At 74.5% G+C, this 115,343-nt stretch carries 95 protein-coding genes and 1 pseudogene (2 of these 96 only partly in view); 45 read left to right on the top strand and 51 right to left on the bottom strand.

Annotation, left to right across the window (positions count from 1 at the left end):
• The 3 genes from ACGFZP_RS33475 to ACGFZP_RS33465 form a co-directional block, all read left to right on the top strand.
• Positions 1 to 515, top strand: partial view of a nuclear transport factor 2 family protein gene (locus tag ACGFZP_RS33475; protein ID WP_392940142.1) — the 3' portion only. 7 nt of this gene lie to the left of the window's left edge; the window shows 515 of its 522 coding nt (coding positions 8–522); the start codon falls outside the window, past its left edge; it ends in the stop codon at positions 513 to 515.
• Between the two features lie 276 nt (positions 516 to 791).
• Positions 792 to 1,061: a hypothetical protein gene (locus ACGFZP_RS33470; protein WP_392940140.1), complete on the top strand. Its 270-nt coding sequence runs from the start codon at positions 792 to 794 to the stop codon at positions 1,059 to 1,061.
• A complete protein-coding gene (locus ACGFZP_RS33465) occupies positions 1,058 to 1,600 on the top strand; it encodes an acyl-CoA thioesterase (RefSeq protein ID WP_392940139.1) in 543 nt (180 codons plus the stop codon). Before ACGFZP_RS33470 ends, ACGFZP_RS33465 begins: the two co-directional genes overlap by 4 nt.
• Before the next feature lie 122 nt (positions 1,601 to 1,722).
• On the opposite strand, the pseudogene ACGFZP_RS33460 reads toward ACGFZP_RS33465, so the two are convergent.
• The 6 genes and pseudogenes from ACGFZP_RS33460 to ACGFZP_RS33435 form a co-directional block, all read right to left on the bottom strand.
• Positions 1,723 to 1,842: pseudogene (locus ACGFZP_RS33460) on the bottom strand (response regulator); the annotation flags it as partial.
• A gap of 200 nt (positions 1,843 to 2,042) precedes the next feature.
• A complete protein-coding gene (locus tag ACGFZP_RS33455; RefSeq protein ID WP_392940137.1) occupies positions 2,043 to 2,276 on the bottom strand; it encodes a DUF6296 family protein in 234 nt (77 codons plus the stop codon).
• Between the two features lie 13 nt (positions 2,277 to 2,289).
• Entirely contained in the window at positions 2,290 to 2,682 is a 393-nt protein-coding gene (locus tag ACGFZP_RS33450) for an STAS domain-containing protein (RefSeq protein WP_392940136.1), read from the bottom strand.
• A 136-nt stretch (positions 2,683 to 2,818) separates the two neighbouring features.
• Positions 2,819 to 3,217: a DUF2267 domain-containing protein gene (locus ACGFZP_RS33445; protein ID WP_392940135.1), complete on the bottom strand. Its 399-nt coding sequence runs from the start codon at positions 3,215 to 3,217 to the stop codon at positions 2,819 to 2,821.
• A 60-nt stretch (positions 3,218 to 3,277) separates the two neighbouring features.
• A complete protein-coding gene (locus ACGFZP_RS33440) occupies positions 3,278 to 3,682 on the bottom strand; it encodes a DUF2267 domain-containing protein (protein WP_392940134.1) in 405 nt (134 codons plus the stop codon).
• A 229-nt stretch (positions 3,683 to 3,911) separates the two neighbouring features.
• Positions 3,912 to 4,346 (bottom strand): Hsp20/alpha crystallin family protein, encoded by a 435-nt coding sequence (locus ACGFZP_RS33435; protein ID WP_392940133.1) that lies wholly within the window; start codon positions 4,344 to 4,346, stop codon positions 3,912 to 3,914.
• A gap of 108 nt (positions 4,347 to 4,454) precedes the next feature.
• Here ACGFZP_RS33435 and ACGFZP_RS33430 point away from each other — a divergent pair, with 108 nt between their 5' ends.
• Both ACGFZP_RS33430 and ACGFZP_RS33425 read left to right on the top strand, forming a co-directional pair.
• On the top strand, positions 4,455 to 5,138 hold the full coding sequence (locus ACGFZP_RS33430) for a type III effector protein (RefSeq protein WP_392940131.1): 684 nt from the start codon (positions 4,455 to 4,457) through the stop codon (positions 5,136 to 5,138).
• Positions 5,113 to 5,361, top strand: coding sequence for a hypothetical protein (locus tag ACGFZP_RS33425; RefSeq protein ID WP_392940129.1), 249 nt, complete (start codon positions 5,113 to 5,115; stop codon positions 5,359 to 5,361). The genes ACGFZP_RS33430 and ACGFZP_RS33425 overlap by 26 nt, the downstream gene beginning before the upstream one ends.
• Positions 5,362 to 5,458: 97 nt before the next feature.
• Here the strand turns inward: ACGFZP_RS33425 and ACGFZP_RS33420 are convergent, their stop codons facing one another.
• The 8 genes from ACGFZP_RS33420 to ACGFZP_RS33385 form a co-directional block, all read right to left on the bottom strand.
• Positions 5,459 to 5,878 (bottom strand): hypothetical protein, encoded by a 420-nt coding sequence (locus tag ACGFZP_RS33420; RefSeq protein WP_392940127.1) that lies wholly within the window; start codon positions 5,876 to 5,878, stop codon positions 5,459 to 5,461.
• Positions 5,879 to 5,880: 2 nt separating this feature from the next.
• A complete protein-coding gene (locus ACGFZP_RS33415; protein ID WP_392940126.1) occupies positions 5,881 to 6,333 on the bottom strand; it encodes a hypothetical protein in 453 nt (150 codons plus the stop codon).
• Positions 6,334 to 6,360: 27 nt separating this feature from the next.
• The gene (locus tag ACGFZP_RS33410) at positions 6,361 to 7,311 is read right to left on the bottom strand and encodes an ROK family protein (protein ID WP_392940124.1); all 951 of its coding nucleotides are present in this window, start codon (positions 7,309 to 7,311) and stop codon (positions 6,361 to 6,363) included.
• An 82-nt stretch (positions 7,312 to 7,393) separates the two neighbouring features.
• Positions 7,394 to 10,447: an alpha-mannosidase gene (locus ACGFZP_RS33405; protein WP_392940123.1), complete on the bottom strand. Its 3,054-nt coding sequence runs from the start codon at positions 10,445 to 10,447 to the stop codon at positions 7,394 to 7,396.
• A gap of 117 nt (positions 10,448 to 10,564) precedes the next feature.
• Positions 10,565 to 11,842 carry a glycosyl hydrolase gene (locus ACGFZP_RS33400; RefSeq protein ID WP_392940122.1) on the bottom strand — a complete coding sequence of 426 codons (1,278 nt, stop codon included), beginning with the start codon at positions 11,840 to 11,842 and terminating at the stop codon, positions 10,565 to 10,567.
• Positions 11,843 to 11,910: 68 nt separating this feature from the next.
• Entirely contained in the window at positions 11,911 to 12,852 is a 942-nt protein-coding gene (locus tag ACGFZP_RS33395; protein WP_392940121.1) for a carbohydrate ABC transporter permease, read from the bottom strand.
• A gap of 4 nt (positions 12,853 to 12,856) precedes the next feature.
• Positions 12,857 to 13,729, bottom strand: coding sequence for a carbohydrate ABC transporter permease (locus ACGFZP_RS33390; protein WP_392940120.1), 873 nt, complete (start codon positions 13,727 to 13,729; stop codon positions 12,857 to 12,859).
• Positions 13,730 to 13,872: 143 nt separating this feature from the next.
• Positions 13,873 to 15,159: an ABC transporter substrate-binding protein gene (locus tag ACGFZP_RS33385; protein ID WP_392940118.1), complete on the bottom strand. Its 1,287-nt coding sequence runs from the start codon at positions 15,157 to 15,159 to the stop codon at positions 13,873 to 13,875.
• A 132-nt stretch (positions 15,160 to 15,291) separates the two neighbouring features.
• Between ACGFZP_RS33385 and ACGFZP_RS33380 the strand changes: the two genes are divergently transcribed.
• From ACGFZP_RS33380 to ACGFZP_RS33365, 4 genes are all read left to right on the top strand, one after another.
• Complete coding sequence (locus ACGFZP_RS33380) at positions 15,292 to 16,356, top strand: LacI family DNA-binding transcriptional regulator (protein WP_392940116.1); 1,065 nt, start codon at positions 15,292 to 15,294, stop codon at positions 16,354 to 16,356.
• Positions 16,357 to 16,784: 428 nt separating this feature from the next.
• The gene (locus tag ACGFZP_RS33375) at positions 16,785 to 19,229 is read left to right on the top strand and encodes a discoidin domain-containing protein (protein WP_392940115.1); all 2,445 of its coding nucleotides are present in this window, start codon (positions 16,785 to 16,787) and stop codon (positions 19,227 to 19,229) included.
• A gap of 49 nt (positions 19,230 to 19,278) precedes the next feature.
• Entirely contained in the window at positions 19,279 to 23,592 is a 4,314-nt protein-coding gene (locus ACGFZP_RS33370) for a glycoside hydrolase family 38 C-terminal domain-containing protein (protein ID WP_392940113.1), read from the top strand.
• Positions 23,589 to 24,317 (top strand): hypothetical protein, encoded by a 729-nt coding sequence (locus tag ACGFZP_RS33365; protein ID WP_392940111.1) that lies wholly within the window; start codon positions 23,589 to 23,591, stop codon positions 24,315 to 24,317. Before ACGFZP_RS33370 ends, ACGFZP_RS33365 begins: the two co-directional genes overlap by 4 nt.
• 128 nt (positions 24,318 to 24,445) lie before the next feature.
• Here the strand turns inward: ACGFZP_RS33365 and ACGFZP_RS33360 are convergent, their stop codons facing one another.
• Genes ACGFZP_RS33360 through ACGFZP_RS33350 form a run of 3 tightly spaced genes read right to left on the bottom strand, consistent with a single transcriptional unit; the run spans position 24,446 to position 27,045 of the window.
• Positions 24,446 to 25,183, bottom strand: coding sequence for a VOC family protein (locus tag ACGFZP_RS33360; protein ID WP_392940109.1), 738 nt, complete (start codon positions 25,181 to 25,183; stop codon positions 24,446 to 24,448).
• Positions 25,184 to 25,207: 24 nt separating this feature from the next.
• On the bottom strand, positions 25,208 to 26,512 hold the full coding sequence (locus tag ACGFZP_RS33355; RefSeq protein ID WP_392940107.1) for an MFS transporter: 1,305 nt from the start codon (positions 26,510 to 26,512) through the stop codon (positions 25,208 to 25,210).
• Complete coding sequence (locus ACGFZP_RS33350; RefSeq protein WP_392940106.1) at positions 26,509 to 27,045, bottom strand: ArsR/SmtB family transcription factor; 537 nt, start codon at positions 27,043 to 27,045, stop codon at positions 26,509 to 26,511. Before ACGFZP_RS33350 ends, ACGFZP_RS33355 begins: the two co-directional genes overlap by 4 nt.
• 239 nt (positions 27,046 to 27,284) lie before the next feature.
• On the opposite strand from ACGFZP_RS33350, the gene ACGFZP_RS33345 reads away from it, so the two are divergent.
• The 4 genes from ACGFZP_RS33345 (at position 27,285) to ACGFZP_RS33330 (ending at position 32,585) form a co-directional block, all read left to right on the top strand.
• Positions 27,285 to 28,400 (top strand): methyltransferase domain-containing protein, encoded by a 1,116-nt coding sequence (locus ACGFZP_RS33345; RefSeq protein WP_392940105.1) that lies wholly within the window; start codon positions 27,285 to 27,287, stop codon positions 28,398 to 28,400.
• 144 nt (positions 28,401 to 28,544) lie between these two features.
• Positions 28,545 to 29,807 carry a helix-turn-helix domain-containing protein gene (locus ACGFZP_RS33340; RefSeq protein WP_392940103.1) on the top strand — a complete coding sequence of 421 codons (1,263 nt, stop codon included), beginning with the start codon at positions 28,545 to 28,547 and terminating at the stop codon, positions 29,805 to 29,807.
• A 31-nt stretch (positions 29,808 to 29,838) separates the two neighbouring features.
• Entirely contained in the window at positions 29,839 to 31,119 is a 1,281-nt protein-coding gene (locus ACGFZP_RS33335; protein WP_392940101.1) for an MFS transporter, read from the top strand.
• Positions 31,120 to 31,253: 134 nt separating this feature from the next.
• A complete protein-coding gene (locus ACGFZP_RS33330) occupies positions 31,254 to 32,585 on the top strand; it encodes a cytochrome P450 (RefSeq protein ID WP_392940099.1) in 1,332 nt (443 codons plus the stop codon).
• Between the two features lie 173 nt (positions 32,586 to 32,758).
• Here ACGFZP_RS33330 and ACGFZP_RS33325 read toward each other — a convergent pair whose 3' ends face one another.
• The gene (locus tag ACGFZP_RS33325) at positions 32,759 to 35,965 is read right to left on the bottom strand and encodes a M28 family peptidase (protein WP_392940098.1); all 3,207 of its coding nucleotides are present in this window, start codon (positions 35,963 to 35,965) and stop codon (positions 32,759 to 32,761) included.
• A 335-nt stretch (positions 35,966 to 36,300) separates the two neighbouring features.
• On the opposite strand from ACGFZP_RS33325, the gene ACGFZP_RS33320 reads away from it, so the two are divergent.
• Positions 36,301 to 37,755, top strand: coding sequence for a helix-turn-helix domain-containing protein (locus ACGFZP_RS33320; RefSeq protein ID WP_392940097.1), 1,455 nt, complete (start codon positions 36,301 to 36,303; stop codon positions 37,753 to 37,755).
• A 182-nt stretch (positions 37,756 to 37,937) separates the two neighbouring features.
• Positions 37,938 to 39,257 (top strand): MFS transporter, encoded by a 1,320-nt coding sequence (locus ACGFZP_RS33315; protein ID WP_392940096.1) that lies wholly within the window; start codon positions 37,938 to 37,940, stop codon positions 39,255 to 39,257.
• Positions 39,258 to 39,292: 35 nt separating this feature from the next.
• Here the strand turns inward: ACGFZP_RS33315 and ACGFZP_RS33310 are convergent, their stop codons facing one another.
• From ACGFZP_RS33310 to ACGFZP_RS33280, 7 genes are all read right to left on the bottom strand, one after another.
• Positions 39,293 to 40,168, bottom strand: coding sequence for a helix-turn-helix domain-containing protein (locus tag ACGFZP_RS33310; RefSeq protein WP_392940095.1), 876 nt, complete (start codon positions 40,166 to 40,168; stop codon positions 39,293 to 39,295).
• Between the two features lie 122 nt (positions 40,169 to 40,290).
• On the bottom strand, positions 40,291 to 41,133 hold the full coding sequence (locus ACGFZP_RS33305; RefSeq protein ID WP_392940093.1) for a class I SAM-dependent methyltransferase: 843 nt from the start codon (positions 41,131 to 41,133) through the stop codon (positions 40,291 to 40,293).
• The gene (locus ACGFZP_RS33300) at positions 41,130 to 42,647 is read right to left on the bottom strand and encodes a 4-hydroxyphenylacetate 3-hydroxylase family protein (RefSeq protein ID WP_392940091.1); all 1,518 of its coding nucleotides are present in this window, start codon (positions 42,645 to 42,647) and stop codon (positions 41,130 to 41,132) included. Before ACGFZP_RS33300 ends, ACGFZP_RS33305 begins: the two co-directional genes overlap by 4 nt.
• Complete coding sequence (locus ACGFZP_RS33295) at positions 42,644 to 43,255, bottom strand: flavin reductase family protein (RefSeq protein WP_392940089.1); 612 nt, start codon at positions 43,253 to 43,255, stop codon at positions 42,644 to 42,646. Before ACGFZP_RS33295 ends, ACGFZP_RS33300 begins: the two co-directional genes overlap by 4 nt.
• Positions 43,252 to 45,087: an asparagine synthase (glutamine-hydrolyzing) gene (gene asnB / locus ACGFZP_RS33290; protein WP_392940088.1), complete on the bottom strand. Its 1,836-nt coding sequence runs from the start codon at positions 45,085 to 45,087 to the stop codon at positions 43,252 to 43,254. Before asnB ends, ACGFZP_RS33295 begins: the two co-directional genes overlap by 4 nt.
• Positions 45,088 to 45,855: a hypothetical protein gene (locus ACGFZP_RS33285; protein ID WP_392940086.1), complete on the bottom strand. Its 768-nt coding sequence runs from the start codon at positions 45,853 to 45,855 to the stop codon at positions 45,088 to 45,090. It lies immediately after the preceding gene.
• Between the two features lie 282 nt (positions 45,856 to 46,137).
• Positions 46,138 to 47,061, bottom strand: a complete 924-nt coding sequence (locus tag ACGFZP_RS33280; RefSeq protein ID WP_392940084.1) for a LuxR C-terminal-related transcriptional regulator — start codon at positions 47,059 to 47,061, stop codon at positions 46,138 to 46,140.
• A gap of 699 nt (positions 47,062 to 47,760) precedes the next feature.
• On the opposite strand from ACGFZP_RS33280, the gene ACGFZP_RS33275 reads away from it, so the two are divergent.
• The 26 genes from ACGFZP_RS33275 (at position 47,761) to ACGFZP_RS33150 (ending at position 79,407) form a co-directional block, all read left to right on the top strand.
• Complete coding sequence (locus ACGFZP_RS33275; RefSeq protein ID WP_392940082.1) at positions 47,761 to 48,705, top strand: ABC transporter permease; 945 nt, start codon at positions 47,761 to 47,763, stop codon at positions 48,703 to 48,705.
• Position 48,706: 1 nt separating this feature from the next.
• Complete coding sequence (locus tag ACGFZP_RS33270; RefSeq protein ID WP_392940080.1) at positions 48,707 to 49,576, top strand: ABC transporter permease; 870 nt, start codon at positions 48,707 to 48,709, stop codon at positions 49,574 to 49,576.
• A complete protein-coding gene (locus tag ACGFZP_RS33265; protein WP_392940078.1) occupies positions 49,573 to 50,355 on the top strand; it encodes an ABC transporter ATP-binding protein in 783 nt (260 codons plus the stop codon). Before ACGFZP_RS33270 ends, ACGFZP_RS33265 begins: the two co-directional genes overlap by 4 nt.
• The gene (locus ACGFZP_RS33260; RefSeq protein ID WP_392940076.1) at positions 50,352 to 51,158 is read left to right on the top strand and encodes an ABC transporter ATP-binding protein; all 807 of its coding nucleotides are present in this window, start codon (positions 50,352 to 50,354) and stop codon (positions 51,156 to 51,158) included. Before ACGFZP_RS33265 ends, ACGFZP_RS33260 begins: the two co-directional genes overlap by 4 nt.
• A gap of 56 nt (positions 51,159 to 51,214) precedes the next feature.
• On the top strand, positions 51,215 to 52,834 hold the full coding sequence (locus ACGFZP_RS33255) for an ABC transporter substrate-binding protein (protein ID WP_392940074.1): 1,620 nt from the start codon (positions 51,215 to 51,217) through the stop codon (positions 52,832 to 52,834).
• Positions 52,835 to 52,909: 75 nt separating this feature from the next.
• On the top strand, positions 52,910 to 53,959 hold the full coding sequence (locus ACGFZP_RS33250; RefSeq protein WP_392940072.1) for an LLM class F420-dependent oxidoreductase: 1,050 nt from the start codon (positions 52,910 to 52,912) through the stop codon (positions 53,957 to 53,959).
• A gap of 65 nt (positions 53,960 to 54,024) precedes the next feature.
• A complete protein-coding gene (locus tag ACGFZP_RS33245) occupies positions 54,025 to 55,119 on the top strand; it encodes an LLM class flavin-dependent oxidoreductase (RefSeq protein ID WP_392940070.1) in 1,095 nt (364 codons plus the stop codon).
• Between the two features lie 204 nt (positions 55,120 to 55,323).
• Positions 55,324 to 56,088, top strand: a complete 765-nt coding sequence (locus ACGFZP_RS33240) for a BTAD domain-containing putative transcriptional regulator (protein WP_392940068.1) — start codon at positions 55,324 to 55,326, stop codon at positions 56,086 to 56,088.
• 258 nt (positions 56,089 to 56,346) lie between these two features.
• Complete coding sequence (locus ACGFZP_RS33235) at positions 56,347 to 57,987, top strand: phage tail sheath family protein (RefSeq protein ID WP_392940066.1); 1,641 nt, start codon at positions 56,347 to 56,349, stop codon at positions 57,985 to 57,987.
• A gap of 32 nt (positions 57,988 to 58,019) precedes the next feature.
• Positions 58,020 to 59,777, top strand: a complete 1,758-nt coding sequence (locus tag ACGFZP_RS33230) for a phage tail sheath family protein (protein ID WP_392940064.1) — start codon at positions 58,020 to 58,022, stop codon at positions 59,775 to 59,777.
• A gap of 73 nt (positions 59,778 to 59,850) precedes the next feature.
• Entirely contained in the window at positions 59,851 to 60,357 is a 507-nt protein-coding gene (locus tag ACGFZP_RS33225; protein WP_387948927.1) for a phage tail protein, read from the top strand.
• 4 nt (positions 60,358 to 60,361) lie between these two features.
• Positions 60,362 to 61,240, top strand: a complete 879-nt coding sequence (locus tag ACGFZP_RS33220; protein ID WP_392940062.1) for a hypothetical protein — start codon at positions 60,362 to 60,364, stop codon at positions 61,238 to 61,240.
• Positions 61,237 to 62,181 (top strand): hypothetical protein, encoded by a 945-nt coding sequence (locus ACGFZP_RS33215; protein ID WP_392940060.1) that lies wholly within the window; start codon positions 61,237 to 61,239, stop codon positions 62,179 to 62,181. Before ACGFZP_RS33220 ends, ACGFZP_RS33215 begins: the two co-directional genes overlap by 4 nt.
• Complete coding sequence (locus ACGFZP_RS33210) at positions 62,178 to 63,407, top strand: DUF4255 domain-containing protein (RefSeq protein ID WP_392940058.1); 1,230 nt, start codon at positions 62,178 to 62,180, stop codon at positions 63,405 to 63,407. Before ACGFZP_RS33215 ends, ACGFZP_RS33210 begins: the two co-directional genes overlap by 4 nt.
• Entirely contained in the window at positions 63,404 to 65,878 is a 2,475-nt protein-coding gene (locus ACGFZP_RS33205; RefSeq protein WP_392940056.1) for an ATP-binding protein, read from the top strand. The genes ACGFZP_RS33210 and ACGFZP_RS33205 overlap by 4 nt, the downstream gene beginning before the upstream one ends.
• Positions 65,869 to 66,306 (top strand): hypothetical protein, encoded by a 438-nt coding sequence (locus ACGFZP_RS33200; RefSeq protein ID WP_392940054.1) that lies wholly within the window; start codon positions 65,869 to 65,871, stop codon positions 66,304 to 66,306. Before ACGFZP_RS33205 ends, ACGFZP_RS33200 begins: the two co-directional genes overlap by 10 nt.
• Complete coding sequence (locus tag ACGFZP_RS33195; RefSeq protein ID WP_392940052.1) at positions 66,303 to 66,962, top strand: hypothetical protein; 660 nt, start codon at positions 66,303 to 66,305, stop codon at positions 66,960 to 66,962. Before ACGFZP_RS33200 ends, ACGFZP_RS33195 begins: the two co-directional genes overlap by 4 nt.
• Positions 66,959 to 67,321, top strand: coding sequence for a LysM domain-containing protein (locus ACGFZP_RS33190; RefSeq protein ID WP_392940050.1), 363 nt, complete (start codon positions 66,959 to 66,961; stop codon positions 67,319 to 67,321). Before ACGFZP_RS33195 ends, ACGFZP_RS33190 begins: the two co-directional genes overlap by 4 nt.
• Positions 67,314 to 68,450, top strand: a complete 1,137-nt coding sequence (locus tag ACGFZP_RS33185; protein ID WP_392940048.1) for a hypothetical protein — start codon at positions 67,314 to 67,316, stop codon at positions 68,448 to 68,450. Before ACGFZP_RS33190 ends, ACGFZP_RS33185 begins: the two co-directional genes overlap by 8 nt.
• Entirely contained in the window at positions 68,447 to 69,022 is a 576-nt protein-coding gene (locus tag ACGFZP_RS33180; protein ID WP_392940046.1) for a phage baseplate assembly protein V, read from the top strand. Before ACGFZP_RS33185 ends, ACGFZP_RS33180 begins: the two co-directional genes overlap by 4 nt.
• A 56-nt stretch (positions 69,023 to 69,078) precedes the next feature.
• Complete coding sequence (locus ACGFZP_RS33175; RefSeq protein ID WP_392940044.1) at positions 69,079 to 69,405, top strand: hypothetical protein; 327 nt, start codon at positions 69,079 to 69,081, stop codon at positions 69,403 to 69,405.
• Complete coding sequence (locus ACGFZP_RS33170; RefSeq protein WP_392940042.1) at positions 69,402 to 69,797, top strand: GPW/gp25 family protein; 396 nt, start codon at positions 69,402 to 69,404, stop codon at positions 69,795 to 69,797. Before ACGFZP_RS33175 ends, ACGFZP_RS33170 begins: the two co-directional genes overlap by 4 nt.
• On the top strand, positions 69,794 to 72,562 hold the full coding sequence (locus tag ACGFZP_RS33165) for a putative baseplate assembly protein (protein WP_392940040.1): 2,769 nt from the start codon (positions 69,794 to 69,796) through the stop codon (positions 72,560 to 72,562). Before ACGFZP_RS33170 ends, ACGFZP_RS33165 begins: the two co-directional genes overlap by 4 nt.
• The gene (locus ACGFZP_RS33160) at positions 72,559 to 75,381 is read left to right on the top strand and encodes a putative baseplate assembly protein (protein WP_392940038.1); all 2,823 of its coding nucleotides are present in this window, start codon (positions 72,559 to 72,561) and stop codon (positions 75,379 to 75,381) included. The genes ACGFZP_RS33165 and ACGFZP_RS33160 overlap by 4 nt, the downstream gene beginning before the upstream one ends.
• A complete protein-coding gene (locus ACGFZP_RS33155) occupies positions 75,378 to 77,978 on the top strand; it encodes a hypothetical protein (protein ID WP_392940036.1) in 2,601 nt (866 codons plus the stop codon). Before ACGFZP_RS33160 ends, ACGFZP_RS33155 begins: the two co-directional genes overlap by 4 nt.
• A gap of 67 nt (positions 77,979 to 78,045) precedes the next feature.
• Positions 78,046 to 79,407, top strand: coding sequence for a DUF6519 domain-containing protein (locus tag ACGFZP_RS33150; protein WP_392940034.1), 1,362 nt, complete (start codon positions 78,046 to 78,048; stop codon positions 79,405 to 79,407).
• 84 nt (positions 79,408 to 79,491) lie between these two features.
• Here ACGFZP_RS33150 and ACGFZP_RS33145 read toward each other — a convergent pair whose 3' ends face one another.
• From ACGFZP_RS33145 to hemA, 19 genes are all read right to left on the bottom strand, one after another.
• Positions 79,492 to 81,381, bottom strand: a complete 1,890-nt coding sequence (locus tag ACGFZP_RS33145) for an FHA domain-containing protein (RefSeq protein WP_392940032.1) — start codon at positions 81,379 to 81,381, stop codon at positions 79,492 to 79,494.
• A gap of 737 nt (positions 81,382 to 82,118) precedes the next feature.
• Entirely contained in the window at positions 82,119 to 82,478 is a 360-nt protein-coding gene (locus ACGFZP_RS33140; protein ID WP_392940030.1) for a zinc ribbon domain-containing protein YjdM, read from the bottom strand.
• A 54-nt stretch (positions 82,479 to 82,532) separates the two neighbouring features.
• On the bottom strand, positions 82,533 to 83,213 hold the full coding sequence (locus ACGFZP_RS33135) for an alpha/beta hydrolase (protein WP_392940028.1): 681 nt from the start codon (positions 83,211 to 83,213) through the stop codon (positions 82,533 to 82,535).
• Positions 83,214 to 83,219: 6 nt separating this feature from the next.
• Complete coding sequence (locus ACGFZP_RS33130) at positions 83,220 to 84,539, bottom strand: beta-ketoacyl-[acyl-carrier-protein] synthase family protein (RefSeq protein WP_392940026.1); 1,320 nt, start codon at positions 84,537 to 84,539, stop codon at positions 83,220 to 83,222.
• Between the two features lies 1 nt (position 84,540).
• Positions 84,541 to 85,782, bottom strand: coding sequence for a beta-ketoacyl synthase N-terminal-like domain-containing protein (locus ACGFZP_RS33125; RefSeq protein WP_392940024.1), 1,242 nt, complete (start codon positions 85,780 to 85,782; stop codon positions 84,541 to 84,543).
• Positions 85,783 to 85,802: 20 nt separating this feature from the next.
• Positions 85,803 to 86,609: an SDR family NAD(P)-dependent oxidoreductase gene (locus tag ACGFZP_RS33120; protein ID WP_392940022.1), complete on the bottom strand. Its 807-nt coding sequence runs from the start codon at positions 86,607 to 86,609 to the stop codon at positions 85,803 to 85,805.
• Positions 86,606 to 87,160: a MaoC family dehydratase gene (locus ACGFZP_RS33115; RefSeq protein ID WP_392940020.1), complete on the bottom strand. Its 555-nt coding sequence runs from the start codon at positions 87,158 to 87,160 to the stop codon at positions 86,606 to 86,608. Before ACGFZP_RS33115 ends, ACGFZP_RS33120 begins: the two co-directional genes overlap by 4 nt.
• Positions 87,157 to 87,921: an SDR family NAD(P)-dependent oxidoreductase gene (locus ACGFZP_RS33110; RefSeq protein ID WP_392940018.1), complete on the bottom strand. Its 765-nt coding sequence runs from the start codon at positions 87,919 to 87,921 to the stop codon at positions 87,157 to 87,159. The genes ACGFZP_RS33115 and ACGFZP_RS33110 overlap by 4 nt, the downstream gene beginning before the upstream one ends.
• 30 nt (positions 87,922 to 87,951) lie before the next feature.
• A complete protein-coding gene (locus ACGFZP_RS33105; RefSeq protein ID WP_392940016.1) occupies positions 87,952 to 88,218 on the bottom strand; it encodes a phosphopantetheine-binding protein in 267 nt (88 codons plus the stop codon).
• Positions 88,219 to 88,295: 77 nt separating this feature from the next.
• Entirely contained in the window at positions 88,296 to 89,948 is a 1,653-nt protein-coding gene (locus ACGFZP_RS33100; RefSeq protein WP_392940014.1) for an AMP-binding protein, read from the bottom strand.
• 115 nt (positions 89,949 to 90,063) lie between these two features.
• Complete coding sequence (locus tag ACGFZP_RS33095) at positions 90,064 to 90,765, bottom strand: aspartyl/asparaginyl beta-hydroxylase domain-containing protein (protein WP_392940012.1); 702 nt, start codon at positions 90,763 to 90,765, stop codon at positions 90,064 to 90,066.
• 57 nt (positions 90,766 to 90,822) lie between these two features.
• A complete protein-coding gene (locus ACGFZP_RS33090) occupies positions 90,823 to 92,073 on the bottom strand; it encodes a hypothetical protein (RefSeq protein ID WP_392940010.1) in 1,251 nt (416 codons plus the stop codon).
• On the bottom strand, positions 92,058 to 93,329 hold the full coding sequence (locus ACGFZP_RS33085) for an acetyl-CoA carboxylase biotin carboxylase subunit family protein (protein ID WP_392940008.1): 1,272 nt from the start codon (positions 93,327 to 93,329) through the stop codon (positions 92,058 to 92,060). Before ACGFZP_RS33085 ends, ACGFZP_RS33090 begins: the two co-directional genes overlap by 16 nt.
• A gap of 3 nt (positions 93,330 to 93,332) precedes the next feature.
• A complete protein-coding gene (locus ACGFZP_RS33080; RefSeq protein ID WP_392940006.1) occupies positions 93,333 to 94,601 on the bottom strand; it encodes an ATP-grasp domain-containing protein in 1,269 nt (422 codons plus the stop codon).
• 83 nt (positions 94,602 to 94,684) lie between these two features.
• The gene (locus ACGFZP_RS33075) at positions 94,685 to 95,458 is read right to left on the bottom strand and encodes an SDR family NAD(P)-dependent oxidoreductase (RefSeq protein ID WP_392940004.1); all 774 of its coding nucleotides are present in this window, start codon (positions 95,456 to 95,458) and stop codon (positions 94,685 to 94,687) included.
• 91 nt (positions 95,459 to 95,549) lie between these two features.
• Positions 95,550 to 96,308: an SDR family oxidoreductase gene (locus ACGFZP_RS33070; protein WP_392940002.1), complete on the bottom strand. Its 759-nt coding sequence runs from the start codon at positions 96,306 to 96,308 to the stop codon at positions 95,550 to 95,552.
• Between the two features lie 9 nt (positions 96,309 to 96,317).
• Positions 96,318 to 100,613: an amino acid adenylation domain-containing protein gene (locus ACGFZP_RS33065; RefSeq protein ID WP_392940000.1), complete on the bottom strand. Its 4,296-nt coding sequence runs from the start codon at positions 100,611 to 100,613 to the stop codon at positions 96,318 to 96,320.
• Positions 100,614 to 100,688: 75 nt separating this feature from the next.
• On the bottom strand, positions 100,689 to 101,498 hold the full coding sequence (locus tag ACGFZP_RS33060; protein WP_392939998.1) for a 2OG-Fe(II) oxygenase: 810 nt from the start codon (positions 101,496 to 101,498) through the stop codon (positions 100,689 to 100,691).
• A gap of 79 nt (positions 101,499 to 101,577) precedes the next feature.
• Positions 101,578 to 102,825, bottom strand: coding sequence for a 5-aminolevulinate synthase (gene hemA / locus ACGFZP_RS33055; protein WP_392939996.1), 1,248 nt, complete (start codon positions 102,823 to 102,825; stop codon positions 101,578 to 101,580).
• Positions 102,826 to 103,103: 278 nt separating this feature from the next.
• On the opposite strand from hemA, the gene ACGFZP_RS33050 reads away from it, so the two are divergent.
• Positions 103,104 to 104,864, top strand: a complete 1,761-nt coding sequence (locus ACGFZP_RS33050) for a long-chain fatty acid--CoA ligase (RefSeq protein ID WP_392939994.1) — start codon at positions 103,104 to 103,106, stop codon at positions 104,862 to 104,864.
• A 132-nt stretch (positions 104,865 to 104,996) separates the two neighbouring features.
• Here ACGFZP_RS33050 and ACGFZP_RS33045 read toward each other — a convergent pair whose 3' ends face one another.
• The gene (locus ACGFZP_RS33045) at positions 104,997 to 106,565 is read right to left on the bottom strand and encodes a BTAD domain-containing putative transcriptional regulator (protein ID WP_392939992.1); all 1,569 of its coding nucleotides are present in this window, start codon (positions 106,563 to 106,565) and stop codon (positions 104,997 to 104,999) included.
• 464 nt (positions 106,566 to 107,029) lie between these two features.
• On the opposite strand from ACGFZP_RS33045, the gene ACGFZP_RS33040 reads away from it, so the two are divergent.
• From ACGFZP_RS33040 to ACGFZP_RS33030, 3 genes are read left to right on the top strand one after another with little or no spacing between them, the layout of a single operon-like run.
• Complete coding sequence (locus ACGFZP_RS33040) at positions 107,030 to 108,565, top strand: sodium:solute symporter (RefSeq protein ID WP_392939990.1); 1,536 nt, start codon at positions 107,030 to 107,032, stop codon at positions 108,563 to 108,565.
• A 10-nt stretch (positions 108,566 to 108,575) separates the two neighbouring features.
• Positions 108,576 to 109,175, top strand: coding sequence for a SigE family RNA polymerase sigma factor (locus ACGFZP_RS33035; protein WP_392939988.1), 600 nt, complete (start codon positions 108,576 to 108,578; stop codon positions 109,173 to 109,175).
• Positions 109,172 to 109,447, top strand: coding sequence for a hypothetical protein (locus tag ACGFZP_RS33030; protein ID WP_392939987.1), 276 nt, complete (start codon positions 109,172 to 109,174; stop codon positions 109,445 to 109,447). Before ACGFZP_RS33035 ends, ACGFZP_RS33030 begins: the two co-directional genes overlap by 4 nt.
• A 10-nt stretch (positions 109,448 to 109,457) precedes the next feature.
• Here the strand turns inward: ACGFZP_RS33030 and ACGFZP_RS33025 are convergent, their stop codons facing one another.
• The 6 genes in view from ACGFZP_RS33025 to ACGFZP_RS33000 are tightly spaced (at most 28 nt apart) and all read right to left on the bottom strand, a layout consistent with a single transcriptional unit that may run on beyond the window.
• Entirely contained in the window at positions 109,458 to 110,333 is an 876-nt protein-coding gene (locus tag ACGFZP_RS33025; RefSeq protein WP_392939985.1) for an ATP-binding cassette domain-containing protein, read from the bottom strand.
• Positions 110,330 to 111,385: an ABC transporter ATP-binding protein gene (locus tag ACGFZP_RS33020; protein ID WP_392939983.1), complete on the bottom strand. Its 1,056-nt coding sequence runs from the start codon at positions 111,383 to 111,385 to the stop codon at positions 110,330 to 110,332. The genes ACGFZP_RS33025 and ACGFZP_RS33020 overlap by 4 nt, the downstream gene beginning before the upstream one ends.
• Complete coding sequence (locus tag ACGFZP_RS33015; protein WP_392939981.1) at positions 111,385 to 112,245, bottom strand: ABC transporter permease; 861 nt, start codon at positions 112,243 to 112,245, stop codon at positions 111,385 to 111,387. Before ACGFZP_RS33015 ends, ACGFZP_RS33020 begins: the two co-directional genes overlap by 1 nt.
• Positions 112,242 to 113,216 carry an ABC transporter permease gene (locus tag ACGFZP_RS33010; protein ID WP_392939979.1) on the bottom strand — a complete coding sequence of 325 codons (975 nt, stop codon included), beginning with the start codon at positions 113,214 to 113,216 and terminating at the stop codon, positions 112,242 to 112,244. Before ACGFZP_RS33010 ends, ACGFZP_RS33015 begins: the two co-directional genes overlap by 4 nt.
• Positions 113,213 to 114,841 (bottom strand): ABC transporter substrate-binding protein, encoded by a 1,629-nt coding sequence (locus tag ACGFZP_RS33005; RefSeq protein WP_392939977.1) that lies wholly within the window; start codon positions 114,839 to 114,841, stop codon positions 113,213 to 113,215. The genes ACGFZP_RS33010 and ACGFZP_RS33005 overlap by 4 nt, the downstream gene beginning before the upstream one ends.
• A gap of 28 nt (positions 114,842 to 114,869) precedes the next feature.
• Positions 114,870 to 115,343, bottom strand: the 3' portion of a protein-coding gene (locus ACGFZP_RS33000; protein WP_392939976.1) for an amidohydrolase. 1,224 nt of this gene lie beyond the right edge of the window; the window shows 474 of its 1,698 coding nt (coding positions 1,225–1,698); its start codon lies off the right edge, out of view; its stop codon occupies positions 114,870 to 114,872.

The following is a 115,343-nucleotide window of genomic DNA, read 5'->3' as shown; positions in this document are numbered from 1 at the left end:
ACACCACCGTCAGCGACCGGACCGCCGAGGACGTGGTCGCGATCCGCCGCCTGCTCTCCCGTCAGGCGCACCTGCGGGACACCGACCAGCTGGACGACTGGATCGAGGGCTACGTCGAGGACGCCGTGTTCACCGCGCACGGGACGGTCGCCCGCGGCCGCGCGGAGATCCGTGCGATCGCCGACGCCCAGCGGGAGGCCTTCTGGTCGGACTGGCGCGGCTCCCACTTCCTGAGCGAGCCGGGCATCGACGTCGACCCGGTGGCCGGCACGGCGACCGGCATCACCCACTACACCTTCCTCGGACTGGCCGAGGGCGGCGGCTACCAGGTCTACGTCGTCGGCCGCTACCACGACAGCTTCGTGCGCACCGCGGAGGGCCGCTGGCTGCTCACCGCCCGTGAGGTGCGGACCGTCGGCGAGGAGGCGGAGCTGCTGCCCGACCAGAAGTCCGACCAGGAGGCCGCGCAGGAGGCCGCGCAGGAGGCCGTGGAGGGAGCTGGCCAGGGGGCCTGACGGCCCGCCGTCGGGCCCCGTGCGAAAGGCATTCGGATGATGCGGCAGATTTTATGCCCCGGCAAACTACTCCAATGGTGGTCAGTTTCCCGCTGGCTTCCCCAAACATTCGGCCCGCCGCCCGCGCTGGGATAGCGTCCATAGCGCCGGGGGGTAGCGACCCGCTCTGGTCAATTCGAACACGCCTGACCAGGCCGTATCTGTTTCGGGAGAAAAAACGTGCGAAATTGCCTTTCTGAAATCCGGCCGGGCACCGCGGACGATCTGCAGCTCGCTGTGGACTCGCTCGCGGCATTCCCGGCCCGGGGCGGGACGCGGGGTGCCGACGTCCCCGAGCGCCTGGCGGCGGTCGCCGAGCTCTGCCGGGCCGTCGACGGGGTGCTCGACAGCCTGGTCGTGCAGGCCGCCGCCGAGGCCGCCGAGGAGGGCTGGACGGCTGCCCGGATGGCGTCCGAACACGCCGTCTACTACGCCCGGTTGCAGCGGGCGCTGCTGCCCGTTGCGGCAGCCGCCGGGATGGGCGACTCCGGGCTGAAGAAGCGGTGAGCGCGCCGCACTCGAACGCGCACGTCCTGGCCTGCCCCACCCGCTGGAGCGACGTCGACGAGAACGGGCACATCAACAACGCCCGGCTGGTCTCCTACGTCCAGGAGGGGATTTACGACCTGTTCTGCCACCATGCGGAGGCCGTCCGGGAATCCCTTTTTCCGTCCGGATTCCTGATCGCCCGTCATGAGATCGATTACCTGGAGCAGTTGCACCACCAGCCGGAGCCGCTGCTGGTGCGGCTGACGGTGGAGCAGCTGGGGCGCAGTTCGGCCCATGTCGTGGTGAATGTCTGCCGTGATCCGCTGACCTATATGCGGGCGCGCACCGTGGTGGTCGCCCGGGATCGCGAATCCGGGCGCTCCCGCAAACTCAGCCAGACCGAGCGGCGGTTTCTCTCCTCGTTTCTGCCGAGAGAGGGGTCGGTCGAGCCGTTGTCCTCGGCCCCGCCGCAGCGGGTGCCGGTGAAGGCCGCGCGCGGCAAGGCGCCGGTCCCGTCCTACCGTGCGCGCAGACGCTGCCGCGCCTCGGCGCGCTGACCGGACGGATTCCGGTGCCGACGCCCCGGCCGCGGCCCGATGCCGCGGCCGGGTGAAGGAGAGCGGGCGGGACCGGTGGGCCGTGACAGACACGATCCAGACCGGTCCCGCCCCGAGCCAGGAGCCGGGTCTGCAGTGATCCGCCGGGTCGCCTCGATGCCGTCCAGGCCCGGCATCCTGATGTCCATCAGGACGACGTCGGGCCTCTCCCGCCTGGGACCACGCAGCCGCGCACCGTCGGATCGAACGGCTCAACCTCGATCCTTGACAAGTTCGGCGAACGCGTCGTCGCCGAGGGGCCAGGACTCGTGTTGCCGACGGCGACGCCGGTAGTCGACGTGGTCGGCCGCGGGGATGGCGGCGAGGTAGCGGGTTCCACCTGTCCAACTACTCTGCGTGTGCAAGAGTCGGGCGCGGGGATGACGATCCGCGCGATGCCCTGTTAGGGCAGCGGCACGGCGTGAAGGCAGGCGTGCTGGCCGGGCCCCGGTAGTGCGGTGAGCGGCCTCGCCGCCTCTCCTTCGATCGCGACGCGGAAGGTGCCCTCCTCATCCGCGTATACCGGCACACCGGCAGCGGTGGACTCGCCGGTGGGGTGGACGACGACGACCTCGGTCGGCCCGTGTCGGCCGGGCGGACCGGGCAGGGTGACCGCGTAGCGCCGGGGTCGGTCCATCGGTCGCCTCACCTCATCCGGCGTCGGCCAGCGCGGCGTGGACGCTGTCGTGGATGGTCAGTACCTCGTTGGCGCCGGTGATCTCCAGTAGTCGTCTGGTCTGGGAGGTGGGTGCGGCCAGCACGAGGGGAATGCCGGCGGCGCGGGCGGCGATCCGGGTCTTGAGGAGTGCGTTGAGACAGGTGGAGTCGCAGAAGCTCAGGCCGACGAGGTCGACGACCAGCCTGGGCGGTCGCTCGGCCACGGCACGCTCGAGCGCGCTCTCCAGCCGCTGACGCTGGTCGTGGTCGACTTCGCCGTGCAGGCGGAGGACCTGGGCGGTGCCTCGAATGGTCGTGGTGGTGATCCGCAGCAGCGGCGCGGGGACACCGGTGTTCTCGAAGCGTGTGCCGTGCCGGGGGGACATGGGGGGCTCCCTTCCAGCCCGGGAAAGGCGTCTGTACACGAGCCTGTCCCAGGTCGGCGCCCTCGTCCAAGAGGCTGCGTCGCCGAAAGCGAAGGCCCGGCCCCGGCAGTGCTCCCCCCGGGCGGGGCCCGCCGCTTCAGGCGGCGGCGGCCAGGTCGGCGCGGCCGAACAGCAGAGCGTAGCCGCGGGGCAGGTGGGCGAGGAGGCGGTCGGTGAGGTTGTCGTCGGTGAGGGTGGTGAGGGCGGCCAGGACGGAGGAGGCGTCCCAGCGGGCGGCGGTGAGGCTGGTGCCCAGGGTGTGGGCGAGGGTGTCGACGAAGGCGGGGGCGGTGACGGGACGTGGCAGGGGGATCTGGGCGGCGAGGACGGCGCGGGCCCGTTCGGGCAGGACTGCGGCGAGGTCGCAGCGTTCGTCGCCGGTGAGCTGGGCGCCGAGGAGGGCCAGGACGGCGTCAAGGACTCGTTCGGCGTCCTCGTCGGCGGTGTAGCGGCCGAGGTTGCGGACCTGCTGGAGAAGGTGGCGGTAGCGGGTCATGACCGTGGGGCCTTCCGGGAGCTGGCCGCCGGCGGTCCAGCGGCGGCGTGAGGTGGGTGGTCAGGGGCGTGTCCCTGCGGTCGGCCGGCCGAACAGCAGGTCGTAGCCGGGCGGCAGCTGGAGCAGGACGCGCCCGGTGAGATCGTCGCCCGCGGCGTCGGCCACCGTGGACAGGATGGCGCCGATGTCCCACAGGGCCGTGGCTTCGGTGGCGCCCTCGATCCAGGCCGCGGTCGCGCGCACGAACCGTTCCGGACTGAGTGGCTCGGCGGCCTGCAGGGGGTTGAGCAGGATCAGGGCCACGGTCTCCGGCAAGCGGGCGGCCAGTTCCGCGCGCACGTCGCCGACCAGGTGGGCGCCGAGCAGGGCCAGGACGACCCGGGCGGTCCGCTCGGCCTCCTGTGGGGTGTCGTACTCACCGCGCTCCCGGACCTCTTCCAGGAACGCCTCCCATCGAAGAGTCACTGCGGTTCTCCCTCCGTCCCAAGGTCCGGCGCGACCGTGCCCGGTCAGGGCTCGACGGCCAAGCGCCGGTGCAGACCGGTGAGCTCGAGCAGCCGCACGACGGCGTCTGCGCGTCGCTGCGGGTGGGCCGGCCTGGGCGGGGGCGGCCGGCGGTCGGGGGTGTTCCGGCCGCCCCTTCCGATCGAGGGGGGAGTGATCAGGGGCGGCGCGGAACGGCGTCGGGGGTTGGTCAGGCCCGGATCTGCTTGCGGTCGCCGCTGCGGCTGATCGCGATCTTGCGGGGCTTGGCCTTCTCGGCGACCGGGATGCGCAGGGTCAGCACGCCGGCGTCGTAGTCGGCGCTGATCCCGGCGGGGTCGAGGGTGTCGGAGAGCATCACCTGCCGGGAGAACACACCCAGCGGGCGCTCGGACAGCTCCCACTTCACGTCGTCGCCCTGGTGGCGGGGGCGGCGTTCGGCCTTGACGGTCAGCATGTTCCGTTCGACGTCGATGTCGATCGCGTCCGGGTCCACCCCGGGCAGGTCGAAGCAGATCACGTACTCGTCGCCCACCCGGCAGGCATCCAGCGGCATCGGGGCCGGCCGGGACCAGGTGCCGTTCGTGCCCAGGAACTGCTGGGTCAGACGGTCCAGCTCGCGGAACGGGTCAGTGCGCATCAGCATCGCGAAACACCTCCACGGATCGATGGGAGCCAGTGCGCTTCACCTGACACCTTTGTAGCGCGTCATCCATCCGATGACAAGTCGCTGTGTCGCCTATAGAGTGACTTCATGAGTGAAGAGCCCCCCAGCTCCGCCGCCGGCCCTCCCCAGCCGGTCGAGCCCGCCTCGTTCCTGGCGGCCGCAGCAGCACTGGCCGCCATCGACGACGCCGTCCGCACCGCCCAGAACCCCGCGTCCCAGCCCCCGACCGCCCCTGACCAGGAAGGCCCCGAGCAAGCCCTGGCCGCCCTGATTCTGCTGCGTGAACTGCGAACGCGGCTCGCCGGGTGGGAAGCCTGCCTGGTGGAGAGCGCCCGGGACGCCGGCGCCACCTGGGCCGACCTCGCCCGGCCCATGGGCGTCGCCAGCCGCCAGGCCGCCGAGAACCGCTACCTGCGCCTCAAGCCCGCCGCCGGCAAGACACGGGCCGGTACCGGTGCGGAACGCGTCAAGGCCGTCCGAGACCGGCGGGCCGCCGACCGAACGGTCACCACCTGGGCCCGCGACAACGCCGCCGAGCTACGGGTCCTCGCCGCCCAGATCACCATGACCGCACTCGCCCCCGGCGCCCGCCCCGCCCAGGTCGCCCTGACCGCCGCGCTCGGCGCCACCGACCCCGCCGACCTCATAGCGCCCCTCGCCGCCATCCGCCCCCACCTCGCCACCAGCCAGGGCGACCTCGCCACCCGCCTCGACGCCCTCACCCACCACACCACCCAGCTCCGCGATGACAGCGACCGACGCCGCGCCTGACCCTGTCGCCGAAGCCGAAAGGCGCTGGCAGGACCTCCTGGACCGGATCCACGACCTCGAAGCACGAGTTATTGCCACCACGAGCACCGTCACCACCGCCCTCGACCACCACCTCGCTCGACTCGACGCCCTGCGCCACCAGCTCGCCCACCCCGACTGGCCACCGTCCGCCCCCGATCCGGGCAGCCCTCAGACCACACCCGCGAACAACCGGTCGACCTGACAGGGCCGGGAGCCGCCTGGCGCCGGGCCGGACACCGCATCGAGCTGCTGGTCGTGGACGTCCGCGCGGCCGACAGCCGCCGGGGCACCGCCCTGCGCTACGCCGAGGCCGGCCGGAGCGGAACCCTGCCGGCCGGTTCACCACCGTCGACGGGCACGACCGCTGCCTGGCCGCGGTGCTGGACTGCGTCCAGGCCGTGGAAGAGCAGCGCCTGGTGGACCACCTCGGTGTGGTGCGGCGCGACGGCGCCGCCGTCTTCCGCAACACGCTCGGCCCCGACGGCCGGTGGACCGGGCCGGCCGGTGCCGCGCGTGCTGCCCGGGCAGGGCAGGTGCGCCCCTACACCGAGCAGGAGGCCCGCCAGTTCCTCGCCCGCCAGCGCGAGCTGCGCGCAAGCCTGCCGCAGTACCGGCGCGAGGTCGACGCGATCACCCGCCTCGCCTGGGCGCTTCTGCCGCCCGCACTCCAGCCCGGCCGGCTCCCCTTCACCCCGCCTGCGGCGCTCCCGGCGCGGCACTCCTACAAACCGGTGATCTCGCTGAGCCTGGCCTCGCGGCCGCGCTCACCGAGCACCTGGCCCACGTGGCCGCTGACGGCTTCGACGTCCAGGACCTCGAAGCCCCGCGGCGCAACGTCATCGTCTTCCACGGCAATGGCGGGGTCGGCAAGACCACCTTGTCGCGGAAGCTGGAGGCCGCGCTCACCGCGGCCGAGGCCCGGCCCGCGCAGTGGGGCGAGCCCACCTGGCCGACGGCGCCGCGGCTGCTGCCGATGCGCATCGACCTCCCCGCCCAGCTGCTCACCGGCCTCGACCTGCGCGCCACGACCCTCACCACCGGCATCGCCGCGCCGGTCCGCGATGTCGGCACCGCAGGTTTCCCGGACCGCGCGAGCGTCCTCGGCGCGGAGATCCGCACCGCCGGCGTGCGCGCCGCCCAGGCCACCCTGGCCCTCGCCAGGTGCTTCCAGCACGCCGTCCTCGGCGACGACGACGAGGGCCTAGCCGCCGAGGGCCGTGGCGGCGACGGCCGCCGCGCCGATCAGGCCCGCGTCCGTGCCGAGTTCGGCGCGCCGGACGTCCAGGCCACGGACGTAGGGCAGCGCCGCGTACCGGTCGAGGTGGCGGGCGAGCGGGGTGAACAGCACCTCGCCCGACTCGGCGACGCCGCCGCCGATGACGACCCGGCCGAGGTCGACCAGGGCGGCGGTGGCGGCGATCCCGGCTGCCAGGGCCTGGGCCGCCCGGTCGTACGCCGCGAGCGCGACCGGGTCGCCGGCCGCCGCGTCCGCCGCGACGGCGCGGGCCGAGGCGTCGGCGCCCGTGGGCCGCCAGCCCCGGTCGAGGGCGTACCGGGCGATCGCCGTCCCGCTGGCGATGCCCTCCAGGCAGCCGCGCGAGCCGCACGGGCAGGGCTCGCCGTCCAGGTCCACGCAGATGTGGCCGAGGTGGCCGGCGTTGCCGCTCGGGCCGGGCCGCACCGCGCCGTCCAGGACCAGCCCGGCGCCGACCCCGGTGGATACGACCAGGCAGAGCGCGTTGTCCGCGCCGCGCGCCGCCCCGCGCCAGTGCTCGGCGGCCGCCATGGCGACCCCGTCCCCGGCCAGCGCGACCGGTATCCGGTGCGCCAGGGCCGGGTGCGCGGTGACCGCGGCGGTCAGCGGGAAGGCCCGCCACGCGGGGATGTTCACCGGGCTGACGGTGCCGTGCACCAGGTCCACCGGACCGGCGCTGCCGATGCCGACCGCGCCCACCCCCGCCCAGTCCGGGTGCGCCGAGAGCCGGTCGAGCACCTGGTGCACCACGCCGACCACCACCTCCGCCGACTCCCGGGCCGGGGTGGGCAGCTGGAGGCGGTGCCGGAGCTCCCCGCGGTCGTCGACCAGCGCGCCGGCGATCTTGGTGCCGCCGATGTCGACGGCGGCGAACAGCGGGGAGGAGGACACGGTCATCGAGGGCACTCCAGAGGGGGAGGGAGGGGACGGGATGCGGCGCCCCGGGGGATCCCGGGGCGCCGCAGGGTGAGCATGAGCGTCAGACGGTCGCGCCACCGGGGGTCAGCCGCAGGGTGACCAGCTCGAACGGCCGAAGTCCGAGCTCGACGCCGTCCTCGGCCGCCACGACCTCGCCGCGCGTGCCGTCCCACGGCCGTTCCAGCAGGTCGCACGGTACCGCGCCGGCCAGCGGGAAGGACGGAACGAGCCGGCCCCGGGCGCGGCCCCCGTGCGCCTCGTACACGCGCACGACCACGTCCCCGCTGCCGTCGTCGGCCAGCTTGACGGCGCTGACCACCAGCGCGTCGTTGTCCACCGCCACCAGCGGCCGCACCGACGCGGCGCTGCCGGTGACCCGCCGCTCGGGCAGGCTGATCCGGTAGCCCTCGCGGACGGCGTCGCCGATCGCCGCACCCGGCACCAGCGCGTGCCGGAACCGGTGCAGGCCCTGGTCGGTCTGCGGATCGGGGAAGCGCGGCGCGCGCAGCAGCGAGAACCGGACCGTCGTGGTCGTCCCGCCGTCCTGCTCCCGCACCGTGCGGGTCACGTCGTGCCCGTACGTCGAGGCGGTGACCAGCGCGACGCCCCAGCCGGGCTCCTCCAGGTGCACGAAGCGGTGGTTGCACGCCTCGAACTTGGCCGCCTCCCAACTGGTGTTGGTGTGGGTCGGCCGGTACAGGTGGCCGAACTGGGTCTCGGCGGCGTACCGCTCGGTGTGCACGTCCAGCGGGAAGGCGGCCTTCAGGAACTTCTCCGTCTCGTGCCAGTCCACCTCGGTGTCGATGTCGAGGCGCTTGGCGCCCGCGCGCAGCGTCAGCGTCTGGACGACCGTGGACGAGCCGAAGGAGCGCGCCACCCGCACCGCCACCTCGTCCACCGAGGAGGCCGCCACCGCGACCTCGTCCGCCGCGGTCAGATCGGTGACGGTGTTGCGGTAGAACTGGTCGACGTCCCAGGCGTCCCACATGTTCGGGAAGTCGGGGTGCAGTTGGAGCAGGTTGGCCCGGGTGCCGGGGGCGACGGTCTCCCGGCCGTCCGCCAGGTCGACCACCGAGACCACCAGGCCGTCGCCGTCCACGGTGACGTCCAGCAGCCCGTTGCCGAGCACGAATCCGCCCTGCGGCCGGGCCGTCACCGCGCAGCCCGCCACCACGGGGCCGGCCGGCGCCGCCCCGCCCGCGGGCACCGTCGAGCGGCTGTGCGGCGCCGCGTTGAACAGCAGCTCGCGCCCGCCCGCCGCGTCCCCCGCCAGGGCCTGCTGCGCCCGGTCGATCAGCGCGTCCAGCTCCGCGGCGACGCCCGCGTAGGTCTGCTCCGCCTCCCGGTGCACCCAGGCGATCGACGAGCCCGGCAGGATGTCGTGGAACTGGTGCAGCAGCACCGTCTTCCAGATCCGGTCGAGCTCCTCGTACGGGTAGGCCAGCCCGGTGCGCAACGCGGCGGTGGCGCACCACAGTTCGGCCTCGCGCAGCAGGTTCTCGCTGCGGCGGTTGCCCTGCTTGGTCCTGGCCTGGCTGGTCAGCGTGGCCCGGTGCAGCTCCAGGTACAGCTCGCCGACCCAGACCGGCGGCTGCGGGTACTCGGCCTGCGCCTTCTCGAAGAACTCGGCGGGCCGCTCCCACACCACGGTGGCCGAGCCCTCCAGGCTGCGCAGCCGGGCCGCCTTGGCGACCATCTCGCGGGTCGTGCCGCCGCCGCCGTCGCCCCAGCCGGTCGGTGCGATCGAGTGCCGGGCCACGCCCTTGTCCTTGAAGTTCCGCGCGGCGTGCGCGATCTCGCTGCCCTTCATCGAGCAGTTGTAGGTGTCGATGGGCGGGAAGTGCGTGAAGATCCGGGTGCCGTCGATGCCCTCCCACTGGAAGGTGTGGTGCGGGAACCTGTTCACCTGGCTCCACGAGATCTTCTGCGTCAGCAGCCACTTGGAGCCGGCGTTGCGGATGATCTGCGGCAGCCCGCCGGTGAAGCCGAAGGTGTCCGGCAGCCAGGCCTCCTGGTTCTCGACGCCGAACTCCTCCAGGAAGAACCGCTTTCCGTGGACGAACTGGCGGGCCATCGCCTCCGAGCCCGGCATGTTGGTGTCGGACTCCACCCACATGCCGCCGGCCGGCACGAACCGGCCCTCGGCGACGGCCTTCTTCACCCGGGCGTACACCTCGGGCCGGTGCTCCTTGATCCAGGCGTACTGCTGCGCCTGGGACATGGTGTAGACGAAGTCCGGCTCGTCCTCCAGCAGCGCCGTCATGTTGGCGGTGGTCCGGGCGACCTTGCGGACCGTCTCGCGCAGCGGCCACAGCCAGGCCGAGTCGATGTGCGCGTGGCCGACCGCGCTGATCCGGTGCGCGGACGGCGCGGCGGGCGCCGCCAGCACCTCGGTGAGCTGTGAACGGGCCGCGGCGGCGGTGCCGTTGACGTCCTGGAGGTCGACGGCGTCGAGCGCCCGCTCGACGGCGCGCAGCACGTCCCAGCGGCGGGCGCCGTCGACCGGCAGCTCCGCCATCAGCTCGCCGAGCACCTCCAGGTCCATCACCAGCTGCCAGACCGTCTCGTCGAAGACCGCGAGGTCCATCCGCTCCAGCTTGTACTGCGGCTGGTCGCCGGCGGTCTCCTTGTCGCCCAGGGTGGTGGGCAGGAAGGGGTGGTAGTCCAGGATGACCGGGTTGGACGCCGCCTCGACGTGCAGCTCGACCCGCTCGCCGCCGGCCGCCGGGGCGGCGATCCGCACCCACTGGTTCTGCGGGTTGAGGCCCTTCACCGGGGTGCCGTCCGGGCGGTAGACCAGGCCCTCGCACTGGAAGCCGGGCATGTTGGCGTCGAAGCCGAGGTCGATCAGCGCCTCGACCGTCCGCCCGGCCCAGGCCTCGGGCACGGTGCCGGTCACGGTGATCCAGCTGGTGCCCCACGGCGCGCCCCAGGACTCGCCGGCGGCGATCGGGGTGCGGGGGGCGGCCAGGCCCTCGGCGACCGGGACGGGCTCGCCGGGCGCCGTCCAGATGCCGACCTCCAGGGGCACGGACTCGGGGTGGATCGCCGGGCGGATGCGCTCGTCGAGGACGCGCTTGAGACGGGACTCGACGAGGGTGCGGTCATCGTGCATGTCGGCAGGCTCCGTTGCATGGCTGAGGGTGTGTGACTGGTGGCGCGTGACGGGCAGTACTGCGGGACGGGCGGGACGGGCGGGACGGGGCGGAACGGCGGCGGACGGAGGCAGTGGTCAGCGTACGTCGTCGGGGTGGACGACCTCGGTGATGCCCCGGGCGGCGAGGTGGCCCGGATCGACGGCGTGCTCGGCGAGCACCGCGGTCGGCCGGGCGCCGGCCTCGGTGAGCCGCATGAACGCCTCGAACACGGCGCCGCCGGGGCCGCAGACCGAGCGCTTGGGCGCGGTGACCGCGTCACCGGTGTCGACCACCAGCGCCGTGCTGCGCGGCCGCGGCGGCCGCCAACCGGTGCGCAACTCCTCGACGGCGGCGGCGATCCGCAGGCCGGCGGGTTTGACCCGGCGGTCGGTGGTGAGCAGGCCGAGGCTGTACTCCAGCTCGGGGAAGTCCGCCAGCGAGCGGTCCACGTCGTGCGAGCACCACCAGGTGACGCCCCACAGGTCGGGGCAGTCCAGCACGGCGGCGACCGTGTCGCCGGTGAACCGGGCGGCGTCCTCGGCGGTGATGTGCGGGGCCGGCGCGCCGACCTCCTGCAGCCAGACCGGGCGGTGCGGCTCGGCCGCCCAGGCCTTGGACAGCTCGACCAGGTAGGCGGCGTGCTGCGCCGTCGCGGTGGAGTGGGCGCCGTAGCGCTGGGCGGTGCCGTTGAACACCCAGGAGTGGACGGCGGTGGCGGCGCCGATCCGGGCCGAGTGCCAGGGGGTGAACGGGTGCTCGTCCAGGTACCAGGCGGCGTCGTAGGAGGCGTGCAGGTTGAGCCGCCCGGGCGCGCCGTCCTCGCAGGCGGCGAGCATCCGGCGCAGCCAGTCCTCGGCCTCGTCGGGGGTGATCCGGTCAGGGTCGGGGTGCGGGTCGCCGGAGAACTGGTTGATCTCGTTGCCGACCGTCATCCCGAGGAAGTTGGGCCGGTCGGCCAGCGCGGCGGCCAGGGTGCGCAGGTAGGCGGCCTGGCCGTTGACCACCTGGGGGTCGGTGAAGATGTTGCGCCGGTGCCAGGTCAGCGTCCACGAGGGCTGGAAGTCGAAGCTCGACAGGTGGCCCTGGAGGCCGTCCACCGAGACGTCCAGCCCGCGCTCGCCGGCCGCGTCCACCAGCTCGACCAGCTGCTCGACGGCGCGCGGGCGGATCAGGGTGCGGTTGGGCTGGAAGAGCGGCCAGAGCGGGAAGACCCGGACGTGGTCCAGGCCGAGCTCGGCGATCGAGTCCAGGTCGGCCCGGACGGCGTCGAGGTCGAAGTCGAGCCAGTGGTGGAACCAGCCCTCGGTGGGCGTGTAGTTGACGCCGAAGCGCGGGGCGGGGGTGTCCGGGGTGCGGTCCTGGTCGGCGGTCATGCTCGGTTGGCTTCCTCGGTGAGAGCGGCCGTCGCGGGGTTCGGCGACGGGTCGGGCGGGTTCGGTGGTCACCCCTTGACGGCCCCCTCCTCGACGCCCCGGAAGAAGAACCGCTGGCAGACGCCGAACACCACGACGATCGGCAGGAAGGCGATCATGGTGCCGGCCGCGATCAGCCGGGGGTTGGCGGAGAAGGTGCCGTTGAGGTACTGGAGTCCGACGGTGAGCGTGTACTTCTGCGGGTCGTTGAGCACGATCAGCGGCCAGAGGAAGTCGTCCCAGGCGCCGATGAAGGTGAAGATCACGATCACGCTGAGCATGCCGCGCACGTTCGGGAGCCCGACGTGCCACAGCCGCTGCCAGACGTTGGCTCCGTCCACCAGGGCGGCCTGGTCGAGTTCGGGCGGAACGGCCGCGAAGGCGGTGCGCATCAGCAGCACGTTCAGCATGGCGATCGCGCCGGGCAGGGCGACGCCGGTCAGCGTGTCGGCCAGGCCCAGGCTGCGCACGGTCACGTACTGGGAGACGATCGTGACCTCGCCGGGCAGCACCAGCGTCGCCAGGAAGAGGCCGAACACCAGCCGGGCGCCGCGGAAGCGCAGCTTGGCGAGGGCGTAGCCGGCCAGGGTGGTGCCGACCACGTTGCCGAAGATCGCGATCGCGGCCACCACCAGCGAGTTCCCGGCGTAGGCCCAGACCGGGATGGTGTCGGCGACCTTGCCGTAGTTGGCGAAGGTCGGGTCCTCGGGGAGGAAGCTCGGGCTCCGGGTGAAGACGTCCTCGTCCGGGCCCTTCAGCGAGGTGGAGAGCTGCCAGAGGAACGGGCCGATCACCAGCAGCAGCACGACCAGCAGCAGCAGGTAGCGCAGCGCGGTCTGGGCGGGGGAGGGGGTGTTGAAGCTCCGGGTGCGGCGGGTGGACCGGGCCGCTGCGGCCCGGTCGGGTGGAGCGGGCGGGCCGGGCCGCGGTGCGGTGGCGGTGGGGCCGGTCGGGGCGGCGGGTCGGGTCACGGGGTCAGTCCGCCTTCCGGTTCAGGCGCATCAGCAGCAGCATCGGGCCGAGGGTGATGACGAACAGCAGCAGGCTGAGCGCGGAGGCGTAGCCGAGGTGGCCGGTGAAGCCGCGGCTGTACATCTGGATCAGCATCACCACCGACATGTCCCGGCCGCCGGGCCCGCCGGTGCCGTTGGAGAGCACGTACAGCTCGGCGAAGACGCGCAGCGAGGAGACCGAGATCAGCACCGAGATCAGCACCATGGTGGGCCGGACCCCGGGCAGGGTGACGTGCCAGAACCGGCGCCAGGCGCTCGCGCCGTCCACGGCGGCGGCCTCGTGCAGTTCGCGGCCGACGTTGGCCAGGGCGGACAGGTAGATCACCATGTAGTAGCCGAGGCCCTTCCAGGTGGTCAGGGCGATCGAGCTGAGCAGCAGCAGCCAGCGGTCGGTCAGGAAGGCGACCGGGGAGTCGGCCAGTCCGGTCTGCTGGAGCAGGCCGTTGACCAGGCCGCGGTCGTCCAGGACCCAGCCCCAGATCAGCGCCACCACGACGGCGGAGGCGATGACCGGGGTGTAGAAGGCGGTGCGGAAGAAGGTGATGCCGGGCAGCTTGCGTTGGACCAGCAGGGCGAGCAGCAGCGGCAGGACGGTCAGCAGGGGCAGGCAGATCAGCAGGTAGACGATGCTGTTGAGCAGGGCGTCGGCCAACTGCTCGTCGCTGAATATGCGTTCGTAGTTGTCGAGGCCGGTGAACCGCCCGCCGCCCAGTGGCTTGGCGTTGGTGAACGACAGGATCACCGTGTTGAGCGTCGGCCAGAGGTTGAAGACGAGCAGCCAGATGATCGCGGGCCCGGCGAGCAGCCAGGGGGTGAACCAACGCCGGTGGGTCATGCCGTTGCCTTCCTGGGGGCGGTGCGGGTCGTTCCCGGTGGGCGGCGGCCCCTGGGGGTCCCGGGGGCCTGGGGATCCCTGAGGGTCCCCGGGTTCGGGAGGTGCCGCCGCTCCACCGGTACGAGGCCGTGCGGGGGGCCGGGTCAGCCCTTGAGCAGCTGGTTGCACCGCTCGACGGCGGTGTCCAGGGCCTGCTTGGAGCTCGCGTCGCCGCTGATCGCCAGGGCGATCTGCTGGTTGATGACGGTGCTCATCGCGTCGTCGACCTGGACGGGCTGGAGGATCTTCGCCTTGGCCAGCGAGGTGAACGCGATCACCTTGGCGTCCCCGGCGTTGGTGCCGTCGCCCCTGCTGAAGAACGGGTCGCCCGCGGACGCCTTGGTGGACGGGAACACGCTGGTCAGGTGGGCGAAGGCGGCCTGGTTCTCGGGGCTGGTGACCCAGCGGGCCAGGGCCACCGCGGCGGCGGGGTTCTTGCTGCCCTTGGATATCGACAGGCCCTGCACGTACAGCGGCGGGGTGCCCATCGCGGGGGAGGGGACGATCTTCGGGGCGAGCGTGGGGTTGTCGGTGGCGAGACTGGTGATGAAGTTCCCGCCACCGGTGGTCCAGGCCGCCGCGCCGGAGTTGAACAGCTTGGAGTTGCCGGCGTAGGTGTTGGTCAGGACGTCCTTCGGCAGCAGGCCCTCCTTGAAGGCGTCGCGGTACTTGTCGAGCAGCGCGGCCGCCTCGGGGGTGTTGAAGGTGAAGGACCTGCCGTCGTCGGACATCACCTTGACACCGGCGTTGACCAGGTCGCCGAGGCCGGGCTTGCGGCTCATCAGATAGGTCTGGCCGCCGGACTTCTCCTTCATCACCCGGGCCTGGGCGATGAGTTCGTCCAGGGTGGTGGGGAGGGTCTTCGGGTCCAGGCCGTTCTTGCCGAGGAGCTCCGAACTCCAGTAGTTGACATCGGTGTTGAGGTACCAGGGGTAGCCGTAGGTGCCGTCCTGGCCGGCGAAGCGGTAGGCGTCGACGCCGCCGGCGACGTACTCGTCGGCGAGCAACGGATCGGCCTTGGCCACGTCGAGCAGCATGTTCTGCCTGGCCAGCGGGAGTGCGAAGTCCGGCGGGAGGTTGACCACGTCCGGCAGGCCGCCGGCCGCGGCCTGGCTGAGCACCTTCTGCGAGTAGCCCTCACCCGGCTGGTCCAGCCACTCGACCTCGACGCCCGGGTGCTGCTTCTTGAAGCCGTCGATCACGCCCTGCACGTAGTCGGTGAACTTCGGCTTCAGCGCCCAGGTCTGGAGCGAGACCTTGCCCTTGACCTCACCGGTGGCGGCCGCACTCGCCGCGGTGTCGTCGCTCTTGGTGTCGGAGCTCAGCCCGCAGCCGCCGAGCAGGGCGGTGGTGACCGCCGCCGTCGTCAGTGCCGCCCAGATTCTTCGCATGAGGGTCTCCCGGTCCTGAGGGTGGGTGGGGGATTGTGCTGACGTGCAGAACCTGACTTACTAAACCGGTCTAGCTGTTGCAGGGACTATGCTCCCGCCTAAACTTGGATGTCAAGAGAGGGGTCGGATCCTGTGGGCAGACCGACGATCGCCGACATCGCGCGCCAGGCCGGTGTCTCCAAGGGCGCGGTGTCCTTCGCGCTGAACGGGCGACCCGGGGTGAGCGAGGCGACCAGGGCCCGCATCCTGCGGGTCGCCGAGGACATGAACTGGCGGCCGCACAGTGCGGCCCGCGCGCTCGGCGGCGCCCGCTCCGACGCGGTCGGACTGGTGATCGCGCGCCCGGCCCGCACCATCGGCGTCGAGCCGTTCTTCAGCCAGCTGCTGTCCGGGCTCCAGGCGGTGCTCTCGGCCCGCTCGGTCGCGCTGCACCTGATGGTGGTCGAGGACACCGCCGCCGAGATCGAGGTCTACCGGCGCTGGGCCTCCGAGCACCGGGTCGACGGGTTCATCGTGGTCGACCTGCAGGTCCGCGACCCGCGGCCGGAGGTGCTGGAGGAACTCGCCCTGCCCGCCGTCGTCCTGGGCGGGCCCGGCAAGGGCGGCGGCCCGCTGCGGGTCTGGGCGGACGACCGGGAGGCGATGCTCTCGATCGTCGACTACCTGGCCGCGATCGGCCACCGGCGGATCGCGCACCTGGCCGGCCTGCCGCACTTCCAGCACACCCAGCGGCGGATCCGCGCGCTGCGCGACGCCTCCCGGCGGCTGGGCCTGGAGGAGGCGGTCTCGGTGCCCACCGACTTCAGCGACGCCGAGGGCGCGGCGGCCACCCGGACGCTGCTCTCCCGCCCGCGGCGGCCCAGCGCGATCATCTACGACAGCGACGTGATGGCGGTGGCCGGGCTCGGGGTGGCCGGCGAGATGGGCGTCGCGGTGCCCGGCGAGCTGTCGATCGTCTCCTTCGACGACTCGGTGCTCGCCCGGATCGTGCACCCCCCGCTGACCGCGCTCAGCCGGGACACCTTCGCGCTCGGCGAGCAGGTGGCCCGCAGTCTGCTCGAAGTGCTCGACGAGGCCGGCCCGGGCCGTGACCTGCAGATGCCCACGCCCCGGCTGACCGTTCGGGAGTCCACCTCGCCGCCGCCCGGCCTGCCGGGCGCTGCGCGGACCGTTGACAGCGGATCTGAACCGGTTTAGCCTCGCTGCGCCGAGCGGGCCACGCTCGGCGCGTCACCGCGGGCGGGGCGCCGCCCCGCTCCCGCCGCCCGTTGCCCGTCGCCGCACTCCTGCCGCCGTCGCACCCGGCGGTGGCGGTTGTCCGGTGTACCGCCGCGCCCTCGCGCGGCCGCAGGTCCGCACTCTCGCACTGCTGCACCTTCGCACGGCTGCACCCTCGTACCGCTGCACCCTCGTACCGCTGCACCCTCGCACTGCCGGTCCCGTACCGCCGCAGTTCCGTACCGCCGTGCCGGGCGACGGCCGGCGGTGCCAGGCCGGGACCGGCCCGCCTGAGCACTGCGCACCACCGGCACCCGCCGCGATCAGCACCGCCACGCTCGCATGCACCCGGACCGCCCCCGGGCGGGCCCCACCCCCACCCTCCTCCGCTCGATCGGAGCCACCGCATGTCCCGACGCCTCCCCCTTCTGCTGAGCGCCGCCCTCGGGGCCGCCGTGCTGGGCGCCGCACCCACCGCCCACGCGGAGCCCGCACCGGCCGCCCCGGCCGCCGCCCCGGCCGCTCTGGGCAGCCAGCCGTACGCCTCGTACTGGTACCCGAACACCATCCTGAACTGGGACCCGGCCACCGACCCGGACGCCCGGTTCAACCGCTCCCGCGTCCCGCTCCAGCCGCGCACCACCGACCCGGCGCTCAAGGCCAACCCCAACGCCCGGTCCGGCGAGGGCAAGGTGGCCTCCCTGGTCTCCTTCGGCCCGACCTCCAACAACCCCTCGCAGGGCTCCGCCGACCCGAACTACTACGCCTTCGGCTACTGGCAGTACGTCGACAAGCTCGTCTTCTGGGGCGGCTCCGCCGGCGAGGGCCTGATCCTCGCACCCAACCCGACCGTCATCGACGCCGCCCACCGCAACGGCGTCAAGGTCTACGGGACGGTCTTCTTCCCGCCCGCCGCGTACGGCGGCCAGCTCCAGTGGGTCCGCGACTTCGTCCAGAAGTCCGGCAGCGGCTACCCCGTCGCCGACAAGCTCGCCCAGGCCGCCCAGTACTACGGCTTCGACGGCTGGTTCATCAACCAGGAGACCGGCGGCGGCGATTCGGCCCTCGCCACCGAGGTCCGCAACCTCATGCAGTACACCAAGGCGAAGAGCTCCACCGAGTTCATGTGGTACGACGCGATGACCGAGTCCGGCTCGGTCTCCTGGCAGAACGCGTTCACCACCGCCAACGACTCCTTCCTCCAGGAGGGCACCCGCCGCACCTCCGACTCCATGTTCCTCAACTTCAACTGGAGCTCCGGCGGCCTCGACTCCTCCCGCAGCCTCGCCCGCGGCCTCGGGCGCAGCGAGTACGACCTCTACTCCGGGATCGACACCGAGGCCAACGGCTACAACAGCGGCGTCGACTGGAGCACGCTCTTCCCGGCCGGCAAGCCGCACACCACCTCGCTCGGCCTCTACCGGCCCGAGTGGACCTGGAAGTCGGCCACCGACCGCGCCGACTTCTACGCCAAGGACGCCCGTTACTGGGTCGGTGCCAACAACGACCCGTCCAACACGACGACTTCGTCCAGCTGGAAGGGCCTCTCCACGTACTTCGCGGAGTCCTCGCCGATCACCGCCAAGCCCTTCGTCACCAACTTCGACTCCGGCCAGGGGGACTTCTACAACTCCGGCGGCAACCGGGTCGCCACCGGCGGCTGGAACAACCTGTCGCTCCAGGACGTCCCGCCCACCTACCGCTGGCTGGTCAGCTCCACCGGCAGCAGGCTGACGCCCTCGATCGACTTCACCGACGCCTACGAGGGCGGCTCCACGCTGCGCCTCACCGGCCGGCTCGACGCGGCCAACACCATCCGCCTCTACGAGACCAGGCTCCCGGTCGCGGCGGACAGCAGGCTCTCGGTGGTCCTGAAGACCCCGGCCGCCGGGGCGACCAACCTCAAGGCCGCGATCTCCTTCACCGACGCGCCGACCAGCTTCACCACCCTCGACCTCGGCTCGACCGGCGGCAACGGCTGGGAGCGCAGGACCCTCGACCTCTCCGCCTACGCCGGCCGCACCATCGCCCAGATCGGCCTGCAGGCCGAGGGCTCCAACCCCGCCTACGATGTGAAGGTGGGGCAACTGGCGGTCTACGACGGCGCGGTGGACGCCCCGGCTGCGCCGAGCGGACTCACGGTGCTCGGTGCCGCCGACACCGTGCCCGGCACCAGCCAGTCGCTGCGGCTGTCCTGGACCGGGTCCACGGGCGGGGCCGTCCACCACTACGAGCTCTACCGGCGCAACCCGGACGGCACCCGCTCCTACCTCGGTGCGACCCCGTCCGACGCCTACTTCGTGAACCGGCTCGACCGGGTGGGCACTGAGAGCGCCACCACCATCGAGGTCGAGGCCGTCTCCACCGAGTACGGCCGCTCGACCGCCGCGAGTGCCACCGTCTCCTGGACGGGCACCCCGCCGGCCGGCGGCAACCTGGCGCTGAACCGCCCGGCCACCGGCTCCGGCCAGTGCAACGCCAACGAGACCCCGGCGAAGGCGGTCAACGGTACCGTCAACGGTGGCAACGGCGACAAGTGGTGCACCACCACCTCGGCCAAGTGGCTTGAGGTGGACCTCGGTTCGGCGCATCCGCTGTCGAAGTTCGTGGTGAAGCACGCCTCGGCCGGCGGTGAGAGCGCCTCCTACAACACCCGCGACTTCTCCGTGCAGGTCCGCAACTCCACCACCGACCCGTGGACCACCGTCGCCAACGTCACCGGCAACACCGCCGGGACGACCACCCACCCGGTCTCCACCACGGCCCGGTACGTCCGCCTGGTCGTGACCCGGCCCACCCAGACCTCCGACCCCGCCGCCCGCGTCTACGAGTTCGAGGCCTGGGGCGCGTAGCGCCGGTCCGGCCGAGCCCGCTCCACCCCTTCCCGAAAGGACCATCCCCGTGCCGGTCACCATCACCGCCGTCGAAAGCACGGACCTGTTCACCGGCCCCGAGGACGCGCCGCGCCAGCTGCTGCGGGTGAGCCTCGACGGCCCGCCCGCCCGGATCGCCGTCAGCGGCCCGGGCGTACGCGGCGAGGCGGCCGGCACGGGGCTGGTCGAAGTCCCCCTGGAGATCACCGGCGCCGGGCCCGGCGCGCGGCTGCCCGTCACCGTCACCGCCGTCGCCACCGGTGGCGGCACGGCCGAGGGCGGCGCGGAGGCCGAGGGCGTCGTCGAGGTCGCCGAACCCGGCTGGACCATGTACCTCGTCTCGCACTTCCACTACGACCCGGTCTGGTGGAACACCCAGGCCGCGTACACCTCCCCGTGGGAGCTGCTCTCGGCCGACGCCACCACCCGCCCGCTCTGGGAGCGCAACGGCTTCGCCCTGGTCGACGCCCACCTGGACCTGGCCCTGCGGGACCCGGTCTACAGCTTCGTGCTCGCCGAAGTCGACTACCTGAAGCCGTACTTCGACCAGCACCCCGAGCGCCGCGAGACCCTGCGGCTGCTGCTGGAGCGCGGGCAGGTGGAGCTGGTCGGCGGCACCTACAACGAGCCCAACACCAACCTCACCGGCGCCGAGACCACGATCCGCAACATCGTCTACGGCATCGGCTACCAGCGGGACATCCTCGGCGGCGACCCGCAGACCGCCTGGCAGCTCGACGTCTTCGGCCACGACCCGCAGTTCCCCGGCCACCTCGCCGCCGCCGGCCTGACCGGCAGCGCCTGGGCGCGCGGCCCGTTCCACCAGTGGGGGCCGATCCAGAAGAACTTCCGCGAGGCCAAGGACGACGCGCGGGTGATGCAGTTCCCGAGCGAGTTCGAGTGGATCGCCCCCTCGGGCGAGGGCGTGCTCACGCACTACATGCCGCACCACTACTCGGCCGGCTGGTGGATGGACTCCTCCCCGGACCTCGCCACCGCCGAGCAGGCCGTCTACGAGCTGTACCGCAAGCTCAAGCCGGTCGGGGCCACCAAGAACCTGCTGCTGCCCGTCGGCACCGACTACACCCCGCCGAACAAGTGGGTCACCGCGATCCACCGCTCCTGGGCCGCCAAGTACCTCTGGCCGCGCTTCGTCTGCGGCACCCCGCGCGACTTCCTGGCCGCCGTCCGCGCCGAACTCGCCGCCACCGGCCGCCGTCCCAGTCCGCAGACCCGGGACATGAACCCGGTGTACACGGGCAAGGACGTCTCCTACATCGACACCAAGCAGGCCCAGCGGGCCGCCGAGGTCGCCGCCGTCGACGCCGAGAAGCTCGCGACCCTCGCCACCGTGCAGGGCCTGGGGCGCTACCCCGAGGCCGCGCTCGACAAGGTGTGGCGCCAACTCGCCTACGGCGCTCACCACGACGCGATCACCGGCTCCGAGTCCGACCAGGTGTACCTGGACCTGCTCGGCGGCTGGCGCGAGGCCCACGACCTGGCCGCCGCCGTCCGCGACACCGCGCTGGACGCCCTGACCGCCCGGATCGACACCCGGGGCACGGGCACGGCCGTGGTCGTCACCAACACGCTCTCCTTCGACCGGACCGACCTGGCCGCCGTCCGGCTCCCCGAGGGCGACCGGGCCGTCCGGGTGCTGGACGACACGGGCGCCGAGGTGCCCAGCAGCGTCGACCGGGGTACCCTGCGCTTCCTCGCCGCCGACGTGCCCGCCCTCGGCTGGCGCACCTGGCGCCTGGTCGCGGGCCGGGCCGCCCCCGCCTGGTCGCCCGCCGACGGCTTCACCGCCGCCAACGACCGGTACCGCGTCACCGCCGACCCGGCCCGCGGCGGCGGCCTGACCAGCGTCCACGACCTGCTGCACGAACGGGAGTTGATCCAGGACGGCCGGATCGGCAACGAACTGCGGGTCTACGAGGAGTACCCGCAGCACCCCGACTTCGGCGAGGGCCCCTGGCACCTCGTCCCCAAGGGCCCGGTGCTCGGATCCGGCGAGCAGCCCGCCGCCGTCCGCCGCGAGTGCGGCCCGCTCGGCGAGCGCCTGGTGATCGCCGGCACCGTCGACGCCGTCCGCTACGAGCAGACCGTCACCCTCTGGCACGGACTGGACCGGGTCGACTGCCGGACCAGGGTGGTCGACTACTCCGGCGCCGACCGCCTGCTGCGGCTGCGCTTCCCGGTGGACGTCCCCGGCGCGCTGCCGGTCAGCGAGGTCGCCGACGCGGTCGTCGGCCGCGGCTTCGCGCTGCCCGACGTCGACTCCGCCGAGGCGCCCTGGACCCTCGACAACCCCGCCAACACCTGGTTCGGCCTCGGCGCCACGGCCCGGGCCGTCCTCACCGACCCGGCCGGCAACCCGCTCGGCGAGCGGGCCCTCGGCGTCGCCGAGGTGGTCGTACCCGACCTCGACGCCGCCGCCGACGCCCGCGACCTGGTCGTCGCCCTCGCCCGGGTCGGCGTCACCGCCACCACCTCCGGCGCCGACTGGGCCCGGTACGGCTGGCTGGACGTCGACTCCAACCTTCCGGACTTCCGGATCGTCCTCGGCGGTCCCGAGGAGAACGACGCCGCACGGGAGTTGATCGAGCGCGCGGGCGAGGAGTACGCCGCCGTGCTCAAGGCGCACGGCGCCGTCTGGGTACCCGCGCTCACCCCGCTCGCCGAGGTCTGGCAGCCCGGCGCCGACCTGCGCGACCTGCGTGCGCTGCCCGCCCTGGTGGCCACCGACCCGGAGGCGCTCACCCGAGACCTCGCCGACGCCCGGATCGGCGCCGTCTGCCCCGGCGCCGTCCACGAGCAACTCGCCGACCACACCGTGGCCCTGCTCACCTACGGCCTGCCCGGCTTCGCCGTGGACGCCACCGGCGCGCTGCACCTCTCGCTGCTGCGCTCCTGCACCGGCTGGCCCTCCGGGGTCTGGATCGACCCGCCCCGGCGCACCCTGCCCGACGGAACGTCCTTCCAACTTCAGCACTGGACACACGAGTTCAGCTACGCCCTGACCGGCGGAGCGGGCGACTGGCGTGCCCAGGCACTGCCCGCACAGGGCCAGGAGTTCAACCACCCGCTGTACACCCGGCTTTCAGGCGCCCCGGTCGACCAGGACGGCTCCGTCGTTCAGGACGGCCAGGGCGGCCAGGACGGCCGGGACGGCCGGGGCGGTCAGGGCGGCTCCGTCGGCCAGGGCGGTCAGAACGGCCCGCTGCCCGCCGTGCTCTCCTGGCTGCGCGTCGAACCGCAGCGCGAGGTCCTGCTCGGCACCCTCAAGCCGGCCGGGAACCCGATCGCCCACGGCTCGGCCGCCCCGACCGGCGGCGACCTCGCCCTCAGGCTGGTCGAGTCCACCGGCCTCGGCCGCACCGCCGTCCTCGGCGGAGCCCTCGGCCTGACCGGGCTGCACCGCGCCGACCTGCTGGAGCGCCCGACGGCCGCACTCCCCGGCCCGGTCGAGCTGACCGGCTCGCAGATCGCCACCCTGCTCGCCCGGCCGACCCTGGCCGCCTCCGGCACGCCGGACGCGCCCGTGCTCGGCCCGGTCGCCGAGGCCGCGCAGCCCGTGCACGCCCGCTACTGGCTGCACAACCGGGGCCCGGCCCCGCTCGGCTACCTCCCCGTCTCGGTCGGCGTCTCGCCCGGCCTGCTGCGCACCGGGGGCGAGCCGGTCGAGCTGTCCGTCGCGCTCTCCTCCCAGCTGCGGGACGCCTCCGTCGAGGGCACGGCCACGGTGCTGCCGCCCGAAGGCTGGCAGGCCGGACCAGGCGCCCGCCCCTACCGGTTGGCGCCCGGCGGCCACCTGCGCTTCCCCGTCACCCTCACCCCACCGACCGGCGTCGAACCCGGGCTCCACTTCGCCGCCGTCCGGATCTCCCACGACGGCCAGCAGATCGAGGACGTGGTGACCATCGCGGTCGGCGCGCTGCCCGAGCTGCTCCCGGCGCCCGGCGACGCCCCGGAGGACTGGACCGCCGCCCAGGGCACCAAGGCCGCCACCGGCCGGGACACCGGCCTGGCGGTGGCGGTCGGCCAGGAGTCGCTGCACGTCGCCCCCGGCGGCCGCGCCACCCTCGACGTGGTGCTGGCCAACCGCACACGCGGCGGGATCCGCGGCGAACTGCAGCTCGTCTCGCCCTGGGGCAGCTGGGAGGCGGTGGCCGCGCCCGTCCGCGGGTTCACGCTCGCGGCCGGCGCCGAGGAGACGCTCGCCTTCGAGGTCGCCGTCCCCGAGGACACCGATCCCGGGGCGTACTGGGCGCTCGCCAAGGTGATGTGGTTCGGCCGCTGCCAGTACTCGCCGACCGTCGCCCTGGTGGTGGAGCCGTGACCGCGCCCGCCGAGGCCCCCGTGCTGGGCCTGCTCGACGGCCGCCCGCTGCCGCGAACCGAACTGGACCGCCGGCTCGCCGCCCTGCGGGAGGGCCCGCGCTCCGCGGCGCTGCCCCGGCCCGGCAGTTCGGAGGACCGGCAACTGGCGCGCTGGGTCGCCCAGGTGCTGCTGACCGAGGCGCTGTGCGCGGCGGTCGCCGCCGAGCGGGGACTCGGCCACCCGGCCGATCCGGCCCCCGCCCGGCTCGACCAGCGGGCCGCCGTCGAGTTCGGCTCCATCACCGCGGCCGCCTACGAGGGCAGCGCCGCCGTCCGGGCGGTCTACGCGGCGGTCACGGCGCAGGTCGCACCGGCACCGGGGGAGGTGGAGCGGTACCGGTCGCTGACCGACCGCCGGCCACCCGGCACCGTGTGGCGGGTGGCCACCCCCGAGGGCGAGTTCGAGGCCGACCCCGAGACCCTGCCGGCCGCCCTGGCCGACGCCCTGCGGCAGGCCGCGCCGGGGGAGTGGGTCACTGCGGGGGCCTGGACGGCGGCCCGGGCGGCCGAACCCTGCGCCGATACGGCCGCCTCCTCCAGTGCCGCGGGGGAGGTCACGGCTGCCGCCCGTCGCGCGGCCTTCGTCCGCTGGCTCGACCAGGCCCGCGCCGAACGCCTCACCCTCGTCCCGGGCCTGGAGCACCCGGGCGACCCGGCCCAACCGGACAACCACCACCGGCACTGAACCCGGCCTTTGACGCGGCCCTTGACCCGGTGCTTGACGCGACCCTTGACCCGATCCTTGACCCGGCACGTGGAGCGGGCACCTCGCGCCCGCTCCACGCCGAGCCGCCCGGAGGGCCTGGGGCGTCCTCAGCGAGGAGACAGGAGGCAGAACTCGTTGCCCTCCGGGTCGGCCAGAACCGTCCAGGAGATGGCGGACTGGTCGAAACCGGGGTCGGTGGCGCCCAAGGCACGCAGTCGGGCCTTCTCTGCTTCCAGGTCGTCGCCGGGGTAGGGGCTGACGTCGAGGTGGACGCGGTTCCACCCGCTCTTGGTGTCGGGGGTACGGATGAAGTCGAGGTAGGGGCCGACGCCTTCGGCGGACCGCATGGTCGCGTGGTCGTCGGCGACCTCGTGCAGCGTCCAGTCCATCGCCTCGTCCCAGAACCGGGCCATCTCCCGCGGGTCGGTGCAGTCGACCACCACCGCGGCGATCGGCCCGGTGTCCTGGTAGATCGGGCGGGGCTCCAGGACGCAGAACTCGTTGCCCTCCGGGTCGGCCATGACCGTCCAGGGGACGTCGCCCTGACCCACGTCGGCGAGCGTCGCGCCGAGCTCCTTCAAGCGCGCGACCAGCTCCGCCTGATGGGCGGTCGAGGTGGTGGCCAGGTCAAGGTGTACCCGGTTCTTCACCGTTTTGGGCTCCGGGCGGGCGACGATGTCGATGCAGACGGCCACGGGGTCGGGGTAGTCGAAACCCACGGGTTCGAGGTTGGTGATGCCCGGCCCCTCGCTGTCGACACCCCAACCGAGCGCCTCCGCCCAGAACCGGCCGAGCACGGAGTCGTCCTGGGCCTTCATGTTGATCTGTACAAGTCTTGTTGCCATGCCACGGATCCTAGTAGGGCCTGGTCAGGTGCGTACGGCGCCCGCCGGGACGGGCTCCCGGGACTGCGCACGATCCGGGTCCTCGGCCGGATCCTCGGCCGGGGCGGCGGCACGCAGCGCCGCCTCGACCCGGCGGTTGGTGGTCATGGTGGAGGTGACGGCGGTCATGGTGAGCAGGAGTCCGGCGGCGGTGTAGAGCGGGGCGCGCACGTCGTAGGTGGTGGCCAGCCAGCCGCCGAGGAAGGCGCCGAAGGGGGCGGCGCACATGCCGAGCATGCGGGAGGTGGAGGCGACCCGGCCCATCAGGTGGGCGGGGACGATGGCCTGTCGGAGGGAGGGGCCGAGCACCATCGTGGCGCCCATGCCCGCTCCGCAGACGGCGAGCGCGAGGCCGGCGACGTACGGGTTCGGGGCGGCGGCAAGGCCCAGGATGGCGAGCCCTTCTACTGCGGCCGTGCAGGTCAGCGCGGTGCCGGTGCCGAGTCGTCGGCCGAGGAGGGAGGCGAGGCCCGCGCCGAGCAGTCCGCCGACGGCCTCCGCCGTGAGGAGCAGGCCGAAGCCGAAGGTGCCGATGCCGAGCCGGTCGTGCGCGAAGAGGGCGAGTACCGTCTCCACGGCGAGGAAGGCGATGTTCCCGACCGCCGGCCGCAGCGCGAGCCCGAGCAGCAACTGGTCCCGGAACACGTACGAGGCACCGGCCCGCGCCTGCCGCAGCAGCGACTCACGGGCCTGCGGAACGGGCCGGGGCGCGGCAGGCAGCGACCGTACGAGCAGTGCGGAGAGTGCGAACGACACCGCGTCGGCGAGCAGCGGAACCGACCGCCCGAGCGCGAGCAGGGCGCTGCCCGCGGGCGGCCCGGCGAAGCCGGACGCGGCGGTCTGGGCGCCGCGCAGACGGGAGTTGGCGCGCTCCAGGAGTGCGGGGTCGCGGCCGAGCAGATCCGGCAGGTAGGCCGTGGCGGCGGTGTCGAAGAAGAGCCCGCCGAGGCCGAGCAGGAAGGCGAGGGCCGCGAGCAGCGGAATGCTCAGCACGTCGAGCGCGGCCGCTGCCGCCGGTATCGCGAGCAGCACCGCACGCGCCGCGTCCGTGACCCACATCGTGCGCCGGCGGTCCCAACGGTCCACCAGCGCACCGCCGAGCACCCCGAAGAGCAGCCACGGCAGCGTTCCGGCGGCCGTGACGACGGCGAGCGCCATCGGATCCCGCGTCAACGTCAGCGCGAGCAGCGGCAGTGCGGCATGCGACACCCCGTCACCGAGCGAGGACACCGTCTGCGCGGTCCACAGCCGTCCGAACCCGGTTGGCAACTTCCGTACGTCCGAGGTCACTTGGCGCCCCCTTCGGCCTGCTCGCGCGGCGCCGGGTGGAACAGTGCGAAGACGAGTGACGCGTCCGGCAGCGACGGATCGGACAGCTCCCGGTACTCGTCCGCCAGAGCCTGCAGCCGCGCCCCCAACTGTGCGAACTGCTCGTCGGTGAGCCGCAGATGCGCCATCCGCACGTGCCGCCCCTCCACCGGCGACGCCTCCAGGTCCGCCACCGCGTGCCGCATCAGCACATCCGGCCCGCCCTCGCCCGGATCCGGCAGCACGATCGACCGCGCGGCCATCGCGTAGTACCGCTCGACGACCCCCCGCACCTTCCGCGTCCGCACCACCTTCACCAGCCCGGCCCGCTCCAGCAGCCGTACGTGGTAGCTGGAACTCCCCTTCGCAAGGCCCACCCGCTCGGCGACCTGAGTGATCGTCGCGGGCTCGAAGCGGAGCACGGCCATGATCCGGTGACGCGTGAGGTTGGAAACGGCGCGCAGCTGTTCATCGGTGGTGACGTGGAACGTCTCGGGAAGATCATCGATCGGCATGCCCCCAATGGTCAACGTTTCTTGACCATTGGGCAAGGGGTTTTCCGGAATCGGCTGTCACTCATTCAGTGAGGGTCGGCAGTCGGGAGAGGTGGTTCTGGGCCAGGCGACGAAGTCGACGGCGGGGACCAGTTGTCAGGGGCCGATCCGATCGTGCAGGCGCGGGACAGGACGAGGGGGTGGTCCGGCGCCGCTGGGAGGTTGACCCTTACGCGGCGTCATGCGGCATCGTCGGGGGCATGGGAGAGCACCTGACCGTGGGGCGTGTGGCCGAGTTGGCCGGGGTGAGCGTCCGTACGCTGCATCACTACCACCAGATCGGCCTTGTCCAGCCGTCCGCGCGGACCGGGGTCGGCTACCGGGCCTACTCGCCGGGGGACGTGGAGCGGCTGCGGGAGGTGCTCGGGTACCGGCGGCTGGGGTTCGGACTGCGCGCGATCGCGGATCTCGTGGACGACCCGGACACCGACGCGGTCGCGCACCTGCGTCGGCTGCGCGGCCTGCTGGTGGAACAACGTGACCAGGCCGCCGCCACGGTGACGGCCATCGACAAGGAACTGGAGGCCCGGGCGATGGGGATCAGGACGACGCCGGAGGATCAGCTCAAGGTGTTCGGAGCACAGCTGTACGAGTCGATCGGGTCCGCCTACCCGGCGACGCGGCGCACCGAGCCGCGGATCGCCGCGCGGATCTGGGAGGCGCTCGGGGACGCCAGGACGGTACTGAACGTCGGGGCCGGCACCGGCTCCTACGAACCCCCGGACCGGGACGTCACGGCGGTGGAACCGTCGGCGGTCATGCGGGCGCAGCGGCCCGCGGGCGCGGCGCCGTGCATAGCCGCCAGTGCGGAGTGCCTGCCGTTCGCCGACCAGTCCTTCGACGCCGCGATGGCGGTCAGCACCGTCCACCACTGGCCGGACCCGGTCGCCGGGCTGCGCGAGATGCGGCGGGTGGCCCGGCGCGTGGTGGTGTTCACCTACGACGCCAGTACGACCGGCTGGCTCCAGCGGTTCTGGCTCACCCGCGACTACCTGCCCGAATTCGCCGACCTCCTCGCCGACTGGCCCTCACTGGCGGACCTGACCCATGCGATCGGGGGCCGCGCGGAGCCGGTGCTCATCCCGTGGGACTGCGAGGACGGCTTCTTCGAGGCGCACTGGCGCCGGCCCGAGGACTACCTGGACGAACGGGTACGCCGCGCGGTGTCGGTGTGGACCAGGGTCGGGCCGCAGGCCGAGCAGCGGGCGGTGGAGGGCCTCCGCGCCGACCTCTCCTCGGGCCGGTGGGCCGAGCGCAACCGCGACCTCGTCGCCCTGGACGCGGCGGAGTTGGGGCTGCGCCTGCTGGTGGCCTGAACCCTCGGGTGCTCTGACGCGCCCGGATCCGCCCCGGCTGGCGGCCGTGCCGGGGAGTTCGGGGGGCCGGACCGGCGGCAGGTACTGTGAGCTGCGGCTTCAGTGGGGCCTGGAACGCCGGAGCGGAACGAGGGGATGTTGGCCATGGGTGCGGAGACCGAAGAGTTCGCGGCGATGCTGCGTGAGCTGAAGGACCGTTCGGGCCGCAGCTACGGGACGCTCGCCGCCCGGTTGCACGTCAGCACCTCCACCCTGCACCGCTACTGCAACGGGGCCGCGGTGCCCACCGAGTACGCGCCGGTGGAGCGGCTCGCCCGGGTCTGCGGGGCGGGCGCCGACGAGCTCGTCGAGCTGCACCGGCGCTGGATCCTGGCGGACGCGGCCCGGCGCAGGGAGCCGGGCGGGGCGGCGGCCCGGGCCGGTGCGGCGGAGTCGGCGCCCGAGCCGCAGCCGGTGCCCGAACCGGGCCGGGTGGACCAGCTGGAGCCGGTGGCTCAGGTCGGGCAGGCCGGCCCCGAGCGCCGTCGGCGGCGGCTGCCGTACCCCCGGGTCCTGCTGAGTGCGGCGGCCGTGGTCGTCCTCGCCTCGGCGATCCCGTTCCTCGGGCTGGGCGACCCGACCCCGGCCGCCGCCCCGCCCCCGACCTCGCTCGCGGCTCCGCAGCCCTCGGGGACGGGCGGTACCGCCCCGATATCCCCGGCCGCCCCGACGTCCCCGGCGGCGTCGGCACCCGCGCCCGCGCCCGCGTCCACCACCCCGGCCGCGGGCGCCGACGCCGAGCCGCCGCCCTTCCACGTGAACGTCCTGACGGACAACTGGGGCAGCACCTGCGACCAGTGGTTCCTGTCGGCCAAGGCCCCGGGCGCGGTGCCCGCACCGCCGGCCACCCAGCGGACGGACAGCTGGGCGGCCGCCCAGCACGCCCTCCCCGGAGGGCATCTGCGGCTGCAGCTGACCGCGCAGGGCGCGAACGCGAAGCCGGTCGTCCTGCACGCCCTCTACGTGCACGTGGTGAGCGCCGGGCCCGCGCCCAAGGGGAACGCCTACCTCATGGGCTCGGGCTGCGGCGGCGGCCTCACCCCGGCGGCCTTCTCGGTGGACCTCGACGCCTCGGCCCCCCGCCCGGTACCCGTCGCGGGGGCGGAGGGCGCCGCGAAGTCCCGTACCTCGGACTTCCCCTACCAGGTCTCGGCCACCGATCCGCAGGTGCTGAACATCGACGCCGGCACCGCCGCACAGGACGTCAGCTGGTACCTGGACGTGCTGTGGAGCAGCGGCGACCGCCAGGGGACGCTGAAGGTCGACGACCACGGCCGCCCGTTCCGGACCGCGGGTCTGAAGGGCGCGCCGAGCTACTTCTACCAGGACGAGCGCACGGGCTGGGCCCCCGTACCGCCCGGCGGCTGACCGGCCGAGGGGCGTTGCTAGCCTGTTTGGCATGATCAGGAAAAGCTCCGGGTTACAGACGAACGACGTGCCGACGCAGAGCGGTCCGCAGCGTGCCCTCATCGCCGCGAGCTTCGTCAGCCGGGTGGGCAACGGGCTGTTCAACACCGCTTCGGTGCTCTACTTCACGCTGGTGGTGCACCTGCCCGCCACCCGGGTCGGGGTCGGCCTGACGGTCGCCGGGCTGGTCGGGCTGCTGGCCGGGATCCCGGCCGGGAACCTGGCCGACCGGTACGGGCCGCGCACGGTCTGGCTGACGGCCGTCGCGCTGCAGGCCGCGACGATGGCCTCCTTCGTCCTGATCCACGACTGGGTCACGTTCACGCTGATCGCCACCCTGGACCGGCTGGCGGCGACGGCGGGCGGCGCCGCGGGCGGTGCGATCGTCGCGCGGACCGGCGGTGAGCGCCCGGCCGCCTTCAGGGCGAGGCTGCGCACGTTCGTCAACCTCGGTGTGGTGCTGGGCACCGTCGGCGCCGCCTTCGCCGTCTCGGCCGACACCCGCTGGGCGTACACCGTGCTGATCCTCGCCAACGCCGCCAGCTTCGCCTGCGCCGGCCTGATCGCGCTGCTCTGGGTGCCGAACTACCGGCCCCTGCCCCGGCCCGAGGAGCACCACCGCTGGGCCGTGCTGTCCGACCGGCCGTACACGTTGTTCGCCGCGATCTACGGCGCCATGGGCCTGCAGTACCAGACCGTCTCCCTGCTCCTGCCGATCTGGCTCTCCGCCCACACCGACGCGCCGCGCTGGACGGTGGCGGCGGTCTACGCGGTCAACAGCGGGGTGTGCGTGCTGCTCCAGAGCAGGATCGGCTCCCGGGTGGAGACGCCGAGCCAGGGCGGCCGGGCGTTCCGCCTCGCCGGGCTGCTCTTCCTGGTCAGCTGCCCCCTGATGGCGCTGACCGCGGACGTTCCGGCCTGGGTCGCGCCGGGGCTCGCCATCCTCGCCATCTGCGTGCACAGCCTCGGCGAGGTGTGGGAGTCCTCGGGCGGGTTCGCGCTCGGGTACGGTCTCGCCCCCGACCACGCCCAGGGGCAGTACCAGGGCTTCTTCGGCATCGCCTTCGCCGCCGGGCAGGCGCTCGCTCCGCTGGTCCTCACCACGGCGGTGCTCGGACTCGGACACGCGGGCTGGCTGCTGCTCGGCGTGTTCTTCGCGGCGCTGGGCGCGGCGGGCCCGCCGGTGGCCGCCTGGGCGGAGCGCACCCGCCGCCCGAGCCCCGAAGCGGCGGATGTCCGGTCGGAGGAGGATCCGGTCCCCGACCCCGCCTAGGCCCCGGCCGGGTGCGCAGGGTTGCGGGTAGCATACGCAGCGTCCTTGACGCTCCGTCAGGCGGCGCGGGGTGCGGGTGCGCACCCCGGGCCCGGTCGGAGCCACCCGCTCTCGGCGTCGCGCAGGAGTAGCCCGTGGCCACCCACACCCCGCCCACCGCCCCGTCCGCCCCGCAGCCGCCCGGTGCCGGCGGTCCGCCCCCGCCGGAGCTGCCGGCCGCCGACGTGGACCGCTGGCGCGCCGAGGGCGGCGGGATGGTCGACCTGCTGCGCCTGGTCCAGGGGCTCGGCCCGGTGGCCGCCGTCCGGCTGGGCCCGCAGCCGACCGTCCTGGTCACCGGCCCGGAGGCGGTCCAGCACGTCCTGGCCCGGCACCCGGACCGCTACGTCAAGCGCTCGCACCGCGCCCGGATCCTGGTCGGCGACGGCGTGCTGTCCGCCTCGGGGGACGCCTGGAAGAGCCAACGGAAGCTGCTGCAGAGCCAGTTCACCGGCCCCGGTATGCGCCGCTTCGAGCAGCGGATCGACCTGGCCGCGGACCGTTGCGCCGACCGCTGGGCGGGGTACGCCCGGACCGGGCAGGAGGTCGACCTCGCCGCCGAAATGCGGCACTTCGCCCTGGACACCATCTGGCGCGCCCTCACCGGCCACCCCCTCGACGACCGGTCGGCCGACGAACTCGCCACCATCGGGCGGGTGGTGACCGCCCTGCCGGTGCTGCCCGCCGACGCCGTCGATGCCCAGGCCGCGGTGGCCGAGGAGCTCGCCCGGATCGACGCCGTCGCACTCCGGGCGATCGACGCCGCCCGCACCGGCGGCCCCGGACCGCACGGCCCGGGCCTGCTGCACGTCCTGCTCGACGCCGCCGCCGACCGCGCCGAGTACACCGACCGGCTGATCCGGGACGAGCTGGTCACCCTGATGGTGGCCGGCCACGAGACCACGGCCACCACGCTGACCTGGCTGTACCTCTTCCTGGACCGCCACCCCGAGGCCCTGGAGGGGGCGTTGGCCGCCGGCGGGCCCGAGTCGCCCGAGCGGCGGGCCGCGATCCAGGCCCTGGTCAGCGAGACCCTCCGGCTCTACCCCGTCGCCTGGCTGCTCCCGCGGCACGCCGTCGAGGGCGACCTGATCACCGGCTACCGGGTCGAGGCGGGCACCGACGTGCTGGTGTCGCCCTATCTGACCCACCGGGACGCGCAGTTGTGGCCGGAGCCCGACCGCTTCGACCCCGAGCGCTTCACCGCCCCCGGCCGGCGGCCCGCGCACCCGGGCGCCTACCTCCCGTTCGGGATCGGCGCCCGCGCCTGTCTGGGCCTGCAGTTCGCCGTGCGGGAGACGACCGCCCTGCTGGAGCGGCTGCTGCCCGCGTACCTGCCCCGGCTGCGGGCCGTCCCGCCCGGCCCGGTCTTCGACTTCACCGTCCGCCCCGACGGCCCGGTCCCCGCGGTGATCACAAAGCGGTGATCACCCGGCGCTGATCACACAGCGGTGATCACACAGCGGTGATCAGTCGGCGGCGATCAGCCGCGGGCGCGCCGACGGCCCGGCCCGAAGCCCCCGGGCCGGGCCGCCTTCAACGGCTGTGCCGCGGCTCGCCCCTCAACGGGCCGCGGCACAACCTGGTCCCATCAGACGGGTCAGAGGCGCTGCCAGAGGGCGGGGACGATCGGCGGCTCCCAGCCGACCTGGGCCTGGTGGCCCTGGATGCAGCGGTAGCTCACCCCGTTGTAGGTGACGGTGTCACCCGCCTTGTAGACCGTCCCGGCCGCCCAGGTGCCGCCCGGGTTGCCGGGGTCGGTGCCGACGACCAGCGTGTAGGAGGTGCTGTGGGTGGCGCTTCCGGTACCGGTCACCGTGATGGTGTACGTGCCGGGGGTGGTCGAGGAGCCGACCGACACCGTCAGCGTCGAGGACGAACCGGCCTGCACCGAGGACGGGTTGAAGGAGACGGTGGTGCCGCTCGGCGCACCGGAGGCGGTGAGGTTTACCGTCTTCGAGCTGCCCGAGACGACGGAGGTGTTGACCGTCGCGGTGGTGGTGCCGCCCGGGAGGGCGTTGCCGGTCGCGGGGCTCACCGCGAGGGCGTAGTCGTCGGTCGGCGTGGTACCGCCGCCGACCGAGGTCTTCCACAGGGTGTACGCGACGCCGTCGGCGCTGCGGTCCAGCGCGATGCTGCTGATGTTGGCCGTGGTGTCGCAGGACTGGTGGTAGCAGGAGTCGTACGCCCGGTTGGCCGTACCGCCCCACTTCGCGGCCTGCGTCGAGGACTTGGTGTCGCTGGCGCCCGCCGCGTACCCGGAGGTGGGGATGCCGCCCTGCTGGAAGGAGTAGTCGTCGGAGCGGCCCTGGCCCTCCACGTTCTCCTCCGGCTGCAGGCTCAGCGAGTCCCAGTACGCCTTCATCGGCGCGGCGGCGGCGGAGTTGATGTTGTTAATGAAGTAGCCGGCGTTGGGCGAGCCGACCATGTCGAAGTTGTAGTAGGCCTTGATGGCGGAGCGCTGCGTGGAGCCCAGCTGGCCGACGTAGTACTGGGAGCCCTGGAGGCCCTGCTCCTCACCGGTCCACCAGGCGAACCGGACGTGCCGGGTCAGGTTGGGGTTCTGCTGCGCCAGCACCAGGGCGGTCTCCAGCAGGACGGCCGAACCGGAGCCGTTGTCGTTGATGCCGGGACCGGCGGCGACGCTGTCCAGGTGGGCGCCGAACATCGTGACCTGGTCGGCGGGGCCGCCCGGCCAGTCGGCGACCAGGTTGTTGGAGGAGTAGGTGCAGGAGGTGCAGGTCTGCTCGGAGACGGTGTAGCCGGCCGCCTGCAGCTTGGCCTTGATGTACGCGACGGACTGCGAGTGCCCGGCGCTGCCGGCCCGGCGGTTGCCGCCGTTCTGCGAGGCGATGGTGTTCAGCTGGGTCAGGTGCGCCTGCACCTTGGCCACGTCGATGTCGGGCGGGGTGCCGCCCGGGGTGCCGCCGTTCACCGTCAGCGTGTACTGCGCGGTGTGGGTGATCGTGCCGGCGGCGGTGACGGTGATCGGGTACGTGCCGGGGGCCGTCGTGGCGGAGGTCGACACCGTCAGCGTCGAGGACGAACCGGCCTGCACCGAGGACGGGTTGAAGGTGACGGTGGCACCGCTCGGCGCGCCGGAGGCGCTCAGGTTGACGGTCTGGGTGGAACCGGACACCACGGCGGTGTTGACCGTCGCGGTGGTCGAGGCGCCGGGCTGGACCGAGCCGGAGCCCGGGAGGAGGGACAGTGAGAAGTCGTTGCCGCCCTGCGGCGTGCAGGTGGGCTCACCGCTCTGCGCGGGCACGCTGATCGCGTCCCAGGCCGCCTTGGTGCGGTTGAAGGCGGTGCAGCTGGTGTCGATGCTCTTGGCGGCGGTCAGGGTGGTGACCCGGTACTTCTTGTAGGTCATGCCGCTGGTCTTCAGCAGCATGCCGCCGTAGAAGATCCGCCCGGCGTCCTTGATGCCCACGCCGGTGACCGTGGAGTTGTTGCAGGTCGGGCTGGAGGGCTTGCCGCCGCCCGGGGTGGAGCCCTCGGCGAGCAGGTAGAACCAGTGGTTCAGCGGGCCCGCCGCGGCGTGCACCTCGGTGCTCGGGATCGAGGAGGAGTAGCAGTTGGGGTTGTTGCTCACCAGCGAGGGGTTGTACATGTTGCGGATCGGCCCGCTGCCGACCAGGTTGATCATCTCGCCGACGAGGTAGTCGGGGTTGTCGTACGGGGCCGGCTCGTTGGCGTACGCCTCGGTGAGCGCGCCGAAGATGTCGCCGGTGCCCTCGCCGAGGCCGTTCTCGTTGTTGGCGCCGCCCGGCGTGTACTGGTCGATGCCGTGGCCGAACTCGTGGCCGACGACGTCGATCGAGGCGATCCACTCGTTGGCGTTGTTGTGGCCGATCGAGACGGACGTGCCGTCCCAGTAGGCGTTGACGTCGTTCAGACCGACCTTGACCGGCCAGCTGCCGCCGTTGCCGTTGTGCCCGTTGCGGCCCAGCCAGTCGCGGAGCATGTCCCATTCCTTCTGCGCCGCGAACATCACGTCGGCGCAGCCGGTCTCCTTGCTGGTCGGGTTGCCGGTGCCCCAGGAGTCGGAGGACTTGGAGAACACCTGGCCGCTGCTGTAGTCGGCACAGGTGAGCCCGGGCCGGTTGGGGTCGCGCAGCGAGTAGGAGCCGCCGGAGGCCGTGGTGCTGATGGTGACCGGGGCGGGGCCGTTCCACTTGCTGTTGGCGGTGCCGGCCTGGACGTCGTCGTAACTGTCGACGACCTCGCCGGTGCGGGCGTCCACGAAGACGTGCAGCCGGCTGGGCGCGCTGTCGGTGCGGCCGGTCAGCACCGTCTCCCAGGCGAGCCGGCTGGTGCCGTCCTTGACCCGGACCACCAGGCGGCGGCTGTCGACGCCGGAGACGGCGGCCAGCTTGGCGCGGGAGGTCTTCTCGGCCTGGGCGGCGCTGACGGTGGCCTTGGTGGAGACGCCGATCGGTCCGGTGGAGGCGGACTGGAGGCCGCGGATCCGGCCCTGGCCGTCGGCCAGCACGACGGCGTCGCCGCCGACCACCGGCAGGCCGCGGTAGCTGCGCTCGTAGGCGACCGAGTAGATCCCGTCGATCCACGGGGTCACCGCCTGCCGCTCGTAGCTCTCGTCCGGGCCCTTGGCGAGGGCGTCCAGACCGGCGGCGGTCGCCTGGTCGGCGGCGGAGACGGCGGCGGCCAGTGCGCTCGGCGGGGCCGGTGACGGGAGTGGCGCGGCGGTGGCCGCCCCGCCGGTGGTGGTGGCGAGCAGACCGGCCAGGACGGTCAGGGTCGTTCCGGCCGTCAGCAATCTGCCCTTGGTTATCTTGCGTTGCATCGAGGCTCCTCGGAGGTGGGGGTCCTCGACCGCGGACGTCGCGCTTGTGGCGCTCTCTACGGGGCCGCCCGGCGGACGGCCGTGCGGGGGGTGTGTCCGCGCTCGGGTGCCGGAACCCTCACACGCCGTCATGCCCCGGTCAACGCCTTGGTCTTGGCGGCGGCGGCTTCGGCAAGTTCTGTCAAACCCGGCGCTCCGGCGAGCGGCCGGTCCGAAAATTGGTTGAGACCACCTCATGTACGGACCGGGTCCGCGTCGAGTACCGTCCAGACAGCGGCGGCCCACCCGAAGGCCCGCCGACGGGGGGAGACCGAGGGGATCGGGGAGGGTTGCCCGTGCACCGCAACCGCGCCGACGCGCCCACCGACGCCCCGCCCGGGCCCGCCTCCGCCGACGCCTGGCGCACCTTCGGCATCCGGCTGCGCCACTGGCGCCGCCGCGCCGGTTACACCCAGGCCCAGCTCGGCGCCGCCGTCGGCTACGACCACACCGCCATCAGCAGGTTCGAGCACGGCACCCGCCGGGCCGGCCCGCGGCTGGCCGCCCGGTTCGACGAACTGCTCGCGGCCGACGGCGACCTGCTCACCGCCTGCCGCCGGGCCGAGGAGCAGGACGAGGACGGCCGCCCGCCCGCCCCCACCGGACTCGCCCGCCCGCCGCTCCCCGGCGGCCCCGCCCCCGACGAGGGCCTCGCGCCGCTGCCACCGCTCGCCGCCCTGCTGCCCGCCCGCCTCCCCGACTACGGGCTGCTCTGCCCCCTGCACGGCGCCGCCGGGTGCGCCGTCCCCTCGCCCGCCGACATCGCCGCCCTGCACGCCGCCTTCTGCGCCGCCCGCCCGGCCGGCCCGCCGCCCCTGGACGCCGACACCGCGCACGCCCTCACCGGACTCCTCGCCGTCCACCTGCGGGCCGGCGAGGAGAGCCTGCGCCCGGGCCTGCCCACCGTCGAGCACACCCTGCGGGCCATCCTGCGGCGGCTCGCGCTGACCGCGGACGCCCGCGCCCGCCGCCCGCTCGCCCGGCTCGCCGCCGAGTACGCCCACGCCGCCGGGGGCCTGCGCATGCAGACCGGCCGCAACGCCACCGCGATGGCCTGCTTCGACCGGGCGCTCACCTGGTCCGAACTGGCCGACGACCCGGGCACCCAGGTCGCCGCGCTCAGCGACATGAGCACCCTCGCCCGGCTGGAGGGCGACGCCGCCTCGGCCCTCGGCTACGCCCGCGAGATCGGCCGCGCAGCCCCCGGCCGGCACTGGGCGGGCGCGATGGCGCAGGTCTCCCAGGCCCGCGCGCACGGCCTGGCCGGCGACGTCCGCGAGACCGTCCGGCACATCGGCCGCGCCCGGTTGCACCTCGACCACATCGGCGCGGGGGACGAGTTCGACGCGCCCTGGCTCTCCATCGCCTCGATGCGCCTGCGGGTCGAGGCCGGCGCCGCCGCCGCCCTGCGGGACGCCGCCGCGACGGTCGGCGACCCCAGGCTCGCGCTGCGCGCCGCCGAGGCCGCGTACACGGCGTTGCGACTCCTGGCGCCGAATCAGCTCCCGAGCTCCAGGCTGCTGTTCACCATCCGCATCGCCGACTGCCATCTCTGCGCCCACGACCCGCAGGCCGCCGTCGAGCTCCTCGACCCGCTCCTGGCCGACGCCGGGACCGACGCCGACGAAGCAGCGCTCCCCGCCCTGGTCCGGCATGAACTGCGCGGCCTGCGGGGCCGGTTGGCCGCCCACCCGACCCGGCACCCGGGCGTCACCGCCACCACCCGCCGACTGGCCGAGCTCACCCGCTGAGCTCACCTGCAGAGCCTGGCGGTGGAGCCTGTGAGCAGGGGTCACAGGATGATCGCCTGTCTGGCTGGCCGCCCCGGCCGACCCGACGATGGCGGCATCGGACGCCCTGCCACCCGCCGCGGCCGCCATCCGCCCGTCGTCCGAGGGCGCGGCCGCGCCCGAACGACAAGGTGGTGATCGCTGTGAGCAGCATCTCCGACCCGCCCCTGCCCGAGCGGACGAGGACCGGGCGGACGAGGACCGGGCCGACGAGCACCGGGCCCACGGTGGCCGAGGTGCCGGTGGCCGAGGAGCCGTCGGCAGCCGACCCCGTAGCCGGCCCCGCCCCGGGCTTCGACCGGTGGCGCTACGCCGGGGTGTTCGTGCTGCTGTTCCTGTTCGGCACCGAGACCTTCCTGGTGTCGCCGCTGCTCCCGACCATCGCCGAGTCGATCCGCACGAGCGAGTCGGCCGCCGCGGCCAGCGTCACCGCCTACGTCCTGGTGTACGCCGTCTCCGCGCCCTTCCTCGGCCTGCTGAGCGACCGCTTCGGGCGGCGCCGCACCCTGCTCGCCGGCACCCTGCTGTTCGTGGCGTCGAACGCGGCCGCCGCGCTCTCCACCGGGCTGACCCTGCTGGTGCTCTCCCGTGCGGTGGCCGGACTGGCGGCGGCCGCGGCCGGGCCGGCGATCTGGGCGCACATCGCGGAGACCGCGCCGGACGCGGTCCGCGGCCGGGCCCTCGGCCTGGGCATGGCGCTGTTCTCCTCCGGCCAGGTGATCGGCGTGCCGCTGGGCGGCTTCCTGGCCGGGCTGGCCGGCTGGCGCTCGGCGTTCTGGGCGCTGGCCGTCGGCACCGCGGCGGCCGTCCCGCTGCTGCTGCGCCAGGTGAAGGGGCGCACCGCGCCGGCCGGCCCGCAGGTGGGGGCGGTCCGGGCGGTCCTGGCGGGCTGGGGCGATCCGGCGCTGCGCCGGGCCCTGCTGGTGAACACCGTCTTCCACGCGGCGAACCTGGGCGGGTACACCTTCCTCGGCGCGGTGCTGGTCCAGCGCTTCGACCTGTCGGTGGAGGCGCTCGGCCTGGTGGGCGTGCTGGTCGGCGCCGGCAGCGTGGCGGGCTCGCTGCTGGGCGGCCGGCTCGGCGACCGCGCGCGGGCGGCCGGGCGCAGCGACCTGCCGCTGCTGCCGCTCTGGGGCGTGCTGCTGGCGGTCGGCATCGCGGTCTTCGCGCAGGGCCCGGTCCTGGTGGTCGCACTGGCGGGGGTGGTGGTCTGGTTCCTGGCCTCCGGAAGCTTCGTGACGGACCAGCAGACGCTGGCCGGCACCCTCGCCCCGGAACTGCGCGCGACCTCCAGCGCCTGGCTGACCTCGACGATGTACGCGGGCACCGGCCTGGGCGCCTGGGCGGTGGGCGCGTTCGACGACGTGGCGGACGGCACCCTGCTGGTCGGCGGGGGGCTGGCGCTGCTCGCCGCGCTCGGCGGCCTGGCGGTCAACCTCCGCCTGCGCCGGGCCGCGGCCTGACGTGCTCGAGAGCGCCTGACGGAGCCGGCGAGGCTTCAGCCGGCCCGGCGGTCCTCCGCCGGGCCGGCGACGGCGCGCAGCGGGTGCTCCACCAGGTCGGTCATCCGGGCCCGGTCGGCGGCGCCCGCCGGGGTGAACAGCAGCACCAGCGCCGACGGGTCGTCGACCGGGTGGAACGAGGACAGCGCGAGCCGGACCGGGCCGATCCCGGCCGGTTCGACGGTGACGGTCCGGGCGGTCAGCTCCGCCACCGAGTGGCAGCCCCACCAGTGGCGGAGCTCCGGCGCGTCGGCGTCCAGGCGGCGGTAGACCTCGCCGGTGCGGGAGTCGCCGAGGGCGGGCCCGGCCTGCGCGCGGAAGTGCTGGAAGACGTTCATCGCGAGCGGTTCCCAGTCGTGCAGCACGGCGCGCAGCCGGTTGTCGGCGGCCATCAGCCACATCAGGTTGCGCCGGTCGGCGGGGACGGCCTCGGGCGCGCCCCAGAGCGCCGCCCAGGCGGGGTTCCAGCCCAGCAGGTCGAAGTACCGGTCGAGCAGCACGGCCGGGCTGGTCGGCCAGGAGTCCAGGACGGGCTGGACGGCCTCGGCCAGCCGGCCGGGGCCCTGCTCCCCGCCGGCCGGCGACGGCTCGTGGTACCCGGCGAGCCGCATGGCGTGCCGCAGCCCGGCCGCGTCCAGCCGCAGGGCCCGGGCGACGGCCTCCAGGACCTGCCGGGAGGCGGTGACCCGGCCCTGCTCCAGCCAGGTGTACCAGGCCAGGCCGACGCCGGAGAGCGAGGCGACCTCCTCGCGGCGCAGGCCGGGGGTGCGGCGCCGGGCGGTGGCGGTGAGGCCGACGTCGCCGGGCTTGAGGAGTTCCCGGTGGGCGCGCAGGAAGGCGCCGAGTTCCTGTCCGGCGGCGGGAGTTGACACGGTGGTGCTCCTCGGCGGGAGGGCGGTGCGGGCTGTTCCAGAGTAGGCGGTGCCCGCCGGTGGTGGGGCCCTGGAGAGGTCCCAACCGGCGGGCATCACACAGTGTTAACAATGGCGCGCGGTCAGCGGGGCGTCAGCTGCCAGAGCCGGACCGGCATGTGGCTGACGTGCCCGCGCTCGCGCTGCCGGCGCCAGGCGCTCTCGCCGACGGCGCGGAAGAACGCGGCCCGCCGCTCGGCCGGGACGAGCCGGCTGTAGTAGTCGCCGAAGGTGGCGGCGTGGAAGTGCTCGTACTGCTCGGCGCTCTCGACGGTGACCACGGCGTCGCGCTCCAGGTGCCCGTCGACGGCGAGGTGCGGGCCCAGCACCCGGGCCAGGTCGTCGACGGTCCGGGTGCGGACGGCGATCGGCAGCACCCCGCCGCGCTCGAACACGCCGGGGACGGCGTCCTGCGGGGTGCCGAGGGCGACCAGGGCGTCGCGGACCAGTTCGTCCTCGCCGCCGAGGCCGTGCGCGTCCCGGGCCGGGTGGTAGGTGGTGAGCAGGAACCGGCCGCCGGGGGCGAGGTGGGCGGCGGCCCAGGCGAAGATCCGCTCCTCGTCCGGGTGGAGCCAGTGCAGTACCGAGGTCTGGGTGATCACCTCGGCCCGGTGCGGCAGCGGCTCGGGCGCGGTGAGGTCGGCCTGGTGCAGGGCGACCCGCGCGCCGTACGGCCGCAGCCGCTCGGCGGCCTCGGCCAGCCGGTGCTCGGAGCGCTCCAGGCCGACGGCGAGCCGCAGTTCGGGGAAGCGCTCCAGCGCGGCCTGGAGCAGCTGGCCGATGCCGCTGCCGAGGTCGATCAGGGTCTGCGGGGCGGTGGTGAGCTGGTCGAGGACCCAGTCGCGGTCCTGGACCTGGCGCAGCCGGCTGGCGTCGGCGTACCCGGCGAGGGTGCGGGCCTGGATCTCGACGGCGGACGCGGTCACGGTCGGGCCTCCGAAGGGGTGGTGGTGGGGTGGTCGGCGGCGGGTCGGTCGACGAGGTCCAGCAGCCGCTGTCGGGCGGCGCTCTGGTCGTACCGCCGGTAGAGGTTGATCCGGTTGCGGGCGAGGTCGCCGCGGTGCACGTACTCGTAGAGGTCCTGGCGCTGGCCGAAGCCGTCCCCGGTGAGCTCCCAGGCGAGCCGGAACAGCCGGGACTTGCGCTCGGCGTCGATGCCGCGCCCGCGCATGTAGCGGTCGAGGTGCGGGCGCAGCCGGGGGTTGGCGAGGTCGCCGGCGGTGGGCTGGATCAGCAGGCCGGAGGCGCCGATCCGGCGGACGATCTCGACCGCGCTGCCGGCCACCTCGGCGGACCAGACGCGGGAGGCGGCGGTGTCGCCGGGGGCGAACAGGCCGCCGTCGGTGACGCTGCCGCGGGCCTCGGCGGCGTCGAGGAAGTACTCGGTGAGCTCGGCGTACCCGGCGAGCCGGCCCAGGTCCTCCTGGATGTTGCGGAAGCCGTCCACGCCGATCGACTCGGCGACCAGGGTGGCGGTGGCCAGCAGGGTGCGCAGCCGCTCGCGGTAGCGGATGTGGCCGACGTACGCGCTCCAGGCGTTGATCCGGCCGAGGCCGGTGCGTGCCAACTCGCCGTCGCGGAGCAGGAACACGCGGTCCCAGGGGACGAGCACGTCGTCGAAGAAGAGCATCGCGTCCTGCTCGTCGAAGCGCGCGCCGAGCGGGTGGGCGTGGCCCCAGGGGGCGCTGCCGAGCGGCTCGCGGGCGAGCGTGACCAGGCCGGGGGTGTTCAGCGGCAGGGCGAACCAGACCACGAACTGCTCGCCGCGGCGCTGGGTGAACGAGGCCGACAGGTAGACCAGCACCTCGTGGGCGAGCGGGGCGAGCGTGGTGAGCTGCTTGGCGCCGCGCACCACGATGCCGCGCTCGTTCTCCTCCAGGACCCGCAGGGCGAGGTCCGGGTCGTCCACCGGATCGGCGGAGCGGTCGATCTGCGGATCGCCGAGGGCGTGCGAGAGCACCAGGTCGTTGGTGGCGCAGTGCCGGTACCAGGCCTCGGCGTTGGCGCCGAAGCGCGGGTCGGCGGACGCCAGCCGGTGGCGGAAGTCGTAGACGCCGACGGCGATCGAGGCCATGAAGGCGGGGGAGCGGCCCTGCTGGCCGAGTGCCTCGGCGTGCCAGAACTCGGCGCTGCGGCGCTGCAGCCGGAGGTCCTCCAGGGTGCGCGGCGGCTGGTAGGCGCGGGCGAGCCGCAGACCGCTCTCCGGGTCCTTCCAGGTGAGCAGTTCGTGGTGCTCGGGGTCGTGCTGGAGGTCGATCAGCCGGGCGAGTTCGTCGGCGGCCGGGCGGAAGGCGGGGTGCTCGGCCGGGTTGTCGATCCGCCGGCCGTCGAGGTACAGCTCGCGGCCGTCGTCGAGTTCGGCCCGGTACCGGTCGCCGGTGAGCAGGCCGCGGGCGGCGCCGGGGGTGCCCGGGCCGCGGTCCGTTTCCAGCAGGGTCATGTGCCGACTCCTGTCGAGGTGAGGGGGGCGGGGGCCAGCAGCCGGTACTGGCCGTCGTGGTAGAGCAGCGGGTCTTCGGCGTCGGAGCCGCTGTCGGTTTCGATGTCGGAGCCGGCGGCGGCGACCCGGCCGACCAGGATGGTGTGGTCGCCACCGGGCAGCAGGCCGTGCAGCCGGCAGTCGAACCAGGCCAGGGCGTCCTCCAGGACGGGGGCGCCGGTGGTCACGGGCCGCATCGGCACGGCGGTGAACACACCGAGTGCGCGGCCGGCGCCGGGCGCGGCGAAGCGCCGGGCGACCGCGATCTGACGGCTCGTCAGGACGGAGACGGCGAACCGTCCGGAGCCGCGCACCGCGGCCGCCAGCGGGCTGTGCCGGCTGACCGCGACGGTGACCAGCAGCGGGTCGAGGGAGAGGGTGCAGAACGAGGACACCGTCTTGGCGAACACCTCGTCCCCGGCCCGGGTGGTGACGACCGCGACCCCGGTGCTCCAGCCGCGGGCGGCGGCCCGGAAGGCGGCCTCGGCGGCGCCGGCGGTGGGCGGCAGGCCGGTGGGCGACGGCGCGGCAGGCGCGGAGGCCTGCGGGCTCCGGGCGGGGGCGCTCATCGCAGCCCCACCCGGTACGCCCGCAGCCACTCGTCGACCTGGACGAGGTGGTCCAGCCCGCCGACCGGGTTCGGCGCGGTCCGCGGCCCGGGCAGCGGCCGGCCCGCGGCCAGCAGACCGCGGACGGCCTCCCGGTCCACCAGGTCGAACACCGGCGCGTTCGGGTCGGCCAGCAACTCCCGGGCCCGCTCCGTCAGCACCTCGGTGTAGCGGACGGCCGGGGTGGACGGGTAGCCGCTCTTCGGCCGGTCGGCCACCTGCGGGGGCAGCAGGTCCCGGACGGCGTCGCGCAGCAGGCCCTTGGAGCGCCCCTGCGGTGCCTTCAGCGCCCACGGGACGTTCCACAGGTACTCCACCAGGCGGTGGTCGCAGAACGGCACCCGCACCTCCAGGCCCACCGACATCGACACCCGGTCCACCCGGTCCAGCAGCGGGGGCAGCCAGCGGGTCAGCGCCAGGTGGAACACCTCGCGGATCCGGGCCTGTTCGGCCGGCTCCCCGGCCAGCCGCGGCACCTCGGCGATCGAGCGGTGGTACGCGGCGGCCGTGTACTCCTCGGGGCGGACCTCGGCCGCCACCTCGGGGCGCAGCAGCGCCGCCGGGGTGGTCCGGCCGTGCAGCCAGGGGAAGGTCGGCGCGGCGAGTGCCGCCGGGTCGTGGAAGTACGGGTAGCCGCCGAAGATCTCGTCGGCGGCCTCGCCGGAGAGCGCCACCGTGGAGCGCCGCCGCACCTCGCGGAAGAGCAGGTGCAACGAGGCGTCCATCTCGCCCCAGCCGGGCCGGTCGCGGGCGCGCAGCACGGCGTCCCGGGCGTCCAGCAGGTCGTCGTCGGGCACCAGCACGGAGGTGTGCAGGGTGCCGATGTGGTCGGCGGCGGCCTGGACGTAGGGGGCGTCGAGGGTGGTGCGCCAGGCGTCGGGGGTGCGGTCGGCGCTGCCGGGGAAGTCCACCGAGAAGCTGGAGATCTTGCCCTGGCCGGCCCGTTCGCGGGCGGCGGCGGCCAGCGCGGTGACGGCGCTGGAGTCCACGCCGCCGGAGAGCAGGGTGCAGAGCGGGACGTCGCTGATCAGCTGGCGTTCCACGGCGTCGGCGAGCAGGGCGCGGACGGTGTCGCGGGTGGTCGCCCCGTCGTCCGGGTGCTCGGCCGACTCCAGCCGCCAGTACCGCAGTTCGCGGGTGGCACCGCGGGTGACGGTGACCAGGTGGCCGGGGCGGACCTCGTGCAGGCCGCGGAACAGTCCGTGCCCGGCGCTCGGCGCGGCCGGCAGGGCGAACAGTTCGGCGATGCCCTCGGCGTCCAGCTCGGCCCGGAACAGCGGGTTGGCGAGCACTGCCTTCGGCTCGGAGCCGAACAGCACCCCGCCCGGGTGGGCGTGCCAGTACAGCGGTTTGACGCCCAGGTGGTCGCGGACCAGGAGCAGCTCCTCGTGCCGGTCGTCCCAGAGGGCGTACGCGAAGATGCCGTTGAACCTGGTCGGCGCGTCCCGGCCCCACTGGAGGTGGGCGCGGAGCACCACCTCGGTGTCGGAGCGGGTCCGGAAGGCGTGGCCCAGGGCCTCCAACTCGGCCCGCAGCTCACGGTGGTTGTACAGTTCGCCGTTGTAGCCGAGGACCGTGCCGGGCGGCCCGGCCGGGTGGTCGGGCAGCGGCTGGGCGCCGCCGTCCAGGTCGATCACGGACAGCCGGCGGTGGCCGATCGCGGCGTGCCGGGACAGCCAGACGCCGTCGGCGTCGGGGCCGCGGCAGAGCAGGGTGGCGGTCATCTCCCGCAGCACGCGCTCCTGGTGGCGCAGGTCGGTGTGCCAGTCGATCCAACCGGTGACTCCGCACATTCAGGACTCCCGGGACTCGTCGGTGGTGGCGGCCTCGGGTGCGCAGGCCTCCCAGCGGCAGCCGTGGCCGGTGGGGCCGTTGTGCAGGCGGTGGGAGGGGCGGTGGCCCTTGGCCCGGATGTTGGCGGAGAGCGCCTCGGTGCAGTAGGTGCACGGCGAGGCGAGCGTGATCCGGACCCCGGAGCGGCGGGCCTGCTCGCGGTAGTCCCAGATCGCGCAGTGCGTGATGGTCAGTGCGGCCCGTTCGGCGGAGGGCGCCGGGTCGTCGTCGAACTCGTAGTCGGATCCGTACAGTTCGGCCTGCCGGGCGATCCGGTGGATCGGGTCGGCGGCGCCCCGGCCGTAGTCCGGCTCGACCTCCCGGTGCACCTCGGCGTTGGAGCGCGCCCAGGCCGCCAGCACCTCCTCGCCGTACCGGGCCACCAGGAACCGCTCCATCAGCGCCTGGCCGCGGAAGAACACCCGCTGCCACTCGGCGGCGGGGGCGCCCGGGCCCGGCAGGTCGGCGAAGATCTCCGACTGGAGGGCGAACCAGTCGGTCAGGTGCAGTTCGTCACCCCGCGATACCAGGTAGCGGGTGAGGCCCGCCTCGGCCTCGTGCAGCCGCCGGCGCCACAGCGCGGACCGGTCGGCGTCCGGCATCGCCCGGTACGGGGACCGGGTCTCGGGCCGGGGGCGGGCGCCGGCGCCCGCTTCGGCCAGCACGGCCGTCAGCCCCCCGGCCTCCGGCCCGTTCGGATCACCGGTTCCGTCGGACACATCACCCATCGGGCCGTCTCCCTTCGGCTTCACGTGCAGCTCGGACCGCTTGTCGTCTGCCGCCACGCTACGGATCGGGGTGAGGGCGCCAGTAGCCCCGAACGGAGCCGGCCGGGGCGCCGATGGTCGCCGTCCGGATGCTCCGAAGGTCGCCCCGCCCGGCCGCCCCCGCCCGGCCGCCTCCGCCTGCCCGCGCCCGCACACGGGTGAGGGCGGGCCCCGCACGAGGCGGGACCCGCCCTCGGGGCGGTTCGTCGGGGCGGTTCGTCGGGGCGCGCCCGGATCGGGCGGTCAGCCCGCCAGACCGTGCCGGTGGGCGTAGAGCGCGGCGCGCAGCCGGTCGGACTGGCCGGTCTTGCGCATGGCCTGGGTCAGGTGCTTCTTCACGGTGGCCTCGGCCAGGGCGAGTTCGCGCCCGATCTCGGCATTGCTCAAGCCGAGCCCGAGCTTGGCGAGCACCTCGCGCTCCCGCTCGGTCAACCCGGCCTGCTGGGGCGGTGGTTCGGCGGCATGCGGCGGCGGAACGGCTTGGTGGGTGCGGGCGGCCGGTGGCGCCGGCAGGAACACCGACCCGCCGGCCGCGGCGAGTTGGACCGCGCCGATGATCCGCTCCTCGGCGAGGTCGAGCGGGAAGCAGCCGCTGGCCCCGGCCAGCAGGATCCGGCTGGCCTCGGCGGTGGACTCGGCCCGGCGCAGCAGCAGGACCCGGGCGCCGGGTGCGCCGTCCGGCCCGCGCAGCGCGACCACGGCGGCCAGGTCGTCGCCGAGGCAGGCCCCCCGGCCGAGCAGGATCACATCGGGTCTGACCCGGTGCACGGCGGCCACCGCGCGCACCGGGTCCCCGGTGGACCCGACCACGCTCAGGCCCGGCACGGTGGCCAGCACGCTGCGCAGTCCGGCACTGGCCACCGGGTGCCGTTCGACCAGGAACACCCGGGTGGCGGTGGGGTGGTGGCGGTTCTCGGCCGCGCACATCGGGTGGCCGCAGGCGCAGCCGCCGACCGTCCGGGCGGGCGGCGCCGGTTCGGCCAGCAGCTGGTGGCCGGCGATCAGGTCGAGCGGGTTGTCGATCTCGGCGTGCAGCGAGTCGACCGGGGCGCCCGCGGCCGCGGACTGGTCCGGGGCGCCGAGGGCGGCGCCGCGCTGCGGTCGGCGGACGGGGTGGCGGCGGCCCCGGTGGCCGGCCGGCGCGGAGAACTTGCTCAGTGCTGCCATCGCGGGCCTCCGGGTACGGAGGGCAGGTCGGTGTGGTGCGGCATCGCGGATGCGGTCCCCTCGGAAATGGCGGGCCGGCCCGGTGGGCACGGCGCTACGGCGGGGATCCGGGGCGGCGCCCGACGGGGCGCGCGGGACGGATCCCGGGGTGAGGAGGAGGGCGCCGACCGGCCGCGGGTGTGGTCTCGGCAGGGTCAGCGCGCGTCGCGCAGTGGACACAGCTCGTCGAAGCACCTGCGGTGCCACGAGCCGCCGATCCCGACCAGGGTGAAGTCGGTCCGCCGATAAACCATGTGGGAACCCTAGTTCCGGCCGCTCTTGCAGGTCAAGGACAGGACCGGGCCCCAGCGGCCGGGGCAGCACCTCACCGCCCACCGCCGATCCTGTGATCAGCGGTAACAGCATGAACTCCTGACTGGCTGTCCGGTCCACACCTCCGCAACCCTCCTCACATCGACCGGAGCCGTGGACCGCCCTGTGCGGACGCTCCTCGCCGGGCCGCCCGAGGCCTCCGCAGGACCAGGCCGGAAGCCACCGCGGACCCGGCCCGGCCCGCTGTCCGCCCCGCTGCCCATCCCGCTGTCCACCCCGCCGCGCGACCCGAACCGCCCACCCCGGAAGGACACCCCGCCCCATGCCCGCCCCGCCCCACCGGCCCGCCGCCGGCCCGTCCGGCGCCCCGACCCGGAGGGCCGGCGGGTGACCGGCTTCCTGCGCCGCCGCCTGCTGCTGGCCGTGCCCACCCTGCTCGGCGTCACCGCCGTGGTCTACGCGACCGTCGCCCTCGTCCCCGGCGACCCGGTCTCGGCCTTCCTCGGCCCCGGCGCCCCGCCCGAGGCCCGCCGGGAGCTCACCGAACGGCTCGGCCTGGACCGGGCGCTGCCCGTCCGGTACGCCGAGTGGCTGGGGCACGCCCTCACCGGCGACCTCGGCACCTCCGTCTCCAACCAGCGCCCGGTCTCCGCACTGCTGCTCCCCGCCCTCGGCCAGACCCTGACCCTGACCGCCGCCGCCTTCCTGCTGGTCCTGCTCGGCGGCACGGCCCTCGGCGCGCTCGGCGCACTGCGCCCGCACGGACCCGGCGGACGGCTCTCCGGCGCGCTGTCCACCCTGGCGGTCTCCGCACCGCAGTACTCGGTGGCGCTGCTGCTGATCGCCGTGTTCTCGGTCCAGCTGCGCTGGCTGCCGGCCGGCGGCACCCACGACGTGTTCGGCTCCGGCGGCCCGGCCGACCTGGTCCGGCACCTGGTGCTCCCCGCCCTCGCCGCCGCGCTCGTCCCGCTCGGCCTCACCGCCCGGGTGTTCCGGGCCGCGCTCGGCTCGGTGCTCGCCGGCGACCTCGCCGACGGCCTGCGCGCCCGCGGCCTGGGCCGGGCCGCCGTGCTGCGGCACTGCGTGCACAACGCCTCGCCCGCGCTGCTGACCATCGGCGGCCTGCAACTCGCCTACCTGCTGGAGGGGGTGGTCTTCGTGGAGACCCTTTTCGCCTGGCCCGGCATCGGCCGGCTGCTCTACGACGGGCTGACCGCCCGCGACCTGCCGCTGGTCCAGGGCGGGGTGCTGGTGGTCGCGGTGGCGTTCGTCGGCGTCAACATCCTGGTCGACGCGGCGCACGCGGCGATCGACCCCCGGGTGAGGAGCTGACATGCCGTCGAGAAGAGCGGGCGTGCTCGTCCCCGCCGCCCTGGCCGTCCTGCTGGTGCTGGTCGCCGCCGCCGCGCCGCTGCTCGCCCCCGACGACCCGGCGGCCGGCCGCCTCCAGGACCGGCTGCTCGACCCTGGCACCCCCGGCCACCTGCTCGGCACCGACGGCCAGGGCCGCGACCTGCTGAGCCGGCTGATCTGGGCCGCCCGGGCCTCGCTCACCGGCGGGCTCGTCCCGGTGGCCGTCGCCGCCGTCGCCGGAGCCCTGCTCGGCATCGCGGCCGGCCTCGGCAGCCGGTTCACCGAACAGGCCCTGCTGCGCTCGCTGGACGTGCTCTACGCCTTCCCCGGGGTACTGCTGGCGATCGCCGTCGCCACCCTGTTGCGGCCCGGCCTCGGCGCGACCGTCCTCGCGCTGTCGGTGGTGCTCACCCCGGCGGTCGCCCGGGTGGCGTTCACCGAGACGCGGCGGATCCGCACCGCCGAGTACCTGGAGGCCGCCCGGGTGAGCGGCGCCAGCTGGGGCGCGCTCGTCCTGCGCCAGGTCCTGCCGGTGGTGGCGCCCGTGGTGCTGGTGTACGCCTCCTCGCTGGTCGGGCTCTCCATCGTGTACGCCGCCGGCCTCTCCTTCCTCGGCCTCGGCGTCGCCCCGCCCACCGCCGAGTGGGGCGCCATGCTCGACGAGCTGCGGCCCGCCCTCCTCACCCACCCCTGGGTGGCCGTCCTGCCCGGCCTCGCCATCCTGCTGGTCTCGGTCGTCTTCAACACCCTCGGCGAGGCCCTGCGCACCCGCATCGGGGACGGCGCCGCCCACCTTCCGGCGGCCGCCCGCCTCCCGGAGGCCGCCCACCTCCCGGAGGCCGTCCGATGAGCGCACTGCTGGAGGTCGAGGACCTCACCGTCGAGTACCCCGGCGGGGTGCGGGCGGTGGACGGGGTGTCGCTCACCCTCGGCGCGGGCGGCGCGCTGGTACTGCTCGGCGAGTCCGGCAGCGGCAAGACCACCGTCGCCCGCACCCTGCTCGGCCTGCCCGGCCGGGGCGCCCTGGTCACCGGCGCGGTCCGGCTGGAGGGCGCCGACCTGGGGGCCCTCGGCGAACGGGAGCGGTCCGCGATCCGCGGCCGCCGGATCGGGTACGTGCCGCAGGACCCGACGGCCTCGCTCGACCCGCTGCGCCGGATCGGCCCCCAGCTCGCCGAGGTGCTGCGCCGCCACCGGGTCGCCGACGGTCGCCGGTCGGCTCGCGAGGCCGTGCCGAAGCTGCTCGCCACCGCCGGCATCCCCGACCCGGAGCGGATCGCCCGCGCCTACCCGCACGAGCTCTCCGGCGGGCTGCGCCAGCGGGCCGCGATCGCCCTCGCGGTCTGCTGCGGGCCCGGGCTGCTGATCGCCGACGAGCCGACCACCGCCCTGGACGCCCTGGTCCGAGGCCGCATCCTGGACCTCTTCGCCACCCTGCGCGCCGACTGCGGCATCGCGCTGCTGCTGGTCACCCACGACCTCGCGGCCGCCCGGCGGGTCGGCGGGACGGTCGCGGTGATGCGGGCCGGGCGGGTCGTCGAGCACGGCCCGGCCGAGCGGGTCCTCGCCGACCCGGACCACGCCTTCACCGCGGCCCTGGTCGCCGCCGAACCGGGAGCACGCCGATGACGGGCACGCCGCTGACGGGCGATCCGTCGACCCTCGGGGAACAGCCCGCGCTGCTCACCGTCGACGGCGCGGTCAAGCGCTACCGCGACCGGACCGCCCTGGACGGCGTCAGCCTGACCGTCGCACCGGGCGAGACCGTCGGCCTGGTCGGCGAGTCCGGCTCCGGCAAGTCCACCCTGGCCCGGCTCGCCCTCGGCCTGCTGACCCCCGACGCGGGCACCGTGCGCTTCGCCGGCCGCGACCCGTCCCGGCTGCGCGGACGCGCCGACCGCGCCGTCCGCGGCCGGCTCCAGTTCGTGCCGCAGCACCCGCGCGGCTCGCTCAACCCCGGTCTGCGGGCCGGCGAGGCGGTCGCCTTCGCGCTGCGCCTGCACGGCACCCTCCGCCGCGACCGGCCGGCGGCCGTCGCCCGCCTCTTCGAACAGGTCGGCCTCGCCCCGGGCCTGGCGGACCGCTACCCCCGCGAGCTGTCCGGCGGGCAGCTCCAGCGGGTCGCCGTGGCGCGGGCCCTGGCCACCGGCCCCGACCTGGTGGTCTGCGACGAACCGACCTCCGCGCTGGACCGCAGCGTCCAGGCCCGGCTGCTCGACCTGCTCACCGAACTCCAGCAACGCACCGGCCTGGCCTACCTGTTCATCTCCCACGACCTCGCCGTGGTCCGGCACCTGGCCCACCGGGTGCTGGTCCTGCGGCACGGCCGGGTGCTGGAGGAGGGCCCGGCCGCCGAGCTCTGGGACGCCCCCGCCCACCCGTACACCCGGGCGCTGCTCGAAGCCGCCACCGGCCGCACCCCGGGCACCTGAACCACCCGCACCCTTCTCACCTGCACTCTCCAGCTCTCCAGACGAACGAGGACCCCATGAGGCACAACGCCCGCATCCGCTCCAGAGCCGCCGCGCTGTCGGCCGCCGCCGTCCTGCTCACGGCCGCCGGCTGCGCCTCCGGCACCGACGGCAGCGGCGCCGCGGGCGCGGGCGGCGACGAGCGCGGCGGCACCCTGGTGATCGGTGCCACCGGCAGGCTGCCCAACCCCGACACCGTGATCGGCGGCGCCGGCTTCGAGGGCAAGCGCCTGGTCGGCTTCCAGATCTACGAGGGCCTCACCCGCTACGAACTCCTCAAGGACACCGACCGGCCGCCGGTGGTCACCGGCGCCCTCGCCACCTCCTGGGAGGTCGCCGCCGACGCCAGGACGTGGACCTTCACCCTCCGCAAGGGCGTCACCTTCCAGGACGGCACCCCGTTCGACGCCGACGCCGTGCTCTTCAACCTGGCCCGCTACCTGGACCGGAACAGCCCCGAGTACACCGACGCGCTCGGCGCCGCCGCCAAGGAGTACGCGGGCGGCATCACCTCGTACCGCAAGACCGACGAGGACCACGTCGAACTGGTCACCAAGGAGCCCAACGGCCACTTCCCCGAGGACCTCGCCCACGTCCTGATCGCCAGCCCCACCGCGGTGCGCCGGACCGGCTCCGCCGACTTCTCCCAGCACCCGGTCGGCACCGGGCCGTTCGCCTTCGCCTCGCAGACCGACGGCCAGGAGATCGACCTGGTCGCCAACAAGACCTACTGGCGGGGCGCCCCCAAGCTCGACAAGCTGGTGATCAAGGCGCTCCCGGACGCCGCGGCCCGCACCGCCGCGCTGCGCTCCGGCGGGGTCAACTGGATCGAGTACCCCAACCCCGACGACATCGACAGCCTCAAGGCCGACGGCGTCCGGATCGCGAGCAACAGCTACGACCACCTCTGGTACTGGATCCTGGACACCGCCAAGGCGCCCTGGAACAACCCGCAGGTCCGCCGGGCCGCCAACTTCGCGATCGACCGCAAGGCCATCGCCGAGAAGCTGCTGCACGGCACCGCCGACCCCGCCTACCAGGCCGCGCCGCGGGCCACCGCCGCCTACGACCCGGCCGGCGACCTCTACTCCTACGACCCGGCCAAGGCCAGGCAGCTGCTCGCCGAGGCCGGCCTCCCGAACGGCTTCGCCACCTCCGTCACGGTGCCGACCGGCGGCTCCGGCAACCTGCTGCCGGTGCCGATCGCCGAGGCCCTCCAGCGCGACCTCGCCGCCGTCGGCATCAAGGTCGAGCTGCGCACCACCGACTGGACGACCCTGATCGGCGCCGAGGCCAAGGGCCAGGTCGCGCTCGGCTCGGACGCCATCGCCCAGTCCACCACGCTGTTCCAGTCCGAGGCGCTGCTGCCGCTGTTCATCGGCTCCAAGAGCCCGTTCTGGACCGGCCACTACGCCAACCCGCAGGTGGACGAGCTGCTCGCCTCCTCCGCCGCATCGGCCGACCAGGCCGGCCGGCAGGCGGGCTACCGCAAGGCGCTCTCCCTGGTCAGCCAGGACGCGCCCTGGCTCTTCGTGGTCAACGACCGCAACCCGCGGGCCCTGTCGCCCAAGGTCCAGGGCCTGGTCCAGCCGCAGTCCTGGTTCCTCGACCTGACCACCGTCCGGGTCGGCAGGTAGCCCGCCCGCCACCCGGCCCCGACCGGGCGGCGCACGCACCGCACCCAAGGCACCACAGGAAGGACGGCCATTCCCATGACCGCCCCGCACCAGCCGCACCACCGCACCCAGGCCGTCGCGGCGACCGCGCCGCCCGCCGAACCGCCGAAGTGGGGCGTCACCCTCCCGCTGCCGGGCCTGACCATCGACCGGCACCGGTTCCTCGTCGAACGGCTCCCCGACCTCGGCTACACCGACGTCTGGAGCGCCGAGGGCGGCGGCACCGACGCCTTCACCCCGCTCGCCGCCACCGCCGCCTGGTCGCCGAGCCTGCGGATCGGCACCGGCATCGTCCCGGTGCACACCCGCGGCCCGGCCGTGCTCGCCCAGACCGCCGCGACGCTGGCCCAACTCGCCCCCGGAAGGCTGCTGCTGGGCATCGGAGCCTCGGTGCCGGCGCACGTCACCGACATCAACGGGATCCCGTTCGACGAGCCGTTCAAGCGCACCAGGGACGTGCTGCGCTTCGTCACCCGGGCGCTGCGCGGCGAACACGTCTCCGGCGACTTCGACACCTTCTCGATCAGCGGCTACCGGCTGCCGCACCCGCCCGCCGACCCGGTCAAGGTCATCCTCGGCGCCCTGCGCCCCAACATGCTGCGGCTCGGCTTCACCGAGGGCGACGGTGCCATCACCAACCTGCTGTTCCCGCAGGACGTGCCGAAGATCCTGGACGCCGTGGGCCCGCAGCCGCCCGGCAAGGAACTGGTGGTCAAGGTGTTCGTCTGCCCGACCGAGGACACCGACTACGCGCACCGGGCCAGCCGGCCCTTCCTCGCCTGGATCCTGAACCGCGAGCCGTACCGGAAGTTCCACGAATGGCTGGGCCACGGCGACCTGCTCGCCGAGACCCACCAGCGCTGGGCGGCCGGCGATCCGGAGGGCGCCCAGAAGGCCCTGCCGGACGAGGTGGTCGACGGACTGTTCGTCAGCGGCTCCCCCGAGGAGTGCCGCGAGCGGATCCTCGCCTACCACCGGCCCGGCGTCACCACCATCCAGCTGTACATCTCCCTGCCGCCCGAGGTCTTCGTCAGCCGCTCCCGGCTGCTCGACACCCTGGCCCGGCTCGGCCCGGCCGCACTCTAGGTCCTCTCTTTCGGATCACGCCGGGTGGTCGCCACCGACCCTCCACGTCACCTTGCGAGGCACCCATGGAACTCGAGATCCGCGGCGGGGTCCGCGCCGCCGCCGTGCCGGGCCGCACCCCGCAGGAACGCCAGGCGCTGCGCTGGGCCCCCGACCTGCGGGACCGCACCGCCGACCCCGCCCACGTGGCCCGCACCGCGCGGGAGAACGAGGAGGACGGACTGGACAGCGCCCTCGTGGTGCAGTCCAGCTCCTGGCCCGACCCGTGGCTGGTGGCCGGCTGGGCCCTGGCCGCCACCAGCCGGCTGCGGATCGCCGTCGCCCACCGGGTCGGCACCACCGCGCCCACCGTCGCCGCCCGCTCGCTCGCCACCCTGGACCGGCTCTCCGGCGGGCGGGCGGCGGCCCACGTCATCGTCGGCTCCAGCGACCTCGACACCGCCCGCGACGGCGACCGGCTCGACAAGGAGGAGCGCTACCGCCGGGCCGACGAGTACCTGGAGGTCTTCACCCGCTACCTGGCCACCGGCCAGGACATCGACCACAAGGGCGAGTTCTACACCGTGCACGCCGCCCGCCCCGGCCTGCGCCCGCGCCCCGGCGGCGAACTGCTCTCCTTCGGCGGCTCCTCCCCGCAGGGCCTCGACCTCGCCGCCCGCTACGCCGAGGTGTACGCCGTCGGACCGCTGCCGCTGCCCGACACCCGCCGCCGGATCGCCGAGGTCCGGGCCGCCGCCGCGGCCCACGGCCGCACCCTGCGGATCTGGCGGCACGTCACCGTCGTCCTCGCCGACACCGACGAGGAGGCCCGCGAACGCGTCCGCCGGCTGCGGCACGACGCCCTGCGGCTCACCTCGGGCCCCGGCGGCGGCCGCTGGGCGGAGGCCGTCCAGCTCGACCGGGACCGCGAGCGCGGCCGCTCGGACCCGCGCCACGGGGCGGACCAGGTCGCCGCGTACATCCGCCGCTCGCTCACCGCCGCCTACGCCGGCTCGCCCGCCACCGTGGCCTCCCGGATCGGGCTGCTGCGCTCGGCGGGGGTGGACATCGTGCAGCTCGACCTCCCGGTGGAGACCGACCACGACCGCGAGCTGCGCCGGGCCCTGGTCACCCGGCTGCGCACCGGCCGCGGCACCCTCGCCGCCGCCCGCGGCTGGTGAGCCGGCGCCGGGCCGGCCGCACGGGAGTGGCCGTTGAGCGCCCTTCCACTGCTCCTCGACCGCGCTGCCGTCGACCGCCCGTGCCGCCCGGTCACCCGTAAGGATTGATCTGCCGGGCACCGGGGTTGCCCGGGGCGCGATCCGCGCATCAGCTGTCTGTTCGTGCAGACACGGGGGCGCAGGGGGCGAGCAGAGGAGGCGCGCGTGGTCGAGTCCAGGTCCGCGACCGAGCCGGCGACGGAGGGCGGACCGCCGCCCAGACGGCCCGAACGCCTTCAACTACGCCTGTTCGGCGGCTTCGAGCTGTGCTGCGGCCCGGAGCGGCTGGTCCTCCCGCTGAACAGCCAGCGCCTCGTCGCGCTGCTCGCCCTGCGGGTGGCGGCCACCCGGGGCCAGGCCGCCGGAATCCTCTGGCCCGAGGCGTCCGAGCAGCAGGCGAGCGGCCGGCTGCGCACCACCCTGTGGCGGCTCCAGCGCACCGGCCGGACGATCGTCGAGTGCCGCGGCCGGCTCGCCCTCGCGGCCGGGGTCGACGTGGACGTCAGCACCTGGGTACGCGCCGCCCGCCGGCTGCTCGACGCCCCGGACGCCGCCGACGCCCCGCGGCCAGCCCCGATCGAGCCCGTGGGGGATCTGCTCCCCGGCTGGTACGAGGACTGGGCGCTGGCCGAGCGCGAACGGCTGCGCCAGCTCCAACTGCACGCCCTGGAGACGGTCTCCGGGCGGTTGGTGGAGGAGGGGCGGTACGCCGAGGCGCTGGACACCGCCCTGCGGGTCGTGCAGCTTGAGCCGACCAGGGAGAGCGCGCACCGGGCGGTGATCCGGGTCCACCTGGCCGAGCGGAACCTGGGCGAGGCCGTCCGGCAGTTCGACGCCTGCCGGGTGGTCCTGCGAAGGGAGTTGGGCGTCGACCCGTCACCCCTGCTGCGGGCCCTGCTGGACCAGGTGGATCCGCCGGCCGTCCCGTAGGAGGGCCGGCCGGGGCGGGGTCGGGCCATGTCGGGAACGGTCGGGGGCGGGGTCGGGCCATGTCGGGAACGGTCGGGGGCGGGGTCGGGCCATGTCGGGAACGGTCGGGGGCGGGAACGGTCCGCCCGGGAACGGTTGGGGCGGGTTCAAACCGCCCGAACGAGCCACCCGCCGGTCACCTCTGGTGATGGATCGGTGACGCGGTGGTGACATCCGCTCTGCCAGGCTGAGCCCCATCCGATGGCAGAGGAGGCGGAGATGGGCCCCCAACTCACTTACCCGGGCGTGTACGTCGAGGAGATCCCGAGCGGCGTACGGACGATCACCGGCGTGCCCACGTCCATCACCGCCTTCATCGGCCGGGCGCGGCGCGGTCCACGGGACGTTCCGACCACGGTCTTCGGCTTCGAGGAGTTCACCAGGCGCTTCGGCGGGCTCTGGAGCGAGAGTCCGCTGGGCTACGCGGTCCAGGACTTCTTCGCCAACGGCGGCGGTCGGGCCGAGATCGTCCGGCTGGCCTCCGCGGGCACGACCTCGGCCAGGCTGGCGGTCGGCGGACTCACCCTGGAGGCCGTGGAGCCCGGGTCGTGGGGCGTCGCGCTCCGGGCGGAGGTCGACCAGCTCGACACCAGCCAGGCCGTCGCGGACGAACTCGGCGTCGACCGGTCCTCGCTGTTCAACCTGACGATTCGTGAGTCATCCCCCGGTGGGCGGACGGAGAGCTTCCACAACCTCTCCGGCGCGGTCAACGCCCGGAACGTGAAGACCGTGCTGGAGGCCGGCTCCACCCTGGTGCGGGTGGTCGGCGATCCGGGCCCGATCGACCCGGCGAAGCGCCTCGACGCCCTGGGCGCAGCCGAGGAGGCCGTCAGACTCGCACGGGAGGCCTACCAGCAGGACGGGACGAAGAAGCCACAGCTGGACGCCGCCGAACTCGCCCTGCGCAAGGCGGTGGACGACGCCCGGGCGGCGGTGAGCGACGGCGGCGCCCTCACCGCCGCCGACTTCCTGGGGAACGGCGCCGAGGCCGCACAGAAGGGCCTCTACGCGCTCGACCACCTGGACGTCTTCAACCTGCTCTGCATCCCGCCGCACCGGCGCGACGGCACCGACCTGGAGCCCGGCCTGATCTCCGCAGCGCTGGCGTACTGCAAACGCCGCCGGTCGATCCTGCTGGTCGACCCGCGCCGTGACTGGAGGATCGGGGGCCTGCCGCCTGAGCAGTGGCTGGACCAGATCGACGGCCCGCGTGAGAACGCCGCCGTCTACTTCCCGATGCTGCGTCGGCCCGATCCCGAACAGGGCGGTCTGATCACCGACTTCGTGCCGTGTGGTGCGGTGGCGGGGGTGTTGGCGCGGACGGACGGGGTGCGTGGGGTGTGGAAGGCGGCGGCGGGGTTGGAGGCGGGTCTGGTGGGGGTGTCGGATCTGTCGGTGCGGTTGTCGGATGGTGAGAACGGTTTGTTGAATCCGTTGGGGGTGAATTGTCTGCGGTCTTTTCCGGTGGCGGGTCGGGTGGTGTGGGGGGCGCGGACGTTGGCGGGTGCGGATGTGTTGGGTTCGGAGTGGAAGTATCTGCCGGTTCGGCGGTTGGCGTTGTTCGTCGAGGAGAGTTTGTTTCGGGGGACGCGGTGGGTGGTGTTCGAGCCGAATGGTGAGTCGTTGTGGGCGGAGGTGCGGTTGAACGTGGGGGCGTTCATGCAGCAGTTGTTCCGTCAGGGGGCTTTGCAGGGGCGGTCGCCGCGGGAGGCGTATTTCGTGAAGTGTGATGCGGAGACGACGACGCAGGCGGATCGGGATCTGGGGGTGGTGAACATCCGGGTGGGGTTCGCGCCGTTGAAGCCGGCGGAGTTCGTGGTGGTGCAGGTGCAGCAGCTGTCGGAGCAACTCCCGTCCTGACCGGGCGGGTGACCAGCGGAACAGGAGGGGCCGTGCCTGAGCAGCTCGCCCAGCCGGGCGTCTACATCGAGGAGATCCCGAGCGGTGTCCACACCGTCACCGGAGTGGCCACGTCCATCGCCGCCTTCGTGGGCCGGGCCGCCCGGGGCAGCGTCGACCAGCCGGTCGCCGTCACCGGGTTCGACGGCTTCGTCCGCGAGTTCGGCGGGCTCTGGGCCGGCAGCCTGCTGGGCTTCGCGGTCCGGGACTTCTTCCTCAACGGCGGCGGCCAGGCCGTGATCTGCCGGCTCTACCACCCGGCGGACGGCACCGGCCACGCCCGGCTCACGATCGGCAGCGGGGTTCGGCAGGTATCCCTGAAGGCGGTCTCGCCCGGCGCCTGGGGCAACGGCCTGCGGGCCCGGGTGGATCTCACCGGGGCGCCGCCCGGAGAGCTCTTCACCCTCGTCGTCCTGGACCAGGGCACCGGGCGGACGGAGCGGTACGCCGGGGTGTCCCTCTACTCCGACCACCCCCGCTGCGTGCGCACCGTCCTGGAGCGGGAGTCCTCCCTGGTGCGCTGGGCCGTCGACCCGCTGGCGCCGCCGCCCCCCGGCGGCACCCGCGTCCGCCCGGATCCGCCGGCCACCGCCGGGGCCTGGCAGGACGCGGCGGGCCGGGCGGATGCCGCGGTCGTCGCGGCCGCGGCCGCGCTGAAGGAGGCCGTCGACGGGCCCGCACGGGCGTCCGCCGTCGACGAGCAGGTCTCGGACGACCAGCCGGTTGACGGGAAGACCGCGCACGAGGCGCGGGCCGGCGCCGCGGTGGAGGACCTGCGTACCGCCCTGGCCGAGGCGAAGGCCAAAGCCGCAGCGGCGGCCGCCGGCCTCGGCGGGGCGGACAGCGCCGACCTGCCCGACACCGAGGAGGTCATCGGCCAGTACGAGCGGCTGCTCGACCGGGCCGACCTGTTCAACCTGCTCTGCATCCCGCCGTACCGGCTGAGCGGTGCGGACGTCGAACCGGTGGTCTTCGACCGGGCCGCCGCCTACTGCAGGCGCCGCCGGGCGGTGCTCCTCGTCGACCCGCCGTCCGGCTGGACGACGGCGGAGGCTGCGCGCACGGGCTTTCGCGCGGAGGCCGACCAACTCGGCGGGCGCGGGCCCGATGCGGCGGTCTACTTCCCCCGGCTGCGCCAACCGAACCCGTTCAAGGCCGACGCGCTGGACTCCTTCGTGCCGTGTGGTGCGGTGGCGGGGGTGTTGGCGCGGACGGACGGGGTGCGTGGGGTGTGGAAGGCGGCGGCGGGGTTGGAGGCGGGTCTGGTGGGGGTGTCGGATCTGTCGGTGCGGTTGTCGGATGGTGAGAACGGTTTGTTGAATCCGTTGGGGGTGAATTGTCTGCGGTCTTTTCCGGTGGCGGGTCGGGTGGTGTGGGGGGCGCGGACGTTGGCGGGTGCGGATGTGTTGGGTTCGGAGTGGAAGTATCTGCCGGTTCGGCGGTTGGCGTTGTTCGTCGAGGAGAGTTTGTTTCGGGGGACGCGGTGGGTGGTGTTCGAGCCGAATGGTGAGTCGTTGTGGGCGGAGGTGCGGTTGAACGTGGGGGCGTTCATGCAGCAGTTGTTCCGTCAGGGGGCTTTGCAGGGGCGGTCGCCGCGGGAGGCGTATTTCGTGAAGTGTGATGCGGAGACGACGACGCAGGCGGATCGGGATCTGGGGGTGGTGAACATCCGGGTGGGGTTCGCGCCGTTGAAGCCGGCGGAGTTCGTGGTGGTGCAGGTGCAGCAGCTGTCGGAGCAACTCCCGTCCTGACCGGGCGGGGACAGACGGCCGGGCGGAAACGACCGGCAGATCGACCGGGACACGACGAGGAAGCGCAGACGACATGGCCCAGTTCACCGTGAACACCCAGCGGTTCGACCCCTACAAGAACTTCAAGTTCCGAGTGCGCTGGGACGGCCGGTACGTCCTCGGCGTCAGCAAGGTCAGCGGGCTGAAACGCACCACCGAGGTGGTCAGGCACCGCGAGGGCGGCGACCCGTCGAGCAGCCGGAAGTCCCCGGGCCGCACCGAGTACGAGGCGATCACCCTGGAGCGGGGTGTCACCCACGACCCGGAGTTCGAGCAGTGGGCCGACAAGGTCTGGAACTACGGCTCGGTCGGTGCCGAGTCCGCGCTGAAGAGCTTCCGCAAGGACGTCACCATCGAGCTGTACAACGAGGCCGGGCAGCTGGTCCTCGCCTACAAGGTGTACCGCTGCTGGGTGTCCGAGTACCAGGCCCTGCCGGACCTCGACGCCAACGCCAACGCCGTGGCCATCCAGCACCTCAAGCTGGAGAACGAGGGCTGGGAGCGCGACACCGAGATCCCCGAACCCCAGGAACAGGGGTGAGGGTGTGACCGACTCGGGTACGGAATCGGGCGCGCCGCGGTGGGACGGCGCCGGTCCGCGTCCACTGGCCGACCGGTTGCTGCTCGACACCTGGGAGCGGGCGAGCGCGCTCGCCCCGGTCGGGCGGCCGCTCGCCCTGCTGGCCGCGGTCTGGCCGGACCACGGCTGGGAGCGGCTGGCCGCCGAGCCGCTCGGCCGGTTCACCGCCCGGCTGGCCGGGTTGCGCCGCTCGCTGGTCGGGGACGCGGTGGAGGCGGTGGCCTCCTGTCCGTCCTGCGCGGGGCTGGTGGAGGTGGGCTTTCAGCTGAGCCTGCTGTCCGGGAGCGGGTCGGGCGGGTCGGCCGGCTCGGGCGGGCCTGACGTGGGCGCGGTCGTCGGCTGGGAGTCTGGCGCGGAGTTGAGCATCACGGCCGAGGGGCACGAGGTCCGCTGCCGTCCCGTCACCACCGGGGATCTCCTCGCCGTTCTGGGCAGCGCCGACCCCGCTTCGGCGCTGCTGGCGCGCTGCGTCACCGGGGCCGTCCGACTCGGTGAACCAGGTGAACCCGGCGAGCCCGGTGCACCCGGTGAACCAGGTGCACCCGGCGAGGCGGTACCGGCCGGGGAGCTGCCCGCGGGCGTCCGCGCCTCGGTGGAGGAGGCCCTGGCGGCCGCCGACCCGCACGCCGAGCCGCTGCTCGGGCTCGACTGCCCTGCCTGTGACACGCAGTGGTGGGCACCGTTCGACCTCGGGGCCTTCCTCTGGGCCGAGGTCGAACGGCTGGCGCTGCACACGCTGGGCGAGGTGGACGTCCTCGCCCGGGCGTACGGCTGGCGCGAGTCCGACATCCTGGCGCTCGGCCGGATCCGGCGCCGCCGCTATCTGGACCTGGTGAGGGCATGAGCGAGCAGCCGGGGCGGACCGCGCCGCCCACCGCCGGAGCGGGCGGCTTCCTGGCCCGGATCGCCGCCCGTGCGGAGGGCGTGAGCGAGCCGGGGCGGCTGCGGCCGCGTCCGGTCTCGCGGTTCGAGCGGCTGCGCGAGGACGGCGGCGCCGCGCCGGACGGAAGCCCCGGTGGCGCGGACCAGTACCCCGATCCCGCGCCACCGTGGAGTGCCCGGCCGGCCGGCGCCGCTCGGTGGCCCGCCGCCCCGCCCGCGCCGACAGGCCCTCCGGCAGGTCGCCCGGACCAGACCGCCGGGTCGGAGGGCGCCCGGCTGCGCGGTGCACCGGCCGGGGAGGCGGCTGGCACCGGCCCGTCGGCGGACCTCGGATGGCCGCGGTCCACCTCGGCACGGCCCACCCCGACACGGAAGAGCTCGGCACGGACCGGGCCCGCCGGGCCGGCCGAGGAGCCCTCGGCTGCCGCCTGGCAGGGCCTGGCGGCAGCGGCCGGCGCCGCGCCGGACGGGGCGTTCGCCCCGTCCGGGCCCGGGCAGGCGCCGCCCACCGCCGAGGGCCGCCCGGCCACCGGGCCCGCGGCCGACCGCGCCGAGCGGGATGCCCTCGCCGCCCCCGACGGCCTCACCGACCCGGACGGCGCGTGGTTCCCGCCCCGCCCCGCGGGGGACCGGTCCGTGCTGCCCGAGGAGCCGTCGCCGATCGCCGATTTCGCCGACTCCACCGAGCCCCTCGACGGGGTCGGGCGGTCCGAGTGGCCGATGCCGCAGACCCGTCGCGGCCGCCCGTCCGCGCCGGCCCCGGTCGTCCACGTCACCATCGGCCGGGTCGAGGTGCGCGCCGTCCCCGCCGGGCCGACCGGGCCCGAGCGGGTCCGCTCCGAGGAGCCTGCCGTGACCACCCTCGACCAGTACCTCCGGCGACGCGCGAGGGAGCGGGGATGAGTACCGGGCGCGCCATCGAAGCCGTCACCCAGACCCTCCGCTCCCTGCTCGGCCAGGTGGCCGCGCAGGTCACCGCGCGTCCGCCGGACCAGGCCAGGGAAGCGGGCACGGGCGGGGCGCAGCTCAACCTCTTCCTCTACGACGTCGCGCCCAACCCGGCCTGGCGCAACCTCGAACCGCCCGCGCGGTCCGCCGGCGGCGCCCTGCACCCCCCGCTCGCCCTCGACCTGTCCTACCTGCTGACGGCGTACGGCGACACCCAGGACGAGGCACCCGCCCACCGCCTGCTCGGCGAGGCCATGCAACTGCTGCACGACGGCGCGGTGCTGACCCGCGCAAAGCTCTCGGGCGTCCTCGCCGCGGCCGGGGTGCACCTGCAGCCGGAGCGGGTCCGACTGACGCCGGTCCACCTCGGCATCGACGAGCAGTCCAAGCTCTGGTCGGGCTTCCAGACCAACTACCGGCTCTCGGTGGCGTACCGGGCGTCCGTCGTGCTGATCGACGCGCTGACGCCGGCCGACGCCCCGCTCCCGGTGCTGCGACGCGGTCGGCTGCCCCTGGACGCCCTCGGCCAGGACCAGGGCGTGCCGGTGTCCGTCGGCGCGGCGCCCAGGGTCGACAGGCTCACCGTGTCCGCCTGGCGCGGCAACCCCTCCTTCCCGGCCCGGACGGGGGACGGGTTGGCGGTCGACGGCGCGGGGCTGGCGGGCGGGCGGGTCCGGGCCAGGTTCGACCACCCGCGGCTGCCCGCGCCGCTCTGGGCGGACGCCGCCGCGGGCTCCACGGCCGAGCGGGTGCTGCTGCCGGTCCCGCCCGCGCTGCCCGCCGGGGTCGCCACCGTGACCCTGGCGATCGGGCCGCCCGAGGGTCCGGTGATCACCAGCAACTCCCTGCCGCTGGCGGTCGCCGTCCGGCTGGGCCCACCGGCCCTCGGGGCGGTGGGCGCCACGACCGTGCGGGTCAGGGTGCCCTGCGACCGCCTGCTCGTGAAGGACCAGCCCGTCCTGCTGCTCGTCGGCGGTGCGCAACTGCGGCCCACGGCCCCCGTCCGGCCCGGTGCCGTCCCCTCCTTCGACGTGCCGCGCACGCTGCCCGCGCGGACGCCGCTCACCCTGCGGCTGCGGGTGGACGGGATCGACTCCGTTCCGCTGTCCGAGCCGGCTGCGGACCAGACGAAGCCGTTGCCGACGGCCTTCGACCCCGCCCAACAGGTGGTGCTGCCATGACCGGAACGAACGGCGACCCCTGGGAGACCGAGGAGACGGCGGAGACGGCGGAGGCTGCCGCCGCCGCGAGCTGGGAGGAGGGCAACAACGCCTACCTCGGCGCGGCCCTGCACTGGCTGCGCCTGCGCCTGCGGGACCTCGCCGAACCGGGCCTTGCCGAACCCGGCCGCCCGCAGGCGGGCCGCCCGCAGCAGGAGCAGACCCGCCCGGAGCAGGGCGCGGCACCGCCGCCCCGCACCCCGCCCTTGCCCCCGCCGCGGCCCGGCCCAGGCCGGGCCGGCGCCCGCGGGTTGTTCGGCCGCCGCCCCCGCGCCGTACCGCCCGCCGGTCCCACCCCGCACGGCACCCCCGCGGGGAGGGCCCCGGACAGCGCCCACACCGGCGCCCACACCGCCGTCGCCCACGAGCTCGCCCTGGCCGCCGCGGCCCGGGATGCGGCGGCCGAGGCGGTCTGCCCGGCCCATGAGGAGCTCGCCCGGAGGCTGGGGCTGACCGCCTTCGAGCGGGACGTCCTGCTGCTCGCCGCGGCCCGCGAGTTCGACCCGGCGGTGGACGCGCTCAGCGAGGCGGCCGGAGCCGGCGGCCGACAGCCCGGTCCGACCTTCGGCCTCGCCCTGCGCCTGTTCGACCAGCCGGCCTGGGAGGCGCTCTCCCCGGAGCGGCCGCTGCGCCGCCTGCACCTCGTGACCCTGGAGGGCACCGGAGGCCTCACCGCCCGGGTGCTGCGCGCGGACGAACGGGTGGTCAACTACCTCAAGGGCCTCGGTCACCTGGACGAGCGGCTGGCCGAGACGGTCCTCCCCCTGGACACCGGCGAGGGCGAAGGCGAGGGAGACGGCGACGGCGACGGGACCGCCGCCGTGCGGCCCAGCGCCTCGCAGCGCGCGGCGGCGCACACGCTGCGCTCCGGCCTGGTCCGGACGGCGGGTGACGGCCGCCCGCCGACGGTCAACCTGGTGGGCCCGGACACGGTCAGCAAGCAACTGCTGGCGGGTGAGATCGCGGCCGGGCTGGGGCGGGTCCTGGTCCGCGTCCCGGTGGCGGCGCTGCCGGTCCAGGCCGGCGCCGCGGCCCTCACCGCACGCCTGTGGGAGCGCGAGACGCTGCTCGCGCCGCTGGCCCTCTACCTGGCCGCGGGCGACGAGGCGGCCGAGACCGGCCCGGAGGCGTCGGCCGTCGTCACCCGGCTGCTGGCGCAGCTGCACGGACCGGTCTTCCTGGACAGCCGCGAGGCGTGGCCGCACCTCGGCCCGGGCGCCCTGGTGGTCGAGGTGGCCGGGCCGACCACGGCGGAGCAGCGGGCCTTCTGGGCGGCCGCGCTCGGGCCCGGTGGGGAGCGGCTCGCGGGTGAGCTGGCCGCCCAGTTCGACCTCGACCCGGTGGCCATTCGCCGGGCCGCGCTGGCGGTCACCGACGGCACGGCGGGCGCGGCCCCCGGCACGGGCGAGGCCCCCGGCGCGGCGGCCGGGTCGGCCGGGTCGGCGGAGTCGGCCGAGGAGCTGCGCTCCCGGGTGTGGGGCGCCTGCCTGGCGGTGACCAGACCGCGGCTCGACCTGCTGGCCCAGCGGTTGGAGATCCGCGCCCGCCGGGAGGACCTGGTCCTGCCGGCGGTGATCACCGAGCAGCTCGACCGGATCCGCGACCAGGTGCGCCACCGCGCGGTGGTCTACGAGGACTGGGGCGTCGCCCGGCGGACGGCCCGGGGGCTCGGGATCACCGCGCTGTTCGCGGGGGAGAGCGGCACCGGCAAGACCACGACGGCGGAGGTGCTCGCCCGCGAGCTCTGCCTGGACCTGTACCGGATCGACCTCTCGGCGGTGATGAGCAAGTACATCGGCGAGACCGAGAAGAACCTGCGGCGGCTGTTCGACGCGGCCGAGCGCGGCGGGGCGATCCTCTTCTTCGACGAGGCCGACGCGCTGTACGGCCGGCGCAGCGAGGTCCGGGACAGCCACGACCGCTACGCCAACGTGCAGGTCGGCTATCTGCTGCAGCGGATGGAGGCGTACCGCGGGCTGGCGATCCTGGCGACCAACATGAAGGGCGCGCTCGACCAGGCGTTCACCCGGCGGCTGCGGTTCGTGCTGGACTTCCCGTTCCCCGGGCCGGCCGAGCGCGAGGCGATCTGGCGCCGGGCGTTCGCCCCCGGGGTCGCCACCGACCTCGACCCCGCCCGGCTGGCCCGGTTCGGACTGGCCGGCGGCAGCATCCACAACATCGCGATGAACGCCACCTTCGCGGCCGCAGGCGGGGTCGGGGCAGGGGTCGGGGGCCGCAGTGGTGGCCGCCGGGTCGTCGACATGCCGACCGTGCTGGCCGCCCTGCGGATGGAGTGCCGCAAGCTCGGGCTCGTCCTGGACGAGAGCGAGTTCGACCTGGAGTGGGAGTCCGGGTGGGAGCCCGGGTGGGAGTCCGCACAGACGGCGGCCGGTCCGGCGGCCGGGGGAGAGGGGAGCCGGGCATGGACGTGATCGTGCACATCGAGCACCTGGTGGTCGAGGGCGTGCAGCTCGGACCAGGCGGCGCCGAGCGGCTGCGGTCGGCCCTGGCCGAGGCCCTGGCCGCAACCCTCGGCGAGGCCCAGGCCCAGGCCCAGGCCCAGGCCCAGGCCCAGGCACAGGCACAGGCACAGGCACAGGCACAGGCACAGAGCCAGGCCCACGCCCAGGCCAACGCCCTGACGCAGCCCCAGAGCCCCGCCCCATCCCTCGCCGGCCCCCTCGCCCGGGCGTCGGTACGCCCCCCGACCGGGCTGACGGTGGCGCTGCCGCACGGCGGGGTCCCGGGCGCCGGAGTGCCGGGCGGCGGACCGCTGGACCCGGGAGGGGCGGCGGCGCTCGGCCGGGACGCGGGCCGGGCGCTGGGCGCCGGCCTTGCCGCCGGGGGAGGTGCGCGGTGACGGGATTCCCGCGCTCCCCGCACCTGATGCGGGGCGGCATCGTCGAGCTCGACCCGGCCTCCGGCTCGGTCCTGCGGATGATCGCCCTGCAGTACAACCCCGACAGCCTGAGCCGCAGCTTCCAGGTCCAGGACACCGGCGAGGACCGCAGCGGGCGGTCCCAGCCGCTGCGCTTCAAGGCGCCGCCGGTGGAGTCCATCACGGTGGAGGCCGAGCTGGACGCCGCCGACCAGCTGGAGTTCCCCGACGCCTACCCCGACGCCGGGCAGGTCGGGGTGCACCCGCAGCTGGCCGCGCTGGAGCTGCTGGTCTACCCGGGAGTGGACCAGCTCGTCGCGGCCGACCGCTCCGCCGCGGCGGGCTCGCTGGAGATCCTGCCGATGGAGGCGCCGCTCACCGTCTTCGTCTGGAGCCCCAGTCGGATCGTGCCGGTCCGGGTCACCGAGCTGTCGGTGACGGAGGAGGCGTTCGATCCGGCCCTCAACCCGCTGCGGGCCAAGGTGCGGCTCGGCATGCGCGTCCTGTCGGTGAACGACGTCGGCTTCGGCCACCGGGCCGGCGGGCTCTACCTCGCCCATCAGCGCCGACTGGAGGCGCTGGCCGCCCGGGCCGGCTCGGCCGGCTTCGCGGTGTTCGGTATCGGAGGCATGACATGACGTTCCCCGAGCTCTTCCCCGGCGGCCTGCCGCAGCCGCCGCAGGCCCCGGCCTTCCCCGCGACCAGCCGCTACAGCGGGCTGCCGCTCGCGACGGTCTGGCTGGAGGGCCGTCAGGTGCGCTACGTCACCCGGCGGTTCGTGCCGCAGCCGGAGCGCTTCGCCGCCCTGCGCGAGCACCTCGTCGCGGCGGGGGAGCGCCCGGACACCCTGGCGGCGGCGGAGCTGGGAGATCCGGAGCGGTTCTGGCTGCTCTGCGATGCCAACGGCGTGCTGGACCCGGCCGAGCTGACCGCCGAGGTCGGCCGCCGGCTGCGGGTCACGCTGCCCGAGGGCGTGCCGGGGGCGGCCGATGCCTAGCGGACCGGTCCACCTCACCCTGCTGGTCGGCCCCGCCGTCCCCCTGCCGGTGCCCCGGTTCGTGCTGGACGCCCTGACCGGCGTCACCGTGCACAGCACCGCCGAGCCGGGCCGGCAGAGCGCCTTCGAGCTGACCTTCGAGCTGGAGAAGGACTCCCCGCTGCCCGCCGTCTTCCTCCTGGTCGGCGGGAGCCTGCCGCCGGTGCTGCGGGTGGTGGTCGCGGTGACGGTCGGCAGCCTGCCCGAGGTCCTGATCGACGGGGTGCTGACCTCGGTCGGCCTGTCGCCGGGCACGGACGGCGCCCCCGCCGTGCTGACCGTCCACGGGATGGACCTCACCGCCCTGATGGAGAAGATCGACGGCACCGGCACGCCGTTCCCGGCCATGCCCGTGGCGGCCCGGGTGCTCGCCGTGCTGGCCAAGTACGCCGTCCTCGGCGTGGTCCCCGCGGTGGTGCCGGCGCTGGTGGCCGACGTGCCCAACCCGCTGGAGCGGATCCCGGTGCAGCAGGGCACCGATCTCGCCTACCTGCGGCGGCTCGCCGCCCGCTCGGGCTACGTGTTCGCCCACATCCCCGGGCCCGTCCCGGGCGCCAGCATCGCCTACTGGGGGCCGCAGGCGAAGATCGGCCTGCCGCAGCCGGCGCTCAGCGTCGACATGGACGTCCAGACCAACGTCCGCTCCCTCACCTTCCGTTACGACGCGGAGTCGGCCACCCTGCCGGTCATCCTCCTCCACCACCCGGCGACCAAGGCGGTCATCCCGGTGCCCGTCCCGAACGTCTCGCCGCTGAACCCCCCGCTCGGCGCCCTCCAGCCGGTCCCGCACCGGATCCGCCACCTCCGGGAGGCGGCCAAGCTCGGCGTCGCCGAGGCCGTGCTGCTCGGGATGGCCGAGGCCTCCGCCGCGGCCGACGCGGTCAGGGCCGAGGGCAGCCTCGACGTGCAGCGCTACGGGCAGGTGCTGCGCCCGCGCGCGCTGGTCGGCGTCCGCGGCGCGGGCACCGCCTTCGACGGCCTCTACTTCGTCCAGTCGGTCGACCACCGGCTCGAACGGGGCTCCTTCACCCAGCAGTTCACCCTGGTCCGGAACGGACTGGTCTCGACCCTCCCGGTGGTGCCGGTATGACCATGACCGACGACAACGACTACCGGGACGCGCTCGGCGGCCCGGCCGACCAGGACGGCGGCGGCGGGCCGCGCTTCTACGGCAAGTACCGGGCGACCGTCGTCAACAACGTGGACCCGCTCCGGACCGGCCGTATCCTGGCCCTGGCCCCCGCCGTCTCCGCCGTGTACCCCACCACGTGGGCGCTGCCCTGTCTCCCCGTGACCGGTCCGCAGTGCGGCCTCTGGGCGGTGCCGCCGATCGGGGCCGGGGTCTGGATGGAGTTCGAGCAGGGGGATCCGGAGCATCCGATCTGGACCGGCGGGTTCTGGGGCACCGAGACCGAGGTGCCGGCGCTCGCCCAGGCGGGCGTCCCGGCCAGTCCGAGCATCGTCCTGCAGACCGTGGGCCAGAACACCCTCGCCATCTCGGACGCCCCCGGCGCGGCCGGCGGAATCCTGCTCAAGGCGCGCAGCGGTGCCTCGATCACCGTCAACGACCAGGGGATCGTCATCCAGAACGGCCGGGGGGCCAGCGTCGTGCTCAGCAACAACCAGGTCCTCGTCAACCTCAACGCACTCGTCGTGCAGTGAGTCGTGCGGTGAGTCGTCAGTGAGTCGTGCAGTGAACGGACGTCAGGGAGAGAGCGATGCCGGGACCGGTTCTGCACCAGGGCGCCGTCGTCCAGTGCGCCCACGGCGGGCGCGCGGCGCCGCCGAGCAGCTATCCGCGGGTGCTGGTCGGCGGCCTGCCGGTCTGTGTCCAGCAGGTGCCGTACGTGGTCGCGGGCTGCCCGCTGCCGCCGCCGCCCGCCGCCAACGGGCCCTGTGTGACGGCCCCCTGGACGACCGGCTCGCTGCGGGTGCGGGTGGGCGGCGGGCTGCCGCTGCTGCTCCTCGACAGCGTGGCGACGGCCGTGCCGACCGGCGCGCCGCTGATCGTGGTCTCCGCGCAGCAGCGGGTGGTGGCCACATGAGCAGCCCGGCGGGCGGGCCCGAACGGGTCGATGTGGCCTTCCCGTTCGGCTTCGACGCGCGCGGGCGCACGGCCCGGCCCGCGGACTACCGGCGGCACGTCGGCGAGCTGTTGGAGCAGCTGCTGTTCACCACGCCGGGCGAGCGGGTCAACCGGCCCGACTTCGGCTGCGGGCTGCTCCAACTGGTCTTCGCCCCCAACAGCCCCGAGCTCGCCGCCACGGTCGAGTACACCGCCCGCGCCGCCGTCCAGCGCTGGCTCGGCGACGTTCTCGACCTGGTGGACCTGCACGCCGTCGCCGAGGAGTCGGTGCTGACGGTGGACGTCAGATACGTGGTGCGCCGGACCCGGCAGGAGGCCGAGGCCCGCTTCGTCCGGGAGGTGCCCCGATGACCGCCGACCTGCACGCTCAGGCCGCGAACACGCAGACCCCGCACGCTCAGACCCCGCACGATCACGACCTGTACGCAGCCGACCCGGGCCCTTCGGCCGCCCCCGGTGCGGCCGGCCTGTGCTGTGCCGCCGACCACCGCCGCGAACAGCTGGTCCGCCGGGGCCTCAACGGGATCGACGGCATCGAGGTCGCCGACCCCGACCCGGGGGACGGCACGGTCGCCCTCTGCGTCACCCTGCTCGGCCCCGTGCCGGCCGACCTGACGGTCCACCACCTGAGGATCGACACGGCTCCCGGCGCCCGTCGGCTCCACGTGCTCGGCGTCCGTGCCCGGCCGCCGCACGAGGAGGACGAGGACGGCTGCCTGGAGGTGACCCTCGACCGGGCGGGGGACGCCACCACCTACCACCTGGCCCTGGTCGAACCCGGCCCGCACGGACACCCGGGCCGCCGGCCGCTGCACGGCTTCGACCTCCGCCACCACCGGGCGCCCTTCGGCTTCTGCTCCGGCCGGCCAACCGCCACCGACTGCCCGCCCGGGCCCGGTTGCCCCCCGGCCGCCGTGCCCGCGCCCGCCCTCGACTACCTGGCCAAGGACTACGCCTCCTTCCGCCGGCTGATCCTCGACCGGCTGGGCCTGCTGGTGCCGGGCCTGAGCGAACGCCACATCCCCGACCTCGGCATCACCCTGGTCGAACTCCTCGCCCACACCGCGGACCTGCTCAGCTACCACCAGGACGCGGTGGCCACCGAGGCCTACCTCGGCACCGCCCGCCGCCGGATCTCCGTCCGCCGCCACGCCCGGCTGGTCGACTACCTGCTGCACGAGGGCTGCAACGCCCGGACCTTCGTCCACCTCGCCGTCCACGAGGAGCCGTCCCCGCCCTGGCGGGCCGACGAGGTCGCCCTGTTCACCGCCTTCGACGGCGCACCGCCCCCGGGGCACCCGCTGCGCTGGGAGGAGCTGCCCCCGCAGGCCCTCGACGGCGCCCACGGCTTCGAGCCGCTGACCGAGGACCCGCACGGCGTCCTGCCGCTCTTCCCGGCGCACAACGCGATCCCGTTCCACGACTGGGGCGACGGCGAGTGCTCGCTGTCCACCGGTGCCACCTCCGTCACCCTGACCGACGCCCCCGAGCCCCGGCAACTGCGGCTGGAACCAGGCGACTTCCTGCTCCTGGAGGAGGTCCTCGGCCCGCGCACCGGACGCCCGGGGGACGCCGACCCGACGCATCGGCACGTCGTCCGGCTCACCTCGGTGCGGCGGGGGTACGACCCGGTGTGCCGCACCCCCGTGCTGACGGTCGGCTGGGGCGAGCGGGACGCCCTGCCGTTCCCGCTCTGCGTCTCCACCCTCGGCCCCGCCCCGGACTGCCGTCCGCTCGGCGGAGTCGCCCTGGCCCGGGGGAACATCCTGCCGGTGGACCACGGCACCCGGGTCGAGGAGTGGCTCGGCCCGGTGCCCGGCAGCCAGGATCCGCCGCGCTGCGAGGCCGAGTGCCGGCCGGCCGAGCAGGCCCCCGCGGCCGGCCGGTTCCGCCCCCGGCTCAGCCGCCCCCACCTCACCCACGCCGAACCGCTGCCGCTCCCCGCCGGCTGCGAGGACGGCTGCGAGGACGGCGGCGACGGCTGCCCGCCGGCCGCCGCCGAGCTCCTGCACCGCGACCCGCACGCCGCATCCCCAGCGGTCCGGCTGACCGAGACGGTCGGCCAGGCGGTCTGGCTGCCCGCCCCCGACCTGCTGGCGAGCGCGCCGGACGACCGGCGGTTCGTGGCCGAGACGGACGACGAGCGGGTCTCCTGGCTGCGCTTCGGCGACGGCCGCACCGGGCGCAGGCCCGACCCGGGGGCGACCTTCCTCGCGCGCTACCGGATCGGCGAGGGACCGGTCGGCAACGTCGGCGCGGAGACCATCACCCACCTGGCGCTGCGGCCCGGCGTGCGCGGGCACGACCTCGTCGTCCGCCCGCGCAACCCGCTGCCGGCGGTGGGCGGCACCCCGCCCGAGGCACCGGTCCAGGCCCGCCCGGCCATCCCGCAGGCCTTCCGGGCCCTGCGCGAACGGGCCGTCACCGCCGAGGACTACGCCGAGCTGGCCCGGCGCACCGGCGGCGACCGGTTGCAGGGGGCCGCGGCCGACCTGGTCTGGACGGGCAGCTGGTACGAGGCCGACGTGGCCCTCGATCCACGCGTCGGCGGTCCGCCCGGCGGCTGCGGCTGCGCTTCGCCGGGCGACCGCCACCCGCCGGGCGACCGCCCCCCGCCAGGGGGCAATGCCCCGCCGGGCGACGGCTGCCGGAGCGGGGACTGCCGGGGCACGGACCGCACCGGCCGGGAGATCGCCGCCGCCCTGGAACGCGCCCGCCGGATCGGCCACGACCTGCGGGTCTCACCCGCCACCCCCGTCCCGGTGGAGCTCGAACTCGTCGTCTGCGTGGAGCCGTTCCACGTCCGGGCGCAGGTCGTGCAGGCGCTGCGGGAGGAGTTCTCGGCCGGGGTGCTGCCCGACGGGCGGCCCGGCTGGTTCCACCCGGACCGCTGGGGCTTCGGCGAGGGCGTGTACGTCAGCCGGATCCTCGCCGCCGCCCAGGCGGTCCCCGGTGTCTCCGCCGTCGAGGTCACCGGGCTGCGGCGGCAGGGCGAGCCGGACCAGGGCGCGCTCCACCAGGGCGTGCTGCCGGTCGGCCCGCGCGAGATCGTCCTCCTCGACGGCACCCGGCCGCGCGGCGGCCGGATCACCGTCACCGCGGCAGGTGGCCGATGAACACCCCCGCCTGCGGCTGCCACGGCTGCGCCGGCGCGGTATCAGGACCGCCCGGGCCGACCGCCAACCCGCCCGGCCTGGCCGCCCTGCGACTGCGCGTCGGCACCCACCCGACCTTCCTGGCCGCGATGCTCGACCGGCTCGCCTCGGCCGGGCTGCCCGGGCTCGCCGGCCTGACCACCCGGGCGGCTGACGACCCGGCGATCGCCCTCTGTGACGCCTGGGCCGCCGTCGCCGACGTGCTGACCTTCTACCAGGAGCGGCTCGGCAACGAGGGCTACCTGCGCACCGCGGGCGACCCCCGCTCGGTGCACGAGCTGACCCGGCTGATCGGCTACCGCCCCAGGCCGGGCGTGGCGGCCGGCACCCATCTCTCCTTCACGCTGGAGGCCGGGCACGAGGAGGTGATCCCGGCCGGCACCCGGGCGCAGAGCCTGCCCGGCCCCGGCGAACTGGCCCAGGTGTACGAGACGAGCGGCCCGCTGCCGGCGCTGGCCGCCGCCAACCGGCTGCCGATCCGGGCCACCCGGCCCCAGGAGATCACCGACGACAACGCCGGGCGGCTGCCGGAGCTCTGGCTCGACGGCGTCGCCACCCGACTGCGGCCGAACGACCTGCTGCTCATCCGGATCGCCGCGGGCGAGGAGGTCCACCACGAGCCCCGCCGGGTCGCCGCCGTCGAGGAGGACGCGGCGCGGCAGCGCACCCGGGTGGCGCTGGCCGGCGGCGAGCAGCCGGCGCCCGAGCCGTGGCAGCGGATCGACGGCCTCCAGCAACTGGTCGACCGCCTCACCGACCGGTCCGCGCCCACCGTGCCGCCGCTCCCGGTCCCGCTCCCCGGCCCGGAGCAGGAGGACTCCCGGCTCAGGCTGGCCGAGCTGCTCCACCCCGACCTCGCCGGCGCCCTGCACTCCGCCTGGGCCGGTGCCACCGTCACCGGCCCGCCGACCGTCGAGGTCTACGCCCTGCGGGTCGCCGCACCGCTGTTCGGGCACAACGCGTCCCGCAAGCCCGCCTACTTCCGCGGTCAGCCGCTGCCCGTGGAGGACTGGCCCGACTGGGACCGGCAGCTGGACAGCGACGGCCGGCAGGTCCCCGCGGACCTGCCGGAGAGCGGGCAGGTCATCCACCTCGACCACCTCTACCCGGACATCCGCAGCGGCACCGTCGCCGTGGTGGCCGTCCCGGTGGACGATCGGCCGCAGAGCCGCCGCGGGGCCGAGCGCGTCGAGCTCTTCCAGGTCATCGGCGCCCGGCCGGGTGCCCCGCTCACCGTCGACCCGGTGGCCCGCTCGGCCTACGGCCTGGCGCTCAGAACGACCAGGATCACCCTCGGCGGGTGCGAGCGGTGGACCCCGCCGACGACGATGGACCAGCTGCGGGCCGTCACCGTCCACGCCGCCCCCGAACTGCTCCCGCTGGCCGAACTCCCGATCACCGAACCGGTACAGGGCGAGGTCCTGGAGCTCGCCGGGCTGGTCGACGGCCTGCAGGCCGGACGCCTGCTGGTGGTCGCCGGCGAGCGGGCCGACCTCCCGGGGGTCGCCGGCCTCGGCGCCGCCGAACTCGCCGTGATCGCCGAGGTGCGCCAGGGCACGGCCCGCCGCCGCGGCCCCTGCGGCACCACGGCGGCGCCCGTGGCCGGCGAGCGCAACCACGGCTTCGTCCTGCTCGAACGCCCGCTGGCCCACCGCTACCGGCGCGACACGGTGGCCGTCCACGGGAACGTCGTGCACGCCACCCACGGTGAGAGCCGCACCGAGGTGCTCGGCAGCGGCGACGCCTCGGTGGCCCACCAGCGCTTCGCCCTGCGCAGCGGCCCGCTCACCCACACCTCCGCGCCGACCCCCACCGGAGTCGAGAGCACCCTCGACCTCACCGTGGACGCCGTCCACTGGCCGGAGGTCCCCTGGTTCACCGGCCTCGGCCCGGACGACCGGGGCTACGTCACCGAGACCGACGAACAGGCCGGCACCACCGTCGTCCTCCCCGACGGCACGGCCGGCCGGCGGCCCCCGACCGGCGCCGAGAACATCCGGGCCCGCTACCGGACGGGGATCGGCCGCGCCGGCAACACCGCGGCCGGCCGGATCACCCTGCTCGCCGACAAGCCGCTCGGCGTCCGGGAGGTGGTCAACCCGCTGCCCGCCGACGGCGGCACCGACCCGGAGCGGACCGACCAGGCCAGGGCCAACGCGCTGCTGCCGCTGAAGACCCTCGACCGGCTGGTCTCACTGAGCGACCACGCCGACTTCGCCCGGGCCTTCGCCGGGGTGGGCAAGGCCTCCGCCGACCGGCTGGCCGACGGCCGGGGCGGCCTGATCGCCGTCACCGTCACCGGTGTGGACGGCGCGCCGCTGCACCCGGACTCCGACGTGGTCGGACACCTCAGGGCCGCGCTGCGACGCTACGGGGACCCGGCCGTCCGGATCCGGGTGCTGCCCGCCGAGCGGCTGGTCGTCGCGGTCGGCGCCCGGGTGCGGCTGCTCCCCGACCACCGGTGGTCCGCCGTCGGTCCGGCGCTCCGGGCGGCCCTGCTGGACGCCTTCGGCCCGCTCCGCCGCGAACTGGCGCAGCACCTGGTGGCCTCCGAGGTGGCGGCCGTCATCCAGGCCGTCCCCGGCGTGCACTCCTTCCTCGGCCTACGGCTGGCGTACCTGGCGCCGGGCCGGCCGTCCGACCCGGAGGGCGGGCACCCGGGGCCCTGGCTGGCCGCCCTGGGCGCCCGGCGCAGCGGCGACGAGCTGCTGCCCGCCCAGCACCTGTGCACGGCGGCCGAGCTGCCCGAAGCCCTCGACCTCACGGAGGATGCCCCATGACCGAGCCCGGCCCGGGCGCCGCCGCGCCCGACCGCCTGTTCGACCTGCTGCCGCTGGTGCACCGGATGCGCGACGAGGCGGCGGGCCACCCGCTGCGCGACCTGCTGAGGGTGATCGCCGAGCAGGTGCAGGTGGTCGAGGAGGACATCGCCCGGCGGTACGAGAACTGGTTCGTGGAGACGGCCGAGGACTGGGTGGTCCCCTATCTGGCGGACCTGGTCGGCTGGTCGCCCGTCCCGGACGCCGGCTGGACGGCCGCCGGGCGACCCGGCCGCGACCTGGCCCGCCGCTCCGCCCTCGCCCCCCGCCAGGACGTCGCCAACACGCTGCGCCACCGCCGCCGCAAGGGGACGAAGGCGCTGCTGGAGGAGCTGGCCCGGGACGTCGCCGGGCTGCCCGGCCACGCCGTCGAGGCCTACCGGCTGCTGGCCCGGCACCAGCAGACGAACCACCTCCAGCAGGCGCGCGGGCGGACGGCCGAGGTGCGCGACGGCGGGCTGCTCGCCGGCCTCGACGGGCCGTTCGACCGCGCGGCCCACACCGTCGACGTGCGCCGGGCGGGCTCGCACCGCACCCGGGGGCTGCACAACATCCCCGAGGTGGGGCTGTTCGTCTGGCGCCTGCGGCCTTACCCGGTGACGGACACCCGGGCCGGGCAGGTCGAACGGGTCGGGCGGTGGGCGTTCACCTTCGACCCGATGGGCTTCCCGGTGCAGCTGTTCGGCCGCGGCGCGGACGGCGAGCGCGGACTCCACCCCCGGGAGCCGGCCGACGTGCCGGGCCCGGTCGACCGGCGCGCCCTCGGCCCGCTCGGCCACGCCGACGGGCGGTACTACGGCGAGGGGCGGTCCCTGGTGATCCACGCCTTCGACTGGCCCCGGCGCGGGCGGTCCGGGCCGGTGCCCGCCGAGCAGGTGGTCCCGGCGGACCTCAGCGACTGGGACTCCTACCGGCCGCTCCCCGGCACCGTCGCCGTCGACCCGGTGCTCGGGCGGATGCTCTTCCCGCGCCGCAACCCGCCCTCGCGGGTGCGGGTCGGCTACCACTACGGGTTCAGCGCCGACCTGGGCGGCGGGGAGTACCCGCGCCCGCTGCCCGAACCGCCCGAGGCCGACACCTACCGGATCCACCGCACCGACCTGACCGATCCGGACGCCCTGCTGGCCGCGGTCCGGACCGGCTCCGACCCGACGGCCGCGCTGGTCCGGGGGCACTGGTCGGGTGCGACCGGCCCGGCGGCGCTGGTCGAGGCCCTGAACGCGGCGCTGCTGGACGAGGCGCTGTTCGCGCTCACCCGGCCGGACGGGCCGGCGCCGACCGGCGGGCCGCTGCTGGTGGCCAACCGGCAGCACCTGGAGGCGCTCTGGCCGACCTGGATCAAGCCCGCCCGCTGGTACCGGGGCGTGGCCGACACGGCGGGGTTCCAGCGGGCTCTGCGCGACTGGCGGCGGGCGAAGCCGCGGTACGCGGTCATCGAGATCACCCGCAGCGAGGTGCTGGCGACCACCGCCGAGCTGGCCGTGGGGCCGGACCAGCACCTGCTCGTCCGGGCCGCCCAGCGCACCCGCCCGGTGCTCTGGCTCGCCGACCGCCGCGCCGACGAGCCCGACTCGCTGAGCGTCGCGCTGGCCCCCGGCGGCCGGCTGACCCTGGACGGCCTGACCGTGGGCGGCCGCGCGGTGCACCTGTCCGGGCGCCGGCGGGACGGCGCCGGCCACGGCCCGGGCCAGGACGAGGGCCGGGACGCGGGCCTTACCGAGGACGGCGCCGAGGACGGCGCCGAGGGCCGGGGCGAAGACCGCGCCGAGGACCGCGACCAGGCGGCGGACGAGGCGGCGGACGAGGCGCCCGGGTGCCGGCCCGCGACCCGGGTGGTGATCCGGCACTGCACGCTCGTCCCCGGCTGGGCGCCCGGCCCCCGCTGCGAGGGCGACCGGCCCGCCCCGCCCTCCCTGGAGCTGTCCGCCCTGCCCGGCGCCGAGGTGGAGATCAGCCACTCGATCACCGGCCCGGTGCAGGTCGAGGCCGCCCCGGGCCGCAGGGAGCCGCTCCGGCTCCGGGTCGCCGACTCCGTCCTCGACGCCACCCGGCCCGAGCTGGAGGCGATCGGCGCGGGCGGCCCCGCGGTGGCCCGCGCCGTCCTCGACGTCACCCGGACGACCGTCCTCGGCACCGTCCAGGTGCAGGCCGTCGAGCGCGCGGAGAACACCGTCTTCACCGGCCGGGTCAGGGCCGCCCGGCGCTCCCCCGGCTGCCTGCGGTTCTGCTGGGTGCCGCCCGGTTCGCGCACGCCCCGGCGGTTCCACTGCCAGCCCGACACCGCGCTGGCCGCCCTGGGCGACGCACCGCCCCCGGAGCTCGTCGCCGAGACCGAACGCCGGCTGCGCCCGCGCTTCACCTCCGTCCGCTACCCCGGGGCGGCGTACGCCCAGCTCGCCGCCGACTGCCCCGCGGAGATCCGCGGCGGCGCCGACGACGGCTCCGAGCTCGGGGCCTTCCACGACCTCTACCTGCCGCAGCGGCTGGCCGCGCTGAGCGCCCGGCTCGCCGAGTACGTCCCCGCGGGCGTGGACGCCGCCGTCATCCCGGTGACCTGACCGGTGCCCGCTCCGCGAACCGACCCGCGCCCACCCCCCGTGACGCGCCTGTGAAGTGAGGACCCGTATGCACGCCGACGTCGAGCGGTTCAGCTTCGATCAGCGCAGGCACTTCCTGCGCGTGATCCAGCAGCAGGGCAGGGTGACGCTGCCGGCCGACGGCAACGAGCAGGTCGCCATCCTGCTGCACCACCTCCAGGCGCTCGCCGAGGACCTGATCGGCCCGTACGGGGTGCCGTCCCCGGCCTCCGGCGGCACGCTCGGGCCGGGCTTCCGGATCGACCGGCCGTCGCCGGACGGCGGGAGCGGCCTGCTGCGGATCGGCCGGGGCCGGTACTGGGTGCACGGCCGGGCCTGCGAGAACGATACCGAGGACCTGCTGTTCACCGCCCAGCCCGACCTGCCCGACGCCGGAGTGCCGAAGGACGGCACCCACCTGGCCTACCTGGACGTCTGGGAGCGGCACCTGTCGGCCGCGGAGGACGACACCATCCGGGAGGTCGCCCTCGGCGGCCCCGACACCTGCTCCCGCACCCGGCTGGTGTGGCGGGTCCGGCTCACCGCGGACACCCCGCCGGGGCGGGTGATGGACGCCGCCGACATCGCCGCCGGCTGGAGCGCCTGGGAGGCCTTCCTGCAACCCCCCGACCGGGGTCTGCTCGCCGTGCGGGCCGACCGCGGCCCCGGGCCGCTGGAGCCCTGCGCCGCCGACCCGGTGGCCGGCTACCTCGGGCCCGAGAACCAGCTCTACCGGGTCCAGATCCAGCGCGGCAGCAAGGACGGCGACCCGACCTTCAGCTGGTCGCGGGACAACGGCTCGGTGGTGCACCCGGCGGTGCGGATCGCCGGCACCACCGCCGTGCTGCGCGACCAGCCCCGGGACAAGCGCACCGCGCCGGCGGTCGGCAGCCTGGTCGAGGTGGTCGACGACCACGGCACGCTGCGCGGCACGCCCGGCCTGCTGGCCCGGGTCCTGGACATCGACGACGAGGGCGAGGAGTACGTCGTCCACCTCTCCACCGGCCCCGCCGAGCCGATCGGGGCCGACCGCCACCCGCTGCTGCGCCGCTGGGACCACCCCGACGTGGCCGGCGGGGGAGGCGTCCCCCGGCGCGCCGACGACGGTGCGCTGGTCGTCGAGGCGGCGGGCGGGGCGGGGTGGCTGACCCTGGAGGACGGCGTCCAGATCCGCTTCCGTCCGCCGTCCGGGACGGGCACGGTCTACCGCACGGGCGACTACTGGACGTTCCCGGCCCGGACCCTCACCGGCGACGTCGGCTGGCCCCGGGACGCGGACGGCCTGCCCGCCGACGTCCCGCCGCACGGCGTGGACCACGTGTACGGCCCGCTCGCCCTGGTCACCGTCGCCGACGGCCGGGCCACGGCCGTCCAGGACCTCCGCAGGGGCTTTCGGCCCACCCCCGTGTGACGGCCCACCACCGTGTGACGGCCGGGCAGGCAGGCGGCCCCGGGCGGCCGGCCCGCATCAGGCGGGCCGGCCGGGGCGGCGCGGTCAGCCCCGGAGGTGCGGCTCGGGGGCCCTGGCGGCGGAGGCCGGCGGCGGGGTCTGCCGGTAGAACAGGTCGATGTCGACCTCCTCGCCGCCCACGGTCAGGGTGTCCCAGACCCCGCTCGCGAGCAGGGTGCGCACAGTCTCGCCCTTCAGGGTGCGCAGGTGGTCGCGGAGGACGGTGTCGTCGGGCAGGCCGGGCAGGCGCGGCGCCAGCCGCTCCCGGATCGCCCGCAGCCGGACCATCAGCGCCTCGATGTCCGCCTCGACGTCCGCCTCGGGGTCGGCGCTCTCGGGCGCGGGCTGCTCGATGCTCAGGGCGATCCGGTCCTTGATGGCACAGCTGCCGCCCTGCTCGTCGGTCGTCACCATGGCGTTCCAGGCCCGGCTCTTGTGCCGGTACTGCAGCATCGACATCGCCGCCTCGTGCCGGACGAAGTCCGCGTCGCGGAAGGCCCGCCCGCGCCAGGCGCCGGTGAGCGAGCGGGCGAGCGAGATGGCCGAGGCCAGCCCGCTGTTGAGCCCGCGTCCCGGCCAGAAGTGGATCGCGTTGGCGGCGTCGCCGAGCAGGAACCCGTACGTCCCCGGGGTGCCGGAGGTCGGCGGGTAGAGCCGGGCGGTGAAGCGCGGCCGCTGCACCATGTCCAGCCGGAACCCGGTCACGGCGCTCAGGTCCTCCTCGGCGACGCCGAACAGGGCCAGGCCCTCCAGCACCCGCCGCCACAGCGCCGAGCCCTTGACCAGTGCGGGCAGGAAGAGCGTCCCGTGGGTGGCGCAGCGGAAGTCGCCGTCCTCGTTGCGGCCCATCAGGCACGGCCGCGAGGCGACGCACTGCTCGAACACGTGCCGGACGGGGTCGACCCCGATCACCTCGGCGGCCTCGGCGTCCGTCAGGCGCATGTTGAGGAAGCCCTCGCCGCGCAGGGAGTTCAGCAGGAAGCGGTTCTGGGCCACGGTCAGCAGGACGGACATCGGGTCGGTCAGCCCGGACTTCACCCGCAGCCCCAGCACGACGTCCTGGAGGTGCCGGCCGTCCAGCGAGTAGATCGAGGTGTCGGGGGTGCCGAACTTGTCGGTGAAGTACTCCCGGGTGCGCGAGCGGCCGCCCTCGCAGATGGCGAGCACCTGGTCCTCGGCCAGCTCCGCCCGCTGCTCGGCCGGGTCGAGGTTCGCGGGGACGAGCCGGATCCGGTCGGACTTCTCGTTCGCCAGCTCCAGCAGCACGTCCTCGATGTAGGCGATCCGGATGTTGCGCGGGGCGAATCCGCGCACGGAGTCCGGACCGGCCGGCCACATCTCGGAGTACGAGTCGGCGCCGAACAGGCGCTCCTGGACCTCCTCGGGGAGGTTCAGGTACTGGCGGCTCTGGACGGTCACGACCTGCTGGCGCCGGACGTTGCCCTGCGCCTGGGTCTTCCAGAGGACCCGTGAGCCGTCCTGGATCCAGCGGCCGTCGTACACCGTGACGGCCACCCGCCGGCCCAGCAGGTGCTCCAGCAGCAGGGCGAGGCCCAGGCCCACCGGACCGCCGCCCGAGACGGTGACGCGCAGGACGGGCTCGGCGGCCGCGGGGGCCACCAGCTCGGTGATCGTCTCCATCGCGTCGGTGACCTCGAAGCGGAAGACCTCGCCGCCGATCGTGATCACATCGCCGGACACCAGGACGTGGGAGGTCACCCGACTCCCGTTGACCAGCGTCCCGTTGCGGCTGCCCCGGTCGTACAGCACGTAGCGGCCCGCCTCGCGCAGCACCTCCGCGTGCAGACGGGAGGCGCTTCCGCTGGTGATCCCCACGCTGCTGTCGCTGCTGCGGCCGAAGGTGACCGGCCGTTCGCCGACCGGGAACCGCCGCCCGGTCAGGGGCCCCTCGCGTCCGATGATCGCAGCTGGCATGACCACTCCGCTCTCTGGGTCTGTCGGTACTCGTCCTCGACCGGCGGCCGGCCCGGGCGTTGTCGGCCACGGCCTGGGGCCGCCGGATCGGCTCTCGCCAACGTCGGCGCTGCGGACAGGGGTTCGGGGCGGGCGGTGGATCGGGCCGGTGCCCGGACGCGGGGGCGGCCGGCGGATCGGTCGGCGGATCGGTCGGAGACGGGGGCGGTCGGGGCAGGGCAGCGCCCGGGCGTCGTGGGACGCCCGGCCCGACCGGCGGCGCTGCTCCTCGAAGGGTCGGCCGGACGGCCGTTCGATCCGCTCCGGCCGTACGGGCTCGCCCCGTCGGCGCGCACGGTCCCGGACATCGACAGACCGACCCAACCGGTCACGGCCCCCACGCCCGTCACTCCGTGTGTCAGTCGACGGGCTCCAGGTTGTCGTCACGGGCAGCCGCGCGCAAGGCCGTGACGCCGGAAGTTGCCGAGCAGTTGCACGGCGGTGTTCTGGCGGAGACGCCGGGTCGGCGGTTCCGCCGCCCGCTCGGCGCACAGGGGCCCGGCCGCGTTCGGGAGTGCTCCCACGCGCCCCTCGGCACCCTGCACGCGCACCCCGGCACGCGCACCTCTGCACGCGCACCCCGGCACGCGCACCTCTGCACGCGCACCCCAGCACGCGCACCCCGCCCGGCAAGGCGCGGACGGGGCGGGCGGGGTGGCCGGGCAGGGGCGGTGCGGACGGGGCCTCGGACGGGCCGGTCAGGCCTTCTTGACCACGCTCGACTTGAGCTGCATCGGCCCGAAGCCGTCGATCCGGCAGTCGATGTCGTGGCCGTCGACCCCGTCGACCAGCCGGATGTTGCGCACCTTCGTCCCGGCCTTGATCCCCGAGGGGCTGCCCTTGACCTTGAGGGCCTTGACGACGGTCACCGTGTCGCCGTCGGTCAGCACATTGCCGACGGCGTCCCTGACCACCCGCTCCCCGGAGGCGTCCGCGTCGTCCGCGGCACCCTCGGCGGCCACCCACTCGTTGCCGCACTCGGGGCAGACCATGAGGGCGTTCATCTCGTAGGTGTACTCGCTGGAGCACTTGGGACAGGGGGGAAGGTTCTCACTCACCCGGGCAGAGTATCCGAATCCGGACACCGGCCCGGCCCGACCGGCCCGGCCCGCCTACCTGCGGTCGGCCTGACAGCTGTGCAGGAAGCGGTGCAGCAGCGCGGGCGGGGTGGGGAACGGCGTATGGCCGGCCGGGAGGTGGTGCCAGCTCACCGGATGGCCCCAGCCGAGCAGGGTGTCCCGGACGGCCGCGCCCGCCGAGGGCGGGATCACCCAGTCGTCGGCGCCGTGGGCGATCCAGACCGGGGTGGCCGCGTTGGCCGGGCTCCGGCGCTCCGCCAGGTGCGCGGCCAGGTCGGCCGGCAGGTACGGGGCGCTGAGGGCCAGGCCGGCCAGCGGGGACGGGTGGAGCAGACAGGTCACCAGGGCCATCACCGCGCCCTGCGAGAACCCGGCCAGCAGGACCCGGCCCGCCCCGGTGCGGCTGGTCTCGGCGTCCACCACCTCGTGCAGCCGCTCGGCCATGGCGAGGACGTCCGGCAGCCCGATCCGGTCCAGGCTGAAGACGCTCTGCGGGAACCAGGCGCGCACCAGCCGGCCGCCGCCGAGCCCGCCCGGCTGCTGGGGCGCGCGCGGGAACAGCCCCCGCGGGGGCCGGCCGGGCGGGCCGAGCAGCCGGGCGGTCGGGATCAGGGCGGACGGCTCCTGGCCCATGCCGTGCAGCCAGATCACGCTGGCGGGCGGCTCGTCCGCGTAGTGCGGCGGTCCCAGGGAGAGCTCGACGACGTCCAGCACCTGCGCTCAGCCCCGGGCCGCCGCGGCGGGGCGGGGAGGGCGTGGATCCGCCGGCCGGTGGAAGACCATGGACGCGTACTGGCCGCCGAAGCCGAACGAGTTCTTCAGCACCGTGCGGACCGGCCGCTCCACCGGCCGCGGGTTGGTCCGCACCGCGCACTCCGGGTCCGGTTCGACACAGGTCACCACCGGCGGCACGATCCCCCGGCAGAGCGTCAGCGCGGCCACCACCGACTCGACGATGCCGGAGGCGGCGGAGCCGTGCCCGGTCAGCGACTTGACGGCGCAGACGTCCAGCTCCGCCATCCGCTCACCGAAGACCCGGTGCAGCGCGCGGGCCTCGGTCAGGTCGTTGAGCCTGGTCGACGTGCCGTGCGCGTTGACCGAGTCGATCCCGGCGGTGCCGGTGCCCGAGCGCTCCAGGGCGGTCCGGATGACCCGTTCCACCGTCTCCACCTGCGGTGCGGTGATGTGCGTGGTGTCCACGGCGAGCCCCCAGCCGCCCACCACCGCGTGCACCCCGTCCACCCCGCGCCGGGCCGCGTGCTCGGCGGTCTCCAGGACGAGGGCGCCGGCGGACTCGTTGATGACCATCCCGGAGCGCCGCCGGTCGAACGGCATCGACGCCTGCGCGGGATCGCCCCTCCACCGGGAGAGCGCCATCAGCTGGTTGTACTGCGACAGCACGTACGGGGTGCTGCGCGAGACCGCGGCGGTCACCACGACCACGTCCACCGTGCCCAGCCGCAGCAGCCGGGCGGCCTCCGCGATCGCCCGCAGCCCGCCCGAACAGGTGGCCTCCAACCGGGTGGTGACCAGCGGGACGCCCAGCCGCTCGGAGACCTCGCGGGGGAACGCGGACACGTCGGTCGGCTCCGGCGGCAGCGGCCGTCCGTCCAGATAGGCGGCCACCGCCGACGGGTCGTCCCCGACGGCGGTCCGACAGGCCGCGACCTCCTTGAGGTGGACGGCGTAGTCCCGCGGGTCCGAGCCGCTCGGGCCCGGCCACACCCGGGACCAGACCAGACCGGCGGGCCGGGCGAGCGGCCCGGTGACACCGGCGTCGGTCAGCGCCTGGGCGACCGCGCAGTGCATGATCGTGTCGCTCCACGACCGGCCCGGCGCGCCCCAGCGCGCCCGCACCCGCTGCTTGACCGCCTCGGGGATGACCCCGGACACCCGGCCGCAGGGCAGGCCCGACACGTCGATCCGGTCCTCCGCGACGAGCCCCGACCGGCCGGCCAGGTTGGCCTCCCAGAAGGACTCCACCGTCGCGCCGATGGGCGTGACCACGCCCATCCCGGTGATGACGATCCGACTGTCCACGCTAGCTCCCCTTCACGATCACGGCGGCGCCCGCCGTCACCGCGTCCCGGCCGTGGCCGAGCGCGGTGACCAGGGCACCGGTGGCCCCGGGGACGGCGCGCGGCTCCCCGACGACGAAGTCCACGGCCCCGAGCGCCGGGTCCGGTTTCTGCAGCAGGCCGACGGGCGGCACCCGGCCCTGGCGCAGCGCCTCCACGGCGAGCACCGCGTCGATGAGCGCCGAGCACTCCAGGGCGTTGCCGACGGTGCCCTTGCTCGACGTGGTGGGCACCGCCGGGCCCAGCCGCGGGGCGACGGCCTCGCACTCGACCAGGTCCAGCTCGGGGGAGCCGGCGCCGTGCGCCCACCAGAGGTCGGCGCGGCTGCCCGGGTGCGCCAACACCTGCTCGACCACGGCCGCGGCGGCCGCGGACCGGTCGGCGGCGCAGAGCGTCTCGCAGGCGGCCAGCCCGGCGAGCGGGGCGGCGCCCCGGGCGCGGGCGGTGTCGGCGTTCTCGATCAGCAGGGCGGCCGCGCCCTGGCCGACGAAGGTGCCGGCCCGGTCGAGGTCGAAGGGGCCGGACCCGGGGTGGGGCTCGCGCCCGAAGCGCTCCTCCCGGTCGAAGGCCACGGCGGTGGTCAGCGGCAGCGGCGGGCTGACCCCCACCACCAGCACCCGGTCCAGCTCCCCACTCGTGATCAGCCGGACGGCCAGCGCCAGCGCGCCCAGCCCGCCGGCCCCGGTCTCGCCGTAGACGGAGAGGTTGGAGCCCTCGAAGCCCGAGGCGAGTGCGACGAACTGGCCGAGCTGGGACGGGATGCTCCGGATGTAGGCGTAGTCGGGCACCTCGTCGTAGAGCAGCTCGGCGATCGGCCGCTCGTCGCTCTGCGCCAGCACCGCGAGCCGCGGCAGGATCTCCGCCAGCTCGTCGGAGCCGTTGCTGCTGACGGCGACCACCGTGCCGCCGCGGGCGCCGTCCTGCGCCCCGGACTCCCAGGCGGCCTCCCCGGCGGCCTGTTCCAGCGCGGCGCGGGCGACCGCCAGGCCCCAGTGTGCGCCCGGGCTCGCGTACTTGCGGATGTTCTTCCAGCGGGCGCCCTCCGGCCAGGGGGCCAGGGCCGGGTCCACCGCGGCGACCGGCCAGGGCAGGCCGGCGCCGGCGGTGAAACGGGGCCGGCCGGCGTCCAGCGCCTCCCAGGTGCGGTGCACGCCCGCGCCGGCGGCGGTGAGCAGGCCGGTGCCGGTGATGGCGATGTCGGGCACGGCTGGCATCCTCCCGGCGCTCACAGGCTCTGGTGGTCGCCGAGGCTGTGGCCCCAGAGCCGGTAGCCGCCGTCCACGGTGATGGTCTGTCCGGCGATCCAGGAGGCCTCGTCCAGGCAGAGCATCGCGACGACGTCGGCGCTGTTCTCCGGGGTGGTCATCCGGTCGCCCGCCCAGGGCGTGACGGACTGCTCGTGGTGCACGCCCTTGTGGAGGTCGGGCCGCACCTTGAAGACGCCGGTCTGGACGAGGCCGGGCCGTACGCAGTTCGCGACGATCCCGTACGGCGCCAGCTCGTAGGACAGGTACTCGGTCAGCGACTCCAGCGCCGCCTTGGCCGCGCCGAACAGGGCGGCGCCCGGCACGATGCGGGTGGTGGTGGAGTTGGTGATGGAGATGAACCGCGCCCCCGGGCGGTCCCGCATCAGCGGGATGGCGTGCTTGGCGAGCAGCCAGGTCGAGCGGGCGTTGGTGTCCTGGACGAACTGCCACTGGCCGAGGGTGGCGTCCTCCAGGCGGGTGAACTTGGTGGCCGCGCCGTTGGCGACCAGGATGTGCAGGTCGCCGTGCTGCTCGCCGATGCCGGCCATCAGGTCCTCGATCGCCTCCGGTTCGGCGAGGTCGGCCTGGTGCAGCGTCACCGTGCTGCCCTGGTCGGCGAGTTCGGCGGCGAGCTCCTTGGCAGGTTTGGCCCGGTCCACGTAGTTGACGCAGACGGTGGCGCCCCAGGCGGCCAGTTTGCGGGTGATCCCGGCGCCGATGCCCCGTGAGCCGCCGGTGACCAGTGCCACCTTGCCCTTCAGCGGTTGGAAGCCAGTGCTGCTCATCGTGCTGTCCCCTCGTCGGAATGGGTGCCGGCTGCGGCGGCGGCCGTGGCGGCGGCCGTGGCGGGGCGGCGCAGCACCACCAGGCTCATCCGCCCGATGGCGTGGGTGCGCCCCTCGGCGTCGAACACCTTGCGGACCGAGTCGATCGTGCCGCGCCGCTCGTCGATCTCGGCCGAGCGCTCGGTCTCGGTGGTGAACCAGAAGGGCTGGTCCGGGTAGACCGGCCGCAGGAAGTCCCAGGTGAGCCGCCGCATCCCGACGATCGCGGCGGGCGAGCCGTGCTGGACGCTCCAGCCGGAGGTCACCGAGTGGAGGAAGCCGCCGGGGACGATCCGCTCCTGGCGGTCCAGCGCGCGGGCGAACGCGGCGTCGTCGTGGATCGGGTGCTTCTCGCCCATCAGGTCGAGCAGGTGGTCCATCAGCGCGCCCTCGACGACCAGCGGCCCGAACCGCCGGACGGGCGCGTCGACGAGGTCCTCCCAGTACTTGATGTCCGCGTTCCTGATGCCTGCGTTCGCGGCGTCCGCGCTCGCGGCGTCGGCCCCGGTCATGCGGACCGCCCCCCGCCCGGGCGGTTGCGCATCACCAGGCGCCCGCCGTCGACGGTGATGGTCTGGCCCTGGATGTAGTCGGCCTCGTCGCCGGCCAGGAAGGCCACCACGGAGCCGATGTCCTCCGGGACGCCCCAGCGGGTGCCCGCGCCGTCCTCGCCGAGCAGGTCGGCGACGGCCGTGGTCATGTCGGTGCGGACCTTGCCGGGGGCGACGGTGTTGATCCGGATCCCCTTGTGGCCGACCTCGGCGGCGAGGGCGCGGGTGAGCGCCTCCAGCCCGCCCTTGGAGGCCGCGTAGGCGCTCTGGCCCGGCCCGGGGATGCGCACCGAGTTCGAGGAGATGTTGACGATGCGCCCCCACCCCTGGTCCAGCATCACCGGCAGCGCCGCCCGGCTGGTCAGGAACGGCCCGGTGAGGTTGGTGCGCAGGACGTGCTCCCAGCCGGCCGTCCCGGTCAGCAGCAGCAGCCGGTCGTCGATCACGGCGGCGTTGTTCACCAGGACGTGGACTCCGCCGTCCTGTTCGGCGATCTCGTCGACCAGGGCGTTCACCCGGGCCTCGTCCGCGACGTCGGCGCGGTGCGCCCGGGCGCTGCCGCCGGCCGACTCGATCTCCTGGACCACCTTGGCGGCCTCGTCGGCGGCCTCGCGGTAGACCACGTGGACGCGGTGGCCGTCCCGCGCCAGGCGCAGGGAGACGGCCCGTCCGATGCCGCGCGAGCCGCCGGTGACGATGGCGACCCTGTGGTGCTCGGTCATCTGCGCTCCTCCTCGATCGGTGCCACCGCCTCAGACGGCGGCGGGCTCGATGGCGGCGAGCACCGAGCCGACGGACCGGCGGTGGGCGTCGGCCTCCTCGTTCCAGGCGTCGAGGTCGAACTCTCCGCCGAGCTTGCGGTTGACCTTGCGGGCGAGCTGGAGGAGGTCCAGGGAGTCGAGGCCGAGGTCGTCGACGAGCGACTGCTCGGGGGTGACGGCGAGGTCGCCGAGTCCGGGCTTGACCTCGATGATCAGCTCGACCAGCCGGGCGAAACGGGCATCACTGGATGTAGACATGACATCTCCTGGGTTCGGTGGGTCGGGACGGTGGTGCGGCGGGTGTGGCGGGCCCGGGTCGGGCCCGGGCCGGGCGGCTAGACCGGGTCCTGGTCGGACAGGGCCCGCAGGGCGGCCCGGTCGGGTTTCCCGGTGGGGCCCAGCGGGAGTTCGGAGTGGAAGGTGATCGCGGCCGGCACGTGCTCGGGGGTGAGCGCGGCGCGGATGTGCCGGGCCAGCCCGTCGGCGGTGACCCGGCCGCCGGGGCGCAGGACGACGGCGGCCCGGGCCCGTTCGGTGCGGTCCCCGGCGACCACGGCGAAGACCGCGGCCTGGGCGACCTCGGGGTGGGCCAGGACGGCCCGCTCCACCGCCTCGGGGTGGAGCTTGATCCCGTTGGTCTTGATCACGTCGGCGATCCGGCCGTGGACGCTCAGGTAGCCGAGCCGGTCCGTCCGGCCGAGGTCGCCGGTGTGCAGCCAGCCGTCGCGGACGGTCCGCGCGGTCAGGTCGGGGTCGGCCCAGTAGCCGAGCATCGCGTGCGGCGAGCGCACACAGATCTCGCCCACCTCCCCGGGCGGCAGCGTCCGGCCGTCCGGGTCGAGGATCCGGATCTCGGCGACCGTGGGCCGGCCGACGGTGGCCAGCAGGGCCGGGTCGAGATGCTCCTCCGGGGTCAGCCGGGTGACCGTCCCCGCCTCGCTCGTCCCGTAGGTCTGCAGCAGGACCGGCCCGAACAGCCGGACCGCCCTGGTCAGCCGCTCCGGAGAGGCCGGGCAGCCGAGGTAGTTGACCACCTTGAGGCTGGAGAGGTCGGTCGCGGCGGCGTCCGGGTGGTCCAGCAGCCGGTACAGCTGGGGAGGGCTGAGCGTCATCCGGGTGACCCGGTGGGTCCGGACGGCGCGCAGCACCTCGCCCGGCTCGAAGCCCTGGTGGAGCAGCACGGTGCCGCCGGAGGCCAGGGCGCCGTCGGCCATCACCCCGGCCATGTGGCTGAGCGGCAGGGTGACCAGGCACACCGACCGGAACTCCGAGGCCAGCCCCGCGGCGACGGCCAGGCTGCGCAGCCGGAAGGCGGACGCCACCCCCTTGGGCCGGCCGGTGGAGCCGCTGGTGTAGGTCACCACACCGGGCTCCTCGGCGAGTTCCTCCGGATCCGCCGGTCCTCCGCTCTCGGCGACCGGGTGGGCCGGGCCCCCGCCGTCGGCAGCCGGGTCGAGCAGGTCGAGCAGGTCGGGCCCGGTGGCGCCGAGCGAGGCGAGCCGCGGCGGGTCGGGCAGCCGGCTGCGGAGCCGGCGCGCCGTGTCGGCGTGCTCGGCGTCCACCGCCAGGACGGCCACCCCGCTCGGGGCGATCAGGTCCAGCAGGTCGTCGTCGGTGAACCGGCTCTGCGGGTCCACCGCGTTCGCGGTGTGCAGGTGCAGCGCGGTGGCGCCGAGCAGGTTCGCCGCGTACCGCAGCACCAGGGTCGCCGGGCTGTTGGTGACGGTCAGCACGCCGACCACCGGCCGCTCACCGCGGCCCGCGCCGCCCGCCCCGACCCCGTGGCTGCGCAGGACCCGCGCCGCCGACCTGATCGAGCGGGCCAGCTCCGCCGCCGTGACGGCGCCGCCCCGCCAGCGGACGGCGATCCGCTCGGGCGCGGCGTCGAACACCTCCAGCAGCCGCTGGACGTACCGGCCGTCCGCGGGCCCGGCGCCGCGGGCCCCGGCCGGGGCGGTGGCGCCGACCGTGCCGGTCTCGCTGGTCATCAGGGCCTCACTTCGCTTCGCCTCGACGGATCGGGGGTGTCCCGAGGGGGTGGGGCCCGGCGGGCGGGCCGGTCGAGGACCTCCCCGACCCGCCCGCCGCGCCCCCTCCACGGGGTCAGGCCGCGTGCATGACGTCGTACTTGGCCGCCTCGACGAACTGCGGCGCCCACTTGCGCTTCTGCCAGAGGCAGTACCGGTTGAGCAGGTCGGCGAACACGCCCATCGGACGCCGGAAGTCGACGATCACGATGATCCGCGGCTCCTCGCTCTCGTTGATCACCTCGTGCTCGTGCGAGACGTCGAGGACGGTGCCCTCGCCCTCCCGCCAGGTGTAGTAGTCCCGCTCCAGCCGGATCCGGGGCGGGTTGTCGGTGGGTATCCGCACGCCGAGGTGGTAGCGGAGGATCCCCGCGTACGGGTCCCGGTGCGGGGGCAGCGGCACCTTGGGGTCGAGGATGGAGACGAAGGCGTTGATCACGTTCGGCGTGGACTCCGCGAACGCGAGCAGCGACGGGAGTTCGGTGCGGGCCAGCTCGTTCGGCCGCCCGAACATGTACGCGTAGTACAGCTTCCAGTCCTCCGACACCTGGGCGGCCCGGACCGGGTCGAAGGTGCCGTACTTCGGGATGTTCCGGTTCCTGAGCAGCTCGTCGACCTCGGCCTGGAGGGTCGGGAAGACCGTCTCCAGCTTCCGCACCGCCGGGAAGACGGTGCGCGGGGGAATGATCCGCGGCCGGTCGTTCCCCGCCGCGCGGAGGAAGACCCAGTTGGTGATGGCCCGCAGTCGTGCACCGTTGACGCTGGGTGAACCCTTCATGGAATGCTCCCGGTTGTCGTGGTTGGGCGTCGGTGGTCCGATCAGTCGGCGGTCCGATCAGAGCGAGGGGGCCGGCTGGACCTCGCCGGCCCGGGCGGACGGGAGGACGCGGCCCGCGACGTACCGGCCGGTGCCGATCCCGCCCATCAGCAGCACCCAGCCGGCCACCGGCAGTGCGGTGAGCAGACTGCCGACGAGCAGCGGGCCGACGGCGCTCTGGGTGGCCTCGCCGACCACGCAGGCGCTCTGGTAGAAGCCGTGCTCGCCCTCGGCGGCGAGGGTCGCGGACAGCCCCCACTCGCCGGCGGCCTCCAGCAGCTCGCCCACGGTCAGCGCGATCGTCGCGGTGACCAGGACGGCCACCTGGACGCCGGTCGGCACATGGCTGACCAGGCCCAGCAGCACGCAGCAGGCCGCCGTCCAGACGGCCGAGCCCCGGAAGCACCGCAGCGCCCCTCCGGTGGTCGTGGCGAGCCGGCTCACCGGGATCTGGCCGCCGATCGTGATCAGGGTGTTGATCATGAAAAGCCACCCCATCGCGGACACCGGGACGTCGGTGTGCTCGGTGATCCACAGCGGCAGCACGGTGGTGAGCAGGGTGGTGTGCACGGTGAGGATCGCCGTGGACAGCGCGAGCAGCCCGCCGCTGCGCCGGGCGCGCGGCCGGTCGGCGTCCTCCCCGCCCGGACGCCCGGCCGCGGTGGCGGCCGCCGGTCCGGGCCGGGCGCCGAGCGGCGTCAGCAGGAAGCAGACGGCCATCAGCACGTAGACACCGCCGATCACCCCGTAGGCCAGGGCGTACCCGGAGGCGGAGTTCGCCGACAGCAGCCGTACCGCCACCAGCGCACCCAGCGCGAAGCCGACGTTGGTGACGGTGCGCGCCCAGGCGAGCCCCTTCACCCCGCTGCCGGCCGCGCCCGCGATCAGGCCCCGGCGCACCACGTTGCCGGCGCTGTCGAAGCCGCCGGCCGCGCACAGCACCAGCATCAGCAGCCACGGCGTGTGCACCTGGCCGGTGAGCGGCACCAGGACGGCCGTGCAGACGGCGGAGAGCGCCCCCGCCTGCCGGCCCAGGCCGCGGTCGATCAGCGCCCCGACCGGGAACGCCACCGCGACCGACGCCGCGCCCCACAGGGAGAGCGCCGTCGACGCGGCCAGCGTCCCCAGCCCGGCCGTCTTCAGCAGGTAGACCATCACGGTGGCGAGGAAGGTGCCCTTGCCGACGGACAGCACCAGGGTGGCGGCCAGCAGCCCGCCGGTGCCCTCCGGCGGGCGCGCGCCGAGCAGGGCGGCTAGTCGACGGCGCACAGTCCGCCCCGGCCCGCCTGCCACACCCGGGTGACGCCGTCCGGCGCCTCGATGTGGAACCGCATCTGCGCCAGGCACTGGTCGATGGTCTTCAGCATGCCGGCGTGGTCCGGCGCGCTGCCGCGCAGCAGGTCCATCCAGAGCGTGCCGCCCTCCGGCGCCAGCGTGCTGCCCACCGGGAACCGGGCGAGGTGGTCGATCACCCCGGGCTCCCGGAGGACGGCGTCCACGCCCTCGACCCGGCGCAGCACCCCGCCCTCCAGCGGCGGGTTGTTGAAGAACTGGAACTCGACGGTGTCCGAGCGCGCGGGGGCGACCGTGCCGACCGGCTGGCCGCAGGCCACCGCGATGCCGAAGGCCAGCCAGTCCGCCCCCGTCACCCGGCCGTACAGCTCGCTCTTGTACCCGCCGATGCGGCCGTTGACCTCGATCAGCCGCGGGCCGTCGGCGGTCAGCTTGACCTCGCTGTGGACCAGTCCGCGCCGCACGCCCAGTGCCCGGACGGCGTCCGCGGCCAGCCGGGCGATCGCCTCCAGCTCCGCCTCGGGCAGGTGCGAGGGGAAGAACGCGCCCACCTCGCGGAACGGGGTGATCATCGGCAGCTTGCCGCTGATCCCGAGGGTCTGCACCCGGCCGTCCTCCACCAGGCCCTCGACGGACACGTAGTCGGCGAAGTCGCCCTCGCCGCGGCCGCGCAGGAACTCCTCGACCACGAAGGGGCGTTCGGGGGTGGGCGTCAGGCCGGCGGGCAGCGCGCCGGGCTCCGGCACGTAGTAGGTGTCGCGGCTGCCCTGGCTGCGCGCCGGCTTGACCACCACCGGGCCGTTGTGGGCCGCGAGTTCGGCCAGCAGCTCGTCCCGGCCGGTCACCACGGTGCAGCGGACGGCGTCCACCCCGGTCTCGGCCAGCCGCCGCCGCTGGGCCCGCTTGTCGGTGAGCAGGGTGACGGTGTCGGGGTCGTGGAAGGACAGGCCCAGCCCGTCGCCGAGCTCGGAGATCAGCGGGACCATCGCCTCGCTGAAGGTCGTGACGCCGGCCGGGTGGTGGCGCCGCAGCTGTTCGACCGTCCGGCCCGGGTCCTGCGGGTCGCAGGCGAGGACGGGGCCGAGGGCCGCACACTCCGCCAGCTCCGGCTCACCTAGGGCGCCGGCCAGGGCCACGAAGACCGGGGTCTGCCCGCAGGCGGCCGCGGCCGCGGCGATCTCGGCAGGCCTGACGGCCGCGCCCGGGACGATGGCAACTACCACACTGGTCATGACTCACTCACACTCGTCGGGACGGATCAGGTACACGCGGTCCTTGAGCTCCTCGATGCGCTGCCGGTCGCGCCGCACGGCGTCCGCGGTGGCGCCGTGCATGAAGATCCTCATGGTGCTGGAGTAGAGGTCCACGGTCGGGCGTATCCGCCCGCCCGGCTCGATCTTGAGGTTGAGCCCGAACACCGTCTCCAGGCCGCCCAGTTCGGCCACCACCTGCTGGTCGACGGCCGTCACCACACCGGACAGCGCGGTGGAGGTGGTGGAGCAGACGGCCTCGCCGCGCTGGGTGTAGCGGCGGCCCGCGTACTCCGTCAGGAAGCGCCCGGGGTCGAGGTAGGCGAGCGCGGTCAGGGTGGCCTGGTTGCCGCCCGCGCAGGCGTCGTGGAACCCCGGGTGCATGTTCCCGGCGATCCGGGAGCCGACCTCCACCAGGGCGGGGCCGTCGGGGGTGAGGATGACCTCCGCGTGCGTCGGGCCGTAGTCCACGCCCAGCGCCGTCAGCGACCGGTCCACGTAGTCGATCAGGGCCGGCGCCGGGCCCTCGTCGGCGCCCAGCAGGTGCTCCCAGTCGTAGATGTTGCGCCCGTTGGGAAGCAGCCGCTTGTGGTACATCCACACCCCGCAGACGTAGCGGCGGCCGCCGTACGACACCATGTCGACGACGTACTCCGCGCCGTGCAGGTACGACTGGACCAGCGCCTCCCGGTTGGTCTCGCAGTAGATCGTGTCCGAGGAGAGGACGGCCTCGGCGGCCGCCCGCACCTCCTCGGCGTCGGCGCAGACGAACACGCCGTCGCCGGCGGCGGACTTGAGCGGCTTCACCACCACGGGGTAGGCCGCGGCGCGCTGCGCCCAGCCGACCAGGTCCGCCACCTCGGAGCCCTTGAACTGCTCGGCGCAGCGCAGCCCGGCCTCCCGCAGCGTCTCGATCATCAGGTACTTGTCCCGCCGGGCCTCGGAGAGCGGGGTTCCGTTGGTCGGCACGCCGAGCCGCTCCGACAGGGTGTCGGCGAGCGTCACCCCGGGCTCCTGGCCGGCCAGCACGCACACCGGCTCGTACTTGGAGAGCAGTTCGACGGTCGTCTCCACGTCCTCGTGGACGATGTTCGCCAGGTAGTCGCCCAGGTCGGGAGCCGGCATCGAGGGCATGAACTCGGGCGTGCTCTGCACGTGCACCGTCTCGGCGCCCAGGGCGATGAACTCGGGCGACAGGTACTTGCCCGAGGTGTAGGCATCGACCAGTACCACCACCGGTTTGTTGCGTGACAACGGAACTCCTCGTGCTCCTCGTGCGGTTGGTCCGATGGGCGGCTGGGGCCGGAAAGGGCTCGGGTCCTGGCGCTCTGCGGCTGTCAGGTGGAGGAGAAACCCCCGTCGACGAAGATGGTCTGGCCGGTCACGTAGGACGAGGCCGCGCTCGCCAGGAAGACCGCGACCCCGGTGAAGTCGCCCAGCTCGCTGTTGCGTCCGGCCATCGTGCGGCGCGCCATGGCCTCCGTCCGGACCGGGTCCCGGAAGACCGCCTCGTTCAGCGGGGTGTGGACGAAGCCCGGCGCGATGGCGTTGACGCAGACGCCGCGCGCCGACCAGGCCTCCGCCTGGGAGCGGGTCAGTGCGGTCAGCGCCGCCTTGGAGACCCCGTAGGCGCCGCTGTTGCCGAACGCCCGGACGGCCTGCTGGGAGGCGATGTTGATGATCCGCCCCCAGCCGTTCTCCGCCATCCGCGGACCGAACCGCTGGCCGAGCACGAACGGGGCGTCCAGGTTGGTGCGCAGCGTGCGGTCCCAGTCGGCCTCGGTCAACTCCTCCAGCGGGGGGCGGATGTTGACCCCGGCCGAGTTGACCAGGATGTCCGGGGCGCCGTGCCGCTCCAGCAGGGTGTCGGCGAGCCGGTGGGTGGCGTCGCGGTCGCCCAGGTCGGCGTCGATCCAGTCGGCGGTGCCGCCCTCGGCCCGCAGCGTGCGGACCGCCTCCGCCAGCGGCTCGGCGCGGCGGGCGGCCAGGACCACCTCGGCGCCGGCCCGGCACAGGGCCGAGGCGATCGCCAGTCCGATTCCCGAACTGCCCCCGGTGACCAGGGCCTGACGGCCCTTCAGGGAGAACAGGTCGTCGATGAACGCGTCCAAGGGTGGCTCCTTCGAAGGTGGCGGGACTCGCGGGCGGGCGGGTACTGCGCCCGGCCGGGCCTGAGGCCGCCCCGCGCACCGACCGCCGGCCTCAGGCCCGCTGGCGGGTGGGGCGCAGGCGGATGTCGTCGAGGTGGACGTGCTTCGGGCGACCGATCGCGAACCCGATGACGTCGGCGACGTCCTCGGGCGTCAACAGCGGCCCGTTCTCCTCGGCGATGGCCTCGAACCACGCGGCATCGTACCCGGCGGCGGCCTGGAATCCGGAGCGGACGAAGCCCGGTTCGATCAGGGTCACCCGGATGTTGTGCGTGCACACCTCCTGGCGCAGCGCCTCGACCAGCGAGTGCACGGCGAACTTGGTCGAGCCGTACACCGGGTTGGCCGCCGAGACCTGCCGGCCGACGGTGGAGCCGACGACCACCAGGTCCCGCACCCGGGCCCCGCCGTCCGCCTCCGCCTGCTTCACGAACTCGGCTGCGCAGGCGCGCAGTTGGCGCAGCACGGCGAGGTAGTTCGCCTGGACGAGCTCCTCCCACCTGGAGGGGTCGGAGCCCAGGACCGTCCCGGGCAGGCCCAGCCCCGCGGAGGCGACGAAGACGTCGGCCGGCCCCCACTCCCGTTCGGCCGCGGCGAGCAGCTCCTCGGTGTGGCCGGGCGCGGTGATGTCGCCGGCGAACGGGACCGTGCGGCCCGGCTCCTCGGCCAGCTCCGCGGTGAGTTCGGCGAGTCGTTCGGCCCGCCGCCCGGCGGCCACCACGCGGGCGCCCTGGCGGACGAGGTGGCGGGTGACGGCCCGTCCGATCCCGGAGGAGGACCCGGTGACGACGGCGATGCGTCCCTCTGTCATGTCGTACCCCTACTTGTCTGCGGCGAGGGAGAACTCGCCCTGGTCGATCAGGCCGGTGAAGTACTTGTGCAGCCAGCCGCGTTCGGGCGCGGGGAACTCCACGTCGAGGTGGGCGAGGAGGCGCCTGGTGCGGGTGTGGTCGTACCGGACGTTGCGTTCGGGCCGGCTCGCCCAGAAGTGCGCCAGGGCGACCTGCTCGTCGCGCTCGCCGAGGTAGCGCCCGAACAGCGAGGCGAAGTCGGCGGCCTCGTCCTGCTCCAGCGTGCAGCCGAGCTCGCGCAGCACGGTGAAGACGTCCTCGTAGCCGACCTCGTGGTGGGTGTCCACGTGGAAGGTGCCGCCGCGCACCCGTTCGCTGCGGGAGATCTCCAGGATGCCCTCGGCCACCAGGTCCACCGGGCTGAGCGCCAGGGTGCGGGCGCCGACCCGGGGCACCCGCCCGATCCGCACGGCGGCGCGCAGCAGTTGGACCAGCCGGTTGTCACCGCCGTTGCGCTGGAAGCGGCCGGACACCGAGTGCCCGGAGACGTTGCCGGAGCGGTAGATGAACCCCGCGCCGCCGGCCGCCACGAACGCGTGGACCAGGCGCTCCGCGTCGAACTTGCTGCGCTCGTACTCGTTGAGGAACTGCTGGCCGACGTTCAGGCTCTCCTCGGAGAAGACCGCCGCCGCGCCCTGCGGGCCGCTGCCGGACACCGCCAGGGTGGAGGCGTAGTGCAGGTCCTTGGGCCGACCGGTGGAGGCCAGCCGGATCAGCGCCTGCAGCGGCTCGATGTTCAGCCGGTCGAAGGTCTCACGGTCGCCGAACAGCCGGGTGTCGGCGGCCAGGTGGTAGATCGCGCCGACCTCGCGGCGCAACCGCTCCTGCTCCTCCTCGGCGAGGCCGAAGCCGGGCTCGGCGAGGTCCCCGGCCAGTACCGTGACGCGGTCGGCGTACCGGTCCAGGTCCTCGCCCGGCAGGTGCCAGGCGTAGGCGTCCCGCAGCCGCTCGGCGGCGGGGTGGCCGTCCCGGCCGCGGACCAGGCACTGCACACGGCCCGTGGTGCGGGTCAGCAGGAGGTGCAGCAGGTGCGCGCCGATGAAGCCGGTGGCGCCGGTCAGCAGGACGTTGTCGTACTCCCGAACCGAGCCGGCCGGGGGTTCGCAGTGCAGGGCGCGCGGCACCTGGGCGAGCAGCCCGGTGCTGGAGCCCTGCTCCACCACGAACTGCCCCTCGCCCGAGGGGAGTCCGGCGACCTCCAGGAGGTGCGCGCGGGTGGCGCGGGCCAGGGCGAGCATCTGCTCGGGGTCGTGCCGCCCCGGCGGGTAGGACAGGTCGGCGACCAGCTGGCCGTCGTGGACGCGGGCGGTGAGCTTGAGGGCGTGGCCGCGGTCGTTTCGCGGTCCGCGCACCGGGCCGAGCTGCTGGCGCGACGGTGCCAGGCGCAGGTCGTCGCCGTGCGGCAGGGCCAGCGTCCCGAGGTAGTTGAAGCAGACGTCGGTGCGCTGCGGCAGGCCGTGCAGGCCGTACGCGACGCCGTGGCGCGGGATGTCGGCCAGGGCCGCCGCGGCGGCCTTGCCGGTGGCGGCCGCGTCGTCGGCCACGGTGTCGATCCGGACGGGGAAGGTGGAGGTGAACCAGCCCACCACCCGGGAGACCTCGACCGACTCGTCGAGGGAGACCCGGCCGTGGCTCTCCACGTCCACCACGACCTCGTCGGTGCCGCGTTGGCGGGAGAGCGCCTGGGCGAAGGAGCCGAGCAGGGCCGCCTGCGGGGGCATGCCGGTGCTGGCCGCGGCCGCGCGGGCCAGGGTGTCGGTCTCGGCGCGGGAGAGCCGGAACCAGACCGCCTGTGCGTCCTCCTCCCGGTTGTCGCCGGCGGGGGACGGGCTCGGCACCGCGGGGAACCGGCCGAGGCCCTCCCAGTGCGCCAGGTCGGGCCGCAGGGCGGGGGCCTGGGCGCGCAGATGGGTGGCCCAGGCACCGAAGTCGGTCGGGGCCGCCGCGGTGCCGGGGGCGGCGCCGCGGATCCGCTCGCCGTAGCGGCGGCTGAGGTCGTTGACCACGATGCGCCAGGAGACGGCGTCGACGGACAGGTGGTGGCAGACGAGCAGCAGGTGGGCCCGGGTGGGACCGAGGAAGAGGTGGGCCCGGAAGAGCGTGCCGTCGGCGATCCGGATCCGGGTCTGCAGGTCGGCGGCGGTGTCCCGGATGTGCCGGGCGGCCGGGGCCTCCGCCCCGGGCAGGGCGGAGGTGGTGAACACGGCCGGGGGGTCGACGGTCACCCGGCGGTGGCCGCCGCCGGGTTCGGGCCGGAAGGCGGTGTGCAGCAGGGGGTGCAGGGCGACCACGTCCGCCACGGCGGCGGCCAGTTCGGCGGGCCGCACGGACCGGTCGGTGTCCAGCAGCAGGGCCTGGTTCCACTGGTCGGGCTGGGCGAACCCCTGCCGGAAGAACCACTCCTGGGCCGGCGACAGCGCGGTGTCGTCCGCCGGAACGGGCTCGCGGTCGGAGCCCGGGCCGGGTTCGGCGGCATCCCGGCCGGCCCGCAGCCGGGCGGCCAGCGCCGCCGCGGTGGGCTCGGCCAGGAAGCCGGCGGCCGAGACCCGGTGGCCTCTGGCCTGGAGGTCCGCGATGACCTGGATGGCGTCGATGGAGTTGCCGCCGACCAGGGTGAAGTCGTCGTGGACACCGAAGTCGTCGTGGCCGAGCTGGCGCCGCCAGGCCTCGCAGACCTCCGCGAGCAGCGGGTCGTCGGTGGCGCGGGCCTGCTCGGTGCGGTCGGCGAGCCGGCTCTCGATCAGGCTCCGCAGCGCGCGCTGGTCGGTCTTCCCGTTGCCGGTGCGCGGGAAGGCCTCGAACACCTCGATCCGGTAGGGGATCATGTAGGAGGGCAGCAGCTCGCGCAACTGCGCCCGCAGGTCGGCGGACCGGCCGTCGGCGGCGTCGGCCCGCGCCGCGACCGCGGCGACCAGCCTGGTGCGCTCCCCGGGGAGCAGCAGGGCGAGGGCGTCGGCCACGGCCGGCAGCCGGCGCAGCCCGGCCTCGACATGGCCGAGCTCCACCCGGTAGCCGCCGACCTTGACCTGCCGGTCGCCGCGGCCGAGGAACTCCAGCACGCCCCGGGCGTCGGCGCGCACCCGGTCGCCCGTGCGGTAGGCGCGGTCGGCGCCGGGGGCGGCGGCCTCCAACTCGTCGGTGAAGGCTGCCGCGGTGGCCTGCGGGTTCGCCCGGTAGCCGAGCGCCACCGAGGGGCCGGCGATGTACAGCTCGCCGGTGGCGTCCCGCTGGTGGAACGCGCCGTCCGGGGTGCGGACGTAGAGGCCGGTCGCCCCCAGCGGGCTGCCGATCGGGACGGAGGCGGCGTCGCCCAGGGCGTCGAGGTCGGCCTCGCCGGTGAGCAGGTGCGTCGCGACGCCGACCGTCGCCTCGGTGGGCCCGTAGTGGTTGACCAGGGTGCGGGTGACGCCGGAGGCGAGGATGCGGCGGGCGAGCGGCAGGGCCAGCAGCTCGCCGCCGAGCAGCAGGTGGCGCAGGGCGGGCCGGGAGTGCTCGTCCAGCCCGTAGGCCTGGAAGAGGACGGTCCAGTGCGAGGGGGTGGTCTTGAGGACGTCGATCCGCTCGGTCTGCAGGTAGCGGAGCAGGCCGGCGGGGTCGCGCCGGGTCGCCTCGTCCACCAGGTGCAGGGTGCCGCCGGTCCACAGGGCGAGGAAGACGCTGGTGTTGCCGAGGTCGGCGGCGAGCGTGGTGACGTGCGCGTAGTGCAGCGGCTCGGTGACGTCGAGCCGGGCGAGCAGCGATTCGGTGTAGTGCCGGATGTTGCCGTGGGTGACCATCACGCCCTTGGGCACCCCGGTGGAGCCGGAGGTGAACAGCACGTACGCGATGTCGTCCTCCGTGGGCCCGGGCTGGTCGGCCCCGTCCTCGTGCGGCGGCCGGACGTCCACGGCGTCGAACACGCCCGAGACGTCCAGCACCTCCAGTCCGCGCCGGCGCAGGTCCTCCTGGTACCGGGGCGAGCTGAGCACGAGGTCGGGACCGGCCGCCAGGCCGCCCGTGTTCTTCGAGGCCGGTTCGGCCGGGTCGACCACCGTGTAGGCGGCGCCCGCGCCGAGGACCGCCAGCAGGGCCGCGACCGCGTCGGGCGTGCGGTCGAGGTAGACGCCGACCAGGTGTCCGCGGCCGATGCCCCGGTGGCGCAGACGACGGATCAGCCGACAAACCCTGTCGTCGAGTTGAGCGTAGGTCAGGAGTTCGCGACCTGCGGTGACGGCTGTTCGGTTCGGATGAGCCTTCGCGTGCGCGTGAACCAGCGCCGGGAGCATCTGCCGTAGTCCTCTGCGTGTCGACTCTTGATCGATGGACGGGCGGGGGGATCGGTGGACGGGCGGGGAGCCGGATCAGCTCCAGAAGAGCAGCGGTTCCTGCGGTCCCTTGGAGGCGATGAAGGCGGCCGCGCCGACCCGGTGCTCGCCCTGGCCCGAGGTCACCGCGTGCAGCATCCGGGGGCTGAAGATGATGAGGTCCCCGGCGTCCGGGTGGATCTCGACCACCGGGGGCTCCACGGAGTCCCGCTCCAGGCCCTCGACCTCCAGGATGACCTTGGTCTCCTCCTCGGTGGGCTCCCGCTGCCACAGCTGCAGGGTGCCGCCCTCCGCGGGGACCTGGAGGTAGACGTTGGCGACCAGCTGGTTGAGCACGCCCTCGATCTCGGGGGCGTCGCTCTCCTGGTCGATCGCGTCGTTGTGCGGGTAGAACTCCGAGGTCGTCGGCTGGAAGACCCGGAAGGCGCCGACGAAGCAGGCCCGGCCGCGCAGGCGCAGCAGGTTCGCCCCGGACGGCCACAGCTCCTGGAGCTGGAGGCGGACCCGGTCGATCGGCGAGAGGTAGGGGTGGAACATCGAGCGGACGTCCTCGATCGCCGGCAGGGCCGCGTCGTGGTACTTCCTGGTCAGCTCGTCGTCCCACTTGGTGTCGATGTGCGGCATGTAGACGCGGCCGACGCTGCTGGTGTGCTGCTTGTGGTAGTTGCCGAGGGCCTGGTGGTTGATCGCCTTCTGGGCGACCTCCTTGGCGATGTCGACGGGGTAGTAGCCCCGGACGTGGATCGCGCCGATCTCGCGGTTCGCCAGCTGGAGCAGGCTCTCGGTGGTGAGCTCGTCAGCGATCTTGTTGGTCGCCGACCTGACGACCTGGGAGGTGACGGTCACGGAATGCGCTCCTTTTGGTGGACGGAAAGGGTGTGCGGGGGTGGCGCGGTGCCTTCGCGGGACGGGCCCGGGAAACCGGTCAGGCCGGTCGGGCCGGGTAGCGGCACGGGCCGTCTGCGCGCGGGGCGTCGAGGTCGCGCCAGACGGTGTCGAGGGCATCGGCGAGCCGGCGGACGTCGTCGGGCCGGTGCACGGCCGACGGCGCGATCCGGAGGATCTCCTCGCCGGCCCGGACGCTCGGTGCGTTGATCGGCTGGATGTAGACGCCGTGGCGCTGCAGCAGCAGGGCGGACATCTTGCGGCACAGCTCGTCCTCGCCCACGAGGACGGAGACGATGTGCGACATGTCGGAGAGGAACGGGATCCGACGCTCCGTCAGCAGCCCGTGGAGCAGCTGCGCGTTGTCCCGCAGGCTGTCCCGTTCGGACTCGGACCTCCTGAGGTGGCGCACCGCGGCGAGCGCGGCCGCGGCCACGGCGGGCGGCAGCGAGGTGGTGAAGATGAACGGGCGGGAGAGGCTGCGGACCGCGTCGACCAGGGCGGCCGGCCCGGCGATGTAGCCGCCGCACACCCCGAACCCCTTGGCCAGGGTGCCCATGACGACGGTGAACTCGTCCGCCAGCCCGGTCCGGGCGGCGATGCCGGCCCCCTGGGGGCCGTACATCCCGACGGCGTGCACCTCGTCGAGGTAGGTCGTCGCGCCGTGCCGCCTGGCGGTCTCGGCGATCCGGGCGAGCGGCGCGACATCGCCGGACATCGAGTACACCGACTCCAGCACGACCAGCTTCGGCCGGTCCGGGCCGGCCTCGGTGAGCAGTTCGTCGAGATGGTCGGCGTCGTTGTGCCGGAATATCCGCTTGGCCGCGCCGCTGTGCCGGATCCCGTCGATGATGGACGCGTGGTTCAACTCGTCCGAGAATACCGTGCAGTCGCCGGAAAGACCGGCCAGGACGGCGAGCGCGCCGTCGTTGGCGGTGTATCCGGAGGTGAAGAGCAGGGCCTCCTCCTTGCCGTGGAGATCGGCCAGCTCCTTTTCCAGGAGTACGTGGTGGTGATTGGTCCCGGCGATGTTCCGGGAGCCGCCCGAACCGGCGCCGAACTCCTCGGCGGCCTGCCGCATGGCGGCCACCACGGAGGTGTGCTGGCCCATTCCGAGATAGTCGTTGCTGCACCAGACGCTGATCTCGGACGGGCCGGCGCCGGTTGGGTCCTGCGCGGTCGTCGCGGCGGGGTACCGGCCGGCGATCCGGCCGATCTCCAGGAATTCACGGCCCCGCCCGGACGGCTCCGCCAGGCGCTGCGAAAAGAAATCGAGATGCCGGTTCACGATATCGCCCCCCTCCCCGAATTTCGTGTTCTGTACGAATCTTCGCCACCGGTCGACCGCCCCGGCCCGGAACACGCTAGGTGACCTCCGTCCGGACTGTCCAGGGAGATCGCTCTCTCCATTTCCACTCCGCGGTAATCGGCGGTCCACTGGGCGTGCCACTGCCTGTCCGATTTCCCGGCGATTACCGGACGATGGACGAACCGTCGGCGGCCGCGGACCGGTAATGCCATGCTTTCCCGGGTGCGCCGCGCGCCCGAGGGGAGGCTGTGCCGCGCATGGATACCGCTAACGACACGGGTGCCGGGGATGCCACGGACCGCGCCGATGCCACCGGGACCTCCGGCGGCGGCGGGGACGACGGCGGCGGGGACGACGGGGGCGGTGCGACGCTCTCGGTCGCGGCGGTGCTCGCCGAGTCGGCCCTGCGGCGGCCGGACCACCCCGCGGTCGTCCACGAGGGGCGGGAGTTCCGCTACGGCGAGCTGTGGGAGCGGGCCCGGCGCTACGCGGCCGTCCTGCGCGCGGCCGGGACGGGCCCGGGCGACCGGGTCGCCCTGCTGTTGACCAACACGCCGCACTTCCCGATGGCGTACTTCGGGGTGCTGGCCCTGGGCGCGGTGGTCGTCCCCGTCCACCCGCTGCTGCGCGCCGGGCAGATCGCCCACCTGCTGCGGGACAGCGGCGCCCGGACGCTGGTCTGCGCGGCCTCGGCGCTGCCGGAGGCCCTGCGGGCGGTCGAGGAGGCGGACGAGGAGGCACTCAAGGCGGCCAGGGAGGCCGACCCGGCGGCCGAACCGGGCCCGCCGATGGCCGTGTTCACCCTGGCGGACACCGGGGCGCCGACGGCGCCGACGGCGGCGGAGCGGGCGGGCGGCGTCGAGGGCGGCAGGGGTACCGGGGGCGTCCCGAGGATCGACCTGCTCGCCGAGCGGGCCGAGCCGATCGACGGGTACCTGCCGCGCGCGCCCGGGGACATCGCCGTCATCCTCTACACCTCGGGGACCACCGGTCGGCCCAAGGGGGCCGCGCTGACCCACCTCAACATCGTCATGAACCTCACCACGACGGCCCGTTCACCGTTCGACATGCGCCCGGAGGACCGGCTGCTGGGCTGTCTGCCGCTCTCCCACACCTTCGGCCAGCTGTGCGGGATGGGCGTCTGCTTCCTGGTCGGCGCCACCCTGGTGCTGATGCCCCGGTTCGAGGGCCGGCGGGCGGTCGAGCTGATGGCGGCCCACGGCTGCACGGTGTTCATGGGCGTCCCGACGATGTACCTCGCCCTGCTGGACGCCGTCGCCGAGGACGGCGCCGCCCGGCCCCGGCTGGACCGCGCGTACTCGGGCGGCTCGGCCCTCCCGGTGAAGGTACTGGAGGAGGTGCAGCGGGCGTTCGGCTGCACCGTCTACGAGGGCTACGGCCTGACCGAGACCTCGCCGGTGGTGGCGTACAACCAGAAGGCCTGGCCGACCAGGCCCGGGACGGTGGGCCGGCCGGTCTGGGGCGTCCGGGTGGGCATCGCCCGGGCGGACGTCGAGGGGCGGATCGAGCTGCTGCCCGACGGCGAGGTGGGCGAGGTGGTGATCCGGGGCCACAACGTGATGGCCGGCTACCACAACCGCCCGGACGCGACCGCCGAGGTCCTGGTGGACGGCTGGTTCCGCTCCGGGGACCTCGGCAGGCTGGACGCCGACGGCTGCCTGACGATCGTGGACCGGAAGAAGGACCTGGTGCTGCGCGCCGGCTACAACGTCTACCCGCGCGAGGTGGAGGAGGTGCTGGTGCACCACCCGGCCGTCGCGCAGGTGGCGGTGATCGGCGTGCCGGACCGGGTCCACGGCGAGGAGGTGTGCGCGGTCGTGGTGCCGAGGCCCGGCAGGGCGGCGGACGCCGCCCTGGCCGCCGGGATCACCGCCTGGAGCCGGGAGCGGATCGCCGCCCACATGTACCCGCGGCGGGTCGAGTTCCTGGACGCCCTCCCGCTCGGGATCAGCGGGAAGGTGCTCAAGCGGGAGCTGGTCGCACGGTTCGGATCCTGAGCCGGACGGCGGTCGGGTCGCCGTACCGTGCGCAGGTGTCCGCCACCGGCATCCGGCGGTGCGTCACCGATCTGCGGTGACGCACCTGATTTCCCTGCTGTATTGACGAACTGACGGACCGTCCGTTACGGGTCAGGCCGCCGAGAGCGGTTCGAGGGTGATGGTGGTGGACCACGGGGCGGTGTCGTCCCAGCTCGGCCGGCGGTCCGCGAGCTCCGGCCGGGCCGTGACGATCACCATCAGCGGCAGCGGACCGGGGGTGCGGACGGCCTCGCCGAGCGAGTCCAGCACCGGGTCGTCGGAGTGGTGCAGGTCCTCCAGGACGACCACCAACGGGTGGCCGGCCGCCGCCTGTTCGAGCGCGTTGCGCAGGCCGCCGGAGCTCTGGTCCGGGGGCTGGACGATCCCGTCGGTGCTCCAGACCGTCGCCACGCCGTCCCGCCGAAGGCTGTCGCCGAAGTCGGTCACCAGCCCGCTCTTCCCGGTGTCCCGGTTGCCCAGGATGGTGACCACGTGCGGTTTGCGCTTGCGCCGGACCAGGGTCAACAGGCTGATCAGCAGGTCCAGTTCGGCGGTCCGGTCAGGGGAGTGCAGGGCGCTGTCGGGGAGCGCCGGGGCGGCGGCCGGCCGTGCGGTGCCCCGGCGCGCCGGGGGCACCCCGCGGCCCGGGCCGGGCACGGGCTCGGCACAGTACGCGGTGCCCGGTCCGGCCGCCTGCTGCCGCTCCGGCCCGGGGCGCGACGGGGTCGGCCGGCCGGGAGCGGCCCGGGGCGCGGCGGGCAGGTCCAAGGCGGGGTCGTGCCGCAGGATCGCCTGGTAGAGGTCCTGGAGCTCCCGGCCGGGCTCCAGTCCGAACTCCTCCAGCAGCCGCGGGCGGAGCCGGCGGTAGACGCCCAGCGCCTCCACGTGCCGGCCGCAGCGGTAGAGCGCCAGCATCAGCAGGTGGCACATCCGTTCGCGGGGAGCGGCCAGGGCGACCTCGGCCTCCAGCTCGGCCATCACCTCGTGGTGGCGGCCGCCCTCCAGCTCGGCCTCGAAGAAGTCCTCCAGCGCGGCCATCCGGGAGTTGCGCAGCGCGGCCAGCTCCGGCCAGTCGATCCCGGTCTCGGCGAGGTCCTCCAGGACCGGCCCGCGCCAGCAGTCCAGCGCCTCCCGGAGCAGCCGGGCCGCGTCGCGGGGAGAGCCGGCGACGAGCTTCGCCCGGCCGTCCTGGACGAGCGACTGAAAGTGCGCCAGGTCGATGCGGCTGGTGTCGATCCGCAGCATGTAGCCGGGCGCGCGGCTCACCAGCTCGGCCGCGCGCGGGTCGACGCGGGCGCGGGCCAGCAGCCCGCGCAGGCCCGACACGGCGTTCTGCAGCATCTTCCGCGCGGTCGGCGGGGCCTCCTGCGGCCACATCGCCTTCAGCAGCTGGGTGGTGGAGACCACCCGGTTCGCGTGGAGCAGCAGGAACCCGAGCGTGGTCCGCTGGATGACGCCGCCCAGCGGCAGCAGCCGGCCGTCGTGGACCACCTCCAGCGGCCCCAGCAGCCGGAACATCACCTGGTCGGCCGCCGGGCGCGGCGGGCGGCCCCCCGGCAGGGGGTTGGTCGGCGCCTGCGGCGCGGGCATCGGCCGGCCGCGGCCGCCGGGGGATTCGTGGTTCGCGTAGTCGGCGTGGTTCGCGTAGTCGGCGCCGGCCGGCAGGGAGCGCAGCCGCATCGGGTCGGCACCGTTGTCTCGAACGTCTCGAAAGCTTTCAGAAAGGGGCATCCCGTACTCCGGTCGGATATTCGGAAAGGGTCCTCCGTGTGAGCGCCGGCCATTGAGGTGACCGGCGCACCGTCCCCGTCGACCTTCCACGAGGTTCGTTGTCGGCCGTCCGTACCCACCCGGTACGGCCGGCCCAAGGCTCCGCCTCGCAGGGGAGTTGCCGAGGCCGGCCCTTCGGTTTACCTGCACTCCGGGATTGGGCATGTGAGCTACGTCACAGTCCATGATTGCGGGCATATGGTGAACTTCGCGACAATTAGCCCGATTTGGAGGCGTGGGTGTTTCGGGTGGTGGGAAGAGTCTCCGGGTTTGTTGCGTCCGTCACGTGGTCGGATTACGGTCCTGTCGCATGAACATGTCGAACGCCTGAACAGGAATGCAGACAAAGGCGGCAGATGTCCTACAATGTTTCGTTGGCCTCGTTCGCCATGGTTGTGGGGGGAGTGGCCGTCGCCGTGGGCGTCGCCGTACGGCGCTCGGGCCGGGGGGAGCTTCCGCAGCCGTCGGGTTGGGCGCTGGCCGGCCGGCGGCTCGGTCCGGTCGGCACGGCCGTCCTGCTGGGCGGCACCGTCTACACCGCCTACACCGTGGTGGCCGTCCCCGGACTCACCTACGCCACCGGCGGGTTCGGGCTCTACGCGCTCGCCTACACCATACTGCTGCAACCCGTCGCCATGGTGGTGCTCCCCAGACTGCGCCGACTCGCCGTCCGGCACGGGCTGGTGACGGCGGCCGACCTGGCGCTCAACCGGCACCGCTCGCACGCGCTGGCGCTCGCCGTCGCCCTCACCGGCATCCTGGCCGCGATGCCCTACCTCGTCCTCCAGGTGGTCGGACTCGAGGCCGTCCTGCGGGTCATGGGGGTCGATCCGGGCGGCCCCGTCGGGCTGCTCGGCCTCGCCGGGGTGTTCGCCGTGCTCGTCCTCGTCCTGCTCCCCGGCGGACTGCGGGCCTGCGCCTGGTTCGCCCGCTTCAAGGCCGTCCTGATCTTCGGCATGCTGGCCGCGGTGCTGGTCCTGGTCACCCGGAACGTGGCCGGCCCGCGCGAGGTGTTCGCCCTGGCCGGCCGGCGGCTGTCCGCCGAGGGGCTCGGCTCGCTCACCCCGCCCGGCTCCCAGACCGCCTATCTGACGCTCGCCCTGGGCTCGGTGCTCGCCCAGCTGATGTACCCGCAGGTGCTCACGGTGTCCTTCGCTGCCCGCAGCACCGACGCGCTGCGCCGCGCCGTCCTGTCGCTGCCGCTGTGGACCGCCGCGCTCGGCCTGTTCGCCTACCTCGGCTTCGTCGCGCTGGCGCTGGACGTCCGGACCCCGGTCGGGCACGCGGAACTGGCGGTGCCGATGCTGCTGCGCCGGCTCGACGCGCCCCCGGTCGAGGGGCTGCTGCTCGGCGCGCTGGCGATCGCGGCGCTGCTCCCGGCCGCGGTGATGGCCATCGGCATCTCGACCCTGGTGGCCCGCAACATCTACGCCGAGTACTTCAACCCGACCGCCACCCCGAAGCACGAGGTCCGCGCGGCCGGCTTCGCCGCCGTGGTGATCATCGTGGGCGCCCTCGCCTTCGCGCTGGCCCTCAACCCGCAGGACGCGATCAACCTCCACCTGCTGGGCGGGGTCTGGATCAGCCAGACCCTGCCCGCGGTCGGGCTCGCGCCGTTCACCCGCTGGTTCCACCACCGGGCCCTGCTGGCCGGCTGGGCGGTGGGCATGCTGGCGGGGACGGCGATGGTGGTCAGCGGCGGCTTCTCCTCCGTCGTCGACGTGGGCCTGGGGCTGGTCCACCTGCCCGTGTACGTCGCGGTCACGGCGCTCTGCGCCAACCTCCTGGTGGTGGTGCTCCTGACCCCGGTACTCGACCGCGTCGGTGTGCCGCGCCGGTCCGAGCCCCCGGAGGAGGTCCGGGATGTCCAGCGCAGAGGCTCGCGATTCGCGGTGCGGGTCGACGGATGAGGAGCAGGGCGTGAACCACGCTGCCCAGGCGGCCGAGGCCTTCATGGTCGCCGAGCAGGAGAGCGGGCCGCCGGGCCGGGAACAGCCCGGCCGGTCGGACGACTTCAACCTGCGCGACGCCGACCGGGACGACGCCATCGCCCACCTGTTCGCCACCCACCACCGCGGACTCCTCCGGCTGGCCTTCCTGCTCGGCGCCGACGGGGACACCGAGGACGTGGTGGCCGAGGCCTTCTACCAACTCCACCGCCGATGGGGACGGCTGCGCTCGCCGGACGCGGCGCTGGGCTACCTCAGGGGCACCGTCTGCAACATGGCCCGGATGCGCCTGCGCCACCTCCGGGTGGTTCGCAAGCACACCCACCACATCGAGCGGATGGAGCTGTCGGCCGAGGCCCAGGCGATCATCAGGGACGAACACCGGCTGGTGGTCAAGGCGTTGGCGGCCCTCCCGGCGCGGCAGCACCAGGTGCTGGTTCTGCGATACTGGCTCGACCTGAAGGAGGCGGAGATCGCGGAGATCATGGGTATCTCACCGGGCGCCGTGAAGTCCCATGCCTCCAGGGGGATGGCGAGGCTGAGCAGCGTCATGAAGGGAACCCAGGCATGAGCGCTTCCACCGAAGAGCGGTTGCGGGCCGTTCTCGCGCACCTCGCGGCGACCGTCGAGGCGCCCCCCGACGCCTACCAGCGCGCCCAACGGACCTGGAGGCGCTGCGAGGTGCGGCGCCGCGCGATCATGGTCTCGACCGCGCTGGTGCTGGTCGCCATCGCCTGCGCGATCGGCCTGTGGGCGCTGTCCGGCGCCTCCCCCGGCCAGCACGTCATCTTCGACGACCACACCCGCCGCCCCAGCAGCCTCTTCCCCCCGGGCTCCCCTTAGGGCCCCGGCCCTACCCGCTCCGTCCTGTTTGCCCGCCCGCCGCCGCGAGGTCGCGGCGCTGCGCGCCGATCGCCTCCGGGTCCCAACCGGGGTGCGGGACGGAGGAGAGCAGCAGCCGGGTGTAGGGGTGCCGGGGCGCGGTGAGCAGCTCGTCGACGGGCCGGTGCTCCATCGTCCGGCCGCGGTACATCACCAGGGCCTCGTCGCAGATGTAGCGCACGACCGCCAGGTCGTGGCTGACGAAGACCAGCCCGATGCCGGTGTCCCGGCGGATGTCGGCGAGCAGGTTGAGTACCTGCGCCTGGACCGAGACGTCCAGCGCCGACACCGCCTCGTCCAGTACCAGGACGGCCGGCTCGACGGCCAGCGCCCGGGCGATGGCGGCGCGTTGGCGCTGTCCGCCGGAGAGCAGGCGCGGCGGCGCGGCGGCCTCCCGCTCGCCGAGGCCCACCTGGGACAGCAACTCCCGTACCCGGGACGCCCGGTAGGAGCGGCCGGCCCGCCCCGCCCGCTCCGGGGAGCCGTGCAGGCGCAGGACCGCGTCCAGGGTGTCGCCGATGCCGAGGCGGGCGTCCAGCGACAGGTACGGGTCCTGGAAGACGATCTGGACGGCCTTGGCGCGGGCCAGCCGGGCGGCCCGGCCGCGGGTCCGCGGGGCGAGCGGGGTGCCCTGGACCAGGATCTCGCCGCGGTCGGGGCGTTCCAGGCCGACCAGCATCCGCGCGGTGGTGGTCTTGCCCGAACCGGACTCGCCCACGATGCCCAGGGCTCCGCCGGGGCGCAGGGTGAAGGAGAGGTCGTCGACCGCGACGAGGGGCGCCCCGCCGGTCGGGTAGGTCTTGCGCAGGCCGCTGACCTGGAGCAGCAGGCCGGGGTCGGTGGTCAACGGTCCTCCTCGGGAGCCGGGTTCGAAGCGGAGGCCAGAGCAGGAGCAGGAGCCGGGGCCGGGGCCGGGGCCGGCCAGGCGGGTTCGGGCGAGGCCGCGAGCTCCTCCGCCCGGTGGCAGGCGACCACCGTGGCTCCCACCGCGGCCGGCTCCGGCACGCTCTGGTCGCAGAGCCCGGGCCGGGCGAACCGGCAGCGGTCGGCGAAGGCGCAGCCGGGGGCGCTCTGCGCCAGGCCCAGCGGGGCGCCGGGGATCGGCACGAGCCGGCCGAGCGGCCCCTCCAGCGGCGGCGAGGAGCCCAACAGGCCCGCGGTGTAGGGGTGTCGGGGCGCGGCCAGCAGGTCGGCGGCGGCGCCGGACTCGACGATCCGCCCGGCGTACATCACGTAGATCCGGTCGCAGGTGGCCGCCGCGAGGTCCAGGTCGTGGGTGATCAGGAGCAGGCCGAGGCCGATGTCGCGCTGGAGCCGGCGCAGGATGGCCATGATCTCGGCCTGGGTGGTGACGTCCAGCGCGGTGGTGGGCTCGTCGCAGAGCAGCAGGCGCGGCTCGGCGGTGAGCGCCCCGGCGATCATGACGCGTTGCAGCATGCCGCCGGACATCTGGTGCGGGTACTGGCGCAGGTGCCGGGGCGGGTCGGGCAGGCCGACGGCCGCCAGCAGTTCGAGGGCGCGGGCCCGGGCCTCGGCCTTCGAGCGGCCGCGGACCAGCCGCAGCTGCTCGGTGAGGAAGTCGCCGACCCGGCGCACCGGGTTGATGCCGGCCCGGGGGTCCTGGAAGATCATCGAGGCCTTGGCGGTGCGCACCTCGCGCAGGCTCGCCTGGTCCGCGCCGACCAGCTCGACCCCGTCCACCCGGACCAGGCCGCCGACCCGTGCGCCGGGCGGGAACAGGCCGAGCGCGGCGCGGGCGGTCACCGACTTGCCGGATCCCGACTCGCCGACCAGGGCGACGGCCTCCCCGGCGGCGACGCCCAGGCTGACGCCGTCCAGGATCGGCCGGGCCATCCCCGGCAGGGCGACGTGCAGGCCCTCGTACTCGAGCAGCGGCATCAGGATTCCCTCCCCGCGAGCCGGTCGCCGAGGTGCTCCCCGACGACGTTGAAGGCGACGACGACCAGCACGACCGCGACGGCCGGGACGATCGCGGACAGCGGCTGCCCCTGCAGCACGGCAGCCTGCCCCTGGTTGATCATGGCGCCCCAGTCGGGGGTGGGCGGCTGCACGCCGAGCCCGAGGAAGGACAGGGCGGCGAGGTCCAGCAGGGCGTAGCCGAAATTGACCGTCGACTGGGCGAGGACGGTCGGCATGATGCCCGGCAGCAGCCGGCGCACCGCGACGAACACGGCCGAGTGGCCCTGGACCCGGTAGGCGGCGATGTACGGCCGCACCTTCTCCTGCGCGGTGAGGCTGCGCACCAGCCGGGCGGTGTACGGCAGGTAGGCGACGGCCATGGCGAGGACGGGCGCGGTCAGCCCCTTGCCGAACAGGGCGACGGCGAGGATCGCCAGCAGCAGGGCGGGGAAGGCGAACAGGATGTCCAGCACCCGGCCGATCAGGGCGTCGACCCAGCCGCCGCGCCAGGCGGCGAACAGGCCCACCGGGATGCCCGCGAGGGCGGCGAACGACACCACGGCGAGCGGTCCGGCCAGACTGGTGCGGGTCCCCTCGACGAGCGCCGAGAAGGTGTCGTGCCCGCCGCCGTCCGTCCCGAGCCAGTGCTCGGGGCCCGGGCCGGCGAAGCCGTTGCCGAGCTCGCCGAAGGCCGGGTCCTGCGGGGCGAGCCAGGGCGCGAACAGCGCCGCGAGGACGAACAGGCCGAGCACCAGCGCGCCCGCCCTGGTCAGCGGGCCGCCGCCGAGCCGCCGCAGGGTGCGCAGCGGGCTGCTCAACAGGGTTGTCGGGCTGCTCATCGGGCTCCTCCCGCCGCGCGCACGCGCGGGTCGATCAGCGGCTGGACCAGGTCCACCACGGTGTTGACGACGACGAAGGCGGCGACCACCAGCAGCACGATCGCCTGGACGACCTGGAAGTCCAGCTGGTCCACGCACTGGACCAGCAGCGAGCCGACCCCGGACATGCCGAACGCGGTCTCCACGATCGCGGTGCTGACCAGCATCCCCGAGACCAGCAGCCCGCCGACGGTGGCGATCGGGCCGAGGGCGTTGCGCAGCACGTGCCGCCGGATGACCGTCCGCCGGGGCAGCCCGCGGCTCAGCGCGACCTCGACGTGCTCGCGCCGCAGCTCGTCGAGCATCGCCGAGCGGGTCACCCGGGTGACCAGCGCCATGAACGTCACCGACAGGGCGATCGCGGGCAGCAGCACGTGGTGCAGCCGGTCCACCAGGCCGGTGCCGTTGCCGATGGTGGGGAACCAGCCGAGGTTCACCCCGAGGACCGAGCGCAGCACGATCGCCGCGACGAAGGAGGGCACCGCGGCGCCGACCGTCACCAGCAGCAGCACGGCGGAGCCGGTACGGGTGCCGCGCCGCAGCGCACCGACGATGCCGGCGCCGACGCCCACCACGGCGATCAGCAGGGTCGCCACCCCGACCAGCAGCAGGGTGGCCGGGAGCCGGGAGGCCAGTACCTCGCCGACGCTCTGGTGGAACAGGTGGGAGCGGCCGAAGTCGCCCTGCAGCACGCCCTCCAGCCAGTGCCAGTAGCGCACCGGGAACGGGTCGTCGAAGCCGTACTGCGCGCGGAGCGTGGCGAGTTCCTGCGGGCCCGGGCTGCGCCCGCGGACCAGGAAGGCGGCCGGATCGCCCGGTGCCAGGTAGAGCGAGGTGAACACCAGGAACGAGGTGACCAGCAGGGTCACCGCCATGCCCAGCAGTCTGCGCAGCGCCGATCGGGCCGCCCGCAGGGCGGCGGCGGGCGTCATCCCTTGGCGCCGATCTCGGCGGCCCACGGGTAGTAGAGGTAGGCGATGGACGGCTGGACACCGGTGATCCGCTTGCCGAGGAAGACGCTGACCGGCTCGGTGTACAGCGGCAGCCAGGGCAGCTGCGTCATGGCGATCTTCTGGGCGGTCCCGGTGGCTGCGGTGTGCTTGGCCGGGTCGTAGACGCCGACGGCCTGGTCGACGGCCGCGTCGAACTGCGGGTCGGACCAGCCGCCGTAGTTGCTGAACGCCCCCGTCCGCAGCGAGCCGAACATGTCCAGCGGGTCGGTGATCGAGGTGTACCAGAAGGTCAGGAAGAGGTCGATGCCCTGGCGGGCGGCCGGGTCGGTGAAGAGCGCGGTGTACTTGTCCGCGGCGATGGTGTCGATCTCCGGCTTGAGCCCGATGGCGGTGGCGGCCTGGGCGACGGCCTGGGTGATGATGGTGGTCTGGGAGTCCAGCGGGCTGGTCGCGATCACCACCTTCTGGCCGGCCACCCCGGCCTCGGCGGCGAGCGCCTTCGCCTTGGCGGTGTCGTACGGGTAGGCGGGCAGGTCCTTGAGCAGGTCGGCGGCGCCCGGGGCGCCGTTCCAGTTGTTGGCCGTCACCAGGGAGTCGGCGACCTCGCCGACCCCGTTGGCGCCGGCCTTGACGATGCCCTTGCGGTCGATGGCCATCAGCAGGGCCCGGCGCACCCGGGCGTCGCCGAGCGGGCCCTTGAGGTTGTTGACCACCTCGGTGGCGACGGTGGTGTTCTGGCCGAAGTAGAGCGCGCCTCCGGGGGTGGACCTCAACTGCCCGTAGGCGGTGGGCGGGACCATCCAGCCGCCGTCGACCTCGCCGCTGCGGAACGCGTTGACCCGGGTGGTCGGGTCGGACAGGAAGACGAACCTGACCTCGCCGGACTTGGCCTTCAGCCCGGGGTTCCAGTAGTCGTCGAAGCGCTTGAGCACCAGCGACTGGCCGGACGTCCAGGAGGAGAACGCGAACGGCCCGGTGCAGTTCACCCCGGTCGAGGGGTTGCCGTAGTCCTTGCCGGCCTTGGCCAGGGTGGCCGCCGACTCGATGGTGCCGGGGCCGGCCGCAAGGTACTTGTTGAAGGTGGAGTCCGGGGTCTTCAGGGTGACGGTGACCTCCAGTGCGCCGGTCTTCTCGATCGACTGCACGTTGCGGTACGGGTTGGCCCAGACGCCGGCCACGGCCGGGTCCAGGTTGCGGCGCAGCGAGGCGACGACGTCGTCGGCGGTGAGCTCCGTACCGTCGTGGAAGTGCACCCCGGGGCGGATCCGGTAGACCCAGCTGGTGGGCGTCGGGTTGGTGAACGAGCTGGCCAGGTTGGGCGAGGTGGTGAGGTCCGGGTTCCACCGCAGCAGGCTCTCGCAGACGTTGGAGAGGATCTGGTTCGGCGGGAAGTCGAAGGAGTAGGCGTAGTCGATCGAGGTCGGCTCGGCGAAGAGCGACCAGGTGAAGGAGTCGATCCCGCCCGAGGCGGCGGGCGTGGTGTCCGTCAGCCGGTAGCCGGCGGCGGTGTCGCCGCCCTGGTGGGCGGTGCCGCTGCAGGCGCTGGTGGCGAGGGCGGCGGCCGCGGTGGCGGCGGCCAGCAGGGCGCGGGGGCCGGATCTCATGGGGTCCTCCGTGGGGGAGTGGGCGGGGTCAGGAGGTGGCGGTGAAGACGGCGCGGCCGTCGATGTAGGTGCGCAGCACCCGGGTGCGGCCGATCTCCTCGGCCGGGTGCTCGAAGGGGTCGCGGTCCAGCACGACGAGGTCCGCGAACTTGCCGGCCTCGACCGTCCCGGTGACGTCGTCGAGGTGGTTCACCCAGGCGCTGCCGGCGGTGTACGCGGTGAGGGCCTGGGCGAGCGTCAGGGCCTGTTCGGGGTAGAACGGCTCGCGCGGCCGGTGGTCGGCCGAGGCGTTGGGGGCGTCCACCGGGACGGCCCGGTTGACCGCGACGTGGATGCCCCAGAGCGGGTTGGGGCTGCTCACCGACCAGTCGCTGCCGGCCACCAGCCGGGTGCCGGCCCGCTGGAGGTCCCCGAACGGGTACTGCCGGGCCGAGCGCTCGGGGCCGAGGAAGGGGATCGTCAGCTCGTCCATCTGCGGCTCGTGCGCGGCCCACAGCGCCTG

Origin of the sequence: Kitasatospora sp. NPDC048239, from assembly GCF_043202015.1 — a bacterium.
GTDB lineage: Bacteria > Actinomycetota > Actinomycetes > Streptomycetales > Streptomycetaceae > Kitasatospora.
The sequence above is the reverse complement of the archived record's forward strand: the minus strand, read 5'-3'. Positions and strand labels throughout refer to the sequence as shown.

Bases quoted from the DNA above. Each gene is read 5' to 3' on its own strand.
- ACGFZP_RS33045 (WP_392939992.1), bottom strand. From the start codon at position 106,565: ATGCGGCTGCGCTCCCTGCCGGCCGGCGCCGACTACGCGAACCACGCC.
- ACGFZP_RS33390 (WP_392940120.1), bottom strand. From the start codon at position 13,729: ATGACCCACCGGCGTTGGTTCACCCCCTGGCTGCTCGCCGGGCCCGCG.
- ACGFZP_RS33350 (WP_392940106.1), bottom strand. From the start codon at position 27,045: ATGCCGATCGATGATCTTCCCGAGACGTTCCACGTCACCACCGATGAA.
- ACGFZP_RS33255 (WP_392940074.1), top strand. From the start codon at position 51,215: ATGAGGCACAACGCCCGCATCCGCTCCAGAGCCGCCGCGCTGTCGGCC.
- ACGFZP_RS33145 (WP_392940032.1), bottom strand. From the start codon at position 81,381: ATGCCAGCTGCGATCATCGGACGCGAGGGGCCCCTGACCGGGCGGCGG.
- ACGFZP_RS33265 (WP_392940078.1), top strand. From the start codon at position 49,573: ATGAGCGCACTGCTGGAGGTCGAGGACCTCACCGTCGAGTACCCCGGC.
- ACGFZP_RS33445 (WP_392940135.1), bottom strand. From the start codon at position 3,217: ATGACCCGCTACCGCCACCTTCTCCAGCAGGTCCGCAACCTCGGCCGC.
- ACGFZP_RS33120 (WP_392940022.1), bottom strand. From the start codon at position 86,609: ATGAGCAGCACTGGCTTCCAACCGCTGAAGGGCAAGGTGGCACTGGTC.
- ACGFZP_RS33450 (WP_392940136.1), bottom strand. From the start codon at position 2,682: ATGTCCCCCCGGCACGGCACACGCTTCGAGAACACCGGTGTCCCCGCG.
- ACGFZP_RS33190 (WP_392940050.1), top strand. From the start codon at position 66,959: ATGACGTTCCCCGAGCTCTTCCCCGGCGGCCTGCCGCAGCCGCCGCAG.
- ACGFZP_RS33170 (WP_392940042.1), top strand. From the start codon at position 69,402: ATGAGCAGCCCGGCGGGCGGGCCCGAACGGGTCGATGTGGCCTTCCCG.
- ACGFZP_RS33010 (WP_392939979.1), bottom strand. From the start codon at position 113,216: ATGACGCCCGCCGCCGCCCTGCGGGCGGCCCGATCGGCGCTGCGCAGA.
- ACGFZP_RS33105 (WP_392940016.1), bottom strand. From the start codon at position 88,218: ATGTCTACATCCAGTGATGCCCGTTTCGCCCGGCTGGTCGAGCTGATC.
- ACGFZP_RS33030 (WP_392939987.1), top strand. From the start codon at position 109,172: ATGAGCGCTTCCACCGAAGAGCGGTTGCGGGCCGTTCTCGCGCACCTC.
- ACGFZP_RS33200 (WP_392940054.1), top strand. From the start codon at position 65,869: ATGGACGTGATCGTGCACATCGAGCACCTGGTGGTCGAGGGCGTGCAG.
- ACGFZP_RS33165 (WP_392940040.1), top strand. From the start codon at position 69,794: ATGACCGCCGACCTGCACGCTCAGGCCGCGAACACGCAGACCCCGCAC.
- ACGFZP_RS33345 (WP_392940105.1), top strand. From the start codon at position 27,285: ATGGGAGAGCACCTGACCGTGGGGCGTGTGGCCGAGTTGGCCGGGGTG.
- ACGFZP_RS33180 (WP_392940046.1), top strand. From the start codon at position 68,447: ATGACCATGACCGACGACAACGACTACCGGGACGCGCTCGGCGGCCCG.
- ACGFZP_RS33285 (WP_392940086.1), bottom strand. From the start codon at position 45,855: ATGGGTGATGTGTCCGACGGAACCGGTGATCCGAACGGGCCGGAGGCC.
- ACGFZP_RS33325 (WP_392940098.1), bottom strand. From the start codon at position 35,965: ATGCAACGCAAGATAACCAAGGGCAGATTGCTGACGGCCGGAACGACC.
- ACGFZP_RS33435 (WP_392940133.1), bottom strand. From the start codon at position 4,346: ATGCTGATGCGCACTGACCCGTTCCGCGAGCTGGACCGTCTGACCCAG.
- ACGFZP_RS33175 (WP_392940044.1), top strand. From the start codon at position 69,079: ATGCCGGGACCGGTTCTGCACCAGGGCGCCGTCGTCCAGTGCGCCCAC.
- ACGFZP_RS33115 (WP_392940020.1), bottom strand. From the start codon at position 87,160: ATGACCGGGGCCGACGCCGCGAGCGCGGACGCCGCGAACGCAGGCATC.
- ACGFZP_RS33260 (WP_392940076.1), top strand. From the start codon at position 50,352: ATGACGGGCACGCCGCTGACGGGCGATCCGTCGACCCTCGGGGAACAG.
- ACGFZP_RS33425 (WP_392940129.1), top strand. From the start codon at position 5,113: ATGACAGCGACCGACGCCGCGCCTGACCCTGTCGCCGAAGCCGAAAGG.
- ACGFZP_RS33085 (WP_392940008.1), bottom strand. From the start codon at position 93,329: ATGACCAGTGTGGTAGTTGCCATCGTCCCGGGCGCGGCCGTCAGGCCT.
- ACGFZP_RS33245 (WP_392940070.1), top strand. From the start codon at position 54,025: ATGGAACTCGAGATCCGCGGCGGGGTCCGCGCCGCCGCCGTGCCGGGC.
- ACGFZP_RS33210 (WP_392940058.1), top strand. From the start codon at position 62,178: ATGAGTACCGGGCGCGCCATCGAAGCCGTCACCCAGACCCTCCGCTCC.
- ACGFZP_RS33005 (WP_392939977.1), bottom strand. From the start codon at position 114,841: ATGAGATCCGGCCCCCGCGCCCTGCTGGCCGCCGCCACCGCGGCCGCC.
- ACGFZP_RS33155 (WP_392940036.1), top strand. From the start codon at position 75,378: ATGACCGAGCCCGGCCCGGGCGCCGCCGCGCCCGACCGCCTGTTCGAC.
- ACGFZP_RS33360 (WP_392940109.1), bottom strand. From the start codon at position 25,183: ATGGCAACAAGACTTGTACAGATCAACATGAAGGCCCAGGACGACTCC.
- ACGFZP_RS33020 (WP_392939983.1), bottom strand. From the start codon at position 111,385: ATGCCGCTGCTCGAGTACGAGGGCCTGCACGTCGCCCTGCCGGGGATG.
- ACGFZP_RS33205 (WP_392940056.1), top strand. From the start codon at position 63,404: ATGACCGGAACGAACGGCGACCCCTGGGAGACCGAGGAGACGGCGGAG.
- ACGFZP_RS33270 (WP_392940080.1), top strand. From the start codon at position 48,707: ATGCCGTCGAGAAGAGCGGGCGTGCTCGTCCCCGCCGCCCTGGCCGTC.
- ACGFZP_RS33335 (WP_392940101.1), top strand. From the start codon at position 29,839: ATGATCAGGAAAAGCTCCGGGTTACAGACGAACGACGTGCCGACGCAG.
- ACGFZP_RS33100 (WP_392940014.1), bottom strand. From the start codon at position 89,948: ATGACCAGCGAGACCGGCACGGTCGGCGCCACCGCCCCGGCCGGGGCC.
- ACGFZP_RS33160 (WP_392940038.1), top strand. From the start codon at position 72,559: ATGAACACCCCCGCCTGCGGCTGCCACGGCTGCGCCGGCGCGGTATCA.
- asnB (WP_392940088.1), bottom strand. From the start codon at position 45,087: ATGTGCGGAGTCACCGGTTGGATCGACTGGCACACCGACCTGCGCCAC.
- ACGFZP_RS33405 (WP_392940123.1), bottom strand. From the start codon at position 10,447: ATGCACGATGACCGCACCCTCGTCGAGTCCCGTCTCAAGCGCGTCCTC.
- ACGFZP_RS33300 (WP_392940091.1), bottom strand. From the start codon at position 42,647: ATGACCCTGCTGGAAACGGACCGCGGCCCGGGCACCCCCGGCGCCGCC.
- ACGFZP_RS33150 (WP_392940034.1), top strand. From the start codon at position 78,046: ATGCACGCCGACGTCGAGCGGTTCAGCTTCGATCAGCGCAGGCACTTC.
- ACGFZP_RS33280 (WP_392940084.1), bottom strand. From the start codon at position 47,061: ATGGCAGCACTGAGCAAGTTCTCCGCGCCGGCCGGCCACCGGGGCCGC.
- ACGFZP_RS33185 (WP_392940048.1), top strand. From the start codon at position 67,314: ATGCCTAGCGGACCGGTCCACCTCACCCTGCTGGTCGGCCCCGCCGTC.
- ACGFZP_RS33400 (WP_392940122.1), bottom strand. From the start codon at position 11,842: ATGACCGCCGACCAGGACCGCACCCCGGACACCCCCGCCCCGCGCTTC.
- ACGFZP_RS33375 (WP_392940115.1), top strand. From the start codon at position 16,785: ATGTCCCGACGCCTCCCCCTTCTGCTGAGCGCCGCCCTCGGGGCCGCC.
- ACGFZP_RS33250 (WP_392940072.1), top strand. From the start codon at position 52,910: ATGACCGCCCCGCACCAGCCGCACCACCGCACCCAGGCCGTCGCGGCG.
- ACGFZP_RS33065 (WP_392940000.1), bottom strand. From the start codon at position 100,613: ATGCTCCCGGCGCTGGTTCACGCGCACGCGAAGGCTCATCCGAACCGA.
- ACGFZP_RS33430 (WP_392940131.1), top strand. From the start codon at position 4,455: ATGAGTGAAGAGCCCCCCAGCTCCGCCGCCGGCCCTCCCCAGCCGGTC.
- ACGFZP_RS33340 (WP_392940103.1), top strand. From the start codon at position 28,545: ATGGGTGCGGAGACCGAAGAGTTCGCGGCGATGCTGCGTGAGCTGAAG.
- ACGFZP_RS33070 (WP_392940002.1), bottom strand. From the start codon at position 96,308: ATGACAGAGGGACGCATCGCCGTCGTCACCGGGTCCTCCTCCGGGATC.
- ACGFZP_RS33095 (WP_392940012.1), bottom strand. From the start codon at position 90,765: ATGAAGGGTTCACCCAGCGTCAACGGTGCACGACTGCGGGCCATCACC.
- ACGFZP_RS33235 (WP_392940066.1), top strand. From the start codon at position 56,347: ATGGGCCCCCAACTCACTTACCCGGGCGTGTACGTCGAGGAGATCCCG.
- ACGFZP_RS33410 (WP_392940124.1), bottom strand. From the start codon at position 7,311: ATGACCGTGTCCTCCTCCCCGCTGTTCGCCGCCGTCGACATCGGCGGC.
- ACGFZP_RS33015 (WP_392939981.1), bottom strand. From the start codon at position 112,245: ATGAGCAGCCCGACAACCCTGTTGAGCAGCCCGCTGCGCACCCTGCGG.
- ACGFZP_RS33050 (WP_392939994.1), top strand. From the start codon at position 103,104: ATGGATACCGCTAACGACACGGGTGCCGGGGATGCCACGGACCGCGCC.
- ACGFZP_RS33385 (WP_392940118.1), bottom strand. From the start codon at position 15,159: ATGCGAAGAATCTGGGCGGCACTGACGACGGCGGCGGTCACCACCGCC.
- ACGFZP_RS33455 (WP_392940137.1), bottom strand. From the start codon at position 2,276: ATGGACCGACCCCGGCGCTACGCGGTCACCCTGCCCGGTCCGCCCGGC.
- ACGFZP_RS33295 (WP_392940089.1), bottom strand. From the start codon at position 43,255: ATGAGCGCCCCCGCCCGGAGCCCGCAGGCCTCCGCGCCTGCCGCGCCG.
- ACGFZP_RS33225 (WP_387948927.1), top strand. From the start codon at position 59,851: ATGGCCCAGTTCACCGTGAACACCCAGCGGTTCGACCCCTACAAGAAC.
- ACGFZP_RS33215 (WP_392940060.1), top strand. From the start codon at position 61,237: ATGAGCGAGCAGCCGGGGCGGACCGCGCCGCCCACCGCCGGAGCGGGC.
- ACGFZP_RS33110 (WP_392940018.1), bottom strand. From the start codon at position 87,921: ATGACCGAGCACCACAGGGTCGCCATCGTCACCGGCGGCTCGCGCGGC.